Below are 112,994 nucleotides of genomic sequence, written 5' to 3'. Positions count from 1 at the left end.
GCAATCCGGCGATCCCCGATCGCCACCGCCGCCTGCGATACCCTCTGGATCAGTGCGCGCATCCTAGCGCCCCAACATGATGCCCAGGACCACGAACATCAGCCCAAAGACCGATGCCGCCAGCGCCGCCATGTTCACGGCCACCACCTTGCGCATGATTGTCCGCATCTGCGCATCATCGCGCACACGTGCCTTTGCGCGCGCCACGGTAATGATGCACCAGGCCAGCGCGGCCAGCCCCAACGTTGTCAACGCAGCACCACCCCAGATCAGCCCGTCCCAGATCGTCATCCCTGCCTCCGTCTGTGCGGGCCCGGCCTAGCGGCGATTGCGCCCGCCCGCAAGACCGCCTATTCCGCGTGCAAAAGGCAAAGGAGCGCATCATGCAGGACGACAACGCCTATGGCATCGCGGCCGGGGAACTGCGGCAGTTCATCGAGCAATACGAACAGCTCGAAGCCGAGAAGAAGGATGTGACCGAGCAGCAAAAGGAACTGATGGCCGAAGCCAAGGCCCGCGGCTATGACACCAAGGTCATGCGCAAGGTGATCGCGCTGCGCAAGCGCGACAAGGATGACATCGCCGAGGAAGAGGCGATCCTGGAAATGTACAAGGCGGCGCTGGGGATGGTCTGACGGCTCAGGGCGAAAGAAACTCGATCCCCGGCAATGCGGCGATCTGGGCCACGTCCTCGTCATAATGATCGCTGATGCGGTCCACCAGATCCTGGCTCCATCCGGGCAGGTCGACCGTCACCTCGATCTGATCGGGCAGGGCGTATTTTTCCAACGCCGCCGTAAAGACCGCCCGTCGGCTGTCGACGGTCAGCCGGTCCTGGCGCGCAAGTTCGTCGCGGATCATCTGGATACCTTCGGGCCGCAGGATGTCGCCCAGCACCTGCAAGCCGGCTTTCAGCGGCACGTCGCTGGGCATGGTGGCAATGCGGCGGACCACCTCGGGCCAGATCAGCGATGTATCCTCGTGGCACCATGCCACGATGCGCTTGCCCGGCAGCGCGGCCATGATGCGCCGCATGGCAGGCGCCCAGCGAAGCGCCAGCGGATCCACCCCCGCCATGACCTCGTCATAGCTGCCTGTCCGCTCTTGAGACATCACATAAGGCACCAGAGTCGCAGGGTTTTTCAACGCAATGAAAAATTCGGCCTCGGCGCTCGGAAACAGATTGGCGAGTGCCGCCATCTTTTCGCCGGCGGTCACATACAGCCCTTCGGGCGCGATGGCCCGCTGCGCCTTGCCCAGAAAGGTCGGGGTGCTGAAAATGATCCGCCGCGGATCATCCGATTCCAGAATAGCATCCAGGATCACGTTTTCCATTTCGGCCGTGGCCGGGCGGCCGCGCAGCGAAAGCAGGGCCTCATTGAACAATTCCCGATGCTTGGCTGGGGTCAACGGCTCGATCCCGTTGCGCAGCAGCCAATCGCGGTTTTGCAGCAGCGTCTTGACCATGCGATACTGATCGGTGCCATGCACCCCGCAATGAAAGACGACCTGCATCTGTGAATTGCTCCTTTTCCGGTTTTCAGAACCTTGGCTGTCGTCGTGATGCAGCGGAACGTTCCTGACCGCAAGCCGGTGCAGCATAGACATTTCAAGCTCATTTCCGAACAGATGTTTTCCAGGGTTTTTCATGAACAGGAATGTCTGGTTCAGTTTGCATCCCTTTAACCCGACGTGACGAAAAGATCATTTAGTCAATTGAACTCTGCTTCACGGCGATAATAATGTTTCCCGGAATGCTGATTGATTGTTATTTATTAAAAGCGTGGTTAACGACATGGGGATCCTGGCGGATATCGAGGTAATCTTGCAGGCGCGGTCGGCCCGGGCGGCCTGGCAGCACTATGCGGGCAGCCTGTCGGACATGGGATTTGTCCATGCCTGCTATTTCGGCGTGCGCAGCCTGGGTGCAGAAATCGATGGCGGCAGCGATGACAGTATCCTGCTTTCGACTTTTGCACCGCAACTGAATCAGGATCTGGCGGCACAGGGCATGGCGCCCGGTGCGGCTCCGGTCGGATGGTTGGCGGGGGGGTATTGCAGCGAAAGCTGGGCCGGGCTTCAATCGCGCCGGCGCGCCGGTCGGTTGTCGGCGCAGCAGGCCAACTTGCTAGACGTGCTGGCCCGTTACGGACATGTTGCGGGATATGCGCTGCGGCTTGACGATAGCATGCAGCATGCGCGCGCAGGTGTGTTGCTGAGCGGCCACATCGGAATTCGCGCCGAGCAGATAGACGAAATGTGGCTGCGTCATGGCGCGGCAGTCGAGACGCTTACCCGGCTGTTGCATCTGAAACTGTCCTGCCTGCCCTATGCCCCGCCGCAGCAAGTGCTGACGCTGCGTCAGCGAGAGGTGCTCGAGCATATATCGATCGGTCGGACGGTGCAGGAAATCGCCCGAACGCTGGACCTGACCGCCGCTACCGTCGAAAAGCACCTTCGACTGGCGCGCAAGGCATTGGGGGCGCGGACGACCGCCCATGCGATCCTGCGTGCAACTGGTCGACGGCAGATATTTCTGCACCCCGAGGTTGACGAACACCCCGCCAATGACGACGGACGCCCGGCCGGGGCGCCGGCGGATCCGGGTCGCGAGGTTGATCGTCAACATCGCTGAACCCGGCGTGAGTTGCAGCGAAACGGGGCCGGTCGTGATGACCGGCCCCGCGCTTTTGAGCAGATTTCGGACGGATCAGGCGCCGGCGCGGGTTTTTGCGACCTCGGCGGCGAAATCCTCTTCCTTCTTCTCGATACCTTCGCCGACCACGACGCGGGCAAAGCCGGTGACCTCGACGCCGGCTTCCTTGGCAGCCTGGGCCACGGTGATGTCGGGGTTGATGACGAATTTCTGGCCCAGCAGTGTCACTTCCTCGAAGAACTTCGCCATGCGGCCGACAATCATCTTCTCGATGACGGCTTCGGGCTTGCCCGATTCACGGGCCTGTTCGGTAAGAACGGATTTCTCGCGCTCGACCAGTGCCGGGTCCAGATCAGCCTCGGACAGCGAGGCGGGATTGGTGGCGGCAATGTGCATGGCGATCTGCTTGCCGATGTCTTGCGCCTTGTCCTTGTCGCCCTTCAGCGCCACCAGCACGCCGATCTTGCCCAGACCGGGGGCGGCGGCGTTGTGGACATAGGAAACGACGGTATCGCCTTCCAGCACGTGCATGCGACGCAGGGTCATGTTCTCGCCGATGCGGGCAATGGCTTCGGTCAGAACGTCCTCGACGGTGCGGCCGTTCAGGTGGGTGGCCTTCAGCACCTCGACATCAGCGCCGGTGGTCAGCGCCACATCGGTGATTTCGCGCACCAGCTGCTGGAAGTCGGCGTTCTTGGCGACGAAATCGGTTTCCGAGTTCAGTTCGACGGCGACGCCGCGACCATCGGTAACGGCGACGCCGACAAGGCCCTCGGCCGCCACGCGGCCCGATTTCTTGGCGGCCTTGGCCAGACCCTTGGTGCGCAGCCAGTCGATGGCCGCTTCCATGTCGCCGTTGGTTTCGGTCAGCGCCTTCTTGGCGTCCATCATGCCCGCGCCGGTCGTTTCGCGCAGATCCTTCACCATCGCAGCGGTGATAGCCATCGGAGTGTCTCCTTGCTTTTCAATGCGTCAGGCGGGGCTTATCCCCGCCTGATGAATGTTGCGTGACGTCCCGCAGCCGCGGGCCGGGCAGACCCGTCACGGGTCAGGCTTCGGCGGTCTCGCCGTCCAGTTCTTCCTCGATCCCGGCTTCCAGCGCGCCCAGATCGACACCGGCAGCGCCCATCTGCGCGGTCATGCCGTCCAGCGCGGCCCGCGAGGCCAGATCGCAATACAAGGCAATTGCGCGCGCGGCGTCGTCGTTGCCCGGGATCACGTAATCCACACCCTTGGGCGAGCAGTTGCTGTCGACGACCGCCACGACCGGGATGCCCAGTTTCTTGGCTTCGGCGATGGCCAGGTCTTCCTTGTTGACGTCGATGACGAACAGCAGGTCCGGCAGGCCGCCCATTTCACGGATACCCCCCAGCGAGGCCTGCAGCTTGGCCTGTTCGCGTTCCATCTGCAGGCGCTCTTTCTTGGTCAGACCCTCGGCACCGGCGGCCATGGTCTCATCGATGGCCTTCAGGCGCTGGATCGACTGGCTGACGGTTTTCCAGTTGGTCAGCGTGCCACCCAGCCAGCGGTGGTTCATGTAATATTGTGCCGATTTTTCGGCAGCTTCGGCAATCGCCTTCTGGGCCTGACGCTTGGTGCCGACGAACAGCACGCGGCCGCCCTTGGCGACGGTGTCGCGGATCACCTGCAGCGCGGCGTCCAGCATCGGCACGGTCTGGGTCAGGTCGAAAATGTGGATGCCGTTGCGTTCACCATAGATGAACTCGGCCATGCGGGGATTCCAGCGCTGGGTCTGGTGGCCGTAGTGAACGCCAGCTTCCAGCAGCTGACGCATGGAAAATTCGGGAAGCGCCATGTCATGTCCTTTCCGGTTTGCGCCTTGGCAGGGCTTTCAGGGGCGAACCCCAACCGGTGGACCAGCGGGGGATGTCTGTCCCGTGGCCCGACCCTGCCTGTGAAGTGCGCGCGACATAGTCCTATCCGGCTGCGAATGCAAGGGCTGTTTGCCCGAAATGCTGCGGAAATCCTGCTGCGGGGGGCAGGGTGGGGGATGGATGTGACGCGGCGCTTGCACCGCGCGCGCACACGCGCTATCCGGAGCGATGGATCTGGCCGGTTTAGCTCAGCTGGTAGAGCAGCTGATTTGTAATCAGAAGGTCGGGGGTTCAAGTCCCTCAACCGGCACCAGCATATCCGCCGGCGGCGATTGCAGCCGCCGTGTCATCCGCCGCAGGTGCCCCATGCCCTTTACGATTGCCATCGACGGTCCCGCTGCCTCGGGCAAGGGCACGATTGCCCGCGCGCTTGCGCGTCATTTCGGATTTTCGCATCTGGACACAGGCTTGCTTTATCGTGCGGTCGGCGCCAAGGGGGGCGATCCGGTTGCGGCGGCGCGGGAACTTCAGCCCGTCGACCTGACCCGCGACGATCTGCGCACGGCCGCGGCCGGGCAGGCTGCCAGCCGGGTCGCCGCCATACCCGAGGTTCGCGCCGCCCTGATCGATTTCCAGCGCCGCTTTGCCCGCAGGCCGCCGGGTGCCGTGCTGGACGGTCGCGACATCGGGACGGTCATCTGCCCCGAGGCCGAGGTCAAGATCTACGTGACCGCCAGCGATGACGAGCGCGCCCGCCGTCGCGCGCTGGAGCTGGGTGCCGATCCTGCGGTCGTGCTGGCGGAATTGCGCGAACGCGACGCGCGTGACGCGGCGCGCGACATCGCGCCGATGCGCCCGGCCGAAGATGCGGTTCTGGTCGATACCAGCCGCATGAGCATTGACGAGGCGGTCAGCCACGCCATCGATATCGTCACCCGGATTCGCGGATGAGCCTGCTGGACAGCCTGACCATCCCGGTGATCCAGGCGCCCATGGCGGGGGTTTCTACCCCGGCCTTGGCGGCTGCGGTCAGCGCGGCGGGGGGGTTGGGCTCGCTGGGTCTGGGATCGTCGAACGCAGCGCAGGCGGCTGCGATGATGGACGAAACCCAAACCCTGCTGGGAAGCAACCGTTATGCGGTGAACCTGTTCTGTCACCAGCCGCCGCGGCGCGATGCCAAGCAAGAGGCGGTCTGGCTGGCCTTTCTGGCCGCCGAATTCCGACGCGTCGGCGCCCCGCCGCCACTCGGCCTGGGCGAAAACCATCTCAGCCTGCGCGATGACGGCGCGATGCTGTCGGCGGTGATTGCGGCGCGGCCCGCGATGATCAGCTTTCACTTCGGCCTGCCACGGGCCGATCAACTGCAGGCGCTGCGAAACACCGGAGCCTTTCTGGCTGCCACCGCCACTTCGCCGGCCGAGGCGATCGCGATCCGCGCGGCGGGGCTGGATGCGGTCATTGCGCAAGGATACGAGGCCGGCGGCCATCGCGGCATATTCGATCCGCTTGCGCCCGACGACCAATTGCCCCTGACGACGCTGGTGACGCAGCTCTTGCCCTTGGGGCTGCCGGTGATCGCGGCCGGGGGGCTGATGGATGGCGCCGATGTGGCGCGGATTTGCGCGGCCGGGGCCGTGGCCGCGCAGATGGGAACCGCCTTTGTCGCCTGTCCTGAAAGCGCGGCCTCTGCGGCCCATCGCGCGCGGTTGGGCCAGCCGCAGACCACGACCGTGATGACGCGCGCCATATCCGGCCGGCCGGCTCGCGGACTGCCGAACCGGTTGACGGAACTGGAACAGTCGCCCAGGCTGCCGGGCCTGCCCGATTACCCGCTGCCCTATCACGCCGCGCGCAAGCTGGCTGCGGTAGGCGGCAGCGATTACGCGGCACAATGGGCGGGTGTCGGCGCATCCCGCGCAAGGGCGCTGCCGGCGGCCCAGTTGATGGCGCGCCTGCGCGAGGAATGGCTGGCCGCGCGCACCGGCTGCTGATGGCGTGCCGTCGGGCGCAAGCCTTGCCAGCAGCGTCATTAACGGCTATATCGCGCGCGTCGGGACAAGCGGCGGGGCCAGTGGCCACTGCCACGGGGTCGGGCAATCGCTCGGCCCATTACGTTTATCCGGGCGTCTACAAAAAGACCGGCGGAGCCAACCGCAAGGCCAGAAAACCGTGAAAAGGAAACTGTATCTATATGTGCGCTAAAGCGACCATGGAGGAATTCGAGGCCCTCCTGAACGAAAGCCTCAGCATTGACACCCCCGAAGAAGGCTCGGTGGTCAAGGGCAAGGTCATCGCCATCGAGGCGGGCCAGGCCATCATCGACGTCGGCTACAAGATGGAAGGCCGCGTCGATCTGAAGGAATTCGCCAACCCGGGCGAAGCCCCCAGCATCGCCGTTGGCGATGAGGTCGAGGTTTATCTGGATCGCGTGGAAAACGCCCGCGGCGAAGCCTCGATCTCGCGCGAAAAGGCGCGCCGCGAGGAAGCCTGGGATCGTCTGGAAAAAGCCTATGCTGCCGAGGAGCGCGTCGAGGGCGCAATCTTTGGTCGCGTCAAGGGCGGCTTTACCGTGGACCTGGGTGGGGCTGTGGCCTTCCTGCCGGGCAGCCAGGTCGATGTGCGTCCCGTGCGTGACGCGGGCCCCCTGATGGGCCTGAAGCAGCCGTTCCAGATCCTGAAGATGGACCGTCGTCGCGGCAACATCGTCGTGTCGCGCCGCGCCATCCTGGAAGAAAGCCGCGCCGAGCAGCGCGCCGAAGTCATCGCCAACCTGACCGAAGGTCAGACGGTCGAGGGCGTGGTCAAGAACATCACCGAATACGGTGCCTTCGTTGACCTGGGCGGCGTCGACGGTCTGCTGCATGTCACCGACATGGCCTGGCGCCGGGTCAACCACCCGTCCGAGATCCTGTCGATCGGCGAAACCGTCAAGGTTCAGGTCGTCAAGATCAACAAGGACACCCACCGCATCAGCCTGGGCATGAAACAGCTGCAGGCAGATCCGTGGGATACCGTCGCATCGAAGTTCCCGATCGGTTCGGTGCATTCCGGCCGCGTGACCAACATCACCGACTACGGCGCCTTTGTCGAACTGGAAGCCGGTGTCGAAGGTCTGGTCCACGTCTCGGAAATGTCCTGGACCAAGAAGAACGTCCATCCCGGCAAGATCGTCTCGACCTCGCAAGAGGTTGACGTCATGGTCCTGGAAATCGACGAAGCCAAGCGCCGCGTTTCGCTGGGTCTCAAGCAGACCATGCGCAATCCGTGGGAAGTGTTCGCCGAAACCCATCCCGTCGGCACCGTCATCGAGGGCGAAGTCAAGAACATCACCGAATTCGGTCTGTTCGTCGGCCTGGAAGGCGACATCGACGGCATGGTTCACCTGTCGGACATCTCGTGGGATGCTCGTGGCGAAGACGCCATCCAGGATTTCCGCAAGGGCGATGTGGTGAAAGCCGTGGTCCAGGAAGTCGACATCGAGAAAGAACGCATCTCGCTGTCGATCAAGGCGCTGGAAAACGATGCCATGGCCGAAGCGGTCGAAGGCGTGAAGCGCGGTTCGGTCATCACCGTCACCGTGACCGCGATCGAGGATGGCGGTATCGAGGTCGAATACAACGGCATGAAATCCTTCATCCGTCGTTCGGATCTTGCCCGCGACCGTCAGGACCAGCGTCCCGAACGCTTCCAGGTCGGTGACCATGTCGATGTGCGCGTGACCAATATCGACACCAAGACGCGCCGCCTGGGCCTGTCCATCAAGGCACGCGAGATTGCCGAGGAAAAGGATGCCATCGAACAGTATGGCAGCTCGGATTCCGGCGCCTCGCTGGGCGATATCCTGGGCGCAGCCCTCAAGAACAAGGGCTGATCCCCCTTCATGGTGGAGGCGCCCCCGGTCCTCCGGGGGCGCTTTTCGTTGCTTATCGGCGTGATCTGAACGATAAAGTCCTGAAAAAACCGGCAACCAAACGCGGGCTCCGGCGTTCGCAGATTGATCGCCCTGCAACCCGGTCTATGATCGGGACAGGAATTCCCGTGAACCACCAGATTCAGGAAGCGCAATGATCCGATCCGAACTGATCCAGAAGATCTCCGAAGAAAACCCGCACCTGTTTCAGCGCGACGTCGAACGGATCGTCAACACCGTGTTCGAGGAGATCATTTCAGCCATGGCGCGCGGCGATCGGGTCGAATTGCGCGGCTTCGGGGCCTTTTCGGTCAAGAAGCGCGATGCACGTCAGGGCCGCAACCCGCGCACCGGCGAATCCGTCAGCGTCGATGAAAAGCATGTGCCCTTCTTCAAGACGGGCAAGCTGCTGCGCGAACGGTTGAACGGTCAGGCCGAATAGTCCACATTGGCCGCAATTTCTGCTGCGGGGACGACATGCGTGTGATCCGGCTGGTTCTGTTCGGGCTTCTGGCCCTGGTGCTGATTATGATAGGGACTGCCAATCGCGGCATCATCACCGTCAGCCTGGTGCCCGAAGCCTTTGCGCCCTTTGTGGGCGGACGCTGGGCGCTGAACATGCCCGCCTTTCTGGCCCTGTTCCTGGCCATGCTTTTCGGGGTGCTTGTCGGCCTGATCTGGGAGTGGTTGCGCGAATCGCGCCTGCGGGCCGAGGCGCGTGTCCATGCCAATGAATTGGCGCAATTGCAGCGCGAAATCGGGGCAATGCGTCGTGCCCCGGTCGGACCAAAGGACGAGGTTCTGGCGATTCTTGACGAGGCGGCGGCGCAAAAATCCCCTGCCGCTACCGCGCCGGCGACATCGGCGACCACGACGCTGCCGGCGCCACGCTGAATGTCGGTTGCCGTCAAGATTTGCGGGATCAATGATCCCGAGGCCCTTTCTGCTGCGGTGGAGGCGGGCGCGCGCTTCACAGGGTTCGTTTTCTTTCCGCCCTCGCCGCGCCATGTCTTGCCGGAACTCGCGGCACAGCTGGCTGCAAAGGTGCCGCTGGGGGTGGCCAAGGTGGGGCTGTTCGTCGATCCGACCGACCAGGCGCTGGATGCTGTCCTGACGCAGGTGCCGCTGGACATGATCCAGCTGCACGGGCACGAATCGCCGGCGCGCGTGACCGAGGTCAAGGCCCGCACCGGCCTGCCCGTCATCAAGGCAGTGGGCGTGGCCGACCCCGAGGATCTTGCGGCGCTGTGGGATTATGGGCTGGTCGCGGACATGCTGCTGATCGACGCCAAGCCGCCGCGCGACGCGGCGCTGCCCGGTGGCAACGGCCTTGCATTCGACTGGCGGCTGCTGGCGGGGCGGCAGATCCTGAAGCCATGGCTGCTGGCCGGCGGGCTGACCCCCGACAATGTCGCCCAGGCCATAAGGTTGACGCGCGCGCGGGGCGTCGATGTTTCATCGGGGGTGGAAAGCGCGCCGGGGATCAAGGATCCGCAGCGCATCCGCCGCTTCATCGCCCGCGCCACCGCGCCCATCCTCTGACTGGCCCGCAGGCTTTACCGCCGCCATGATCGGCGATATGACAGCCAGGGCGGCCATAACCGCCGCCTTTCCCTTTTCCCGCACGAGGACAGCCATGGCCGAGGATCTTGTCAACAGCTTCATGACCGGCCCGGACGATCAGGGGCGGTTCGGGATTTTCGGTGGCCGCTTCGTCAGCGAAACCCTGATGCCGCTGATCCTGGACCTCGAGGCCGAATACAACCGTGCCAAGGACGACCCCACCTTTTGGGCCGAGATGCAGGATTTCTGGGCACATTACGTCGGCCGGCCCTCGCCGCTGTATTTCGCGCCGCGCCTGACCGAGGAGCTGGGCGGCGCGCGCATCTACCTGAAGCGCGAGGAGCTGAACCACACCGGCAGCCACAAGATCAACAACGTCCTGGGCCAGATCCTGCTGGCGCGGCGCATGGGCAAGACGCGCATCATCGCCGAAACCGGAGCCGGGCAGCATGGCGTGGCCACCGCCACCGTCTGCGCCCGCTTCGGGCTGAAATGCGTCGTCTACATGGGCGCGCATGATGTCGAACGCCAGGCGCCTAACGTGTTCCGCATGCGGCTGCTGGGGGCCGAGGTGGTGCCCGTCACCTCGGGGCGCGGCACGCTGAAGGATGCGATGAACGATGCGCTGCGCGACTGGGTGACCAATGTGCGCGACACCTTCTATTGCATCGGCACCGTGGCCGGCCCGCATCCCTATCCGGCGATGGTGCGCGATTTTCAGACCATCATCGGCCGCGAGACCCGCTGGCAACTGGCCGAGCAAGAGGGCGAGGGCCGGCTGCCCGACACGCTGGTGGCCGCGATCGGCGGCGGATCGAATGCGATGGGGCTGTTTCACCCGTTCCTGGACGACCCTTCGGTGCGCATCATCGGGGTCGAGGCCGGCGGCCGCGGCGTCGATGAGCGGATGGAACACTGCGCAAGCCTGACCGGCGGTCGACCCGGCGTTCTGCACGGCAACCGCACCTATCTGCTGCAGGACGCCGAGGGCCAGATCCTTGAAGGACATTCGATCAGCGCCGGGCTGGACTATCCTGGGATCGGCCCCGAACATGCCTGGCTGAAGGATCAGGGTCGCGTCGATTATGTCAGCGTGACCGATGACGAGGCGCTGGCGGCGTTTCAGCAGCTTTGCCGGCTCGAGGGGATCATCCCGGCGCTGGAATGCAGCCATGCCCTGGCCCATGTCGCCAAGATCGCCCCGGAATTGCCGCGCGACCATATCATCGTCGTCAACCTGTCGGGACGCGGCGACAAGGACATCTTCACCGTGGCCCGCCATCTTGGGTTCGAGATGAAGGTCTGAGACCGGCCGCGCCGGGGCTAGGGCTCCGGATGCGCCTCGGCCACCAGCGCCGCCAGATCCTTCTGGGACAGATAGCCGAAAACGGCGCGGTCGCCGGCGATGAAGCTGGGGGTGCCGACCAGGCCGATCCGGTCCGCCAATGCCAGCGACTGTTCGATCTGCGCGGCAATCGCCGGGGCCTGCATGTCGCGTTCCAGCCGCGGCACGTCAAGTCCCGCCTCGCGCGCGACCCGCAGCACCGACGCGGCATCAAGCTTGCCCCGGCTTGCCATCAGCGCGCGGTGGAACTGCGCATAGCGCCCCTGTTCGCCCGCGGCCAGCGCCGCCATGGCGGCATAGCGCGAGCCTTCGCCGAAGATGGGCACCTCGTGCACCACCACCTTCAGCTGCGGATCTGTGGCGATCAGCGCCGCCACCTGCGGCGTCACCTTGCGACAGAATCCGCAATTATAATCCGAGAATGCGACCAGGATCCTGCTGCCCTTGGGGTTGCCCATGACCGGCGCTTGTGGATCCTCGAACACGGCACGACGGATCGCGGCAATCTCGCCGGCGCCTTGGCTGGCCTGGGGCGCCGATACCGGCAACAGCACTATCAGGGCGGCGGTCAGCGCTGAAAGCAGTTTGCAAGTGGACATATGGACATTCCCTGGTCAGGCACCCATCTGAAAACCGGCACAGCCCGGCCGGTCAAGGGCCCGGCGCTGACATTTTCGTAAGAGGGGGCGGCGATGCAGGCCGATCTGTTTGGCAGACAAGCAGAGATAATGGCGCCGGGGGCGATGATCCTGCGGCAATGGGCGCTTGATCCGGCACTGATCGACGCGGTGGCACAGGTGGCGCAGGCGGCACCGTTTCGCCACTTTATGACCCCGGGCGGACGCCGCATCGGGGTCGAGATGACGAATTGCGGCGCGCTTGGCTGGGTCAGCGATGCCCGGGGCTATCGCTATCAGGCCACCGATCCGCAGGATGGCAAGCCTTGGCCCGCGATGCCCGAAGCACTGGCGCAGCTGGCGGCCCAAGCGGCAGAAGCGGCGGGGTTTCCCGGCTTTTGCCCCGATGCCTGCCTGATCAACCGCTATGTGCCGGGCGTCCGCATGGGCCTGCACCAGGATCGGGACGAGGCCGACATGACCGCGCCCATCGTCTCGGTCTCGCTGGGTCTGCCGGCGACCTTCCAGTTCGGCGGACCCGATCGGCGCGATCCGGTGCGGCGCCATCTGCTGGAACACGGCGATGTGGTGGTCTGGGGCGGGCCGGCGCGGCTGAACTGGCACGGCATCCTGACCCTGCGCCCCGGAAATCACCCGATCACCGGGCCGGTGCGGCTGAACCTGACCTTTCGGCGCGCGGGCTGATGAAAAGGGGGCCTGTCGGCCCCCTGGCATCATTTCCAGATCGGTGCGTGGCGGTTCACGTCCTTGTAGAGCAGATAGCGGAACGGTCCCGGACCACCGGCATAGCAGGCCTGCGGACAAAAGGCGCGCAGCCACATGAAATCTCCCGGTCCCACCTCGACCCAGTCGCGGTTCAGGCGGTAGACGGCCTTGCCTTCGATCACGAACAGACCGTGTTCCATGACGTGGGTTTCGGCAAAGGGGATCGAGCCACCGGGCTGGAAGGTCACGATGGTGATGTGCATGTCGTGGCGCAGGTCGGTGGGATCGACAAACCGGGTCGTGGCCCAGGCGTCGGTGCCCGGCATCGGGCTGGGCGCGATGTCGCGTTCGTTGGCGATGATCGGCTCGGGCTTGTCCACGCCCGCGGCCGGCTGCCAGCGCTTGCGCCACCAGTGGAAGCGCGAGGTTGCGTCGCCGTTGCGGATCGACCAGGCGCTGCCGGCGGGCACATAGGCAAAGCCGCCGGGGGTCAGGTCGTGGCTTTGCCCGTCAATGGTGATGGTCAGCTCACCGTCGGTGACGAAAATGGCCGATTGCACGCCGGCGTCGTCCTCGGGCTGGTCCGAGCCGCCCTGCGGTGCCAGCTCGACGATATACTGGCTGAAGGTTTCGGCAAAACCCGACAACGGGCGCGCGATCATCCACATGCGCATGCCGGTCCAGCCGGGCAGATAGCTGGTCACGATGTCGCGCATCGTGCTGGCGGGAATGACCGCATAGGCTTCGGTAAAGACGGCGGTATCGGTGGTCAGGTCCGTCTGCGGCGGCAGTCCGGCGAAGGGCCCGGCATAGCTGGGCGATCTGGCGGTCATGGCAGGTCTCCGTTAGGCCGGGGCGGCAGGTTTGCCCGGCGGAATGCGCCTGCCCGCTGTCGGACGGGCAGGCGATGGGCAATCAGCTCAGGATCTGGTGGATGCGCAGTTCCGCGATGCGCGCGACCTGCTTTTCGGCTTCGCGCCGCTCGGTCTCGGTATCATTGGCCAGGCGTCTTTGCATGGCGGCCATGATCGAGGGCTTGTCGTGGTCGCGCACGGCAATGATGAAGGGGAAGGCGTGCTTCTCGACATAGGCCGTGTTCAGCCTGTCGAAGGTGGCGCGTTCCTCGTCGGTCAGGCTGTCCAGCCCCGCGCTGGCCTGTTCTGCGGTGCTTTCGGCGGTCAGACGCTTGGCCGCTGCCAGCTTGCCGGCCAGGTCCGGGTGCGCGCGCAGCACATCCAGGCGTTCGCGATCCGAGGCCGAACGGAAAATCTGCGCCATACGCGCGGACAGACCACCGGGCGTGTCGTGAATCGCGCCCATCTCGCCGTCCCATACCCTTTCGGCAACCCAGGGCGAATGTTCGTAGACACTGCCGAAGGTGGCGACGAATTCGTCGCGCGACATTTCCGAAGGCCGCTGCCGAGGCTGGTAAGGGTGTTCCTTGGCCCAGTGGCGGGCGATGTCGAGCCGGGTGGCGAACCAGACGCCTTCGTGCTTGCGCGCATGTTCCAGGAACTTCTGCACCGCGATGGCGCGGCCGGGGCGACCGGCCAGGCGGCAATGCAGGCCGATCGACATCATCTTGGGCGCGCCGGCCACACCTTCGGCATAAAGCACGTCGAAGCTGTCGCGCAGATAGTCGAAAAACTCGACCCCGGTGCCAAAGCCCTGGCCGCTCGAAAACCGCATGTCGTTGGCGTCCATGGTATAGGGCACCATCAGCTGCGGCTTGCCGTTGTGAACATGCCAATAGGGCAGTTCGTCGGCAATGGTGTCGGCCAGATATTCGAACCCGCCTTCTTCGCAGCCAAGCGCGACGGTGTTCATCGAGCAGCGCCCCTGATAGAAGCCGCGCGGACGTTCGCCGGTGACGCGGGTGTGCAGTTCGATGGCCTGGGCAATGTGTTCGGCCTCGACCTCGCGCGGAATGTCGCGATAATCGATCCACTTCAGGCCGTGAGTGGCGATTTCCCAACCGGCGCGCTGCATGGCGGCGACCTGTTCGGGCGCGCGTTCCAGCGCGGTCGCGACGCCATAGACGGTGACGGGCACATCCTTGAGCATGCGCCACAGCCGCCAGAAGCCGGCACGGGCGCCATAATCGTAGATGGATTCCATGTTCCAGTGACGCTTGCCCGGCCAGGGCTGACAGCCGATGATTTCCGACAGGAACGCCTCGGATGCGGCATCGCCGTGTTCGATGCTGTTTTCGCCCCCTTCCTCGTAGTTCATGACGATCTGGACGGCGATCTTGGCATTGCCTGGCCAACGCGGATCGGGCGTATGCTCGCCATAGCCAATCATGTCGCGGCTGTATCGCATCGCTTGCATCCCTTTTCTGTTTCTGGCTCTATGAACACATCGCCTTCCGGCCCGGAATTGACAATGAAGAGATTGTAAAAACAGAACCTGATTTCTGTTGAAAATCCTTCTTTCTCAAGCCAGCATAAAAACTCTGTCGCCATAGCCCGCATTTCCGTTGAAGGTCGCGCACGCTAATGTGACCGGCATGGCGGACGCGCCGCCACTTGGGAGGACAAATGCTAGAGAAGCAATTCGGGCTTTCGGCCCACGGGACCAATGTCAGGACCGAGGTGATCGCGGGGATCACCACCTTCCTGACCATGGCCTACATCATCTTCGTCAACCCCGACATCCTGTCCACGACGGGAATGGACCGCAATGCGGTCTTTGTTGCCACCTGTCTGGCGGCGGCATTGGGGTCGGCGATCATGGCATTGTGGGCCAACTGGCCCATCGGGATGGCCCCGGGAATGGGGTTGAACGCCTTTTTCGCCTTTACCGTGGTCGGCACCCTGGGATTCACCTGGCAGCAGGCGCTGGGGGCGGTGTTCATTTCGGGGATCATCTTCCTGATCCTGACCGTGACCGGGATCCGACGCTGGCTGATTGCGGGGATTCCGACCTCGATGCGCAGTGCCATCGCCGCAGGTATCGGGATGTTCCTGGGCCTGATCGCGCTGAAAAACGCGGGCATCGTGGTCGGCAGCCCCGCCACCCTGGTCACCCTGGGCGATCTGACCGCCACCGGCACGCTGCTGGCGATTCTGGGATTTTTCATCATCGCCGCGCTTGATGCGCTGAAAGTGACCGGCTCGATCCTGATCGGGATCCTGGTGGTGACCGTGATCTCGATCGCCATCGGCGCCAGCGCCTTCGGCGGTGTGATCTCGATGCCGCCGTCGATCGCGCCGACATTCCTGCAGCTGGATATCGCCGGGGCTCTGACCGCGGGCATCTTCCATGTCATCCTGGTGATGGTGCTGGTCGAGGTCTTTGACGCAACCGGCACCCTGATCGGTGTGGCCAAGCGCGCCGGTCTGCTGGTCGAAGGGCCGACGCATACCAACAAGGGTCTGGGCCGGGCGCTGATGGCCGATTCCACGGCCATCCTCGCCGGTTCGATGCTGGGCACCAGCTCGACCACCGCCTATGTGGAAAGCGCCTCGGGCGTGCAGGCGGGTGGCCGCACCGGTCTGACGGCATTGATCGTGGCCGGGCTGTTCCTGCTGGCGGTGTTCTTTGCCCCGCTGGCCGGCTCTGTTCCCGCTTATGCCACTGCGCCGGCGCTGCTCTATGTCGCCTGTCTGATGGTGCGCGAGTTCGAGGAAATCAAATGGACCGACGTCACCGAAAGCGCCCCTGCGGTGCTGACCGCCCTGATGATGCCTTTCACCTATTCGATCGCCAACGGTCTGGCTTTCGGTTTCGTCAGCTATGCGCTGATCAAGCTGCTGACCGGTCGCGTGCGCGAGGTGCATCCGGCAACCTGGGTGGTGGCGGGGCTGTTCGTCATCCGCTTTGCCTTCTTCATGGAATAGGTCAAAGACGACACCATGCAAAAGAACCGGGCGGGGCCATCGCGGCCCCGCCCTTTTTCATTGCCGCCGTGGCGCGCCGAAGGCGGCGCCGGGTCTTGTCCGGAGCCTAGCATCGCCGACCCTGTCAGCGCAGTTGCCGACGTGAGACTGGCTTGAGGTCCACTGTCCCATCGGCAACGCGCAAAAGATGACGCCCGCCTGATGGGCAGGCGGGCGCACTGGCTCCGGAGGGAGGTCCGGGTCAGTCCAGCATCGGTTGACCGGCGACATAGGTCTGGGCGATCGAACGGTCGTCGCCCATGATCTGCAGGATGAACAGTTCTTCGGCCAGGGTCTGGGCCCGTTCCATCCGCAGTGCCATGGCCGGGGTGGCGCGGCTGTTCAGCACCACCAGATCGGCGTCCGAACCGGGGGCCAGGGTGCCGATGCGGTCCTCCATCCCCAACACGCGGGCATTGCCGCGCGTCGCCCAATGGAAGGCGGCGAGGGGATGCAGCTTCTGTCCGCGCAATTGCAGGATCTTGTAGCCTTCGTTCAGCGTCTGAAGCATCGAATAGCTGGTGCCGCCGCCGATGTCGGTGGCGATTCCCGAACTGATGCCGCGCGCGCGCAGCCCGCCTTCGTCGAACAGGCCCGAGCCCAGGAACAGGTTCGAGGTCGGGCAGAACACCGGATGCGAGCCGGTTTCGGCCATGCGGTCGATCTCGCGCGGTTCCAGGTGGATCGAATGACCCAGCAGGATCTTGTCGCCCAGCAGCCCGTAATGTTCGTAAATGTCCAGATAATCCCGCGCCTTGGGATAGAGGCTGAGGGTAAAGGCGATTTCGTCGCGGTTTTCGCTCAGGTGGGTCTGGATGTGGCAATCGGGATGTTCGCGCGCCAGTTGCCCGGTCATTTCCATCTGCTCGGGGGTCGAGGTGATGGCAAATCGCGGGGTGATGGCATAGCGTTGGCGGCCGCGGCCGTGCCATTTGGCGATCAACGCCTTGCTGTCGTCATAGCCCTGTTGCGGCGTGTCCAGCACCATCTCCGGCGCGTTGCGATCCATCATCACCTTGCCGGCGATCATGGCCATGTTGCGCGCCTCGGCCGCGGAAAACAGCGCCTCGGCGGATTGCGGATGCACCGAGCAATAGGCCACCGCGGTGGTGGTGCCATGGCGCAGCAGCAGGTCCAGGAACTTGTCGGCCATGGCCGGGGCATGGCCCTGCTGGGCAAAGCGCGCCTCTTCGGGGAAGGTATAGGTGTTCAGCCAGTCCAGCAGCTGCGCGCCCCAGCTGGCCACCACCTGCACCTGCGGAAAGTGGATATGCGTGTCGATGAAGCCGGGCAGGATCAGATGCGGGCGATGGTCGATTTCAGGCAATGCCGGATCGCGCAGGCTGGCATAGTCGCCCACTGCGGCGATCTTGCCGTCATCGGTGATGACGGCCCCGTCTTCGTGATAGGTATAGGCGTCCTCGACCTCGACCGGGTCGGCGTGAAATGAAAGGACGCGACCTCGGATCAGTTGTCGCATGATTGGCGTTTCACCTTGCTGGCGGTCTGTGTCAGCCGTCCGATCAGTTCGGCGGCGGTAAAGGCGGCGATGATTTCGGGGCGCTTGTCCTGCGACCAGCCGGCGCCGATCGGGCAGGTCAGACGTTCGGTGTCAAGCCCCTGGGCACGGGCGTGGCGGCGGAACTGGACCAGCTTGGTGTTGCTGCCGATCATCCCGATATAGGGGGCGTCCAGCCGCCGCAGCGCCTCGGCCGCCAGCAGGAAATCCAGCGCGTGATCATGCGTCAGGATGACATAACTGCTGCCATAGGGCGCCTTGCGGATTTCGGCCTCGGGCAGCGGGGTCAGACGGGTTTCGCCGCTGGCAAGCGCCAGTTCGGCGGGCCGCTGGTCGATGACAATGGGTCGCACGGGCAGCAGCGCCAGCGCGCGGGCCAGCGCACGGCCCACATGTCCGGCGCCAAAGATCAGCACCTGCGGCAGTTCAGCCGCCGCAGGCAGATGCTCGACATGGGTCAAGGTCAGTTCCACCCGCCCACCGCAGCACTGGCCGATTTCAGGGCCCAGGGGCACATCCATCGTTGCCGCGGTTTCGCCGCGCGCCAGCATCTGGCGCGCGCGGTCGATGGCCATGTATTCCAGCTGGCCGCCGCCGATGGTGCCCTGGATGCCGTCGTTGGTCACGTGCATCATCGCACCCTTTTCGCGCGGGACCGAGCCCCGCGCGCGTGTGACCTCGACCCGGATCATCTGAGCTTCTCGATCGCCATCAGCACCCGTTCCGGCGTCGCCGGCGCGTCGATGCGCGGATGTTCGCGATAGCCGTTGAAGGACGCCACCGCCATGTTGATCGCCTCGAACACCGAAATGCCCAGCATGAAGGGCGGCTCGCCCACGGCCTTGGACCGCTTGATGGTGTTTTCGCGGTTTACCGACCAGTCGGCCAGGTTGACGTTGAACACCTTGGGCCGGTCGGACGCCAGCGGGATCTTGTAGGTCGAGGGTGCATGCGTGCGCAGCCGGCCCTTCTGGTCCCACCACAGTTCCTCGCTGGTCAGCCAGCCGGTGCCCTGCACAAAGGCGCCCTCGACCTGGCCCTTGTCCAGCGCCGGGTTGAGGCTGCGGCCCACGTCGTGCAGCACATCGGCACGCTCGATCACATATTCACCCGTCAGCGTATCGACCGAGACCTCGGCACAGGCCGCGCCATAGGCAAAGTAGTAGAATGGCCGACCGCGGCCGGTATCGCGGTCCCAGTGGATCTTGGGCGTCTTGTAGAAGCCTGCCGCCGACAGCTGCACCCGCGCCATATAGGCGGTCTTGATGAAGTCCTGGAACGGCATCTCCTCGTCGCCGATACGGACGGTTTCGCCGATGCTGACCAGTTCGGGATCGACGCCGCGTGCCTCGGCAGCAAAATTGCGCAACCGCGTCAGCAGCTGTTCGCAGGCATTCAGCGCGGCCATGCCATTGAGGTCGGACCCCGAGGATGCGGCGGTGGCCGAGGTGTTGGGCACCTTTTCGGTCGTGGTCTTGGTGATCTTGATCCGGTCGATATCCACACCCAGAGCCTCCGCCACGACCTGCGCGACCTTGGTGTTCAGACCCTGACCCATCTCGGTGCCGCCGTGGTTCAGATGGATCGAGCCATCCGAATAGATGTGGATCAGCGCGCCGGCCTGGTTATACCAGGTCGCAGTGAAGCTGATGCCGAACTTGACCGGGGTCAGAGCGATGCCCTTGCGGATGGCGCCGCCGCGGGCGTTCCAGTCCAGAACCGCCTTGCGGCGCGCATGATAGTCGCTGCTGGCCTCGAGTTCCTCGAAGATGCGCGGCAGGATCTGGTCCTCGACCTCCTGGTGATAGGGGGTCAGCTGGCCGTTCCGATACAGGTTCAGCTTGCGGATTTCCAGCGGATCGCGGCCCAGGGCATAGGCGATTTCCTCGATCGCGCGCTCGGCCATGATGACACCCTGCGGCCCGCCGAAACCCCGGAAAGCGGTGTTCGAGCAGGTGTTGGTTTTCATCGGGTGGCTGCGCAGTTCGACCGCCGGATAGTAATAGGCGTTGTCGGCGTGGAACAGCGCCCGGTCCGTGACCGGTCCCGAAAGATCCGACGAATAGCCGCAGCGGGCATAGAAATCGGCGTCCACCGCATGGATGCGGCCGCTGTCGTCATAGCCGACCTGATAGTCGATGACGAAATCGTGGCGCTTGCCGGTGATCTGGAAATCGTCGTCGCGATCGGGACGCAGCTTGATCGCCCGGCGCAGCCGCTTGGCCGCCATCGCGGCCACGCTGGCAAAGACGTTCATCTGCGATTCCTTGCCGCCAAATCCCCCGCCCATGCGACGAACGTTCACCACCACGGCGTTCGACGGCACGCCCAGCACATGCGCAACCATGTGCTGCACTTCGCTGGGGTGCTGGGTCGAGACATTGACGATCACCTCGTCATCCTCGCCCGGGATGGCCATGGCGATCTGGCTTTCCAGATAGAAATGTTCCTGGCCGCCGACAGTCAGGCGCCCGGACAGCCGGCGCGGCGCCTTGTCCAGTTCCGACATGTCGCCCCGCGCCAGTTTCAGCGGCTTGGTGACATAGCCCATTCCGGCGTCGCGCGCCGAGATCGCATCCAGGGCAAAGGGCAGTTCCTCGTATTCGATGCGCGCCAGCTTGCAGGCACGGCGCGCCTGGTCGCGGGTTTCGGCGATCACCGCAAAGATCGGCTGGCCGACGAACTGGACTTCGGTATCGGCAAAGACCGGTTCGTCATGCAACCCGGTCGGGCTGATGTCGTTTTCGCCGGGCACATCCTCGGCCGTCAGCACCAGATGCACGCCCGGGGCATTGCGCACGGCGGACAGATCCATGCTGGTGATGCGGCCGTGCGCCACGCTGGACAGCCCCAGATAGGCATGCAAAAGCCCCACCGGCTCCATCAGGTCGTCGGTGTAATCGGCCTGACCCGTGACGTGTTTGATCGCCGAGTCGTGGATGATCGAGGTATGCGCTGCACCCTTCACGATGACGTCCTGTTTCATTCGACCCTCCTCAGGCGGTGTTCCGCGCCCGACTGTTCCAGCCAGAAGCGACGGAAGAAATTGGCGGCAAGTTGCTGGCGGTATTCGGCACTGCCCCGCCAGTCGCTAAGCGGCTGGAAGTCGTTGGCGACCGCCCGGGCGGCGGCTTCAAAGGTTTCTGCGGTGAAGGGTTGACCCTTCAGCGCTGCCTCGGCGCGGGCGGCACGCTTGGGCGTGGCGGCCATGCCACCGAAGGCGACGCGGGCGTCGATGATGGTGGCACCGTCGGTCTCGATGCGGAAGGCCGCGGCCGAGGCGGTGATATCGGCGTGATGGCGCTTGCTGACCTTGTAGGCGGCGATGCGGGCCTGACCCTTCAGCGGCACGGTGATGCTTTCGACGAACTCATCCGGCCGGCGATCCTGCTTGCCATAGTCGATGAAGAATTCCTCGACCGGCAGGTCGCGGGTGCCGGCGGTGCTGCGCAGCCGCATGGTGGCGCCAAGCGCGATCAGCAGCGGCGGCGTTTCCCCGATGGGCGAGCCATTGGCGACATTGCCGCCGATGGTGCCGGCGTTGCGCACCTGCCAGCCGCCGATGCGGCGCCAGTAGTCCAGCGCTTCGGGGAAATGCTGCAGGATGAAGGGCTCGAACTCTGTGTAGGTGACGCCCGCACCGATGGTGATGTGGCCGGGAGTGATCTCGATCTGCTTCAGATCCTGAAGATGACCGATGAACACCGCGGGCGAGATGTCGCGCAGGAACTTGGTCACCCACAGCCCGACATCGGTGGCGCCCGCGACGATCGTGGCCTTGGGGTTTTCCGCCAGAACCACCGCCAGATCGGCGGCATCGGCGGGCAGGATTGCGCGGTCGTCGCCGCGCGCAATCTCGACACGTTCCGCGGGAATGGCCTTCAGCGCCTCGGTCACGCGGTCGCGTTCGACCGACAGCGCATCCATGTGCTGACCGCCGGCCTCGCTGGCGGCAAAGGCGGCCTTGACGATCGGTTCATAGCCGGTGCAGCGGCACAGGTTGCCTTGCAGCGCGGTCTCGATGGCCAGCATGTCCGGGCGCGGATTCTGCATCCACAAACCGTAAAGCGCCATGACGAAGCCTGGCGTGCAGAAACCGCACTGGCTGCCGTGGTGTTCGACCATGGCGGCCTGGACCGGGTGCAGCCCGCCATCCGCGCCGCGCAGATGTTCGACCGTCACCACATGGCAGCCGTGGCAGGATGCCAGGAACCGGATGCAGGCATTGATCGGTTCATAGTGCAGCCTGCCATGGTGCAGCCGTCCGATCAGCACCGTGCAGGCGCCGCAGTCGCCTTCGGCGCATCCCTCCTTGGTGCCGGTCAGTCGTCGGTTCAGGCGCAGAAAATCCAGAAGGGTGTCGCGTGACCCCGCTTCCGTCAGGCGCACCTCGGTATCATTCAGCAGAAATCGCAATTCCTGGGCCATGCGCTCCTCGCTCAGCTTGGCTGGGTATGCGGCAAAGGTAAATGCGAATGGGTCTTTGCGAAATCACCGATTGAGCATAAGACTTTTTGTGATTCCTTGAAAGCGCCGGCGGGGGTCTATGCCATATCTTGAAAGTCTGCGGGTGTTCGTGCGGGTGGTCGAACTGGGGTCGATCACGGCGGGTGGGCGTGATCTGCGCATGTCGCCGGCCGTGGCCTCGAACCGGATCAAGGATCTGGAAACCCGCTATGGCGTGCGTCTGCTCAATCGCACGACGCGCAAGCTGGTCCCGACCGAGGTAGGTCGGGCATTCTATGAAAACGCCCGGCGGGTGATCGAAACCCTGGACGAGGCCGAGGCCGTCGTCTCGGGGTTCTCGGGGATGCCGCATGGCGCCTTGCGTGTTACCGCGCCCCTGGGCCTGGGCCGGCGGCTGATCGCGCCCCTGGTGCCACGCTTTTGCGACGAATATCCGGGGGTCGAGCTGCGCTTGCGCCTGTCGGATCGCAACGTGGACATCATCGCCGATGGCATCGACCTGGCCTTTTTCCTGGGCGAGCCGCAGGATTCGGCACTGAAATGGCGGCGTATCGCCGAATGTCCGCGCGCGCTGGTGGCGACGCCCGGCTATCTGGCCGAACGCGGCAATCCCGAGCGCCCCGAGGATCTGGCCGGGCATAACTGCCTGTTGCTGCGCTATCCGCGCAGCCCGGAATATTACTGGGTGTTGCAGACCCCCGAGGGGCCGCAGAAGATGCTGATCAATGGGCGCTTCGATGCCGATGACGGCGACGTGCTGACCGAATGGGCGCTGGAGGGGCGTGGCATCGTCAACCGCCCCCGATACGAAATCGCCGCCTATCTGGCGTCGGGTCGGCTGGTCGAGGTGCTGCCGCAGACCCCGCCGGTGCCGTCGCAGTTCGGCGCGCTGACCCCGCATCGGCGCCTTCAGGATCCCAAGGTGCGGTTGTTTGCCGATTATGTCGCCAAGGAATTGCGCAGCGTCTTTGGCTGATATGGGTCCGGTCCCATCGTCCGTGCCGATGGTGCCGGTGCCTTTCCGGGCCTGAGTCAGGGCGCATCCCGGTGATGCGCGATCATCCCGTTGCGCGCCGGGCGATCAGGTCGATGCCGGGCGCGATGGCATCTTCGCGGATTGATGAATAGCCCAGGCGGAAATAGGGACAGGGCACCGGTGGGCGCTCGAAGAACACCTGGCCCGGCTCGATCAGCACGCTGTCCTGTTGCAAGGCCAGCGCCAGCGCGGTGCTGTCGCAGTCGGGTGGCGCCTTGATCCAAAGGCTGGATCCGCCCGCCGGTGCCGCGCCGGCGATCTGCAACTGTGTTGAGGATAGCGACAGTTCCATGAGCGCCCGGCGCCGCTTCAGCGCCTGGCGCAGGCGCACGATATGGGCGTCGTAATGACCAAGCGCCAGGAAATAGGCGGTGATGCGCTGCAGGTGGTTGGGCGGGTGGCGCAGCATGATGGCCCGCAGCGACCGCGCGCGTGAAATCAGCGGGGCCGGCGCGACCATGTATCCGATACGCAGGCCGGGAAACAGCGACTTGGAAAAGCTGCCGATATAGATGACACGCCCGCTGCGATCCAGCGACTTCAATGCCGGGGCGGGCGGTGCCAGATAGGACATCTCGAAATCATAGTCATCCTCGACGATCAGGAAATCGTCGGCAGCCGCGCGGGCCAGCAACGCCTGGCGCCGTGCCAGGGGCATGGTGGCGCCGGTCGGGATGTTGTGGCTGGGGGTGACGATGACCAGGCGGGTGCCGATGGGCAGCATCGTCGGGTCAAGCCCGCCTTCGTCCACCGGCAGGAATGCTGTTGGACAATGCGCGCGCCGCAGGGTTTCGGCGAAATCGGGGTATCCGGGATCCTCGATCACCGCCAGCCGGTCCTGGCGCGCCAGCAGTTCGACGGCCAGAAACAGCGCGTTCTGCGCCCCCAGCGTCACCAGGATTTCATCAGGCCGGGCATGGATGCCGCGCCGGGGCAGGCTGTGCGAACAGATATAGTCGATCAGCATCGGATCGTCGGCGCCATATTGGTCGGCCGCAAGCTGGGCGAAATCGCGCGTGCCCCAGGCGCGGCGCGCGCAATCGCGCCAGGCATTGTGGTCGAACAGTGCCGGATCGCTTTGGCCATAGATGAAGGCATAGCGATAGTCGCGCCAGTTCGCCGGCTTGCGGATCACCCGCCGCCGCGGCTGGTGACCGGCCAGCCAGCGGTCCCAGTCCGGAGGGGATTGCAACGGGGCCGGCTGCGCCTGCGGCACGCTGACCCGTCGATGCGGCACGGTGGCGGCGACAACAATGCCCGACCGCGGCCGGGGCTCCAGATAGCCTTGGCTGACAAGTTCCTGATAGACCAGCGTCACAGTCATCCTCGAGATGCCAAGCGCCAGCGCCAGCGCCCTTGACGACGGCAACCGGCTGCCGGCGGGGGCGCGTGTCTCCAGGATCGCCTGGACGATGGCTGCCGCCAGCCGCGCCTGCAGCGTGCCGGCGGCATTGCCGCGCTGAAAGAACATCTCGATGGGAATGCGGTTCTTCATCTGGACCTATGTTTGGCCTGAACTGGACATATCGTTACGTCCCGTCACCTGCAAGATTTCCCCGCATCAAAGAGCGCCGGACACAGGCGACGCATGACCAACAAGGGAGCTTGAGCAATGTCGATGATGACCCGTCTTTTGGCTGGAACCGCAGTGGTGCTGGGCCTTGGCCTGTCCGTGCTGACCGCTGGCGCCGCCGAATATCGGATCGCGGTGGGCGATGGCGCCGGCGGCACGCAAGAGGCGCTTGGCAAGGCCTTTGTGGCCGCGCTGCAGGAAAAATCGGGTGGAAAGATGACGGCCAAGCTGTTTCTGAACGGGCAGCTGGGCGACGAACAGGACACCGTGACCGCCGCCGCCACCGGCACGCTGGATTTCTCGATCCTGGCGATCAACAACATCACCCCGTTTTCGCCCAGCGTCGGCACGCTGACCCTGCCCTATGTCATCCTGAGCCAGGAGGACGCCGAAAAGATCACCCAGGGCGAGGTCGGCCAGCAGATGATCGATAAGACCATCGAGGATGCCGGCGTGCGCATCATCGGCTGGGGCTATTCGGGCTTTCGCGTGCTGACCAACTCGAAAAAGCCGGTATCGACCGTGGCCGATCTGAAGGGGCTGGTCATCCGCGTGCCCAAGAACGAGATCATGATCGAATCCTATAAAAGCTGGGGCATCAACCCCACGCCTATGGCCTGGGGCGAAACCTTTGCCGCCCTGCAGCAGAAGGTCGTCGATGGGCAGGACAACCCCTACATGACAATCTATGCCATGAAATTCGACGAAGTGCAGAAATACATTACCAACCTGCGCTACATCTTCTCGATCGAACCGCTGATCATCTCGGAAAGCCTGTTCCAGAGCCTGTCCCCCGAAGAGCAGCAGCAGGTGCTGGAGGCCGGTCAGGCCGCCACCGCCCATTCGGCGCGTTTCCTGCGCGAAGAGGAAGCCAAGATCAAGGAACAGCTGGTCCAGCGCGGCATGCAGATCACCGAACCGGCCGACGGCGAAAAGGAATTCATCGACCGCGCCACCACACAGGTCTGGCCCCGGTTCTATGACCAGATCGGCGGCAAGGAGGTGCTGAACGCGGTCCTGACCTCGCTGGGCCGGCCGGCGGTCGAATAGGCGACCCTTCCCCCCCCCTGGGCGCCCTGATCGGGGCGCCCCTTTTTCGCCCCATCCGCAACGCCCCTTGACCGGAGGCCAGTCATGTCTGCGCTCTGGACCCATCTCGACAAGCTGGAAAGCTATATCTGCCGCATCCTGCTGGCCGTGTTCGTGACGCTGCTTTTCGTGCAGATCGTGGCGCGTCAGATCTTCGGCTTCTCGATCACCTGGATCGAGGAACTGTCGGTCATCCTGTTTGTCTGGTTCGCCTATTTCGGGGCGTCCTACGCCGCCCGCATCGCCGCCCACAACCGGGTGTCGTTCCATCTGAACGCGCTGCCGCGCCGACATGCCCGTATCGTCGAGGCCGTGGGCGACCTGTTCTGGATCGGCTTCAACCTGGTGTTCATCTGGCAGGCCAGCCAGTTCATCGCCCGGCTGAAACCCTTTGTCAAAGCCCAGACGCTGGGTTGGGAAATGCGTTACGTCTATCTGGCCCTGCCCATCGCCTTTGCGCTGATGACCCTGCGCATCCTGCAGGTCAACTACCTGAAACTGGTCAAGGGCATCGACCCGCGCGACCCCGACAAGGTCGAGGTTCAGGAAATGCTGGAACTGGCCGCCGCCGAACAGCGCGCCCATGCGCGGGAGCACAAGCAATGAACGTCTATCTGCTGGAAATCCTGTTCGGCAGCTTCTTCGGGCTGATGATCCTGGGGGCGCCGATCACCGTGGCGCTGGGGGTATCGGCGCTGGCGGCCATGTATTACCTGGGCGACAATCCGATCAAGATGGTGCAGATGGCCTGGTCCTCGGTCGGGTCGTTCCCGCTGATGGCGCTGCCCTCGTTCATCCTGGCCGGCGCGCTGATGGAGGCGGCGGGCCTGTCGCGGCGGCTGATTACCGTCGCGGAAAGCCTGGCCGGTCCCTTTACCGGCGGGCTGTCGGCGGCCACCATCGTCGCCTGCCTGTTCTTCGGCGCCATTTCCGGCTCGGGCCCGGCGACGACCGCGGCGGTGGGGATGCTGATGATCCCCGGCATGGCGCGCGCCGGCTATGGCAAGGATTACGCCGCCTCGGTCACGGCGGCCTCGGGCGGGCTGGGGATCGTGATCCCGCCGTCGATCCCCATGGTGATCTTTGGCATCTCGGCCATGGGCATTGCACCGCCGATCGAGGCGGTGGCCCACCACGGCCCGTTCCAGTCGGTGTCGATTTCCAAGCTGTTCATCGCCGGTTTCCTGCCCGGGATGGTCATGGCCGGCGGCTTGCTGACCATGAACTATATCCGCTGCAAGCGCCTGGGCTATCACGGTTCGGCCGAACCGCTGTCGCTGCGCAAGATCGCCGAGGCCTGCTATAGCGGTTTCTGGGCGCTGCTGGCGCCGGTGGTGATCCTGGGCGGCATCTATACCGGCATGTTCACCCCGACCGAGGCCGCAATCGTCGCCATCTTCTACACGCTGTTCGTCGGCACCTTCATCTACCGCGAGCTGGATCTGACCGAAATCGGCAAGGCGCTTGAGGCGACAACCTGGCTGGCGGGGCGCGTGCTGCTGGTGCTGTTCACCGCCACGATCTTTGGCCGGGTGCTGGTCGAAAACAATGTCCCCGGCATCATCGCCGGCGGGGTGCTCAGCCTGACCACCAACATCTACGCCATCTGGGCGCTGGTGATCGGGATGCTGCTGATCGTCGGCATGTTCATGGAAACGCTGGCCGCCATCATGATCCTGGTGTCGGTGATGTTGCCGGTGGCCTATATGGTCGGCATCGATCCGGTGCATTTCGGCATCGTGATGATCTGCGCGCTGTCGGTCGGTTTCCAGACCCCGCCGCTGGGCGAAAACCTGTTCATCGCCTCGGGCATCTCGGGTGTGTCGATCGAACGCATCAGCCTGCGGGCGCTGCCCTTCGCCATCGCCTCGACCGCCTCGATCTTCGTCATCGCCTGTTTCCCCCAAATTGCCCTGTGGCTGCCACGCGCCCTGGGTTACTGAGCAAGGAGTGTCCCATGACCCGCAAACTGACCGCCGATGACCTGAAGGCGACATTCGATGCCTTCAACCGGCATGACATCGACGCGGTGATGACCCATTTCGCCGAGGATTGCGTGTTCTATACCGTCGCCGGCGAATACGAATACGGCAACATGATCCAGGGCAAGGCCGCGATCGCCAGGGCGTTCGAGGGCGTCTGGACCGCCATGCCCGACGTGCAATGGGCCGATCACAGCCATTTCCTGTCCGAGGACGGCACCCGCGGCGTCAGCCAGTGGACCTTTCGCGCCACCAACCCCGATGGCACCCGAACCGAGGTGCAGGGCGCCGACCTGTTCCGCATCCGCGACGGCCAGATCGTCGAGAAACAGGCGATCCGCAAGCAGCGCCCGGCGATCCCCGCGAAATGAGCCCCGCCATGCAACCCATCCCGCAACGCCCCGGCTCGGCCCCGTTCGATCCCTTCTACGATCCGATGACCGCCCGCAGCCTAGGTCCGGGCAGCGACTATGCGCCGACCTACTGGATCGGCACCGCCGGTCCCGCGCCGCAAGATGACGGCCCGGTGCGCGGCGACATCGACGCCGATGTGGTGGTGATCGGCTCGGGCTATACCGGGCTCAGCTGTGCGCTGCATCTGGCCAAGGAACACGGCATCAAGGCCACCGTGCTCGAGGCGAATGGCGCGGCCTATGGCTGTTCCACGCGCAATGGCGGGCAGGCCCAGATCAGCGCCGGGCGGCTGAAACGCAGCCAGTGGATCGACCGCTGGGGGTTGGAGGTCGCCCGGCGCATGCACGCCGAAATCTGCGAGGCGTTCGATCTGTTCCGCGGTCTGATCCGTGACCACGGCATCGACTGCGATCCGCAGGATGGCGGGCATTATTATATCGCGCACAAGGCCAGCGTGCTTCCGGCCCTGGCGCGCGAGGCGGCGCTGCTGCGCGACAGCTTCGGCTATGACGCCCGGATGCTGTCCCGCGACGAACTGCACGACGAAGTGGTCCGCGACATGGAAGCCCATGGCGCCATGTGGGAGGCCGATGGCGTGGGCATCCACGCCGCCAAGCTTGCCTTCGGTTATCTGCGGGTCGCCCGCGAACTGGGTGCGCGCGTGCATCCCGACAGCCCGGTGCTGGGCTGGGAATGTCGCGACGGCATTCACCATCTGCGCACGCCGGGCGGCATCGTGCGCGCCCGGCGCGTGGCGGTGGCCACCGCCGCCTATGCCCCGCGCAGCCTGCATCCCCGGCTGAAGGACCGGCTGATGCCGATCATGTCGAACAGCATCGTCACCCGTCCGCTGACGGCGTCCGAGCTGGAGGCCGTGGGCATCCGCAAGCTGTCGCCGCTGACCGATACCCGCACGCTGCGCCACTATTACCGGCTGCTGCCCGACAACCGGCTGCAGATCGGCTCGCGCGCGGCGATCACCGGACGCGACGCCGCAAATCCGGCGCATCTGGCGGCCCTGCGCGAGGGTATGGCCCGCAAGTTTCCTGCGCTACGCGGCATCGAGCTGGACTACAGCTGGTGGGGCTGGGTCGATGTCAGCCACGACATGATGCCGCGCATCACCGGCCTGCCCGATCTGCCGGGGGCCTTCTATGCCATGGGCTACGGCGGCAATGGCGTGATGTATTCCGCCATGGCCGGGCGGCGCATGGCGCAGCTGGTGGCCGGACAGCGGCTGCCCGACCTGCCCATCTTCAACAGCGAACTGCCCCACGAAGGCTGGAAAACGCCGTTCCGGCGCCTCGGCCAATGGGGACTCTACAAGATCTACCACTTCCGCGACGAGCGCAGATAAGGAGCCATCGCCATGAAAATGACCACCGAAGAGGCCTTTGTTAAGGTTCTTCAGATGCACGGGATCGAACATGCCTTTGGCATTATCGGTTCGGCTATGATGCCGGTCTCGGACCTGTTTCCCAAGGCCGGGATCACCTTCTGGGATTGTGCCCACGAAACCAATGCCGGGCTGATGGCCGATGGCTTCACCCGTTCGACCGGCAAGATGTCGATGGCGATTGCCCAGAACGGGCCGGGGGTGACGGGTTTCGTGACCCCGATCAAGACCGCCTACTGGAACCACACGCCGCTGTTGCTGGTGACGCCGCAAGCCGCCAACAAGACCATCGGCCAGGGCGGGTTCCAGGAAATGGAACAGATGCGCCTGTTCGCGGATTGCGTGTGTTATCAAGAGGAAGTCCGCGATCCTTCGCGCATCCCCGAGGTTCTGAACCGCGTCATCATGCAGGCCTGGCGCAACAGCGCCCCGGCGCAGATGAACATTCCGCGCGACATGTGGACCCAGGTGATCGATGTCGAACTGCCGCAGGTGGTCCGCTTTGAACGGCCGGCGGGCGGCGAAGATGCGGTGGCCGAGGCGGCGCGGCTGCTGTCCGAAGCGCGTTTTCCCGTCATCCTGTCGGGGGCGGGCGTCGTGCTGTCGGGCGCGATCCCCGATCTGGTGCGCCTGGCCGAGCGGCTGGATGCCCCGGTCTGTTCCAACTATCAGCACAATGACAGCTTCCCCGGCAGCCATCCGCTGGCCATGGGTCCGCTGGGCTACAACGGCTCGAAAGCGGCGATGGAAATCATCGCCAAGGCCGATGTGGTGCTGGCCTTGGGAACACGGCTGAACCCGTTCTCGACCCTGCCGGGCTATGGCATCGACTATTGGCCCAAGGATGCGCGCATCATCCAGGTCGACATCAATGCCGACCGCATCGGCCTGACCAAGAAGGTCAGCGTGGGCATCCAGGGCGACGCCGCCAAGGTGGCGCGCGGGATCCTGGCGCAGTTGGCGCCAAGCGCGGGCGATGCTGGCCGGGACGAACGCCGGGCGCTCGTGGCGCAGACGCGGTCCCGTTGGGCGCAGGAACTGTCCAGCCTGGATCACGAGGACGACGATCCCGGCACTGAATGGAACGCCCAGGCCCGCCAGCGCGATGCCGGGCTGATGAGCCCGCGTCAGGCCTGGCGCGCAATCATGCAGGCGGTGCCCGCCGATGCCATCATCAGCAGCGACATCGGCAACAACTGCGCCATCGGCAATGCCTACCCCACCTTCGAGGCGGGGCGCAAATACCTGGCGCCGGGGCTTTTCGGACCCTGTGGTTACGGCTTTCCGGCGATCCTGGGGGCCAAGATCGGCAACCCTGATACCCCTGTTATCGGCTTCGCGGGCGACGGCGCCTTCGGGATCTCGATGAACGAGATGACCGCCTGCGGCCGTGACGGCTGGCCTGCCATCACCATGGTCATCTTCCGCAACTATCAGTGGGGCGCGGAAAAGCGCAACACGACGCTGTGGTATGACAACAACTTTGTCGGCACCGAACTGGACCGCGACACATCCTATGCCCGCATCGCCCAGGCCTGCGGCCTGAACGGCGTGCAGGTGCGCACGACCGAGGAACTGACCGCCGCGCTGCATGAGGCGGTTGATCGCCAGATGAAGGCCCGCGAAACCACCTTCATCGAGGTCCTGCTGAACCAGGAACTGGGCGAGCCTTTCCGCCGCGACGCGATGAAGAAGCCCGTTGTCGTGGCGGGGATCGATCCCGCAGACATGCGCCCGCAGGCAGGCGCCTGATCGCGCGACCGGGCAGGTCAAACTTGCCCGATGCGGCCATGACCTCGCCGGCACGCGCCTGCGCGCGCGTGTCGGACCAACCCCTGCAGTCCGGTGCTGACGATGACCCAAACGATGACCCGCGCGCGTGCGATGCTCGAACAGGCCTTTCCCGGTTTTGCCGTTTCGGCCCTGGTGGCCGCCACGGCGCAGTTCCTGTCCGATCATTATGGCGCCCCGGCGATGCTGCTGGCGCTGCTGCTGGGACTGGCCTTGAATTTCCTGGCCGAGGACGGCACCCGGACCGCCCCCGGCGTCGCCTTTACGGCGCGTTCGGTGCTGCGCCTTGGCGTTGCGCTGCTGGGGGCGCGCATTTCGGTGGACATGCTGGCCGATCTGGGCGCGCGCTCGATCGCGCTGGTCGTGGCGGGGGTGATCCTGACCATCCTGTTCGCGCTGGTCGCCACGCGCTTTGTCGGCCGCAGCTGGCGCTTTGCGCTGCTGACCGGGGGCTCGGTCGCGATCTGCGGCGCCTCGGCCGCCATGGCCATCGCCGCCGTTCTGCCCAAGACCGAAAAGTCGGAGCGCGATCTGGTATTCACCGTGCTCTCGGTGACCGTGCTGTCGACGGTCGCCATGGTGATCTATCCGATGCTGTCCCATGCCTTTGGCTTCACGGCGCGCGATTCCGGGGTGTTTCTGGGCGGCACCATCCATGATGTGGCACAGGTCGTCGGCGCAGGCTTTTCCATCGGGCCCGAAACCGGCGAGACGGCGACCCTGGTCAAGCTGATCCGGGTGTCGATGCTGGCGCCGGTGGTGCTGTGCTTTTCGCTGATCATTCGCGCCCGGGGTCTGGCTGACCCAGACAGCGGCAAGGCGCCGCCGCTGCTGCCGGGCTTTGTCCTGGGCTTCCTGTGCCTGGCGGTGCTGAACAGTCTGGGAATGATTCCGGCCGCCCTGTCGGCGCTTGCGGGCGAGCTGTCCCGCTGGGCGCTGCTGATTTCCATTGCAGCAGTGGGCATCAAGACCTCGCTGAAGAAGATGCTCGAGGTCGGCGGCGGCGCCATCGCGCTGATCGTGGCCGAAACCGTGTTCCTGGGCGTCGTTGTCGTCGCCGGCCTGCATTTCCTGGGATAATCGCCATGAAGCCGATTGAACGCATTTACGAACGCGCTTGGCGTCTGAACCGCCACATCATCCTTGCCGAAGGCGACGATCCGCGCGTGGCCGAGGCCGCGCGCGCGCTGACCGCGCAGGGTTTGGCACGGGTCACGCTGATGGGCGGGCCGCAGATCGCGGGGGTGTCGCGGATCGACCCTGGCCAAGCCCCCGATCTGGCGGAACTTGCCGCCCACTGGGTCGATCTGCGCGCCAGCCGTGGCATGACCATGGAACTGGCCCTGCAAGAAATGCGCGACCCGATCCGCCAGGCCGCGATGCGGGTGCGCCTGGGGCAAGCCGATGGCACGGTCGGCGGGGCGGTCGCCACCACCGCCGACACCGTGCGCGCGGCATTGCAGGTCATCGGCAAGGCGCCCGGCGCGGGCATCGTGTCCAGTTTCTTTCTGATGCTGTCCTGCGGCAAGGATGCGCCGGTGCAGGGCGGCATGATCTTTTCCGATTGCGGCCTGGTGATTTCCCCCGATGCTCAGCAGCTGGCGGCCATCGCGCTGTCGGCCGCCGACAGTTGCCGACAGCTTCTTGACGAGGTGCCGCGGGTGGCGCTGCTGAGCTTTTCGACCGCCGGCTCGGCCGATCACCCCAGCCTGGCGCGAATCCGCGAGGCCCTGGCCATAGTGCGCGCAACCGCACCGGACCTGGAAATCGACGGCGAAATCCAGTTCGACGCGGCACTGGACGATGCGATCCGCGCCCGCAAGGCGCCCGGCAGTGCACTGACCGGGCGGCCCAATGTCTTTATCTTTCCCGATCTTGCGGCCGGAAATATCGGCTACAAGATCGCACAGCGGCTGGGTGGGCTTGTTGCCGTGGGTCCGATCCTGCAAGGGCTGGCCCGGCCTGCAAACGATCTTTCCCGCGGCTGTTCGGTCGAGGATATCATCGCCGCCACCGCCATCACCGCGATCCAGTCTGGCGCAGAGCCTGCCCTGTCATCCCTGGCCGGATGACACCATGACCGTGCTGCGACGATCCGGTATCATTGCCGTTGCCGAGGCGGCCATAAGGGCGATCAGCGCAAAGATGTAGAAATTATAGGCGGGCGGCAGGTCGGCGGCAGCGATTGCCCCGCCGACCAGAAGCAGGCGGTTTCCAGGGCACGGGCGCGTGCAAATATCGTGGCCAGCACCTCGCGCCAACCCGGCTTCTGGCCGTCATTGCGGCGCGGTTGCGGCACTGCGACGCGCCAACGGCGCGCCATCTCCCGCGCGCGGTCACGCTGGCCGCTATTGGACAGCCATTCCAGAGGTTCGGGCAATGCAACGGCAAACAGCGGCAGCATCAGCAGCGGAAAGGCGCCGATCATCAGCATGGTCCGCCAGCCATGGGTTTCGACATAAGCACGGCTGATAAGGGCAGCGGTCAGAATACCGAAGGAATAGCCCGAATACATCAGCCCGTAATTGAAGCTTTTTGATCGGGCCGGGGAGAATTCGGTTGTCAGGGCGGCGGCGCAAGGGACGATGCCGCCAAGACCCAGACCCGCCACGAACCGGCTGATGGCAATGATCTTGGGTGTCGGCGCCATCGCGCTGAAGATCATGCAGGATGCAAACAACGCCAGACAGGTGATGAACAATGGCTTTCGGGCATTGATTTCGCTGAGTGTTCCGGCAAGCAGGCCGCCTGCCAGCATGCCAAGCACGGTGTAGCTGCCGATTGCCCCCACTTGCAGGGGACTGAGCTGCCAGACGGGATCGGCAGACAGGGCCGGCAGGATCGCGCCCAGAACCCCGACATCATATCCTTCGGCAAAAATGGCCAGCCAGCACACGAATATCACAAGATAACTTCTGGCCGGCGAAATTTCCCCGTCCTTCGGGGTATTGCCGGGCGTCGGGTCGGATTGCATCGAGTTTCGCCGTGTCGGGGGGGTGTCATCGGCAGATGCAGGGCTCGGCCGCGCCATGCCCTGGCTGCATTGGTGAAGGCGGCCGATCCGGCTAGGCGGCTCGGGGCGGTTCGGCGAACGAGGCTACTGTGGCAAGCGCGCCTTCCAGCGCCTTGCCCTCCTCGTCGGCAAGGGCCGCGGTGCGCAGGCGCCGCATCCAGTCCGCGGCGTCCGTGCGTCCTTCCAGCAAGGGCAAGGCTTGCATCAGGCGTGCAAATTTTCCCTGTCCCCGGCTGTGCGTGTCCGAATAGCCCTTGATCAGGCGATAATTGGCAAGAACCTCGGCGGCCAGCGCCCGATCGGTGTGGGCAATGCGCAGCGCGGTGTCGAACCAGGCATCCACATGCGCCATCTCGGTCTGATGGCGCAGCAGCGCCCGGCGCCAGCGACGCAATCCTGCCACCAGCCACAGCGCCAGAAAACCGCCCAGACGGTCGCTGCGCAGCCGTCGCCCGCGATCCAGATAGCGGCGATAGAAGGCGGCAGCTTGCGGACGATTGCGCAGCCACGACCCCAGGCGACGGGGCAGGGTGGTGACGAATTCCTCGAAGCGCGGGTGGAAATATTCGGTGACATGCAGCAACTGGTCAGGGGCCGCACGCATTTCCGAACGGATACGCGCCTGTCGTGTGGCCCGCGTTTTCAGATCGGCGACGCGCAGGATGTCGTCATAGCACAGTGCCCGTGCCGCATATTTTGCGGCGGCCAATGTCAGCTCATGCGGCGGCCCATCCCGTTCCAGCACGCGTTCGATCATGTCCAGATATTGATGGCCATAGGCCAGATCCTGGTAATCGACGACCTTTTCCAACCCACGGCCGGCCATATCGCGCACCGCTTCGGGCAAGCGTGCCAGACGTTCCCGCAATCTGTTCCATTCAGGCTGCAATGCCGGCGGAACCTGCGGTGGGGTCGACGGCATGGCAGGCGGGGGGGCGTCGTGGGGCACCGCCGCCCGATCGGTCATCGCAAGATCATAGGCCCGGGAAAAGCCGCGCAGGGATGCTTCGGCCCCCTTGCCGGTGGCGCGGATGACCTGTTCATAGCTTTCGCGCGGGAATGGCAGGGCGCCGGATGCGGCCAGGGCGCCCAGCAGCGTCGCAGAAATCACCGTGCCGCATTCCTGCGCCAGGGCCTCGAGGTCCAGGGCCACCACGCGATCGGCGGCCAGGCCCATGGCCTCGATCACGGTCCGGCTGTCTGCCCGGCCATCGCCAGGGACGATCTTTTCCGACACGGCCGGGATGCGATGGGTCGATGCGATCAGTGTGGTGCGCCCGGGCGTGACAAAGCCGCGCATCACTGCCCGCCCGGCCTCGATCAGTTCGGATGCGATCAGGATGTCGACATCGCCCGGCGCGGGGGCCAGCGCCATCACCGGGGCACGTCCGGTGTCGCGACACATCTCGACATAGTAGATCGTCGCGCCGGTGCGCTGTGCCACCCCCGCCACCGATGTCGATTGTGCCAGGTAACCGTTTGCCTCGGCCACATCGACAATCCAGTTGGTCAGGACGCCGCCGCCCTGTCCCCCCACGGCCAACGCGGCAAGCGTGATGATCCCTTCGCCATCGCTTTCCGGAGAGCGGCGGGCGGCGTGAAAGGGTAGTCCGGGGTCGATGACTGAAGCCATTGTCAAAGCTCGTGAAAAAGGATGCGGCGGGTGCTGCGCCGGTTCTGCAACCAGGCAATGATCCGTGCGGTGCGGCTGGCGCGGCGCCGCTCTGCGGGGCGAGGGTTGATGACCACATCCGCCTGATAGAAGCTCGGGCACAGCACGGCGGCATCGGCAACTTCACCGCAATTGCCGCATCCGACGCAGCTTTGGTCGATCGCGGCCACGGGATCGTCGCGCAGCGGATCGCCGGTGTCGCGCAGCGACAGCGACGGACAGCCCGAAAGGCGCATGCAGGCGTGATCCCCGGTGCAGATATCCGCGTCGATGCCGAAGCGAGGCCGCACGACACGCTCGCCTTCGCGGATCTGGCGCGCGCGCAGCGGTTTTTCGCGGCGCTGACGGTTCAGCATGCATTCCGATGAGGCGATGATGACCTTTGGCCCTTCGACGTCGGATTGCAATGCGTCCTTCAGGGTATCGCGCATCCGGGTGACGTCATAGGTGCGGTCGATCTGTCGCACCCATTTTACACCCATACCCCTGACCGCCTCGGCAATGGGATGCTGGGTCGCCTTGCTGGGATTGTCGGCGCGCGACGACAGGATGTCCTGCCCCCCGGTCGCCGAAGAATAGAAGTTGTCGACAATGACGATGACGCCATCATTTTTGTTGAAAACGGCATTTCCGATCGATGACGTCAGACCGTTGTGCCAGAAGCCGCCATCGCCGACGAACGAGATCGAGCGCTTGCCCTTGGGATCGCTGTTCTGCAACGCCGAGGCTGACGCCGGACCCAGACCGTAGCCCATCGTCGTTGCCCCAAGGTCGAAAGGTGGCATGATGGAAAACAGATGACATCCGATGTCCGATGCGATGTGATGAGGCCCCAGTTCGCGCTCTACCAGCTTGGTTGCGGCAAAGATCGGTCGCTCGGGACAGCCGGTGCAGAACCCCGGCGGGCGGGCTGGCAGCATCGCGGCAAGGTCCGGGGGTGGCGGCTCGTTCGCCGCCACCGCCGTATGTGGCAACATCGTCGGGGCATGGGTCCGCAGGAATTGCAGCAGGCCCTCCAGCATGACCTGGCCGTTGTATTCGCCGCCTTGGGGCAACATGCCCTTTCCTTCAAGGGTGACGCGGGCACCGGCCTGGTAAAGCATGTGGCCGATGGATTGTTCGATGAAATTGGGCTGGCCTTCCTCGACCACCAGAACCGCATCCTTGTCTGTGCAGAATTCGAGGATCTGGCTTTCGACCAGCGGATAGACGGCATTCAGGCACAGCATGTCGATACGGCTGTCGCCATAGATGCTGGCAAGACCCAGGCGGTTCAACGCCCTGATCGTCGTATTGTAAAGGCCGCCCTGAAGGATGATGCCGATGCGGCCCTGACCGTCGCCGAAACGTTCGTTGATGCCGCGTTCCAGGATGAAGCGCTGCGCTGCCGGCCAGCGCCTGGTCAGTTTTTCCTGTTCGTGCAGGAAGCTGGCCGGCGGCAGGACGATGCGTCCAAGATCGCGGCGCGGGTTTTCCAGCGCCTGGGACACCGTCATGCTCGGGCGCTGATTGTCGCGGGCAGTGAAATGTCCGTGGACATGGCATGACCGGATGCGCATTTGCAGCATCACCGGGGTGTTTGACGTCTCGGACAGCTCGAAACCGTCGCCCACGGCGTTCACGATCGATGGCAGGTTCGGGCGAGGGTCCAGCAACCAGACCTGCGATTTCATCGCAAAGGCATGGCTGCGTTCCTGCATGATGGACGAGCCCTCGCCGTAATCCTCGCCCACGATGATCAACGCGCCGCCGGTTACCCCGCCAGACGCCAGATTGGCCAAGGCATCCGAGGCGACATTGGTGCCGACGGTGGATTTGAAGGTCACGGCACCGCGGATGGGATAATGGACCGAGGCCGCCAGCATCGCAGCCGCGGTCGCCTCGTTCGCCGACGCCTGGAAATGCACCCCCAATTCGCCCAGGATGTCCTGGGCATCCGACAGCACGTCCATCAGATGGGAAATCGGACTGCCCTGATAGCCGCCGACATAGCCGACGCCGTTTTCCAGCAATGCCTTGGTGACGGCCAGAATGCCTTCACCGCGAAAGGTTTCGCCGGCGCCCAGCCTCAGTTTCTGGACCTCCTGGACAAAGGATCGTTCGGCCATTGGCTTGCCCTTGCAAGATAGAGGGGATCAAACTGCCGGACCCGCAGCAAGGCCCGGCAATCGGCTAGAAATCATGATGCCGGATGGTCTGCAGCACCCGGGTCAACAGATGATTCAGCAGCCTTTGCTCATCGCTGGACAGATCCTTCAGCATTGCCGCCTGCATCCGTTCCATTTCAGGCCAGACACGACGATGCAGCTCCCGCCCGGCAGATGCGGCATGGATGATGCGGATGCGGCTGTCGGCATCGTCAATGCGGCGTCGGATCAGGCCGGCAGCCTCCATCTGGTCCAGTGCGCGCGACAGGGTTGATTGCTTGATGACCGTCAGGACGGACAGGTTGTTCACCGATTGCGGACCGTGCTCGATCAGCACCGCCAACACCCGCATCTGGATCACCGACACCCCGGTATCACGCAATTCTTCCTCGACCGCGCGGTTGTAGCGGGCCGTGATCCGGTTCATCAGATAGGGCGTGAAGCGTTCGAGGCGGAGAGGGACCGCCCCCTTGTCCTGATGATCGTCTGCAGGGGAAGCGGCGGCGCGCCCTGGCCGGTTTCGGACCAGTTCCGCTGCCTGCGTCTGCGGGGGGGCGGTATCGTGGCTCACGTGGCTGGAACCAGTGCCAAGGCGCGGATCGGAGAGCCGGTGCCGTTCTGGATCTTCAGCGGGGCGGCAATCAGGATCGCCCCCTTCGGTGGCAGCTGGTCCAGATTGACAAGGCTGGCAAGACCATAGCGGTTGTTCTGATGCAGCAGGTGGTGGGCCGGGAAAGGCGGCTGGAATCCGCCCGCCATGCCGGCGTCGGTGCCGATACATTGCGTGCCCCAGCCCAGGATGCCCCGTGACAGAAGGTATTCGATGCAATCCACCGTTGGCCCCGGCGTGTGCGGGCCGGTCTCATCGGCGTTCAGGAAGCTGTCCGCGTCGTGATTGCGCCGGTCCCAGTCGGTTCGCATCAGCACCCATTCGCCGGCGCCTATCGCACCATGCTTTTCCTCCCATGCCTCGACTGCTTCGCGGGTGAGCAGGAAATCGGGGTTTCCGGCGGCTTCGGTGCTGCAATCGATGACATTGACGGCTGCGATGAAATGGGCCGGGTCGATGGTATCGGTTGCGCCATCGGCGTAGTCACGGCCGGTAATCCAGTGTTGCGGCGCATCGAAATGCGTCCCGGTATGTTCGCCCAGTTTCAGCCAGTTCCAAGCCCAGAAAGGCCCGCGCTTGTCATAATGCGAGATGGGGTGAATTTCCACCGGCGGCGTGTCATCCGCCAGTTCGGGCGGCAGCTTCAAGGTCGGGGTCTGCGGCCCCAGGACGGCGGTGCAGTCGACGACGCGAATCTGGCCGCTTGCCAGCGCGGTGGCGAGATCCGCCAAGGTCTGCTGTTGTGTCAATTTTTCCTCCCTGTGGCGACAGGCGCCAGATATATGCAAATGCATATTTCATGATTTTTCAAGTTTGAAATTTCAAAAGAGGCGCAGGGCCGGAAATTATGTTGCCTAACCGGCCGCACTCATGTAAGAAGTGTTGCGCAAGTGGTTGTAAATGTTGCCTGATGGCAGCAAAAGTGAAACCATCACAGATCCTGCGTGGGGGCGAAGACCGACGCGCTGACATTCCGCGGGAAAAGGGTGTCGCGCGAATCGGCTGCAAGACCGCACGCCTTTCGAGGGCACGTGCTCGTGGCCGGAAATGTCAAGTTTTGCAGCGCCGGGGCAGGGTAGTATCCTTCGCTGACGCGCGGCCCGAGTCCGAGGGGCCGACCGGAGCGAAGAGGAGCGTTCCGGGCGCCGAAGAGGGGGGAACTTCGATGATGTGTTTTGACGAATGGAACGCCTGCATCCTTGCCAACTGCGGCCAGTATCACGGCCGGCCGATCCGCGCGCAGCGCGGCGCCATCGGTGATTTTCGGCTGCGACAGCGCCATGGGGTCGATATCGCGGAAATCCGTTGCAGGATCGAGCGTATCGATCGTCAGCGGGCCGGGATCCGCCAGGATGATCGTGAATATCTGTTCCTGCTGATGCAACGCAGCGGTGAAACCTTGGTCACGCATAATGGTCGGCAGGAAATGCTGGCGCCTGGCGATTGCCTGCTGATGGATTCCATGCGCGAGGCCGAACTGAACTTTCAGGGGCGCGATTCGGCGATGACATCTGTGCATCTGCCCCGCGCCCTGTGTCTGGAAGGACGCGGCGCCCTGCCGTTGATCGGCCACCGTCTGGCGGCCAGTCATCCGCTTGCCGTCAGCCTTGCTGCCCTGATTTCCGAGGGGCCTGAGGACGAAGGCCTTCGCATCGCCGGCGACTATGTGTTCGACTTTGTGGCGATGGTATTCCGTCCTCAGAACCGGCCCGGTGGTGCGGCAGCCTTCCGCGACCGCGACGGGCGGTTTCGATTGGCCTGCGACACGATCGAGACCCATCTGTCCGATCCCGATTTTTCGATCGAGCGGCTGGCAGCCCTGGTCAACATGTCACGACGGCAATTGCAGCGCGATTTTTCCGATCATGGCACCACCTTCACCCATTTCCTGGCTGAACGTCGCAGCCGGCTGATTGCCGACCATCTGCGCCGCGCCGCCGCATTGGGGCGAAGGCCGGTGATTGCCGAACTGGCCTTTCGGGCCGGATTCAGCGACCTTTCGCATTTCAACCGGGTCTTTCGTCACCACTATGGCATGACCCCTTGCGATTATTACGCCACCCACGGCCCTCTGTGCTGAGCGATTGATAAAGCTGCGAAATTTTGGCGCGCTCGTCCGCATGGCTGGCGCGTCACGCCAAGACGTCCGGGGAATGCGTCCCTATTCTTAGCGCCGAAGCCGGTCCCGCTGGCCGGCACAGCCGGAGGAAGATCATGGATTACAGGATGCTGATTGACGGGCAACTGGTTTCGGCCGACCGTATGGTCGAGGTCGTGAACCCGGCCACAGAAGAGGTCTTTGCCCGGGTTCCCCACGCCACCGCGGCCGATCTGGATGCGGCGGTCGCCGCGGCCGCACGCGCGCAGCGCGACTGGGCGCAGACCACGATGGCCGAGCGCCGCGCGCGGATCGAGGCGCTGGCTGCCGCCATCGGCGAACAGGCCGAGGATCTGGCCCGCACCATCACCCAGGAACAGGGCAAGCCCCTGCCAGAAGCCATGGGTGAGGTGCAGTGGAGCCAGGGCTATCTGGCCCATACCGCCACGCTGGAATTGCCCGATCGTGTCATTCAGGATGACGACCAGTTCCGCATCGAAACCCGGCACAAGCCGTTGGGCGTGGTCGGGGCAATCATTGCGTGGAACTTTCCGCTGCTGCTGGCATGCTGGAAGATCGGGCCGGCGTTGATGGCCGGTAACGCGCTGGTGCTGAAGCCCGCGCCCACCACGCCGGTCGCGGCCTTGAAGCTGGGCGAGATCTGCGCCCGGATCCTGCCGGCGGGGTTGGTCAACATCCTGACCGATCAGAACGACCTGGGGCCGCTGATGACCAACCACCCCGGCATTGCCAAGATCGGCTTTACAGGCTCGTCCGAAACCGGCAAGCGCATCATGGCCAGCGCCGCCAGCACCATGAAGCGGGTGACGCTGGAAATGGGCGGCAACGACCCTGCCATCGTTCTGCCCGATGTCGATGTGCGCAAGACCGCCGAAAAGATCTATGGCGGCGCTTTCATGAATGCCGGTCAGGTCTGCCTGGCGGTCAAGCGCGCCTATGTTCATGACGCGATCTATGACGAATTCTGCGATGCTCTGGCCGAAATCGCTGCTGCCGCGGTGGTCGATGACGGTCTGAAGCAGGGAACGACCATCGGACCCATCCAGAACAAGGCGCAATACGAAAAGGTCAAGGATTTCCTTGAGGATGCACGTCGCAATGGCCGCATCATCGCCGGCGGAACCGCGCCCGAAGGCAAGGGTTACTTCATTCCCCCGACCATTGTCCGGGACGTGACCGATGGCCACAAGATCGTCGACGAGGAGCAGTTCGGCCCGATCCTGCCGGTGATCCGCTTTGACGACATCGACGAGGTGATTGCGCGGGCCAATGCCTCGGACTACGGGCTGGGCGGATCGGTGCATTCCGCGGATGTGGACAAGGCGGCCGAGATTGCCGGGCGCATTGAATCGGGCACGATCTGGGTGAACCAGCAGCTCAACATCGGGCCGCACATCCCGATGGCGGGGTTCAAGGGTTCGGGCCTGGGCGTTGAGCAATCGGTCGAGGGCTTGACGGAATACACGCAAATCCAGGTAATCAACATCGCACGCGGTTGAACCAGGCCGCGATACCCCTGAACAGGAGGAAGCGATGAGCGATGCGCAACCCGACATGACCGCGCCGCGGGACGGCCTGTCCCATGTGCGCGGCGCGGATCACCCGCCGTTGCAGGAACTGACGATCCCGCAACTGCTGGCGCGGACGGTCGCAGCACACGGGGACCGGCTGGCGGCGGTATTCTGCGACAGCGGTCAACGGTTGAGCTATCGGCAGTTGTCGGCCGAGGTCGACCGCATCGCCGCCGGCCTTCTGGCCCTGGGCATCACCACGGGCGATCGAGTCGGGATCTGGTCGCCCAACCGGCTGGAATGGCTGCTGGTGCAATTTGCCACGGCACGCATCGGCGCCATTCTGGTCAACATCAACCCCGCCTATCGTCTGTCAGAACTGGAATATGCGCTGGCCAAGGTCGGGTGTCGCGCGATCATCGCCGCCAGCCGGTTCAAGAGTTCGGACTATGCCGGCATGCTGCGCGAACTGCTGCCGGAACTGGGGCAGGGCGGCGCATGGCCCACCCCGCGCTTTCCGCATCTGGAGCATGTGATTCTGATGCAGGACGACCCGGGGCCTGGAATGCTGTCCTTTGCCGCGCTGGCGGCGGCGGGGCAGCCAGAACACCATGCGGCGCTGGACGCCATCACCGACAGCCTGTCGCCGCACGATCCCATCAACATCCAGTTCACCTCTGGCACCACCGGCCGGCCCAAGGGGGCGACGCTGTCGCATTTCAACATCGTCAACAACGGAAGCCTGGTCACCGACCGCATCGCGCTGACCCAAGATGATGTGCTGGTGATTCCGGTGCCGCTTTACCATTGCTTCGGCATGGTGATGGGGGTGCTGGGCGCGGTCAGCAAGGGTGCGGCGATGATCTTCCCGGGCGAGGCATTCGACCCCGCCCAGACCCTTGCCGCGATCGAGGCCGAACGGGCCACCGCGCTTTACGGCGTGCCCACGATGTTCGTGGCCATGTTGCAGGAACTGGACCAGAACCCCCGCGACCTGTCCAGCCTGCGCACCGGCATCATGGCCGGCGCGCCTTGCCCGATCGAGGTGATGCGGCGGGTCAACCGCGACATGCACATGCACGAGGTCACGATCTGTTACGGCATGACCGAGACATCTCCGGTATCCTTCCAGAGCTTTGCCGACGATCCCACGGAAAAGCGCTGCGAGACCGTGGGCCGTATCCATCCCCACCTTGAGGTGCGGATCGTCGATGCCCAAGGCCAGACGGTTCCGGTCGGCACGGCGGGGGAAATCTGGACCCGCGGCTATTCGGTCATGGCCGGCTATTGGCAGGATCCCGAGGCCACCGTCGGCGCCATCAGCGATGGCTGGATGCACACCGGCGATCTGGGGGTGCTGGATGAACAAGGCTTCTGCTCGATCGTCGGGCGCGTCAAGGACATGATCATCCGCGGCGGCGAAAACATCTATCCCCGCGAGATCGAGGAGTTCCTGATCGGCCATCCGCAGGTGCGCGACGTTCAGGTGTTCGGCATTCCCGATCAGCGCTTCGGCGAAGAGGTCTGTGCCTGGATCGTTGCCCGCAGCGGCGAACAACCCGATCCCGAAAGCCTGCGCGCCTATTGCCAGGGGCGCATCGCCCATTTCAAGATCCCGCGACATTTCCGCATCGTGCCGGAATTGCCCATGACCATCACCGGCAAGCCGCAGAAATTCGTGATGCGCGACCAGATGGTGCAGATGCTGCGCGACGAGGGCACCCTGCCGGGGGCCTAGCCGGCGGGTCCGCGCACCGGGTCCAGATAGGATGAGAGCAGCGCCGCCAGCCGGCCGGCGCGCTCGATATGCGCGGGGTCCGACAACAGGAACTCGGACAGCAGCGCCTCGATCATGGCAAGCCCCGGAAGGCTCGATGACGACAGATAAGGGTGCTGGGCGGGTGCCAGCAACAGTTGACCGCCCAACTGTGCCAGTGGCGATGCCGGGGAATCCGTCAGCACAACCAGATCGGCGCCCATGCTCTGCCCCGCGCGGGCCAGGTCGGTGATGTCGCTGGAATAGCGCGGGAAAGAGATGGCCAGAAGCACATCGCCGGGCCCGCAGGACATCAGCCTTCCGGCGGCGACCTCGGTGCCGCCGAATTCGACCACGTTGAAGATGCCGTCGCGATAGGGTTGCAGACCCAGCGCCAGCATCGCCGCCAGATGCGCGGACAGGCCAAAACCCAGGATCCAGACCTGACGCGCATCGCGCAACTGGCCCGCGACAGCCCGCAGCGCCGCGATCGTCTGCCCGTCGGTCAATCCCTGCAACTGGTGCAGTGCCGCCGCCAGCGACTGTTCGGCCGGAGCCTGGGCCGCTGCCGATTCGGTCATCCGGCTTTCCAGCTTGGCGACCGGCGCGATCAGCGCATGCACGGTTTCGGCGACTCCGGCCCGAAATTCGCCATAGCCTGTCAGTTGCAGGTCGCGCACATAGCGGCTGATGGTGCTGGTCGATATGCCCGAAACACGCGCCACATCCTCGATGCCATGTGTCGCGACAAATACCGGATCGCGCAGGATGAAATCGGACAGGCTGCGTTGCGACCGCGATCCCTGCTGCAGCCGCGCGACCACCTGCTGACCCAGGGGGGAATCGGCAAAGCGGCGCGCTGCGCCGGCCCCCCAAGACGAAATTTGTGTTGACTGGTCAATTTTCATTTTTATAACTTATGAAAATTAAAAACGCATAACAACCCGGCGCACACCCGCGCCACCCAACAGGAGAGAGAAGGATGCGTCTCAGCGTGATTTCGCTGGCCGTGGCGGCATGTCTTGCCGGCCAGGCCGTGATGGCCGAGGATCTGGTGAAGATCGGTGTCGAGGGGAACTACCCGCCCTTCAGCCAGGTTGCGGCCGATGGCAAGCTCAGCGGCTTTGACATCGACATCGCCAATGCGCTTTGCGCCAAGATGGCGGTCAAGTGCGAACTGGTGCAGCAGGAATGGGACGGGATGATCCCCGCGCTGAATGCACGCAAGTTCGACATGATCGTGGCGTCGATGACCATCACCGACAAGCGCAAGGAGGTGGTCGATTTTTCCGATCCCTATTATGACGTTCCCTCGCGTTTCGTGGCCCGCGAGGGTTCTTTCGCAGGCTACAGCCCGCAGGAACTGGCTGGCAAGACCATCATCGTGCTGCGCAACAGCCCGCGCGCGGAATATCTGGCCGCCAATTATCCCGACAGCAAGCTGCTGCAGGTCGACCGCGAACCCGCCGTCTACATGGAACTGGCGGCCGGGCGCGGCGACATCGCCTTCGGTTCGTCGGTGGTCTCGGCCGAGGCGTTCCTGAAGCAACCCGAGGGCAAGGGCTATGCACAAGTGGGCGAGCCGATCACCCTGACCGACAGCGTCGATGGCGGCGTGGGCATCGCCATCCGCAAGGGCGAGGCCGAGCTGGCGGGCAAGGTCAACAAGGCGCTGGCCGAAATCATGCAGGACGGCAGCTACGCCAAGATGGCCTCGAATTACTTCGATTTCGACATCACCCCGGCACACGCCCGCAACTGAGGCGCTAATTGCCCCGCGGTGCCCGCCGCGGGGCCTTCCCGCCGGAGAGTGACCATGTTTCAGGGCTATCTGCCCATGATCCTGGACGGGCTGCGCGTCACCCTGTCGGTGGCCGGCGTGTCGCTGGCCATTGCCAGCCTGTTCGGGATGCTGGGCGCGACCGCCAAGCTGTCGCATTCGCCACTGCTGCGCGCAGTGGCCGAAACCTATACCACCGTCGTGCGTTCGCTGCCCGATCTGCTCTTGATGCTGATCGTGTTCTATGGTGGTCAGATCCTGTTGAACCGCCTGACCATGGCGCAGGGCTGGCCGCAGATCGACGTCAATGCCTTTGTCGCCGGCACGTTGACGCTGGGCTTTGTCTTTGGCGCCTATCTGACCGAAACCTTTCGCGGCGCCATCCTGGCGGTCCCGCGCGGCCAGATCGAGGCAGGCCTGGCCTGCGGGCTGAAGCGGCGACAGGTGCTGTTCGACATCCTGCTGCCGCAGATGGTGCGCCATGCCATTCCCGGCTTTACCAACAACTGGCTGGTGATGCTGAAGGCCACGGCGCTGGTCTCGATCATCGGGCTGGATGACATGGTGCATCGCGCCTCGCTGGCCTCGGCGGCGACGCGCGAACCCTTTACCTTCTACGCGCTGATCGGGGCCATCTATCTGGCGGTGACCACCGTTTCGATCCTGGGGCTGGGTCTGGTCGAGCGGCGATTTTCCCGAGGCGTCCGGCAGGAGGCGGTGCGATGATCAACTGGTCGATCGTGATCGAGATGCTGCCCGACTTCTTGCGCGGCATGCAGATGACACTGATCCTGCTGGTCACCGCGGCAGTTTCCGGCCTTGTGCTGGCAGTGCCACTGGCGATGGCGCGGGCTTCGGTGCGGCCCTGGGCGCGCTGGCCGGTGTTCGGCTTTACCTATGTCATCCGCGGCACGCCGTTGCTGGTGCAGCTGTTCGTGATCTATTACGGTTTGCCGCAGTTCGCCGCCATCCGCGAAAGCGCGCTTTGGCCGCTGCTGCGCGATCCCTGGTTCTGTGCCTGGCTTGCATTCACGCTGAATACGGCGGGTTACACCACCGAAATCTTTGCCGGCGCCATCCGCACCACACCGGCCGGGGAAATCGAGGCTGCCCGGGCCATGGGACTGACCCGCCTGCAGGTGCTGCGCGACATTTTCTGGCCGGGTGCCTGGCGGCGCGCGCTGCCGCAATACGGTAACGAGATCGTGCAGCTGATGCATGCCACCGCCCTGGCCAGCACCGTGACCATTGTCGAAATCCTGCGCGTCGGCCGCGACGTCTATACCAATTATCTGGTGCTGCCGGAAAGCTTTGGCATGGCCGCCGTGTTCTATCTGTTGCTGACCCTGATCCTGACCCGGCTGTTCCGGTTGCTGGAGCGTCACTACCTGCGCCACCTGGACCCCCGGGCCAGCGCCACACCCGCCGTTGCAACCACACAGGAGCCCGCGCATGCGTGAACGCAATTTCAGCTTTGACGGGCGCGGCGCCGGCAGCCGTCATCAGGTGACAACGCTGGCCTTTGGCCAACCCGGTGCGCGGCCGCATGTGCATGTGCAGGGTGGACTGCATGCCGATGAGGGGCCGGGGATGATGGTGGCGCGTCTGCTGGCCGACCGGCTGGCCGAGGCCGAGGCCGCCGGTCAGATCCGGGGGGCGGTGACCGTGGTGCCCTTTGCCAATCCGCTTGGGCTGGGGCAGGTGCTGCATGGCGATCATTCCGGGCGCTTCGACCTTTACGACGGGCGAAATTTCAATCGCGACTATCCCGACCTGACCGAGGCCGCCGCCGAAAACCTGCAAGGTCGACTGGGGCAGGACGCGGCAGCGAATGCGGCGCTGGTCCGACAGGCATTGCGGCAGGCGCTTTCCGGGCTACGCCCGGTTGGTCCGGCCGATGTGCTGCGCCATCACCTGATGGGCCAGGCGCTGGATGCGGATGTGGTGCTGGACCTGCATTGCGATGGCGAGGCGGCATTGCATCTTTATACCCAGCCGCAGGCCTGGCCCGCGATGCAGCCGCTGGCAGCCCTGACCGGCTGCGTGGCCGTGCTGCTGGCCGAGGTGTCGGGCGGCAACCCCTTTGACGAGGCGCTGAGCCATCCCTGGGCTGCGCTGGCCGCGCGCTTTCCCGACCACCCGATCCCCTATGGCTGTGCCAGCTGCACGCTGGAACTGCGTGGTCGCGCCGATGTGTCGCGCCGGCTTGGCGCTCAGGATGCCGATGCGATCTTTCGCTATCTGCAACATCTGGGAGTGATCGCGGGCACGACCGAGGTGCCCGAAGCGACTTGCCAGCCCACGCCCCTGTCGGGGTCCGAGGCGCTGATTGCCCCCGTCGCCGGCCTGCTGTCCTATTGCGTCGACCCGGGCACATGGGTCGGCACCGGACAGGTGGTCGCCGAAATCACCGATCTGGAAAGCGGCGCGGTCTGCGCCGTCACCGCCTCGACCTCGGGTGTGTTCTATGCACGCCCCGCCACCCGCATCGCCGAAGTCGGCAAACGACTGGGCAAGATTGCCGGAACCGTCCCGTTTCGCGACGGCCCGCTGCTGAGCCCCTGAGGGAAAATCGCCATGACCGCCATGTTGCAAGCCACCGACATCCGCAAGAGTTTCGGCACCCGCGAAGTGCTGCGCGGCATCAGCCTTGTTGCCGAAAAGGGCGATGTGATCTCGATGATCGGGTCGTCGGGATCGGGCAAAAGCACGTTCCTGCGCTGCCTGAACTTTCTGGAACATCCGACCGCCGGCCAGATCGCGCTGGGGGGGCAGGCCCTGCCGTGCCGCAAGGATCGCAACGGCGATCTGACCGTGGCCGACCCGGCGCTGTTGCGCAGGCTGCGCGCGCGCGTCACCATGGTGTTTCAACAGTTCAATCTGTGGGCGCATATGACCGCGCGCGAAAACGTCATGCTTGGTCCGATCCGCGTGCACGGGCTGTCGCGGGTCGAGGCGGGCGAGCGTGCCGATCACTACCTGGCGCGGGTGGGGGTGGCCCACCGCAAGGACGCCTATCCGGGCTTTCTGTCGGGCGGCGAACAGCAGCGCGTCGCCATTGCCCGCGCCCTGGCGATGGAGCCAGAACTGATGCTGTTCGACGAGCCCACCAGCGCGCTGGACCCCGAACTGGTGGGCGAGGTGCTGCGGGTCATGCGCAGCCTGGCCGAGGAAGGCCGCACCATGATCGTCGTCACCCATGAAATGAACTTTGCCCGCGAAGTCGCCAATCGCGTGGTATTCCTGGACAAGGGTGTGATCGCCGAACAGGGCGATCCGCGTCGGGTGCTGCGCCATCCCGAAACCGAAAGGTTGCAAGGCTTTCTGGCCGCGCAGGCCGCCTGATCAGACCAGCGGCCGGTCGGGGGCGGGGGGATCCCCGTCTGCGGCCGTCGTTTCGGGGGCGCGGTCCTCCATCTGCGCGACCAGGCGCATGCGGGCGCCATGACGCGGCAGGCGGCGTTCGATGCCGGCGGGCAGCGGGTCGGCGCGCAGCTTGCGCCCCAGGGCCGCGATCAGCTCTGCCCGCGTGCCCAGCACCAAGTAATGCGCCTTGCTGTCCAGCTTGTAGCCCAGATCCTGCGGGCATGAGGCGACCAGATCCGGATAGCTGGCCGCGCCGGCCGGCGCCGGCTGGTCCCATTGCTCGGCGAATTCGACCAGCAGGCGCTCCAGCGCCGGCTCGGCGCTGACAAAGCGCCGCCAGCGATGCCGGTCAAGGTTGAAATCGGTGCGCAGTATCTGGCCCGCCTGCGCGCCATAGGCCGACAGTTGCGCGATCAGTTCCGGCGGCATGCGCAGGTTCAACCCGCCTTCGTTGTCGCGCAGACTGATGGTGACGATGCGTTCGCGATAGCCGATCAGCACCGATTGCAGCGAATCCTGCCAGTCCTTGGCACTGTCGAGCAGCGCCATCAGAAAGCCGCCCAGCCCATGAAACGGGCGCGTCGCCAGCAGGCCGCCCTGCTGCGGCTGCACCGGCAGGCTGACGCGGCTGTCGCCGCCGGCCTGGCCGTCCTGGAACTGACCAAGGGATATGCCGAAGGTCGGCTGGTTGGGCAGCACCGCATCAAAGAAATGCACCGGAAAGTTCGACGACAGCCCGCCATCGGAAAACAGCACCCGCTGGGTCTGCGCCGGCTGGCGGGTGAAATCGCGCCGCCACAAGGGCACCGCCGGGATCAGGCCGGGAAACGACAGGCTCATCCGCGCCAGCACCACCACCGGCATTTCGCGCAGGTTGAAATAGTAAAGCCGCCCGGTCTGATCGCCCCATGCCGGCTCGACGCGGTTGCTGTGGGCGATCATGTGATCGACCACATGTTTCGGGAACAGCCGCCGGAACTCGGCTTCGTCAAAGGCGTGCAGGTTGTTCCACATCGGCAGCACATAGGGACGGTGGGTGACGATGTCGGTGGTCACCGTTTTCAGCGTGATGCCGCGATCCAGCAGCATGCCGACGGTCAGCGGCCCCTGACCCGGGGCCAGACCGGCGACATGGTCGGCCTGCCGCGCGATCCAGTCCGACAGCGCGGAATCGGCCGGATATCCGGGCTGGGTGGTGCCGGGGCACATGCCGTAATCGTGCCGGGGCAGATCGGTGCGGATCTGGCCCAGCAGCCGCCAGCCCGCCGCCCCCAGCGCGCCAAGGGCAGTCAGCACCACGCCCAGCAGCCCCCAACCGAGGCCACCCCCCAGCAGGGCCACGAGCAGGATCATCAGCCCCGGCAGCGCCCAGGTCAGCGCAACCCGCCAGTAATTGCGGAGCATCGCGCCCAGGATGCCCATGAGCTTGCGCGATTTGCCGGCATCGGGGTCAAGCGCGGCCAACAGCACCCGAAACAGCGGCGCAAGCTGCGGATAGGGTTGGAATTTTTCCAGCAGACGGGCGGCCAGATCGTTGCGCAGATCGGCCAGCTTCTGAAAACCGCCGCTGTCGCGACCATATTCGGCCGCCGCCGTGATCACAGCGGCGATTGCCCCGGCCGAAGTGCCGCCGATACGCTGAAAACGATAGTCCTGCGCAAGACCCGCCACCGCCAGCGGATAGACCACGCCCGAGGTGATCCCGCCCTTCATCACCAGATCGCAGCGGCGCTGCGGTGGCGGGTGGGCGGCGCCGGAATCACGCAGGGCATCTTGGGAATCGTTGCTCATCAGATCGATCCTTTGCGTGAAAATATGGGAATATCATGTTGATGGCGGCTTCAGTTCATCCAGCCACCGCCGCAGCCACTGCCGCACCATCGCCGAATAGGGGGCGCCGGGTTGCGACATGTCGATGATTTCGGCCAGCATCCTTTCGCCCAGCTGCAACACCGCTGGCGCGGCATCGCGCGCGGCCTTGCTGCGCGCGTCCGCCAGCCGCTGGCCAAGCGCCAGCACGTCCAGGATCATCAGCCGGCGCAGCTCCAGCTGGCGCAGCAGTGCGGTGCGCGCCTGCACCAGCCCCAGCCGGTTCAGGCCATAGACCTGGATCGAGACCGCCCCGCGCGCAGAGACATGCGGCGGCACCGCGGCCGGATCGTCCACCGGGGCAAGGTTGCGCAGCGGCAGGGCATCGGGCTGATCGGGGGTGCGGGCGCGGGGCAGCACCAGACCCAGCGGTTGGTCCCAGTCGACCAGAAACTCCAGGTGCTCGTCGGGATCATCGTGGCAGGGATCCAGCAGATAGGGCCGTTCGCGCACGATCTCGGCCTGGGGGTCATCGCTGGTGCCATATGCGCGGGTGCCGGGTTCGACCGGAAAGGCATTGGCCTTGCCCACGCGGCGGTTTTCATGCGCGCTTTGGCGCAAGTCATCCAGACTGGCGGTCTGTGGCACCGGCAGGATCTGATAGCGGCGGCGGTTGCAGTCGATGCAGGAGGGCAGCAGATTGTCCCAGGAAGCGGCCAGCCACCAGTAGCCCCAATGTTCCTCGTCGCCCTCGACCTCGCCCTTGGGACGGAAATGTTCGACATCGACCGGCGCCTGGGACGCATAAAAGGTTTCGCAATAGGCGCATTTGCCGCCAAACAGGGTTTCGAGCGCGCGGCGGGTGCCATCGTCCTTGTAGACCTTGAACCCATAGCTGCGCGGCCGGCGTGGCCGCGGCTTGCCGGCCTGTTCGGCGGCCTGGCGCGCCGCCTCGTAATCGCTGCGGGCCTTGGCGACATAGGCAGCCGCCTTGCGCATTTCGCCGGCAGCGGCGCTGGCGTCACCGGTCAGCGCCTTGGGGGGCGCGACGCCTTTGCGATCAACGCGACGCATGGTCCCCTACGACCAGAGCCTGTTCCAGCAATGCGACGATACGCGCGCGGGTCTGTTCGTGCAGCTTCTGCCGCCGTGCAGCGGGCAGGCGCTGCTGTGCGATCACGAAATCGGCCACCGCATCCTGCACCAGCCGGGCCACCTGGCTGAGGCCCACGGGCAGGGCACTGGTGACCTCGTCCCGGAAACGCCCGATCAGATCCTGTGCCTGCGGTATCCGCGCCAGTTCCTCGACCCCGCCGCCGCGCAGGGCGACCAGAGCATCGGCCAGCCGTGCCAGGTCAGCCCCGCCCTGGGGATCGTCGGTATCGTAAAGCGCGAACAGATCCGATTTCAGCAGCTGTTCAATGGTCAGCGCCGAGACATCGGGCAGTTCGGTCAAACGCTCGACCTTTATCGGCAGGTCGGTGTCAGCCTGTTCGCCGGGAATGCGCCGCAGCACGAAAACCTCGCCATCGGCCATGCCGCGCACGCACAGCGGGTCATGGGTGGTGATCAGCAGCGTCATGCCCGGAAAGGCGCGGCGCAGCCCTGCCATGATCGTGACCTTCCAGCGCGGGTGCATATGCGCCTCGATCTCGTCGACGATCAGCAAGCCGCGGGCGGCCCCCAGGACCAGCGGAGGCTCGGGCGGGGCGCGTTCGACCAGCCAGCGCATCATGTCGCAGCACAGCGCCAGCACGGTGCGAAAGCCCGACGACACCGCCGACAGCGGTGTGCGGGTTTCGGATTCCGCATGATCGGCGCCGTCCGGGCGGGTGATGACCAGGCAGCGCGCCGCCTCGCGCTCGATCCGCTCGAAGCCGTTGCTGGGGCCGAAGATCAGCCGCAGCGTCGCCACCACCTCGTCAAAGCGGTGCTGATCCAGCGCCAGCAGCCAGGCTTCGGGATTGGACAGCAGGTTGTCGGATCGAAACAGGCTGACGATCTGTCGGGTTGGGGTCCAGTCATGCACCTGGGTCAGGAAATGGCGATAGGCGCCATAGGCAAAGACCTTAAAATCATGGGGCAGCGGACCCCGCGCCTTGAACCCCTTGTCGGTGATTGTCAGCCTTCGCCAGAAACTGCGACCATTCTGGCGGCGAAACCTCAGGCCGATCTGCGCATCCTGCCGCGCGCGTGGCGCGCCGCCCATCAGTTCGGCGTCCAGCAGCAATTGCTGCGGTTTCAACTCCAGAGCATCCAGGGCATCCTCTGGCAGCAGCGCCAGCGTCACTGCCTCGAGAATCGAGGATTTGCCGGCCGCATTTTCACCCAGGATCAGACAGGCCGGCGCCGCCAGGGGATCGGCTTGAACCTCGGGCAGGCGAAAACGTATCTGTTCCAGTGCCTTGTAGCCGGTAATCGAGATTTCGACCAGCGAGGGCGGCGGCTGCACCGTGGTGGCTGCGACCAAGGGTGGCGGCAACACCGGGGCCGCACCGGCTTCGGGGCCGGCCGCCTCCAGCCCGGTTGTCTGGCGCGCCTGCGACAGCAGCATGAGAAATCCCGCGAATTCCTGCGCCGGATTGACAGGCGCCGTCGCGCGGTCGGGGTCGGTGAAATGCCGCGCCGCGCAGTCACGGCGCCGGGCCACAAGATCGGGGCGGTTGAGGTGAAACTGGGTGATGGTCAGTTCAGCCCTGGGGGTCAGGGGAATCAGCCGGCCATCCGGGTCGGCGCGCAGATGTGCCACAGGGTCGTCGGCGCAGGGGTCGAGCAACATCGGCTGTTCGTCGATCGGCCCCGGCCATAAGCCGGTCTGCAGGATCATCGGCTGATCGTATTCCGACGCGGTTGGCATGGGCTGGCGTTGCCCCTCCAGCGGGAAAAGTTCCGGCCGGGTCGGCATGCAACCCGGGCAGCGGGGGTAGAGATTCTGCCAGATATCGGCCAGCCAGCCGTAATGCAGCGCGCTGAACTCGGACGGGGCCGTCATCGCGTTGCTGGTCGGGCGAAAGCGATAGGGTTGCAGCCGGCCGTGTCCTTCGCAAAAGGCGCATTTGTCCTGGAATGCCGCGGCGGTGGCCTGGCTCAGTGCCTCGGACGGGGGCAGGTGGCGATCCGGGGGCCGGGTCTGAATGCGGCGCCGCGGGTCCAGCCGCAGGAATTGCAGCCATTCCTGTCGCATCCGCACGAATTCGGGCTGAGCCAGCACCGGCGGTGGGGTCGCGGGGCGTTCGACAAGACGCATGGTGAAAACCGACCGAAAAAGGATGGTGTCACAAACTGCTTGTCGGAAAAGGGTAATCCAAAAAACCGCGCCGCGATAGCCGGGTTGGTCAACGTCTTAATCTTGATAACCAGAGTTATGTAAAATGCGCGGCCGCCGAGGGCCGCGCATGTTTTTGTCTGATGCTTCAGCCCAGACGTAGCTGTTCCAGCAGCAATTGCGTCGGTTCGCCCGTCACCGGCAATCCGCGCGAAGTCTGATAGGCGCGGATTGCATTGATGGTATTGCTGCCGATATTGCCATCAACGCCCTGGGTGTCGAAACCGCGCAGGGTCAGCAGACGCTGGATTTCCTTGCGCTGTTCGATCCGCAGTCCAGGATGATCCGCCGGCCAGGGATTGGTCAGCCCCGGATAACCCTTCAGCCGATCGCCCAGATGGGCCACCGCCAGCGCATAGCTGTCGGCGTTGTTGTAACGCAGGATGGCGTGAAAATTGCGGGTAATCAGGAAGGCTGCTCCCGTCGGCCCGCCGGGGATCAGCAGTTCCGTCGAGGTTCCGGCCGGTGGCAAGGGGCGCGAACTGGCCTGACGCACGCCCAGCGATTGCCATTCGGCCACGCTGCGCCGCTTGCCCTTGCCGGCCAGACCGGTGTTGAAGCCAGCAGGCAAGGTGACCTCGACCGCCGCCGGCAGGCCGCGCTGCCATCCCGATTTCGCCAGGTAATTCGCTGCCGAGGCCAGCGCATCGGACGGATCATTCGACCAGATGTCGCGCCGGCCGTCACCGGTGAAATCCACCGCATAGGCCAGGTAGGTGGTCGGAATGAACTGGGTGTGGCCCATGGCCCCTGCCCAGCTGCCGGTCATGTGACCCGGGTCAATGTCGCCCGATTGCAGGATGCGCAGCGCCGCCATCAGCTGGCTGCGGAAGAAATCGCCACGATAACCTTCATAGGCCAGACTGGAAAGCGCCTCGATCAGCGGCAGGTCGCCGCGACGCTCGCCATAGGTCGATTCCATGCCCCAGACTGCCGTCACGATTTCCTTGTCGACGCCATAGGTCGCCTCGATCCGCGACAGGACGCCGCCATATTGTGCCAGCGCCGCGCGACCGTTGTTCTGGCGTTTTTCCGACACGGCGTTTTCCAGGTATTCCCACAAGGATTTCTTGAACTCGGCCTGGTTCTGGCTGCGGCGGATCGCTTCGGGGTTATAGGTCACGTCGCGGAATGCCAGGTCCAGGGTCGAATCGCTGATCCCCTGGGCGCGTGCATTGGCCCGGAAACCCGCGATCCAGTTCTGCAGCCCGGCCACCTTGACGGCCGGCGGGTTCTGGTTGCGTCCCCATTTGATTTCCTGGCTTTGCTGAGCCACGCCCCCGCCGGGCGTATAGACCCCGCCCGTGCATCCCCCCAGCACCAATGCCATGGCCAGCAGGCTGGCCGTCAGTTTCACAGATTTCCGCATCCTGCCCTCGTTCGCATGTTTTCGGGCAGGTTAGCGTCGGCCGGGACGTGCCGAAAGACGAAAACGTGCGGTTACGGGCGCCATTCGACGGGCAATATCTCGAAAAAATCCAGAAAACGTAATCAATAAATTGATTATATTGGAGTCCACTGAATTTCCTGCAGTCGTGGCGCTGCCGTTGCCAGCATCACCAGCCGGTCGAACCCCAGCGCGCAACCCGATGCCGGCGGCATGTGATTCAGCGCCTGCAGGAAATCTTCGTCCAGCGGGTAGCGTTCACCGTAAATACGTTCCTTTTCAATCATTTCTGAGTGAAATCTGCGACGTTGCTCTGCCGCGTCGGTCAATTCGCCGAAACCATTCGCCAGTTCGACGCCGCAGGCATAAAGCTCGAACCGCTCGGCCACGCGGGGATCGTCGCTGCTGCGCCGGGCCAGCGCTGCCTCGGCCGCGGGATAGCGGTCCAGGATCAGCGGCCGGCCGTGACCCAGATGCGGCTCGACCCGCTCGACCAGGATGCGTGACAACATGTCTGACCAGGTGTCGTCATCGGCCAGGCGGATACCCTGCGCCTCGGCCTGCGCACGCAGCGCGGCCGCATCGGTTTCCTGCCCGTCGCAGGTGGCCAACAGATCAATACCGGCGTGCTGTTGGAAAGCTTCGGCCACGGTCATGATCTGCGGGGCGGCGAAAGGGTCGCAGACAGCCCCGCGCCACCTTAGCGCATCGGTGCCGGCCGCCTGCGCGGCCAGCCTGAGGTATGCCGCACAATCCTCGAAAAGAACATCATAATCCTGTCCAGACCGATACCATTCCAGCATGGTGAATTCCGGACTGTGCAGCGGACCGTCCTCGCGGTTGCGCCAGACATGGCTGAAGGCGAAGATGCGGCTCTCGCCGGCAGCCAGCAGCTTCTTCATCGCGAATTCCGGGCTGGTGTGCAGATACATCCGCTGCCGTTCCCCGTCATTGCCGATCCGCCAGGTGGCAAAGGCATGCAGATGGGTTTCATTGCCCGGGCTGATGGCCAGGGCGGCGGGGTCTACCTCGGCGAAATCCTGATCGTTCAACCAGTTGCGGATCGCCGCCTGGATGCGGTTGCGCGCCAGCAGCAAGGGCCTGCGTTCGGCATGTCGTTCACGCTGCCACCAGGGGCTGGCCATGGGATCGGTCATCGATACCTCATTATTGTGCGGTAAATTGCGGTTGCGACTGGCGCGAGCGCCCGCAAAACGGTAAGGAAGCTCATCTTTGCCGGATCTGATTAGCCGGCCCCCCGGAATTTGAAAAGCAGACAAGGGAACCGCCTTGAAAGTCATCGCTTCTAGCCTGCGCAAGGGCAATGTTGTCGAGATCGACGGCAAGCTTTATGTCGTTCTGACCGCCCAGAACTTCCACCCCGGCAAGGGCACCCCTGTCACCCAGGTCGACCTGCGCCGCATCTCGGACGGCACCAAGGTATCTGAACGCTGGAAAACCACCGAACAGGTCGAGCGCGCGCATGTCGATGAGCGTGAATACGACTTTCTGTATGAGGATGGAGAAGGCTTCCATTTCATGGAGCCGGAAAGTTACGAACAGGTTGTCGTTTCGCCCGACGTGGTCGGGGACGACAAGGTCTTTCTGGAAGATGGTATCAAGGTGTTCCTGCAGGTGCATAATGGCGTCGCAATCGCCATCGAGTTGCCGCAGAAGGTAACGGTCGAGATTGTAGAGACCGAGCCCGTGGTCAAGGGTCAGACCGCATCGTCAAGCTACAAGCCGGCGGTTGCCCATAATGGCGTGCGCATCATGGTACCGCCCCATATCGGCGTCGGCACCAAGGTCATCATCAACACCGCTGACCTGACCTATGTGGAACGCGCCAAGAGCTGATTTGTGAACGACACGCGTGCCGGCCCGGATCCCGTCCGGGCCGACCGTCATCTAGCGCGCGGTGGCTGCGCCCAGCGTTCCGCCCACGACTGCACCTGCCGGTCCGGCGATCACCGCGCCGCCAATGCCCCCCGTGGCCGCCCGCTCGGTCGCATTGTCCCCGCACGCGGTCAGAGCCAGCACCGAAACCGCGGCCAGGGATAGAAATATCCTGCTCATCGCAAATCCTCCTGTGACTGACGGCAAGACGCCGCCCCTGCGAACATGACGCATGGACATCCGTCCCGGTTCCGCCGGGTGGCGCAGATCAGGCGGTCATGGGAAAATCGGCGCCAGCATCAACCCGCTGGTTTCCGCCAGCCCCAGCATCAGATTGGCGTTCTGCACCGCTTGCCCGGATGACCCCTTGCAGAGGTTGTCGAGCGTCGAGACCACCATCGCCCGCCCCGGGATACGATCGCCGCTGACGCCGATGTGGCAGAAATTCGATCCCTGGACATGCGCCATCGCCGGCAGTTCGCCAAAGGGCAGCACCACGACAAAGGGTTCTTCGGCATAGGCATGGCTCAGCGCATCATGCACCGCCCGCGCGTCGCCCTTCAGATAGCACGATGCCAGGATGCCGCGGTTCACCGGCACCAGATGCGGCGTGAACTGGATGCGCACGGGCCGCCCCGCCAGCAGCGAGAATTCCTGATCGAATTCGCCCAGATGCCGGTGCTTGCCGCCCTGGGAATAGCCGGCGACATCCTCCGAGCGTTCGGCGAACAGCATGTTTTCCTTCAGCGCACGGCCGGCGCCGGAAATTCCGTTCTTGAGATCGCAGATGATGTCGTCAATATCGATCAGTCCCGATCCGATCAGCGGCCGCAGCGCGAATTGCACGGTCGCCGCATTGCAGCCGGTCCCGGCGACCAGCCGGGCGCTGCGGATCTGGTCGCGGTAGAATTCGGTCAGCCCATAGACTGCCTGCGGCTGAAGCTCCGGGGCGGCATGGTCGAGGCCATACCAGGTCTTGTAGTCCGCGGGATCGCGCAGCCGGAAATCTGCCCCCAGATCGACGATCTTGACCTGTTCGGGCAGCTGCCCGACCAGCGGCTGGCTGAGCCCATGCGGCAGCGCACAGAACACCAGGTCGATGCCGGAAAAGTCGATCTCCTCCATCCGTTGCAGGGGCGGCAGGGCAAGGTGGCGCAGATGCGGAAACACCTGAGCATATTCCTGGCCGGCCTTGCGATCGGCTGACAGGGCCGCCACGCGAATTTCGGGATGGGTCGCGAGGATCCGGACAAGTTCTGCCCCGGTATAACCCGAGGCCCCCAGGATGGCAGCGTTCAGCGTCATGTCATGATCCCGCGCGGCTGGCCGCGTTACGCGCGACCGTGGAAGATGCAATCCCGGGCACTAGGCCCGGGACCGCAGGCTGTCAAGCCGCCGTGACGTGCCGATCAGAACACGAAATCGCTCAGATCCAGCTGTGCCTTGGTCATGTCCCGGATCAGGACAGAACTGTCATCCGAAAGCCGCAGCAGCAGATCGTCGCCGATCTGTTGAGAGCTGCGGATGATCGCCTGCACCTCGGTGCGGCTGAAATCATCCAGAGCGAGCTTGTCGAGGCCATTCTGAAAATCGGTGATGATGTCGCGATCGTCGTCATCATCGAATTCGAACACATCGGCGCCGGCACCCCCGGTCAGGATGTCATTGCCCTCGCCGCCTTCGATGGTGTCGCGGCCGGTGCCGCCGTTCAGGACGTCATTGCCGTCGTCACCCTCAAGGTCGTCGTTGCCAGCGCCACCGAACAGCCGGTCGCTGCCGTCATCGCCGTCCAGTTCGTCATTGCCGGCATCGCCATAAAGCCAGTCGTTGCCAGCGCCGCCCTCCAGGTCGTCGTCGCCGTCCCCGCCGAACAGATAGTCGTGCCCCGCGCCGCCATAGAGATCGTCGCGCCCGGCCCCGCCATAAAGGCTGTCATTCCCGTTGCCACCATACATGGTGTCATTGCCGCCATAGCCGAACAGCCTGTCGTTGCCGCCCAGGCCCGACAACCAGTCCGAGGACGAGGTGCCATAAAGGCTTTCGCTGATCTTGGTGCCGATCTTGCGTACCATCTTGCGTTCCTTTCACGATGTGGCGCCGCAACGCCGTCAGGGGATTCGCGATATATCGCGACAGTGCGTTTCCTTTATGACGCGGCGATGCTGACGGCGTGCTGACAGTGCCTGTCAGCGATCTGTCAGCGAAGCTGCGCTATGTTGTATCCATGAAGCCGCTTTTCTTTCTGATGGTTGCCTTGGCACTCGCCGGCGCGCCCGCGCATGCGCAAGGATCCGATTCCGATCAGGCCCGGCGGATGGTGGAACGCGGCCAGATCCTGCCCTTGGCCCAGGCGCTGAACCGTCTGGCGGCGCGCCAGCCCGGGCAGGTGATCGGCGTCAAGCTGCGCACCACCGGTGGGCGCCCGGTCTATGTCGTCGATCTGGTCACCCCCGCCGGCCGCCTGATCGAGGTTGATGTGGATGCGGTGAACGGCCGCATCCTGGCGCTTGATCGCAACCGCCGGGGTGGCGACACTGCTGTTGGTCGTGGCGGTCGCGACGACGGCGGTCGCGGCAGCGGCAGGGATGGCGATGATGACGACGATGACGATGACGATGACGATGATGGCGGGGGCGATGACGACGATTCGGGCGACGATGGCTGATGCGCGTCCTGCTGGTTGAGGATGACCCGCGTATCGGCGCCGATCTGGACCGCGCGCTTGTCGCCGCGGGGTTTCGGGTCGAACGCGCCGCGGATGGCGAAACCGCCTGGTTTCGCGGCGGCACCGAAAATTATGACCTGATCGTGCTGGACCTGAACCTGCCGCGGCTGGATGGGCTGACGGTGCTGAAACGCTGGCGTGCCGAAGGCTGCGATGCACCGGTGCTGATCCTCAGCGCCCGCGGCGGCTGGACCGAACGCGTCGAGGGGATCGAGGCCGGCGCCGACGACTACCTGCCCAAGCCCTTTCGCATGGAGGAACTGGTTGCACGCGCCCGCGCGCTGGTGCGCCGTGCCGGGGGGCGCAGCAATGGGGTGCAGCACCTGGGTCGGCTGACGGTCGATCTGAACCGCATGACGGTGGCGATCGAAGGCGTGCCGGTCGCGCTGACGCCGCTTGAATTTCGGTTGGTTGCCTGCCTGCTGGTCAACAAGGACCGGGTGCTGGCGCCTTCGGAACTGCTGGAGCATCTGTATGGCGACGACGAATCCCGCGAGACCAATGCGCTCGAGGCGCTGATGACGCGCCTGCGCCGCAAGCTTGGTCCGGGTATCATCGCCACCCGGCGCGGCTTTGGCTATTACCTGCAGGACGGCGCCACGGCGGACCCGGCATGAGGCACTCGCTGCGCTGGCGGATGGTGCTGGTCGCCGCGGTGGCCATTGTGACCATGCTGGCAGGCGCGGGCCTTGGCCTGGCCATGCTGTTCGAACGCCACGTCGAGCGCGTCGCCCTGGCCGAGCTGCAATCGCGCGCCCTGACGCTGGCGGCCCGCGTGGCGCAAAGCCGGCCGGATGCGCCGATTCTGGCCGATGCCCTGATCGATCCCGTCTATGAACAACCCTATTCCGGGCGCTACTGGCAGGTGACGCTGGGCGATCAGACGCTGCGTTCACGCTCGCTGTGGGATGCAGAGCTGCAACCTGCGCAATCGCCGCCGCCGCCGGGGCAATCGCAAGCCTTGACCATGCAGGGCCCGGGCGGCGAGGCGCTGCTGGTTCTTGACCAGGCCTTGCTGCTGGGCCAGGGCGAGCAGCCGCTGCCGCTGCGCATTCTGGTTGCCACCGACCGTCAGCAGTTGCGTCAGGCACGCGAACGTTTCCTGAGCGATCTGTGGCCGTATCTGGCCTTGCTGGGCGGATTGATGCTGCTGGCCAGCTGGGCGCAGATTACGGTTGGCTTGCGGCCGCTGGCCCAGGTGGGTGCGCGGGTCTCGGATCTGGGCCGGGGCGCCCGGCCGCGCATGGGCCAGGACCTGCCGCAAGAGGTGGTGCCCCTGGCGCGCCAGATCGATTCCCTGCTTGATGCGCGCGATCAGCAATTGACCCGGGCGCGGGACCGCGCCGCCAATCTGGCACATGGTTTCAAGACGCCGTTGCAGGCATTGCTGGGCGATGCCGCACAGCTGCGCGATCGCGGGCAGACCGACATGGCCGAAAGTGTCGAGCATACCGTGGCCGTCATGCGTCGGCATGTCGATCGGGAACTGGCGCGGGCGCGGCTGCAAACCGGCCCGCAAGCACCTTCGGCGCCGCCGCATGCGGTGGCGCAGCGGCTGATCGCGGTTCTGCAACGCACGCCGCAGGGCGCGGCCATCGACTGGCAGGTGGTCGAGTCCTCGCCGGGGCTGCGCGCGCGCATCGATGCGGGCGATCTGACCGAAGCGTTGGGGGCGCTGCTGGAAAATGCGATGCGCCACGCCCGCAGCCGCGTGACTGTCACGGTGGACGCGCCGGATGGGCGTATCCGCATCGCCATTGCCGATGACGGCCCCGGCACGGCCGAGGCCGATTTGCAGCGCCTGACCCGACGCGGCCTGTCGCTGGACCCGCAAGGGGACGGCCAGGGCCTGGGCCTGGCGATGGTGGCCGATATCGTCGATGCGGCACAGGGTGAACTGCGGTTGCAGAATACCCATCCGGGATTTCGGGCCGAACTGATCCTGCACCCGGCGCCGCAGGCGATCCGCTAACCCGGCGCCGGGACCGCAACATTATCGATCAGACGCACGCCCTCCAGCCAGACCGCGACCAGCAGACGGCGCGGCTGGCCTGCCACCGGCGGACCCAGGCTTTCGGCATCGCGCAGTTCCAGATACTCGACCGGCCCCAAGCCGGCAGCGGTGATCCGGGCGCGGGCCGCATCCAGTGCCTGATCGACCGCAGCGCCCGCCGCAATTTCATCCGCGGCGCGAAACAGCGCCTGCGGCAGGGCCGCTGCCAGCGCCCGCCCCTGTGCGGACAGCCGCTGGTTGCGCGATGACAGCGCCAGACCGTCCGCGTCGCGCACGCAGGCGCAGGGCACCACCTGCAACGGCAGGTGCAGGTCGCTGACCAGCCGCCGCACAAGTTGCAGCTGCTGCCAGTCCTTTTCGCCGAAATAGGCCCGGTCGGCCTGGGTCAGGTTGAACAGGATGGTGACAACGGTAGCGACGCCGTCGAAATGCCCGGGCCGGTGGGCGCCTTCCAGCGGTTCGGTCACCCCCGTCACGCTGACGGTGGAGGCATGGCCCGGCGGATAGATGCCGTCGCCATCCGGCACGAACAGCGCATCGACCGCCAGCGGTCCCAGCAGCGCGGCATCTGCCTGTTCGGTGCGGGGATATTTGGCGTAATCCTCGGGGCTGTTGAACTGGCGCGGGTTCACGAACAGGGTGACGATGACCCGGTCGCAATCCTGACGGGCCGCCCGCACCAGGCTGAGGTGACCTTCGTGCAGGGCCCCCATGGTCGGCACGACCGCGATCGTCTGGCCGGCGGATTTCCAGTCGCGCACCAGGGCGCGCAGTTGCGCGGTGCTGCGGATGATGGGTGTCGTCATGCCGGCTGGCTTTCGGCAAAGCTGTGTTCGGGCGCGGGAAAGCGGCGGGCGCGCACGTCGGCGGCATAATCGGCGATGGCCTGCTGGGCATCGCGGCCCATCTCGGCATAGCGACGCACGAACTTTGGCCGGAAATCGGAAAACAGCCCCAGCATGTCGTCGACGACCAGAACCTGGCCGTCGCAATCCACCCCGGCGCCGATGCCGATGGTGGGCACGTCAATGTCGCGGCTGATGCGTTGGCCCAGGGCCGCTGGCAGCTTTTCCAGCACCACGGCAAAGGCACCCGCCTCGGCCAAGGCCTGGGCATCCTCTGCCACCCGCGCGGCGTCCTCGCCACGGCCCTGCACCTTGTAGCCCCCCAAGGTGTTCACCGATTGCGGCGTCAGACCGACATGACCCATCACCGGGATGCCACGCGCCACCAGAAACGCCACGGTATCGGCCATGTGCCGGCCGCCTTCCAGCTTGACGGCCTGGCAGCCGGTCTGCGCCATCAGCCGGGCGGCATTGCGAAACGCTTGTTCGCGCCCCTCTTCGTAGCTGCCGAAGGGCATGTCCACCACCATGCAGGCCCGCGTCAACCCGCGCGCCACCGCCTGACCGTGCAGAATCATCATCTCCATCGTTACGCCAAGAGTCGAGGGCATCCCGTGCAACACCATTCCCAGGCTGTCGCCCACCAGCGCCACGTCGCAATGCGCATCGACCAGTCGCGCCATCGGGGTGGTATAGGCGGTCAGGCAGACGATGGGCGCCCTGCCCTTCATCGCCGCAATGTCGCCGGGATTCAGGCGACCCTTGTGATCGGGGGTTGCGCTCATCTTTGTCTCCCTCACGCACTGACCGGAACGGCAGGCGATCAGATATTGGATTTCTGCCGGTTTGTCTTGCAATATAATTTCAGGAGCCCCTCTTGTCGCAAGGGACGTGCCATGGAGCCAGCCGCGCCCGCCCATGTCCTGACGTTTGAACGCGTGCTGAGGGTGTCGCCCGATCTGCTCTGGCGATGCTGGACAGAGCCGGCGCTAATGATGCACTGGTTCTGCCCGCCGCCATGGCGGCTGACCGACGTGCGGCTGGAACTGCGCCCCGGCGGCGAATTTTACACCGTCATGACCGGGCCCGACGGGCAGGAACATGCCAGCACCGGCGTGGTGCTGGCGGTCGAACCGCAGCGTCAGCTGGTCTTTACCGACGCCCTGCAACCGGGTTGGGTGCCCTCCGGCCGCGCCTTCATGGTGGCCCATATCGGGCTGAGCCCCGAAGGCGTCGGCACCACCCGCTATGTCGCGCGCGCCATGCACTGGGACCGGCAAACCCTGCTGGAACACGAAGCCATGGGTTTCCACGACGGCTGGGGCAAGGCGGCAGAGCAGTTGGAACAACTGGCCCGATGCCTGTGATGCCCTTGCCATGGCGGCCCGGGCGGTGGATAAGGCCGACCTTGCCAGACCCGAGGCCCGCTTGAACCGCCCTGCCCTGACCACGGTCCCTGACCTTATCGCCGCCGGACTTGCGCCCGCAGACAAGCGGCAGGCGCTGGAACAGGTCGCGTCCGAGTTCCGCATCCGTATCACCGCCACCATGCGTGGGGCGATCCAGACGGCCGGCGACGGCATTGCCGCGCAATTCGTCCCCGACCCGCGCGAACTGGACATCCGCCCCGAGGAACTGGCCGATCCGATCGGCGACCTGCCGCACAGCCCGGTGCCCGGCCTGACCCATCGCTATCCCGATCGGGTGATCCTGCACATGACCCGCAATTGCGAGGTCTATTGCCGGTTCTGTTTTCGACGTGAGGTGGTTGGCGACGAAGGCACCCTGCCCCCCGAACAGCTGAGCGCGGCGCTGGACTATATCGCCCGCACCCCGGCCATTCACGAGGTTATCCTGACCGGCGGCGATCCGATGGTGCTTTCGGCCCGGCGCATCACGGCGCTGATGGCGCGGTTGCAGGACATCACGCATCTGGATCTGGTGCGCTTTCACACCCGTGTGCCGGTGGTGGCGCCGCACCGGATCGACAGCGCGATGCTGGCCGCGTTGCGGCCGGGGCGGCTGGCGGTCTGGGTGGTGCTGCACACCAACCATCCGCAGGAACTGACAGCCGATGCCTGTGCGGCGCTGGCGCGACTGGCCGATGCCGGCATCCCGCTGTTGTCGCAGACGGTGCTGCTGCGCGGCGTCAATGCCGATGCCGCCACACTGGAAAGTCTGTTTCGGGCGCTGATCCGCAACCGGGTCAAGCCCTATTACCTGCATCACTGCGACCTGGCCCGCGGCACGGGCCATTTCCGCACCACCATCGCCGAAGGCCAGGCGATCATGGCCGCGCTGCGTGGCCGGATGTCGGGCACCTGCCTGCCCAGCTATGTGCTGGATCTGCCGGGGGGGCATGGCAAGGTGCCGCTGGGCCCCGATTACCTGACCCCGGACGGTCCGGGCCGCTACCTGATCCGCGACTGGCGCGGTCAGGTGCATGGCTATGCCGACCCGGTGCCGGAAGGGTTTGCCCCCTAGACCGCCCCGAGCCGGGCCGGGGCGCGGCGCAGCGCCTGACGCCGGGCAACGCGGGCGCGGATCGCCTCGATATCGGTGACCGGTGTGGCGGCGAACAGTTCCCGTGTATAGGGATGCTGCGGGTTGGCAAAGACCTCCTCGCGGCTGCCTTGTTCCACCGCCTCGCCCCGGTTCATCACCAGCACGTCATCGGCAATGTAACGCACCACCGACAGGTCGTGGCTGATGAACACATAGGCCAGATTGAATTCGTCCTGCAGATCCGCCAGCAGGTTCAGCACCTGCGCCTGCACCGACAGATCCAGCGCCGAAACCGGCTCGTCCAGCACCAGCAAGGTCGGGTTCAGCATCAATGCCCGGGCAATGGCGATGCGCTGACGCTGGCCGCCCGAGAACATGTGCGGATAGCGGTTGAACACCTCGGCCGGCAGGCCGACCTTGACCAGCATTTCCTCGGCGCGGCGGCGACGCTCGGCGGCCGGGGTATCGGTGTTGAGCAACAACGGCTCCATCAGCACGTCACCGATCTTCTGGCGCGGGTTCAGCGAGCCATAGGGGTTCTGGAACACCATCTGCACCTTCGAGCGCATGGTGCGGTCCAGCTTGCCGCGGGAAATGTCGACCGGCTTGCCCTCGATCAGCAACTCGCCGCCGGAGGCCGGATCGATCAGCGCGATGATGCGCGCCAGCGTCGACTTGCCCGAACCGGATTCGCCCACGATCGCCAGCGTCTGCCCGCGATCGACCGAAAAGCTGATGCCCTTGACCGCGCGCACGGTCTTGGCCGCCCGGGTGAGCGAGCCGGGGACGTGATAGTCGCGGATGATGTTGCGGCCTTCGACAACGCTCATGGCTTCACCTCGGGCTCGACAAGAAAACTGCTGACCGTGGGCAGACGGTCACCGGTGGCGTTTTCGGGCAACGCCGACAACAGCGCGCGGGTATAGGGATGCTGCGGCGTTTCAAACAGCGACAGCACGTCGGCTTCTTCCATCTTCCTGCCCTTGTATTGCACCTGCACGCGGTCGGCGGTTTCGGCGACCACGCCCATGTCATGGGTAATCAGGATCAACGCCATCCCGGTCTGCTCCTGCAGATCCATCAGCAGGTCCAGGATCTGTTTCTGGATGGTGACATCCAGCGCCGTGGTCGGTTCGTCGGCGATCAGCAGGCGGGGATTGGTGGCGATGGCCATGGCGATCATCACCCGCTGGCACTGCCCGCCCGACATCTGGTGCGGATAGCTTTTCAGCTTTTCCTCGGGTTCGGGGATGCCGACCTGACGAAACAGTTCCAGCGCCCGTGCCCGCGCCGCGCGGCGCGACATGCCGGCGTTGAAACGCAGCACCTCCTCGATCTGGTAGCCGGTGGTGAAGGACGGGTTCAGCGAGGCGATGGGTTCCTGAAAGATCATCGTGATCTCGCGGCCGATGATGCGGCGGCGCTGCGCGGGCGTCAGCCGCAAAAGGTTCTGGCCGTCAAAGCTCATCTCGTCGGCGGTCACGGTGGCGGTGTCGGGCAACAGCCCCATCGCCGCCAGCATCGACACGGATTTCCCCGAGCCGCTTTCGCCGACGATGGCCAGCACCTCGCCCTTGTCCACGCGCACGTCGATGCCGTCCACAGCGGTGAAGCTGCCGGTCGAGGTCGCAAAGCGCACCGTCAGGTTGCGGATGTTCAGAAGCGCCATGGTCAGCTCCGCTTCAGCTTGGGGTCAAGCGCGTCGCGCAGGCCGTCGCCCATCAGGTTGATGGCCAGCACCGACACCAGGATGGCCAGGCCGGGAAAGGTCACCACCCACCAGGCGCGCAGGATGAATTCGCGCGCCTCGGCCAGCATGGTGCCCCATTCCGAGGCCGGCGGCTGCGCACCCATGCCCAGAAAACCCAGGGCCGCGCTGTCCAGCACCGCGCTGGAAAAGCTCAGCGTGGCCTGCACGATCAGCGGCGCCAGACAGTTGGGCAGGATGGTCTTGACCATCAGCCGCAGGTTCGAGGCCCCGGCGACCTTGGCGGCGCTGACGTATTCGCGGGCCTTTTCCGACATCACGGCAGCACGGGTCAGCCGGGCGAAATGCGGCTGATAGACGATGGCAATGGCGATCATGGCATTGGTCAGCCCTGGCCCCAGCACCGCGACCAGCACCAGCGCCAGCAGCAGCGAGGGAAAGGCCAGCACCACATCCATCACCCGCATGATCACGGTATCGACCCAACCGCCGTAGAAACCTGCGACCAGGCCGATGATGATGCCGCCGGTCAGGGCAATGGCCACCACCACGATGCCGATGAAGAGCGAGTATTGTGCCCCATAGATCAGGCGCGACAGCATGTCCCGGCCGACGGCGTCGGTGCCCAGCCAGAACCCGGCGCGCCCTCCCTCTTGCCAGATCGGCGGCACCAGCAGCGCGTCGCGGTATTGCTGTGTCGGGTCATGCGGCGCCAGCAGCGGCGCCAGCAAGGCGGTCAGGACCAGCAGCAGGAAAACGATCAGCCCCACTACCGCGCCGCGGTTCTGACTGAAATAGAACCAGAATTCCCTGAGCATCCGGCGGCGGATGGCCGCATCGGAAAGCTTGACGGTCGTATCGCTCATTTGTGCCGGATCCTCGGGTTGATGAGACCATAGGTCAGGTCGACGATCAGGTTGACGATCATCACGATCGCGGCGATCAGCAGCAGGCCCGACTGCACCACGGGATAGTCGCGCCGGCTGATCGAATCGATCATCCACTTGCCGATGCCGGGCCAGGAAAAGATGGTTTCGGTCAGGATCGCGCCGGCCATCAGCACCCCGACCTGCAGGCCGATGGTGGTGATGACCGGGATCATCGCATTGCGCAGGGCATGCACGCCGATCACGCGCGCAGGCGACAGCCCCTTGGCGCGCGCGGTGCGCACGTAATCCTCGCCCATCACCTCGAGCATGGCCGAACGTGTCTGCCGGGCGATCACGGCCAGCGGGATTGTCGCCAGCACGATCGAAGGCAGGATCAGATGGCTGACGGCCGAGCCGAATGCCCCCTTCTGCCCCGACAGCAGGCTGTCGATCAGCATGAAGCCGGTGACCGGCGGAAAGAAATACATCAGACTGATCCGCCCCGACACCGGGGTCCATTGCAGGATGCCCGAGAACAGGATGATCAGCAGCAGACCCCACCAGAAGATCGGCATCGAAAAGCCGACCAGCGCCCCGGTCATCGAGATCTGATCGAACCAGGAGCCGCGCTTGATGGCAGCGATCACGCCCACCGGCACACCGATCAGCGTGGCCAGCAGGATCGCCACCAGCCCCAGTTCGACCGTGGCCGGAAACAGTGTCAGGAACTCTGCAAGCACCGGCTTCTTGGTGACAAGCGAATGGCCCAGATCGCCTTGCAGAAGGTTGCCCAGATAATGCAGGTATTGCTGCCAGATCGGCTTGTCATAGCCCAATTGTGCCGAAATCTCGGCATAACGTTCGGGGGAAACGCCCCTTTCCCCCGCCATCAGCAGCACGGGATCGCCGGGCAGCAGGCGGATGAAGCCAAAGGCGACCAGCGTGATCCCCAGCATCGTCGGGATCAGATAAAGCAGTTTGGTGAGGATGAAGCGTAGCATCGGACCCCGATCGAAAAGGGCCGTGCGGGGTTTTGCCCGCGCACGGCCGCAGTTGACGTCCCCGAGGGTTACTCGGCCAGATCGACAGTATCGAAGGTATAGTCACCAAGCGGCGACTGGACGAAGCCGCTGACTTCCTTGCGCATCGGCACATATTGCGTCGAATGGGCCAGGGTCGCCCAGGGCGCTTCCTTCTTGAAGATGACCTGCGCCTCTTCATACAGCTTCACGCGCTCGTCGTGGTCCGAGCTGGCCTTGGCCTTGGCGATCAGGTCCGAAAACTCCTGGTTGCACCAGAAGGCACGGTTGGCTCCGCCCGGCTGGGCCGAGGCGCAGCTGAGCAGAACCGAAAGGAAGTTGTCCGGATCGCCGTTATCGCCGGTCCAACCCAGGATGACGGCGCCCTTGCGGCCTTCCTCCATGGATTTCTTCAGGTATTCGCCCCATTCATAGGACACGATGTCGACCTTGACCCCGATCTTGGCGAAGTCGCTCTGGATCATTTCGGCAGCGCGGCGGGCATTGGGCATGTAGGGGCGCTGCACCGGCATCGCCCAGACTTCCATTGTCAGATCCTTGACGCCGGCATCCTCCAGCATCTTCTTGGCGGCTTCGGGATCGTATTTGTCATCCTCGACCGCGTTGTTATAGGACCACATCGTCGGCGGGATCGGGTTTTTCGCCACTTCGGCGCTGCCCTGATAGACGGCTTCGATCATCGCCTTCTTGTCCATGGCCATGTTCAGGGCCTTGCGGACTTCCGGCTTGTCGAAGGGGGCGACGGTGGTGTTATAGGCCAGGTAGCCCACATTCAGCCCGGCCTGCTCATCCAGCTTGAGGTTCGGATCGGCCTTGATTTCCGCGAGATCGGCGGGTGCCGGATAGGGCATCAGGTGGCATTCGCCAGCCTTAAGCTTCTGCAACCGCACCGAGGCATCCGGGGTGATGGCAAAGACCAGATCATCGATCTTGGGTGCTTCGCCCCAGTAATCCGCGTTCTTCTGGTAACGGATCACCGCGTCCTTCTGATAGGCCACGAACTTGAACGGACCGGTGCCGATAGGCGCGTTGTTCAGATCCTCCTTGGTGCCCGCCTTTTCCAGCGTGTCGGCATATTCCTTGCTGACGATCGACAGGAAGGGCATGGCCACGTTGGCCAGGAATGGCGCCTCGGGCTGGTTGAGGGTGAACTTGACGGTGTGGTCGTCGACCTTTTCGATGGACTTGATCAGCTTGTCCATCTCCATCGACGAGAAATATTCGTAGGTGATGCCGGCGATATACTGGTGCCAGGGGTTGTCGGCCTTGGCCTGACGCTCGAAGCTGAAGATCACGTCATCGGCGTTGAAATCGCGCGACGGGGTGAACTTGTCGTTCGAATGGAACTTGACCCCCTGACGCAGCTTGAAAGTATAGGTCAGGCCGTCCTCGGACACCTCCCAGCTTTCGGCCAGTGCCGGCTCGATTTCGGTGGTGCCGGGCTTGAACTGGACCAGGCGGTTGTAGATCGCATGACCCGAGGCATCGAAGGTGGTGCCGGCGGTATAGGGCGCGGGGTCGAAACCTTCGGGCGAACCTTCCGAGCAATAGACGAAGGTCTTGGCGTGCAGCGGCGCGGCCGCCATCAGCGCAAAGGCCGAAGCCGCCAGCAGGCGGGTGGAAAGAACCGACATATTACCTCCCATGTCTAGTTTTATTCTGTGACCGTGATGCCGAAGTTCTGCCGGATGGGTCAAGCCCTCTGACGTGTCGACAGGTGAATTTGACAGGCTGACGCTGCGGAATGACGAAAGTTGCAAGACATTTCGCCAAAATATCGCGGCGATGGCGGTGAACACGGGGCCCCGGCGACAGACAGGACGGCGATTCTGCATCCTTGCATCCCCCTTGCCCAGTCCCTGCCCGATTGCGGCAGCAGGTCCGCAGCACTGTGCGCAGCTTGGCAGCCCCGACGAGGTCGGGCAAGTGCTTGATTGTCGTGATCATAGCCGGCTGCGCCTCTGGCGTCTATTGCGCGCCTGACCGCAAACTGGCACGCTGGCTCAGGTCGTGCATTCCAAATGGCGCTAGGCAGAGAATATTCACGGAAATACAGGCATATGACTGCGTTTCCTAAAGCATATTCAAGAAAATGGCTGACGCTGGTCTTGGGACTGGCCAGCCTTGGGCTGGCGCTGTGGGCGGTGGGCTACCTGGCATTTCGGCAGGCTTACGGCCAGGGTGCCGGCCGGGCCGAAACGGCGTTGCGTCTGACGGTCGATGCGCTTGAGGCGGATCTGGCCCGTTACGAGATGGTGCCGCAACTGGTCGGCCAGATGGAGCTGATCCGGAAACTGGCGGTCGATCCGCAGGACAGCCGCTTGCGTGATCGGGCGAACCGGTGGCTGGCCAGGCAGAATGCCGCTCTGCAATCGGCGGACATCTATGTGATCCTGCCCGACGGGGAAACCATCGCCCATTCCAACTTCCGCGGCCCGAACAGCTTCATCGGTCAGAATTTCAGCTATCGGCCGTATTTCATCGATGCCATGGCCGGGCAAACGGCACGATTTTACGGCATTGGCACCACCTCGGGGATTCGCGGCTATTACTTCTCGGCCCCGGTCTGGGACGATTCCGGCCACATTGCCGCGGTGGTCGCCGTCAAGATCGGTGTGGACCGTTTCGAGCAGGCCTGGCACCGGGGCGAATACCGTGTGCTGGTCACCGATCCGGAAGGCGTGGTGTTCCTGTCCTCGCGGCCCGAATGGCGCTACAAGGGCACATTGTCCCTGACCGAAGAAAGACGCAGCCGCAGTGCAGGTTCGCGTCGCTATGCCGACACCGTGCTGACAGAACTGCCGTTGCAACGCCTTGAACGCCATGGGGCCAGCCTGTGGCGCCTGACCGACACCAACGGCACGCGCGAATACCTGGTGGCATCGGAAATCATCCCGGATGCGGGGTGGAGTTTGCACGTGCTGCTGGACACGGCCGAGATGCGCGCTCAGGCGCGTCTGGTCGTGACAACTGCGCTGTTGCTGATCTGGGCGGCGGGCTTTGCCGGGTTGATGTGGCGCCAGCGGCGCTTGCAAGCCGCAGAGCGTCAGGCAATGCAAGCCTATGCCACGGCCGAGCTGGAGCGCAGGGTCGAGGCGCGCACCGCCGATCTGGCGCGCGTCAACAGCAAGCTTCAGCAGGAGATTGCCGAACGCCGCGCGACCGAGGCCAAACTGCGCGCGGCTCAGGACAGCCTGGTTCAGGCGGGCAAGCTGGCGGCCCTGGGACAGATGTCGGCCTCGCTCTCGCACGAGATAAATCAGCCGCTGGCGGCCGCGCGCAACTATGCCGACAGCGCAGCGATCCTGATCCAGCGGGGCGAGCTTGACCGGGCGCGGGACAATATTGCGCAGATCATGGCGCTTATCGATCGCATGGCAGCGATCGGGGCGCATTTGCGTCAGGCAGCACGAAAACCGGACGAGGTGCTGGGACCGGTCGATCTGGCGGAACTGATTGCCGAAACCAGGGTCATCGTCGGGCCACGCCTGACGGTCTGCGGCGCCGATCTGGTGGTGGATCTGCCCGACAATCTGCCGCCCCTGCGGGCCAGCGCCACACGCTTGCAGCAGGTTCTGGTCAACCTGATCAGCAATGCCGCCGACGCCGTGGCCGACAGCGCCGATCGCCGCATCCTGCTGACCGCCGATGCAGGCAGCGACGAGGTCACGATCCGCCTGCGTGATTTCGGCCCGGGCGTTCCCCCGCATATTGCCGAGCGCATCTTCGATCCGTTCTTTACCACCAAGGGCATGGGTGCGGGCCTGGGCCTTGGGCTGTCGATCACCGCCAATATCGTGCGCGATTTCGGCGGACGCATCAGTCTGCACCACCCCGGGACCGGAGCGGAATTCAGGGTCACCCTGCCCATCGCGACCTCACATCTGCCCGAAGCCGAGCTTGCCCGATGAAAAAGCCGCGCGTGATCCTGGTCGAGGACGACGAACAGATGCGCAGTTCGACTGCGCAGGCGCTGGAGCTGGCCGATATGACCGTCGAATCGCTGGCCCAGGGTGAGGATGCACTGGCGCTGGCGGGTCCGGGGTTCGATGGCGTGGTGGTCAGCGACATACGCATGCCCGGCATGGACGGGATGACACTGCTCGGGCGATTGCGCGACATGGATCCCGAGATCCCTGTCATCCTGATCACCGGTCACGCCGAGGTTGCCCTGGCGGTCGAGGCCATCCGGGGCGGTGCCTATGATTTCATCGAGAAACCCTTTGTGGTGCAGGATCTGGTGAACCTGATCCGACGTGCCGCCGAGCATAGAAATCTGGTTCTGGAAAATCGCCGGCTGCGCGCCGTGGCCGGAAAGCGCGATGATATCGAGGCTCGCCTGCCGGGCCGGACCCAGGCAATGGTCGATCTGCGCCATCGTTTGCGCGCCATCGGGCCATCGGATGCCGATGTTCTTGTCATCGGCCCGACCGGGGTCGGCAAGGAAGTTGTCGCACATGCATTGCACGATCTGTCGCCGCGCGCGACACGCCCCTTCATCGCCATAAACTGTGCTGCCCTGCCCCAGGCCCTGATCGAAAGCGAACTGTTCGGACATGAGGCCGGGGCCTTTCCGGGTGCCTTGCGGCCGCGCTATGGCAAGTTCGAGCACGCTCGCGGCGGCACCGTGTTGCTGGACGAGATCGGCTCGATGCCGTTGGAACTTCAGGCAAAGCTGCTGCGGGTCTTGCATGAGCGCGTGATCACGCGGCTGGGGTCGAACGATCCGGTGCCGCTTGACGTCAGGTTCATCGCCGTCAGCAAGCAGGATCTGGCCCAAATGGTCGCCGCAGGCAGTTTCCGCGAGGATCTGTACTGGCGGCTGAATGTGGCGGTGCTGCATGTTCCGCCCCTGTCTGCGCGCCGCGAGGATATTCCATTGCTGTTCCTGCAACTGTTGCGCGAGGCAGCGGCACGTCATAATCGGCCTGAGCGCCCGGCCCCGCCAGAGATGCTGGCGGACCTGGCAGCCCGGGACTGGCCGGGCAATGTTCGCGAGTTGCGCAACCTGGCAGAGCGCTACATCCTTGGACTGGATGGCGGAAATGATGTCGAGATCGCCGAAGGCGGCCGGCTGGCCGATCGCGTCGCAGCATTCGAACGCAGCCTGATCGCCAGTGCGATTGCCGCCCACGGCGGACGGCTAAGGGCTGTCTATGAGTCGCTGGGGATTTCCCGCAAAACCCTCTACGAAAAGATGCAGAAATACGGTCTGGAGCGTCGACTGATCACCGAACCGTCCGAGGATGACACCTGAATGGGTGGATTTCCACCCAGTTCAAGGCGCCCATGTAACCTTTTCCACCCATTTTGATCATTTCTGCGGGTTTTTCCCGGCGCAGGCCTGTGTTCCGCTTTGGCGATAGCGCGGGGGAAGGGTGATCCTGTGCCCCGGGCTGCCGTTTACGGCCGCCACGCAGAAGGATCAGGGGGGGAAGGACATCATGACCCGTTCAAGCATCATCGCCGCCTGCGCTGCGGTGTTGACCATCACCACCGGCGCACAGGCTCAGGATTATCCCGGCAGGCAGATCACCATGGTTGTGCCGTTTGCCGCCGGCGGACCTACCGACACCGTGGCGCGTCTGGTCGCCGAAAAGATGTCGGGCGATCTGGGCCAGCAGGTGATTGTCGAAAACGTGGGCGGGGCCGGCGGCACCCTGGGCGCAGGTCAGGTCGCCAAGGCCGAACCCGATGGATATACCTTGCTGCTGCATCATATCGGCATGGCAACTTCGGCGACGCTTTATCGCAAGCTGGCCTATGACACGCTGTCGGCCTTCGACTACGTCGGACTGGTGACCGAGGTGCCGATGGTCGTGGTCGCGCGCAAGGATTTTGAACCCGCAGACTTCAAGGGCTTTGCCGAATACGTCAAGGCGAATGCCGACAAGCTGACGCTGGCGAATGCCGGGATCGGATCGGCAAGTCATTTGTGCGGGATGTTGCTGATGCAGGCGCTGGAGGCGCCGCTGGTCACCGTGCCCTACAAAGGCACCGGTCCGGCGATGACCGACCTTCTGGGCGGTCAGACGGACATCATGTGCGATCAGACCACAAACACCACCCAGCAGATCAAGGGTGGCACCATCAAGGCCTATGCCGTGACCACGCCAGAGCGGCTGGCGCTGTTTCCGGACCTGCCCACCGCTGCAGAATCCGGCCTGCCAGGGCTGGATGTGTCCATCTGGCACGGCATCTACACACCGAAAGGCACGCCGGCCGAAATCAACGAGCGCCTGTCGCAATCGCTGCAGAAAGCACTGGCGGATGAAGGCGTGATCAAGGCCATGGCCGATCTTGGCACAGCCCCGGTGCCCGCCGATCAGGCCACCCCGGCGGCGCTGAAATCCCGGCTCGAGGCCGAAATCGCCCGCTGGCAGCCGGTCATCACCGCTGCCGGCGTCTATGCCGACTGAGCAAGGCCGGACCCTGCCCTGTGCAGGGTCCATTCCGCCTGAAGGGAGGAGATCATGACCACTCGACCCAAGGACAGGACCGACCTGACCGCCGGATTGCTGTTGATGGCAACTGCCGGGTTTTTCGGCTGGCAGACCATGGACCTCGAAATCGGCAGTTCGTTACGGATGGGGCCCGGCTACTTCCCGATGATGCTGTCGATCCTGCTGTTTGCGCTGGGGGCGCTGATTGCCCTGAAATCGCTGGGCCGCGAGGACGAGCCCATCGGCCCGATCGCCTGGCGCGGCATCCTGCTCATCCTGCCGGCCCCGATCTTTTTCGGGCTGACAGTGCGGGGCCTGGGCTTTGTTCCGGCGCTGTTTCTGGCCACACTGATCGCAGCGCAGGCCTCGCGGCGCATGCGGCCGCTGCCGGCCCTGATCCTGGCCATTCTGGTGACAATCCTGTCGACGCTGATCTTCAGCTATGGGCTGGGCTTGCCGTTCCGCCGCTTTGGCCCCTGGTTGGGGGTGTGAGGCTGCCATGGAACTGTTCAGCAATCTTGCCCTGGGCTTTTCGGTCGCCTCTTCGCTCGCCAACATGTTTTTCTGCTTGATCGGGGTGATCCTGGGAACCCTGATCGGGGTCTTGCCCGGTATCGGCGCCACCGCGACCATCGCCATGCTGCTGCCCATCACCTTTCAGCTCGAGCCTGTCAGTTCGCTGATCATGCTGGCAGGCATCTATTACGGGGCACAATATGGGGGCTCGACCACCGCCATCCTGATCAACATGCCCGGTGAAAGCTCGTCTGCGGTCACTGCAATCGACGGCTATCAGATGGCACGCAAGGGGCGCGCCGGCACGGCCCTGGCCACCGCGGCGCTTGGGTCGTTCTTTGCGGGCACGGTGGCCACGTTCCTGGTCGCGATCTTTGCGCCGCCTCTGACCGAAGTTGCTCTGAGGTTCGGGGCGGCCGAATATTTCAGCCTGATGGTGCTGGGCCTCGTCATGTCGGTGGCGCTGGCGCATGGCTCGGTGCTGAAGGCGCTGGCCATGGTTGTGCTGGGGCTGCTGCTGGGCATGGTGGGCACCGACATCTACACCGGCGCGCCACGGTTTACCCTGGGAATGACGCAATTCGCTGACGGGCTGAATTTTGTCGCATTGGCAGTGGGCGTTTTCGGCATCGCAGAGATCCTGCGCAATCTGGAAAACGAACATGACCGCGAGGTCATGACCCGCAACATCACCCGACTGTTCCCGAACAGGGAAGAATTTCGCGAAATGGTCGGCCCGGTCCTGCGCGGCACAGGCATCGGCTCGATCCTCGGCATCCTGCCGGGTGGAGGCGCAATCCTTGCCAGCTTTGCCAGCTACACCATTGAAAAGAAACTGTCGTCCCGCCCGGAAGAGTTTGGCAAAGGTGCCCTTGCAGGTGTGGCCGGGCCGGAATCGGCCAATAATGCCGGCGCCCAGACCAGCTTCATCCCGCTGCTGACCCTGGGAATACCCGCCAATCCGGTCATGGCGCTGATGATCGGTGCGATGATCATTCAGGGCATCGTGCCGGGGCCGAATGTGGTCAGTGAACAGCCCACGCTGTTCTGGGGCATCATTGCCAGCATGTGGATCGGCAATCTGATGCTGGTGGTGCTGAACCTGCCGCTGATCGGTTTGTGGGTCAAGCTGCTGACCGTTCCCTATTATGTGCTGTTCCCGATCATCATGGCCATGTGTTCGATCGGGGTCTATTCCGTCGCCTCGAATACCTATGATCTTTACGCGGTCGCATTCTTCGGGCTGCTGGGATACGTCCTGTCCAAGCTGCGCTGCGAGCCGGCCCCGTTGCTGCTGGGGTTTGTTCTGGGCCCCTTGCTGGAAGAAAACCTGCGCCGCGCCATGATCCTGTCGCGTGGCGATCCCAGCACGTTTGTCACCCGCCCGATCAGCGCCGGTCTGCTTTTACTGGCGCTTGCGGTGCTGGTGCTGGTCTTTACGCCGCAAATCCGTCGTCGTCGGAATGAAGTTTTCACCGAAAGTGACGCATGAAAAAGGAAAAATCATGAACATCAAACTTGTGCGACGCCTGCTGCTGGGGGTGGCAATGGCCTTGGGCCTGGCCGGAACCGCACGGGCCGAATATCCCGAACGCCAGATCACCCTGGTCATTCCCTTTGCCGCCGGTGGCTCGACAGACGTGGTGGGGCGTATCGTTGCCGAACGGATGAGCCGCGAACTGGGCCAACAGATTGTGGTGCAGAACGTCGGTGGCGCCGGCGGCAGCCTGGGCGCGCAACAGGTGGCCAAGGCTGATGCGGATGGGTATACGATCCTGATGGGGACGGTGGCAACTCATGCACTCAATCCCTTGATCCTGAAGCAAAAACCATATGACCCGATCGCCGATTTCTCGCCGGTTTCGCTGTTGGTGATGGTGCCGAACGTGCTTGCCGTCAATCCGGAACTGCCCGTGAGAAGCGTGCAGGAACTGATCGATCTGGCCAGGAAGGATCCGGCTGCGCTGGCCTATGCCTCGTCGGGCAACGGCACGCCCTTGCATCTTTCGGGCGAACTGTTCAAGTCGATGGCAGGCGTCGACATCACGCATATCCCCTACAAGGGTTCGGGGCCGGCATTGACCGATGTTCTGGGAAATCAGGTTCCGATCATCTTCGACAACCTGCCCTCGGCATCTGGGCATATCGCTTCGGGCAAGCTGCGCGCCCTGGGCGTGACAACGGCAGAACGTGCCACCAGCTTCCCCGACATTCCGGCCATTGCAGAGACGCTTCCGGGATACGAAACCTATACCTGGAACGCCTTGTTCGCACCTGCCGGCACCCCGCCCGAAGTCGTTGCGCGTCTGGCCCAGGCCGCGCAGGCCAGCATGGCTGACCCTGCGGTCGCACAGCGCATGGCCGAGTTTTCCGCCAGCATCATCGCGTCCTCTCCAGAAGAGTTGGGGCGCCATGTTGCGGCAGAAATGGAAAAGTGGCAGCCCGTGGTGACCGAAGCCAACGTCACCCTTGATTGATCACCTCTCCGGTGCCGGCTGCGGCGCCGGGGTCATGTCTGCGCGTCAGTGTTCCTTTCACGTGACAGCAATTCCCGTTTGCGGGCTATCCCCCAGCGATAGCCTGCCAACCCCCCGTCCTGCCGCACGACGCGGTGGCAGGGAATGGCGACGGCCAATGCATTTGCGCCGCACGCCTGCGCCACCGCGCGCGAGGCACTGGGCGCGCCGATGCGATGCGCCAGTTCGGCATAGCTGACAGTCGTGCCTGGCGGTATTTCGGACAGCGCCTGCCACACCCGGCGTTGAAAGGCGGTGCCGCGAATGTCCAGCGGAAGTGACTGGGCCTGATCGGGTCGTTCGACCAGTGCCACCACCTGAGCCACCAGCTTCTCGAAGCCGGTGTCGCCGCCGATCATCTCGGCTTTCGGGAAACGGTCCTGCAATTCGCGCAGCAGGCTGTCGGCATCGTCCCCCAGAAGGATGGCACAGATGCCGCGGTCGCTGCGCGCAACAAGCACCTCGCCCAAGGAACTTGTCCCCAGCGCGAAGCGGATGCGGCTGCCCTGTCCGCCGCGTCGCCATTGCTGCGGCGACATGCCCAGTGCCTGATCGGCCCGCTCGTAAAAGCGGCTGGTCGAACTGAAACCGGCCTGTTGAATGGCGCTTGTCACGTTGGGTTGACTGTGCAGACCTTCGCGCAGGCGTTGATCGCGTCGCGCCAGCGCCCATTGCCGCGGGGTCAGCCCTGTCAAGCGCCTGAATTCGCGCTGCAGATGCGAAGGGCTTAGCCCGATATATGCGGCAAGCTGGGGAAGTTGCGGAATCTCCTCGGCAGTCTCCAACATGCGGCAGGCGGCGGCGATCATCTCGGCCATGTGCTCGCGCGGGGCCTGGCCATGGGGATGGCAGCGCCGGCAGGGACGAAAGCCTGCTGCCTCGGCCGCCGCAGCATCGGAATAAAAGCCGACATTCGCCGGATTGGGCCGCCGCGACGGGCATGTGGGGCGGCAATAGACCCCCGTGCTGCGCACCGAATAGACGAATTGTCCGTCGGCGGCCGGATCACGTTGCAGCACGCTGGTCCACCGGGGATCGGTCAAGGTCGAGGTCATCGGCATCCTGCGCTCCTGTTCGGGGGGTTCAGGTTAGCACAGGCTGATCCGGCAAACACTCCGCCGTCAGCTTTCAAATTCTGACGAGCGCCGAGATATAATCATCAATTATATCCGTGCCTTGTTTAGGATTCACTAGAAGTTTTCAAGGAAGCATCCATCAGCAGCGGCTGCCGCTCGCCTTGCGCAAACCGGCGCAGCACCGCGGGATAAAGCCGATGTTCCTGCTGCAGCACGCGCGCGGCCAAGGTCTCGGCGGTGTCGCCGGGCATGATTGGCACCCGCACCTGACCCAGAATCGGGCCGGCGTCGAGTTCCGGCGTCACCAGATGCACCGTGGCACCCGCTTCGGCATCGCCGGCATCGATCGCGCGCTGATGAGTGTGCAGGCCAGGATACTTGGGCAACAGCGAGGGATGGATGTTCAGCATCCGGCCCGAAAATTGCTGCACGAAGGCGGGCGTCAGGATGCGCATGAACCCGGCAAGACACAGGATGTCGGGCCGCGCCGCCAGCAACGGTTGCAGCAAGGCCGCCTCGAAGGCGGCGCGGTCGCCGCGAAAGCCGCGGTGGTCGACGGCAAAGGTCGGCACACCCAGCGCCGCCGCCCGCGCCAAGCCCTGCGCCTGCGGATCGTTCGAGCCGACGATGACAGCCCGTGCCGGATGGTCGCCAGTCATCGATTCGACCAGCTTGACCATGTTCGAGCCGCCGCCCGAAATCAGGATGGCGACGCGTTTCACCGCAGCTTGCCGCTGTAACGCACACCCTGCCCCGGCACGACATGGCCAAGGCGATGGACCCTCTCGCCCTGGGCCGACAGCAGCCCGGCCAGCGCCTCGGCCCGATCCGCCGCCACCACCAGGATCATGCCGATGCCGCTGTTGAAGGTCTTGAGCATTTCCGCCTCGGCGATACCGCCGGCCTCGGCCAGCCAGTCGAACACCGGCGGCAGGTTGAAGCTGTCCAGATCGACCTCGGCGCCCAGTCCCGGGGGCAGCACGCGCGGCAGGTTTTCGGTGATGCCGCCGCCCGTGATATGGGCTGCGGCATGCACGCCGCCGGCGCGGATCGCCGCCAGCACCGGCCGCACATATAGTCGCGTCGGCACCAGCAGCGCCTGCCCCAGGGTGCCGGTGGCAAAGGGCGCCGGCGAATCCCAGTCCAGACCGGCATGTTCGGCCACCTTCCGCACCAGCGAAAAGCCGTTGGAATGCACCCCATCCGAGCCCAGCCCCAGCAGCACATCGCCATCGCTCACCCCGGCGGGCAAGGCGGCGCCCCGTTCCATGGCACCGACGGCAAAGCCCGCCAGGTCGAAGTCGCCACGGGCATACATGCCGGGCATTTCGGCGGTTTCCCCGCCGATCAGCGCGCAACCCGACCGCCGGCAACCTTCGGCGATGCTATTGATGACGCGCGCCGCCTCGTCCACCGACAGCTTGCCGGTGGCGAAATAATCCAGGAAGAACAGAGGCTCTGCCCCCTGGCACACCAGGTCGTTGACGCACATGGCCACCAGGTCGATGCCCAGACCGTCCAGCTCGCCGGTGTCGATGCCGATACGCAGCTTGGTGCCGACACCATCGGTCGCGGCGACCAGGATCGGATCGGCAAATCCGGCCGCGCGCGGGTCGAACAGGGCGCCGAACCCGCCCAGACCGTCCATGACCCCCTTGCGCTGCGTGGCTGCCGCCGCCGGCTTGATGCGTTCAACCAGCGCATTGCCGGCGTCGATATCCACCCCGGCCTGGGCATAGGAAAGGCCGCTGTTGCGCTCGGTCATCTCAGGATCCCCCTTGCTTTGCCGACCCGATAGCGCAGCCTTGGTCCGCAGGCAATGCGGGGAAACGCGCGCGCGCCGATTCCGGTCCCGGTCCGCGTTTCAGGAAAAGGAATGCCCGGAGACGGCTGCCTCCGTCTCCGGGCTACCGGATCGTCAGTCACCCAGGTCAGACTGGATCCAGTATCTCTTGCGAAAGCCGCGGGCACATTCCACCTCGACGGCCTGGCGCGCGATCGGGCGGGCGGTATTGGCGCGCAGCCCGTAACCGATCTGGGTCGAGCCGGGCAGAACCTTCTGCCGCAGCGGCGCTGCGCCTCGGGCGGCCAGTTCGCGCATCAGCATCGCCGTCTGCTGCGCCAGCATCATGTTGACGGCCTGATCAGGTTCAGGTGCGACCCGCGCCTCACGGCCATGTCCGTCCAGGCGGCTGGCAACGCCCCGCAACTTGCATTCGATGCGGACAAGCCGACCGTCAGGACGCAGCACCACGCGCAACCAGCCGGCATCCTCGGCCAAAAAGGCCACCCCTTCGACCGCCTGCCGAAAGCTGACAACGATTTCATCAAGTTGCGGCTGCGCGGGGGTGCAGCTGTCATAGCGGCGCCCGCAGGCCGACAGGGAGAGATGAATCCCATCGAACAGCAGGGCGTGTTCTCCCGGCAGGAAACCGAAACTGCGCAGCGCCGCGCGCGCCTGCGCGACCAGTGCCCGACGCTTGAGCCCCATACCCGCGACGCTGGGACGGGGCGGGCGCAGCATTTCCAGCAGGATGCGCCCATCGGCCTGGCGCTGCAGGCGCAGATCGTCGCGGCGCAGATGCAAGGTGCCCTCTGCGGACAAGGCGCCCGGCGCGATATCCAGCCGCTGCATGACCTGCCGGATCAATGCCAGATCCTGTCTGGCTGGCCGCAGCCGCAGCGCCGGCATTGCGGTCGCGGATGGCACTGGGGCCGGGGCGCGCAATTCGCTGGCCATCGGTTGCAGCCAGCGCCAGGCCCACCATTCTGCGCGCGCGCGTCCGGCGTGAAAGCGCCTTTCGTGAAACAGGGCGTCGCGCGCTGCTTCAGGCGTGTCGCCGCAGGCAAGAACGGCCGGTGTCTGTGCCGCCGCGACTTCGGCCGCGCCGTCCAACCACGCCTGCGAAAACGATTTCCCAAGGCCCAGATGGCGCCAGAAGCCGGCGCCATAGCCGGGACTGTCCCATGCGGTGCCGTCAAGACCGAACATCATCCGCAACCCGTCGATTGCGGTGGACCACGCGTGGCGCGGATCGCGCCCACCGCTGACCGCAACCGATTCGCTGGCCGCCCAGAACAGATAGCGCAGCGATTTCCCTCCCAGCCGCATCCGATGCGATGCGATGCTGGCATCGGGCACCGGTCCTTGCCCGCCCAAAGGCACGATGAACTCGCCTTCGCCTGTCATGCGCCCATGACCGGCATGATAGAACAGGCGCACCGAGTCCATGTCGGAAGCTATGCGCTCGGCTGGGGCGATCCGGTCGTAGATCCAGGCGCGGACATTGGCATCCTGACGCCAGAAATCTGCCGATGCATGGGCGTCAAGACCGTCAAGAAAAGCGCCGGCATCGGCGTGGGCTGCATGCAGCGGACCCGCTGCGCGATAGGATTGCAAGCTGCTGGCACCGGCGATGCCCGAGATCGGCTCGCCTTCGATCAGGGGCAGCCCTTCGGGCCAGTCTTGCGCCATGTCCGCATCGGGACTGTCGGCACGGCACAGGGTCAGGTCTTGCATCGGGCGGCTCCTTGCTGCTGGCGCGGGCGGGGCTGCCGCCGACCAGAACTGGCCATACCCTAGGCTAACGGCTGTGAATTGGGCGTGAATCGCCTATTCATGCCAGGCGGAATCCGGCGCCATGCCAAAGGACAGCTCTTTTGCCGCATCGATGACCGCATCCGCGATAGCGACCAGCCGCGCATCATGCATCCGCAATGTCGGCCCCGAGACGGATATCCCTGCGGCTGCCTCGCCCGCAAGATCGAAGATCGGCGCCGCGATGCAGCGCATGCCGGGGGTTCGTTCCTCGTTGTCCAGCGAATAGCCGCGCGCCCTGATCTCGGCCAGATCCTGCATGAGGGCCTGGGGATCGACCAATGTCATCTCGGTAAACCGTTCCAGTTTCATTTCGGCAATCATGCGCTTCAGCGCCGTCGGATTGGCATGTGCCAGCAGCGCCTTGCCGATCCCCGAAGCGTGCAGGGCCGACCGCGTTCCCGGCGGGAAAAAGGCGCGAATCGTTTCATGGGTTTCGGCCTGGCTCAGGAACAGGACCGCGTCGCCGTTCAGTATGCCCAGATTTGCGGTTTCCCCCGTCACCTCCATCAGCCGGCGCAAGACCGGTCGGGCACGTTCGACTAGGCCCGAACGCCGCATGAAGGCGGACCCATGGCGAAAGGCGGTTGGGCCGATATGCCATGCCTGGGTCAGCGGATCGCTTTCTGTCACGCCGCGCGTCGCCAGCGTGACCAGCACCCTGTGCACGGTCGAGGGAGCCATTTCCAGCCGTTGGGCAATTTCGGTCAGGGTCAGGCCGTTGGCGCCCGCAATCAGATCGAGGATGTCCAACGCCCGGTCCAGCGCCCGAATGCCGCCGGTATCCTCGTTTCCGATAGTGCTGACACGACCGCGCGGCCGGCCTCGCTTTCTGGTTTCAGCTGACATTCAATTATTCCTTTCGATTGCATCTAACTGAAGTTGAAAATCCAGATGGCATGACGGAAAACTTCATCTTATTGATTTTGTTGTATTGTTTGCTATTTTTCCGCGATTGCGAAATTGTTTTCAGAAAAATTGCGTGATTGCGGGGGTGGGCGTAGGGTGGTTTTCAAGCAGGAGGTATTGCCATGACCAGTCAGAACCCGATCTTCATTCCCGGCCCGACCAACATCCCCGAGGAGATGCGCAAGGCCGTCGACATTCCGACGATCGACCATCGCTCGCCGGTGTTCGGGCGCATGCTGCATCCGGCGCTGGAAGGCGTCAAGAAAGTGCTCAAGACCGAGCGCGCGCAGGTGTTCGTGTTCCCCTCGACCGGGACCGGCGGCTGGGAGACCGCGATCACCAACACGCTGTCGCCGGGCGACAAGGTGCTGGCGGCGCGCAATGGCATGTTCAGCCACCGCTGGATCGACATGTGCCAGCGCCACCGCCTGGATGTGACCTTCGTCGAGACGCCCTGGGGCGAAGGCGTTCCCGCCGACCGTTTCGAGGAGATCCTGACCGCCGACAAGGGCCACGAGATCAAGGTGGTTCTGGCCACGCATAACGAGACCGCGACCGGCGTCAAATCCGACATCGCCGCCGTGCGCCGCGCGCTGGACGCGGCCGGGCACCCGGCGCTGCTTTATGTCGATGGCGTCAGCTCGATCGGGTCGATGGACTTCCGCATGGACGAATGGGGCGTCGACATCGCCGTCACCGGTTCGCAAAAGGGCTTCATGCTGCCCCCGGGCCTGGCCATCGTCGGCTTCTCGCCCAAGGCCATGGAGCAGGTCGAAAGCGCGACACTGCCGCGCACCTTCTTCGACATCCGCGACATGGCCAGCGGCTATGCCCGCAACGGCTATCCCTATACGCCGCCGGTCGGGCTGATCAACGGGCTGAACGCGGCCTGCGAGCGGCTGCTGAGCGAGGGGCTGGAGAATGTCTTTGCCCGCCACCACCGCATCGCCGGCGGCGTGCGCGCCGCGGTCGAGGCCTGGGGCCTGAAGCTGTGTGCGCTGCGCCCCGAGCTTTATTCCGACAGCGTCAGCGCCATCCGCGTGCCCGAGGGGTTCGACGCCAACCGCATTGTCGCCCATGCGCTGGAAACCTATGACATGGCCTTTGGCACCGGCCTGGGCGAGGTCGCGGGCAAGGTGTTCCGCATCGGCCACCTGGGCAGCCTGACCGATGCCATGGCGCTGTCGGGCATCGCCACCGCCGAGATGGTGATGGCCGATCTGGGCCTGCCGGTGCGGCTGGGGTCGGGCGTTGCCGCCGCCCAGGAACATTACCGCCAGTCCACCGCCACCGCGCAACGGAAAGCCGCCTGAGATGTCGGACGCCATGTATATCCCCACCTACGAGGACATGCTGGCCGCGCATGAGCGCATCAAGCCGCATATCCGCCGCACGCCGGTGCGGGTCTCGGACTATCTGAACGATCTGGCCGGGGCGCAGCTGTTCTTCAAATGCGAGAACTTCCAGGAGCCGGGGGCCTTCAAGGTCCGCGGCGCCACCAATGCGGTCTTCGGCCTGGACGAGGCGCAGGCCGCCAAGGGCGTGGCCACCCATTCCTCGGGCAACCATGCCTCGTGCCTGAGCTATGCGGCCATGCGCCGCGGCATCCCCTGCAACGTGGTGATGCCGCGCACCGCGCCGCAGGCGAAAAAGGACACCGTGCGCCGCTATGGCGGGGTCATCACCGAATGCGAGCCCTCGACCAGCTCGCGCGAGGCGACCTTTGCCGAGGTGCAGGCCCGCACCGGCGGCGACTTCGTGCATCCCTACAACGACCCGCGGGTGATCGCGGGCCAGGGCACCTGCGCGCGCGAGTTCATGGAACAGACCGATGGGCTCGACATGGTGGTGGCGCCGATCGGCGGCGGCGGCATGATCTCGGGCACCTGCCTGACGCTGGCGACGCTGGCGCCCGAAACCAGGGTCATCGCGGCCGAACCCGAACAGGCCGATGACGCCTATCGCAGCTTCAAGGCCGGCCACATCATCGCCGACGACGCACCCAGGACCATCGCCGACGGGCTGCTGGTGCCGCTCAAGGATCTGACCTGGCACTTCGTGTCGAACCATGTCTCGGAAATCTACACCGCCTCGGAGCAGGAAATCATCGACGCGATGAAGCTGGCCTGGAAGCATCTGCGCGTGGTTCTGGAACCTTCCAGCGCCGTGCCGCTGGCCACCATCCTGAAAAACCCCGAAGCCTTCGCCGGCAAGCGCGTCGGCGTCATCGTCACCGGCGGCAATGTCGATCTCGACAAGCTGCCCTGGAACTGAGGAGCATCCCATGAACGCGAAGACGGATTTTGCCGGCTACGAGGTCGGCTATGACATCCCCGCCCTGCCGGGCATGGATGAAAAGGATATCCAGACGCCCTGCCTGATCCTCGACCTGGACGCGCTGGAACGCAACATCAAGAAGATGGGCGACTACGCCAGGGCGCACGGGATGCGCCACCGCAGCCACGGCAAGATGCACAAGTCGGTCGACGTGCAGAAGCTGCAGGAAAGCCTGGGCGGCGCCGTCGGCGTCTGCTGCCAGAAGGTCAGCGAGGCCGAGGTCTTTGCCCGCGGCGGCATCAAGGACGTGCTGGTCACCAACGAGGTGCGCGACCCGGCCAAGATCGACCGCCTGGCCCGCCTGCCCAAGACCGGCGCCACGGTGACGGTCTGCGTCGATGACCTGGCCAATATCGCCGAACTCTCGGCCGCCGCGGTCAAGCACGGCACCGAGCTGGGCATCTTCGTCGAGATCGATTGCGGCGCCGGGCGCTGCGGGGTCAAGACCGCCGATGCCGTGGTCGAGATCGCCCAGGCCGCCGCGGCCGCGCCGAACCTGACCTTCAAGGGCATCCAGGCCTATCAGGGCGCGATGCAGCACATGGACAGCTATGCCGACCGCAAGGCCAAGCTGGACGCCGCCATCGCCCAGGTCAAGGAAGCCGTGGACGCGCTGGAGGCGGTGGGGCTGAAGCCCGAATTCGTCTCGGGCGGCGGCACCGGTTCCTATTACTTCGAATCGGCCTCGGGGGTCTACAACGAGCTGCAGTGCGGTTCCTATGCCTTCATGGATGCCGATTACGGCCGCATCCTGGACCAGGACGGCAAGCGCATCGACCAGGGCGAATGGGAAAACGCGCTGTTCATCCTGACCTCGGTCATGTCGCATGCCAAGCCGCATCTGGCGGTGGTCGATGCCGGTCTGAAGGCGCAGTCGGTCGACAGCGGCCTGCCCTTCGTCTACGGCCGCGACGATGTGAAATACATCAAGTGCAGCGACGAACACGGCGTGGTCGAGGATCCGAACGGCGTGCTGAAGGTCAATGACAAGCTGCGGCTGGTGCCGGGCCATTGCGACCCGACCTGCAACGTCCATGACTGGTATGTGGGCGTGCGCGGCGGCAAGGTCGAGACCGTCTGGCCGGTGTCGGCGCGCGGGAAAGCCTACTGATGTATGTCGTTGCCGAAAGCGAGATCGCGGGTCTGATGACCCCCGAGGCGGCCTTCGAGGCGATCGAGGCGGTCTTCGCCTCGATGGCCCGGCGCAAGGCCTGGAACTTTCCCGTGGTGCGCGAGGCCATCGGCCATGAGGACGCGCTCTATGGCTTCAAGGGCGGCTTCGACGCGGCCGGGCTGGTGCTGGGGCTGAAGGCCGGCGGCTACTGGCCCAACAACCAGAAGCACGGGCTGATCAACCACCAGTCCACCGTGTTCCTGTTCGACCCCGATACCGGGCGGGTGCGGGCGGCGATCGGCGGCAACCTGCTGACCGCGCTGCGCACCGCCGCCGCCGCGGCGGTGTCGATCAGGTATCTGGCGCCCAGGGGCGCGCGGGTGCTGGGCATGATCGGCGCCGGCCACCAGTCGGCCTTCCAGATGCGCGCCGCCGCCGCGGTGCATGACTTCGACAGGGTCCTGGGCTGGAACCCGCATCCCGAGATGCTGGGCCGGCTGGCCGAGACCGCCGCCGATCTGGGCCTGCCCTTCGAGGCGGTCGACCTGCCCCGGCTGGGCGCCGAGGCGGATGTGATCATCTCGATCACCTCGTCCTTCTCGGCCCTGCTGATGGACGGCCATGTCCAGGGCCCGACCCATATCGCCGCCATGGGCACCGACACCCGCGGCAAGCAGGAACTGGATCCGGCGCTGCTGGCGCGCGCCCGCGTCTTCACCGACGAGCTCGCCCAGGCGATCAGCATCGGCGAATGCCAGCATGCCATCGACCAGGGCCTGATCGCCCAGGACCAGATCCGCGAACTGGGCGCCGTCGTCGCCGGCATCGACCCCGGCCGCGAAAACGCCGAACTCACCATCTTCGACGGCACCGGCGTCGGCCTGCAAGACCTCGCCGTCGCATCCAGAACACTCGAAATCGCAATCCAGAAGGGAGTAGCGCAAAAGGTCAATATCTGACCAATGGCGTTGCTCGCGTCCTTGAACAGGGAGGTATGGGACGTATGCAAGCAATCGAAACCAATCCGGGCTTCGACCCGGTCGAGGAGCGCATCGCCGCCCCTCGACTGTTGGCTCTGGGCCTGCAACATGTGCTGGTCATGTATGCCGGCGCCATTGCGGTGCCGCTCATCGTCGGGCGCGCCCTGCAGCTCAGTCCGCAGGATGTCGCGTTCCTGATCTCGGCCGACCTGTTCGTGTGTGGCGTGGTCACCATCATCCAGTCCTTTGGGGCCACACAGTGGTTCGGGATCCGTTTGCCGGTCATGATGGGCGTGACCTTTGCGGCGGTCGGACCGATGGTGGCCATCGCCCAGTCCTATCCCGGGCAGGAAGGCGCAAGAATGATGTTCGGGGCCATCATGGCCGCAGGCATCATTGCGATCTTCCTGGCACCGGTGGTGGGGCGCATGCTGCGCTTCTTTCCCAGCGTGGTCACGGGAACGGTGATCCTGGTCATCGGTATCAGCCTGATGCCGGTCGGGATCAACTGGATCTTCGGCCTGCAGGTCGGCCCGACGGCGCCGAAACTGATTGATCCGGCGCACAAGGCCTGGCTGGATGCCGCGATCACTGCCGGTGGCGTGCCCGAGGGGCTGAAACTGGCGCCGACGGTCAAGAACCCCGAATATGCCTCGTTGTCGCGCATCCTGATCGGGGTGGTGGTGCTGGGCTCGATCCTGCTGATCGCGCGTTATGCCAAGGGCTTCATTGCCAATATCGCGGTGCTGATGGGCATCCTGATCGGGGGCGTTCTGGCTGCCGCCCTGGGGCTGATGCATTTTGGCGACGTGGCCGGGGCGGCCTGGTTTGCGCCGATCGCGCCGCTGCATTTCGGCATGCCGATCTTTGACCCGATCATGATTCTGACCATGGTTCTGGTAATGATGGTGATCATGATCGAATCGACCGGGATGTTTCTGGCGCTCAGCGACCTGTGTGGCCGCCGCCTGACGCCGAAGGCGCTGACCGCCGGCCTGCGGGTCGATGGTCTGGGCACGGCGATCGGCGGGCTGTTCAACACCTTCCCCTATACTTCGTTTTCGCAGAACGTGGGGCTGGTCGGCGTCACCGGGGTGCGCTCGCGCTTTGTCTGCGTGGCCGGCGGGGCCATCATGATCGTGCTGGGCCTGATCCCGAAAATGGCCGTGCTGGTCGAATCGCTGCCGACCACGGTTCTGGGCGGCGCCGGTCTGGTCATGTTCGGCATGGTCGCCGCAACCGGCATCCGCATCCTGTCGACGGTGGACTTCAAGGGCAATCGCCACAATCTGTTCATCGTTGCCGTGTCGCTGGGCCTGGGGATGATCCCGATGATCGCGCCCGACTTCAACCAGTGGCTGCCCCATTCGATCCATACGCTGATCCATTCGGGCATCCTGCTGGCCGCGGTCGCTGCGGTTCTGCTGAACTGGTTCTTCAACGGCGCGCCGAAAGTCTCCGACGAGGAACTGGCCGCCGCCGCCCACGCCGCCGAGGCGCATTGATGTCGCGCCGCCTGCTGATCCGCGAGGCCGAGGTGGTGGTAACCATGGACGGCGCGCGGCGCGAAATCGCAGGCGGCGATGTCCTGATCGACGGCGGAGTGATCTCTGCCGTCGGTGTCGGCCTGTCCGCCGAGGGCGCCGAGATCGTCGAGGCCCGCGGCTGCGTGGTGACGCCGGGGCTGGTCAACACCCATCACCACCTGTTTCAGACCCTGACCCGCGCCGTGCCGGCCGCCCAGGACGCGGCGCTGTTCGGCTGGCTGCGGACGCTGTATCCGATCTGGGCCCGCATGGGGCCGCAGGACATCCGCCTGTCGACACAGATCGGCCTGGCCGAGCTGGCGTTGTCGGGCTGCACCTGTTCTTCGGATCATCTTTACCTGTTCCCGAACGGCGCCCGGCTGGACGACAGCATCGAGGCCGCGGCCGAGGTCGGTATCCGCTTCACCGCCACCCGCGGCGCCATGTCGATCGGCGAAAGCCGCGGTGGCCTGCCCCCGGATTCCCTGGTCGAGGACGAGGCCGCGATCCTGCGCGACAGCGAACGGGTGATCGACGCCTTTCATGACCCGAACCCCGGCGCCATGGTGCAGGTCGGGCTGGCCCCCTGTTCGCCGTTTTCGGTCAGCCGCGAACTGATGCGCGATGCCGCGATCCTGGCCCGGGACAAGGGGGTGCGGTTGCATACCCACCTGGCCGAGAATGACGAGGACATCGCCTATTCGCTCGAGAATTTCGGCATGTTGCCTGGCGATTATGCCGAAAGCCTGGGCTGGACGGGGCCGGACGTCTGGCATGCCCATTGCGTGAAACTGTCCGGCGCCGAAATCGACCTGTTTGCGCGCAGCGGAACCGGCGTGGCGCATTGTCCCTGTTCCAACGCAAGGCTCGCCTCGGGGATCGCGCCGGTGCGGCAGATGCGCGATGCCGGCGTGCCGGTCGGGCTGGGCGTGGACGGATCGGCCTCGAACGATTGCAGCCATCTTGGGCTCGAGGCGCGACAGGCGATGCTGGTCGCGCGGCTGCGCGACGGGCCCGCCGCCCTGGGCGCGCGCGAGGCGCTGGAAATCGCCACCCTGGGCGGTGCCCGCGTGCTGGGCCGCGACGATATCGGCGCGCTGATCCCCGGCAAGCGGGCCGATCTGGTGCTGTGGGATCTGGCCGAGCTGCCAGCCGCCGGTGCATGGGATCCGGTCGCGGCACTGGTATTCTGCGCGCCAATCCGGCCGCGTGCCGTTTATGTCGAAGGGCGCGCCATCGTGCAGGACCATCGCCTGTTGACACTCGACACCCATGGCCTGGCCCTTGCAGCCGACAAGGCCCTGACCCGATTGATGAACTGACAAGAAAGGAAAGCACCATGCCCGGTTATCTGACCACCCATGTTCTGGACACCGCCAACGGCACCCCCGCTCAAGGCATGAAGATCGAACTGTATCGGCTGGACGGGGGCGAACGCCGTCTGCTTGCCGAAACGGTCACCAACCATGACGGACGCACGGACAAGCACATCCTGCCGGAATCGGAATTCGCCACCGGCGAATACGAACTTCTGTTCCACGTGGGCGCCTGGCTGGACGGTCAGGGCCATCAGGCGGCCAAGCCGCGCTTTCTCGATGTCGTCCCATTGCGATTTGGCATGTCTGAACAGGACCATTACCATGTCCCGTTGCTGATCTCGCCCTATGGCTTTTCCACCTATCGGGGCAGCTGAAGCCGAGGAAAGGCTTGCAAAACCTGTGTTCCTGCGCAGGATAGAGGGGGCTCGCCCCCTCTTTTTCATTCTGGTTCCATCACGCGCTGGTAAAGGATTTTCAACCTGCCGTTAAGACAGCAAGGGCGAATGCGTGAATACTCGCAAGTCGCGTCACGCGGTAGTTTTGTCCCAGCTAGATAGGAGTCCACTATGTCCGATTTCGCCGTCATCTGGGACTGGCTTGCGTTCGCCATTCGCTGGACGCATGTCATCACCGCAATCGCCTGGATCGGTTCCTCGTTCTATTTCGTCGCGCTCGACCTGGGTCTGCGCAAGAGCCCCAACCTGCCCGAAGGCGCCTATGGCGAGGAATGGCAGGTTCATGGCGGCGGTTTCTACCACATCCAGAAGTATCTGGTGGCACCGGCACAGATGCCGGAACACCTGATCTGGTTCAAATGGGAAAGCTATGCCACCTGGCTGTCGGGCGCGGCACTGCTGATGGTCACCTATTGGGTGGGATCGGAGCTGTTCCTGATCGATCCGGCCAAGATGGAGCTGGCCCCCTGGCAGGCGATCCTGATTTCCGCCGGTTCGCTGTCGATCGGCTGGCTGGTCTATGACAACCTGTGCAAATCCAAGCTGGGCGAGACCCCGACGCTGCTGATGCTGCTGTTGTTCGTGCTGCTGCTGATCATGGGTTGGGCCTATAACCAGGTGTTCACCGGCCGCGCCACCATGCTGCACCTGGGGGCTTTTACCGCGACCATCATGACCGCGAACGTGTTCCTGGTGATCATGCCCAACCAGCGCATCGTGGTTGCCGATCTGAAGGCGGGGCGCAAGCCGGATCCGAAATATGGCCGCATCGCCAAGCTGCGTTCGACCCACAACAACTACCTGACCTTGCCGGTCGTGTTCCTGATGTTGTCGAACCACTATCCGCTGGCCTTTGCCTCGGAATACAACTGGCTGATCGCCGGTCTGATCTTCCTGATGGGCGTCACCATCCGCCACTTCTTCAACACCATGCACGCCGGCGGCGGCATGCAGTGGTGGACCTGGGCGGTGACCACCGTGCTGTTCATCATCGTGATGTGGCTGTCCACGGCCCCGATGCTGCGCCAGAGCGTCGAAGAATCCGAGGCGCGCGTCCTGACCCCCACCCAGCAGGCGATGATCGAATCGCCCGGTTGGGAAGAAGCCTCTGCAGCGGTCCTCGGCCGCTGCAGCATGTGCCATGCCCGCGAGCCGGGCTATGAAGGCATCCACACCGCGCCCAAGGGCATCCTGCTGGAAACCCCCGACGATATCACGCGCGCTGCCCGTGAAATCTATCTGCAAGCCGGCATCACCGATGCGATGCCGCCGGCAAACGTCAGCTACATGGAGCCGCAGGAACGTCAGGCAATCATCGACTGGTATCGCGGCCTGCCCAAGACCTTTGCAATGAACTGAGCCGACAGGTCAGGTTCTCCGCATCGATTTCTGCGCAGCGTCCCCGGCGCTGCGATTTTTTTGTCCGCGTTCCTGGACTGCGCGCGCCTTGTCGTCCAGCCGATCTGGTCTTGACGCCCTCGGGCCACCGGGATACTACGCCCGCCGAGGCCCCAATAGCTCAGTTGGTAGAGCACCTGTTTCGTAAATAGGTGGTCGGCGGTTCGAGTCCGTCTTGGGGCACCACAATCCTCTGAAAAGATGATGTTTCGCAAGATCGCGCTTGCTGGCGCAGGCCGCGCTCCGTCGAAATCGCGGCCTGTCCAAGGTTCTGCGAAATGCGGTCAGAACACCACCACCGAACGGATCGATTCGCCGCGGTGCATCAGGTCGAACCCCTTGTTGATCTCGTCCAGCGTCAGGGTGTGCGTGATCATCGGGTCGATCTCGATCTTGCCGTTCATGTACCAGTCGACAATCCGGGGAACATCGGTGCGTCCGCGTGCACCGCCGAAGGCTGTGCCTTTCCATACGCGCCCCGTCACCAGCTGAAAGGGCCGGGTCTGGATTTCGGCCCCAGCCGGCGCCACTCCGATAACGACCGAGACACCCCAGCCGCGATGCGTGCATTCCAGCGCATCCCGCATCACCTTGACGTTGCCCGTGCAGTCGAAACTGTAGTCGGCACCCCCGATCTGATCGAAGGGCGTCTTGGTCATGTCGACAAGATGCTGGACCAGCGACCCCTGGATTTCCTGCGGGTTGACGAAATGGGTCATGCCGAAACGCTCGCCCCAGGCGCGCTTGTCATTGTTCAGATCGACGCCGATGATCATGTCGGCGCCTGCGAGCTTCAGGCCCTGGATGACGTTCAGCCCGATGCCCCCCAATCCGAACACCACCGCCTTGGCGCCGGTTTCAACCTTGGCGGTATTCAGCACAGCACCGATGCCCGTGGTTACACCGCAACCGATGTAGCAGATCTTGTCGAAAGGCGCTTCGGGATCCACCTTGGCCAGCGCGATTTCCGGAAGCACCGTGTGGTTGGCAAAGGTCGAACAGCCCATGTAGTGATAGATGGGCGTGCCATCCAGCATCGAGAAGCGGGTGGTGCCGTCCGGCATCAGCCCCTGACCCTGAGTGGCCCGGATTGCCGTGCACAGGTTGGTCTTTTGCGACAGGCAAGACGGGCACTGCCGACATTCCGGCGTGTAAAGCGGGATCACGTGGTCGCCGGGCTTCAGCGTGGTCACACCCTCGCCCACTTTCACCACGACACCTGCGCCCTCATGTCCGAGAATCGAGGGAAAGATGCCTTCGGGATCGGCGCCGGAAAGAGTGAACTCGTCAGTGTGGCAGATCCCCGTGGCCTTGATCTCGACCAGGACTTCGCCGGCCTTTGGCCCCTCGAGATTGACGTCCATGATCTGCAGGGGCTTTCCAGGGGCAACGGCGACGGCAGCGCGGGTGCGCATCATGGGCGGTTCTCCTTCAGGACAGGCTGTGCGACAGCCCGATTGGTTGGCGACAGTTGCGTGTCAGGGCTCGTCCCGGCGTGTCAGGACGGCTTGGCGAACAGCGGCAGTCTAAAACACTGGGCCTGCAAGGCAATTCCCCACAAGCGGCCATGAGTGCGATCACAGGTCCAGCGGTGGGGTTGTGCCGCTGTGCTCGAGATGCCAGCGCGCCTGCCATTTTCCTTGCTGGCGTTGCAAGGTCAGGAAGTTGCGTTCGGCCACATAGCGGTGACGCTGGCCGGGCAAGGGCAGGATGCGGATGGGGTGTTCCGGCAACGGTGCTTCGCCCAGTCCGGCAAACATGCCCAGGATCCGGGCATAGGCGCGGGGTGGCGCGCGATGCGATATGCCCGAGGCGACCAGTTGATGCACCCTTTGCGCCGCCGGCCCCATCTCGGCCCGGGTGGCCAGATGAATTTCACCGGAAATCGCCGTGACCTGCGCGGTCTGGCGCCAGGCCAGAACCCGGCGCAACATGCGTTGCCATTCGGTGCGGTGGGCGCGACTTTGCCATTGGTCGCGCAGGTCGTCCTCGTAATGCTGCATCCGCGGGATCAGCATCATGATCTGTTCCAGCAGCGACAGCCGCGGCCCCAGCAGCGGCACGCTGGAAATCAGGAACAGGTGAGCCCCCTGCGGCCGCAGATCATCGACCGCCTGCCAGCCGGCCTGGCCCATGATGCGATGCCGGTTGCGTTCCGACCGCAGATCGGGTGCGGCAATCGTCAATCCGGGCAATTCGCGTTTCCACGTCAGGCTGGTGCCGGATGGGTCCAGAAACAGCTGCGGAATATCTGCTTCGACCGCACCGTGTTGAAACAGCAAGCAGGTTTCGCGCGCCACGGCAAACAGCACCTGCCCTACGGTCGAGCCGGTCAGCTCGTCGGAAAGCGATCCCCAGCCGTCGCAGATGTCATGATCGTCCCAGATCGACAGGCTGGGCACCTGCGCCAGCAAGGCGGCATAATCCGTAGATTCCAGAACATGCAGATAGCGTTGCACGAAACGGCGCTGCAAATGCCGGCGCAGGTCATCGATTTGTGCGGGATCGCCAACCTGCGGGGCGTGGTGGGGCCAGTTTTCGCTAAGCGGGTGATCCTGCGTAGCCTCGTCGGCATAGATCTGATCGCCCCCTTGGATCAGCAGGGCAAATGGCTGTCGGGCATGCTCTTGCGACAGCCGCGCCCACATCAGGTTGCGTTCGTCGGCATCGCGGTCCAGATCGCCGTTTTCCTCTCCGTTGCAGCTGACGAAAGCCAGGCGAAGATCGTTGCGATGGTCTGACACGACGGGATGAAACTGCCCCGCCAGCTCATAGCCGCGATCCTGTGGCCGCAGGATGAAATCATAGCGCCAGGCCTGAAGCTCGGCGATCCGCAACAGGGGCAACGGGGCAAGAATTTGCTCGCCTGCCCGCAAAGGTCCCGGCGCGGTCGCGTCCGCGTCCGTGAGAACCATTGCAGACAGTGCGATATGCCCGTCACCTTGGCCACGATAGAACAGCATGGGTCCGGCGCGAAAGCCGGGGCAGTCAAGGGTCGGCACGGTCATCCAGTTATTTTCTGCATCGCGGCGAATATAGGTGCTCGGGCCGCCTGGCATAGCCCCGACGCCTGGGTATTCAGAACCTCAGCTGAAAGTGATCGCCCATGTCGGGCTTTTCACCCGTCAAGCGCGCCTTCGCCAACTGATAAAGGAAACCCACCCCGCCCGTGGTCGCCCAGACCTCGGCGCTGGTAAGTCCCAGACGCAGCAACCGCACGTCCGGATCGCGCTGACCACCCTCGAACCAGGATGCAGCCACGGCATTCCAGATTTCGTCCAGTTTTTCCTGATCTTGCGAAAGTTCCAGTCTGCCCTCGATCCGCGCCCACAGCTTTCCCGAACTGTCTGCGATCAGATGAATGGCGTTCCGGGGACCGGATTGGATTTCGTCCACCAGATCCACGCCTTGTGCGGTGATGAACCACAATGCGCCTTCATCGCGATCGGCGTAGTGGGACATGGGTACGAACTTGAGCGAATCGACCGTGCCCAGCATGCCGGCATTGATCGAACCCAGACGGTCCCAGAACAGGTCAAGTTGTTCGGTCATCTCTGCAAATCCTTCTGCTTTGCGTTTCAACCCGCGGCCGTGCGCACAGGTTCCGCAAAAGCAGACCCACGGCTCCCGAACTGATCCGTTCTTGCCAGATGGCAATTCCGATGCAACAGTGCCGGAATGAGCGAACTGACTGATTGGTTGTCTGACAGAATTCCGTTCAGCCGCAAGAATGCGGCCGAGGCGGTTTTCGAGGATTTGCGCAGCGCGATCCTTTCAGGACGCCTGCCGGTTGGGACGCGTCTGCCCTCGGAATCCAAGCTTGCCGAGCATTACGCGGTCAGCCGCCCCATCATTCGCGAGGCCATGCGGTCGTTGCAGACGCTGGGGCTGACCCGCAGCGGCAGCGGCAGCGGCAGCTTCGTCATCTCGGACCGCCAAGGGCCACAGCTGGATTATGGCGACATGCCCGCCCGCGACCTGATCGAAGCCCGCCCACATATCGAAATTCCGACCGCTGGCTGGGCGGCGCTGCGGCGTTCCGACGCGCAAGCCAATCGCATGCTTGCGCTCTGCGACCAGATGGAACGCCAGGAAAATCCGCAACGCTGGGTGCAACTGGATTCCGATTTCCACTGCCTGATCGCGGAAGCGGCCAACAACACCCTGTTCCACCAGTTCGTCACCGGCTCGCGCGGGGCGATGATGCGGCAATCGCAACTGGTCAATCTGCTGGCGGATCGACGTCCGAAATCGGATATCGAGCATCGCCGCATCGCGCTGGCCATTGTCGAGGGACGTGCCGAGGATGCCCGCGCCGCCATGCAGCTGCACCTGGCCGAGGTCGATCGCGCCACGTCGCGCATCATCAGCGATCAGTCCGCTGCAAACAAAGACTGAAATATCAATGCGCTGTGTTCTTGTTGCAGAATTTTTCGAATGATGGCCGCCGAATGACCGATGACGACACACCCCTGATCGCGGTGCTGGGCACTGGCGGCACCATCGCCAGTCGCAAGGATGCCCATGGCGCTGCCAGCCCGGCGCTCGGCGGCGAGGAGCTGCTGGCCCTGTTGCCGCCGCTGCGCGTGCGTCTGCGCCCGCAAGAGGTTCTGGCAAAGGATTCGTCGGCCCTGACCCTGGCCGACATGCAGCACATCAGTGCCAGCGTTGCGGCGCAACTGTCCGATACCGATGTGGCCGGGGTGGTGGTGCTGCACGGGACCGACGCGATGGAGGAAACCTCGCTGCTGGTGCAATTGCAGCATCAACCGCAGAAACCGGTGATCTTTACCGGGGCGCAGTTCGCCGCGGATCACCCGCGCTCGGACGGCATCGTCAATCTCGCTGACGCGGTCCGTATGGCGATGACGGGGAAGGATGGCGTGCGGCTGGCATTTGCCGGCCGCGAACTGCCGTGCTGGGGTCTTTACAAGCGGACGACCGACCTTGCCGATGCCTTTGCGCTGGCGGGCCCGGTGCCGGCACCCGCCCTGCCTCGCCTGCCGGCCGATGTCGGCGCGACGCGGGTGGATATCGTCGCCATTCACCCCGGCTGCGACGCGGCGCATCTGGATGCCAGCCTGGATCGCGGCGCGGATGGGGTGGTGATCGCCGCGCTGGGGTCCGGCAATGCCTCGCCGGAAATCGTTGCAGCGATCCAGCGGGCAAGCGCACGGGGCGTGCCGGTGGTGATCTCCAGCCGGGTGCCGGAGGGTGAAATGGCGCCGATCTATGGCGGCGGCGGCGGCGGGCACGACATGGCCGCGGCCGGGGCGATTCACGCCCGCTGGCTGCGGCCGGGGCAGGCGCGGATCCTGCTGGCCGTGCTATTGGCCAATGGCTGCGACCGCGACCGGATCAGGACGGCCTTTGGCTGATCCGCGACGGTCGCGGCGCACAGGCTTCAGGCGTTCTGCAACTCGCCGTCGTCGCTGTCCAGAATCGCCCGATCGGTCTGGCCCATGAGCTGCGAAGTGACGGTCCCCGCCGTCATCGCGCCCGACACGTTCAGCGCCGTGCGCCCCATGTCGATCAGCGGCTCGACCGAAATCAGCAGCGCCACCAGCGTCACCGGCAGGCCCATGGCGGGCAGCACGATCAGCGCCGCCATGGTGGCGCCGCCACCCACCCCCGCCACCCCGGCCGAGGACAGGGTGACAATGGCGAGCAGCGTCATGATCCAGCCCGGATCGGTCGGATCGATCCCCATGGTCGGGGCCACCATCACCGCCAGCATCGCCGGATACAGGCCCGCACAGCCGTTCTGCCCGATGGTCGCCCCGAACGACGCCGCGAACGAGGCGATGGTCGGCGGCACCCCCAGGCGACGGGTCTGGACCTCGACGTTCAGGGGAATGGTCGCTGCGCTGGAGCGGCTGGAAAAGGCAAAGCTCAGCGCCGGCATCACCTTGCGGAAAAAGGTCAGCGGATTCACCCCGGTCAGCGTCAACAGCAACGCGTGCACCCCGAACATGATGGCAAGCCCCAGGTAAGAGGCGATGACGAACTTGCCCAGGTTCAGGATGTCGGCCGCGTTGGAACTGGCGGCCATCCGCGCCATCAGCGCCATGACACCATAGGGGGTCAGCGCCATGATCAACCGCACCAGCTGGCTGATCCAGGCTTGCAGCATGTCGATCAGCCCCAGAAGCTGCTGGCCCTTTTCGACATCGCGCCGCACCAGCCGGATCGCGGCCACCCCCAGAAAGGCGGCAAAGATCACCACCGAGATGATCGAGGTCGGATTTGCGCCGGTCAGATCGGCGAAGGGATTCTTGGGAATGAATGAAAGCAGCAGCTGCGGCACGGTCAGATCCGCCACCTTGGGCGCATAATTGGTTTCCAGCGCGCTGAGCCGGGCGGTTTCGGCCGCGCCCTGGGCAAGACCCTCGGCGCTCAGACCGAAGCCCAGGGCGATCAGCACCCCGACCAGCGCCGCGATCGCCGTGGTCATCAGCAGCGTGCCCAGCGTCAGCACCGAAATCCGCCCCAATGCGCTGGCATCGTGCAGCCGGGCCACCGCGCTGAGGATGGCAGCAAAGACCAGCGGCATCACCACCATCTGCAACAGCTGCACATAGCCGCTGCCGACGATGCCGATCCAGTTGACGGTGGTTTTCAGCACTTCCGACTGGCTGCCATAGGCCAGTTGCAATCCGATCCCGAAAACGGTGCCGATGAGCAGACCGATAAGCGCCCGCATGGACAGGGACATGCCACCCCGCTGGTGCAGCCGCGCCAGCAGCACCAGCAGCAGAACAAAGACAGCAAGGTTGATGAACAGCGGGATCATGATGCGCCTCGGGCAGTTGCGATGCGACAGTTAGTCACAATCACGTGCCGGCACCTAGGGGTCTGGGTGCAAACCGGGACTGCGCAGGGGACATGACTGGGCGCCAGACTTTATGCCGCGATGCGTAACAGCTTCCGGCGATTGTTGATTATCCTGCGGGCCTGCGGTTGCTAGATTGCGCGCAACACGGCCAAGGTCCGCAGCCCGCATCCGCGCGCGTCGCCTGCCTTGGCGTTCTTGCCCAGGATTTCAAAACCGATGCAGCATCCGCCCGACAGCGCCGATCCGACGCCCTATCTGGCGCAGGCGATCCAGCTGGCGCATCAGAACGCGCGGGCGGGCGGACGCCCCTTTGGCGCGGTGGTCGTGCGCGATGGCCGGGTGATCGCCACCGCCGTGAACCGCATGGCCGAGCTGAACGACCCCACCGCCCATGCCGAGATGTTGGCGCTGCGCAATGCGGCCCAGGCCCTGGGCAGCATCGATCTGTCGGGGTGCCGGGTCTATGCCAGCGGCCAACCCTGCCCGATGTGCCTGGCGGCGATGCGCATGGCCGGCATCGCAGCGGTCAGCTATGCCTATAGCAACGACGAGGCCGAGCCGCATGGCCTGTCGACCGCCGCTGTCTATCGCGAACTGGCCCTGCCGCTGGCGCAGCAATCCATGGCGATCGCACATCATCCGCTGCGCCTGCCCGAGGTCGGCGACCTCTATGGCGATTGGCGCCAGGCCCGGCGCTAGCGACAGCCGAACTTTCGACGACCACCCGATCCCGACATGCCTTTCCGAGCCCTGCCCGGCACCACAACCAACCACAGCCACCCAACACCGGAGGAAACCATGCTGACCGTAACCCGTCTGGACCAACAGGACGCCCGCATCCTGATCGAGGGCGCCGAGGCCCATGCCCGCGAGATCAACGTGCCCATGTGCATTGCCATTACCGACGACACCGGCCATCTGCTGGCGTTTTCGCGGATGGATGGCGGCAAGATCACCTCGATCACCATTGCCATCGACAAGGCTTTCACCGCCGCCGGTGCCCGCAAGGCCACACATGAATACGGCGCCGCCAGCCAGCCGGGCGCCCCGGCCTATGGCATCGCGTCGGCCATCGGCGGCCGGTTGATGGTGGTGGGCGGCGGACTTGTGGTTGAACACGACGGCAAGGCGGTCGGCGGCATAGGCGTGTCCTCGGGCACGCCCGCCCAGGACCAGGCCGTAGCCCAGGCCGGGATCGACCACTGGCTGAAAAACCGCGGCTAGGCCCAGGGCTGGCCTTGCGGGCCCGGGCAAAGGGCGCTAACAGCGCGCCCTTTGCAAACAAGGTTCTCGCGCATGGCCCCGCAGGCTCTGGCAATCGATTTCGGCACGTCCAATTCAGCCGCGGCGATCCTGCGCGACGGCCATGTGCAACGCATCGCCATGGAAGCAGATGCCGACACCTTGCCGACGGCGGTGTTCTTTCCCGCCGACGGCGGCGCCATGCGCATCGGCCGGGCGGCGACCCAGGCCCTGATCGCGGGGCACGAGGGGCGCTATATGCGGGCCTTGAAAAGCGTCCTTGGCACCGCGCTGCTGCATGAAACGCGCCTGATCGCCGGTCGTCGCCGGAGCCTGGCGCAGGTAATCGCAGCCTTTCTGTCCGAATTGCGCCAACGCGCCGAACAGGCAACCGGGCTGCGGTTTCACCGGGCGCTGTCCGGTCGGCCGGTGCATTTCCATAGCAACGACCCACAGGCCGATCTGCGCGCCGAAGCCGATCTGCGCGCCTGCTATCTGGCCGCCGGATTCGACCAGGTGGATTTCCTGCCCGAACCGCAGGCCGCGGCCCTGGCCAGCCACCGTCTTGGCGCGGACGACAGCCTGGGGCTGATCGTGGACATCGGCGGCGGCACCTCGGATTTCTCTGTCATCCGCAGCGGCAGGACCGGGGTGCGGATCCTGGCCAATCACGGCATCCGCCTGGGCGGCACCGATTTCGACCAGCTCTTGTCCCTGAGCCACGCGATGCCCCTGCTGGGTCATGGCGGAGAGTTGCGGCGCGAGATGGGGCCGGGGCTGTTGCCCATGCCCAACGGGATCTACGTCGACCTGGCAAACTGGGCCAGGATCCCGTTCCTTTACGCGCCCGAACCGCGTCGGATGGCGGCCGACATGGCGCGGCTTGCCGTCCATCCGCACAAGTTGCGCCGGCTGGTCACAGTGCTGCGGGATGAACTGGGCCATGATCTGGCCTTTGCGGTGGAACATGGCAAGATCGCGGCGAATGGCGGTGAAATCGCCCATATCTCGCTGGATTTCATCGAACCGGGGCTGGCAACCTCGCTTGGGCACGAGACCCTGGCGGCAACGCTGGCAGGACACCGTCAACAGTTGCAGGATGCCATGTCGCAGACCCTGCAATTCGCCCGAGTCGACGCCGCCGACATCGGCCATGTCATCCTTGTCGGCGGCTCGAGCCTGATGGAGATGGTGGCCAGCGCCGCGCATGAGGTCTGTCCCCAGGCGCGGCTGTTGCGCAGCGATGCCTTTACCGCCGTGATCGACGGGCTGGCAATCGCCACGGCATCCTAACGCTTGGGCTTGCCGGGGCGGATGGCGGCCCCGCGCGAGGGCTTGTCACCGCCCTTGCCCGCCCACGCGGGCTTGGCATCGGCGCGGTGCGACTTGAATCCCTCGGCCCGTTTCGGCCGCGCCTCCGCGCCATCGCCAAGTTTACGCGGGGCACCGCCATGCGACTTGAAGCCAATGGCACGAGAAGCGTTCGGCGCGGCAGCCTTGCCAGCCGGCTTGCCCTCGGCGGCACTGGCAGGCACGGTCGCCTGCTTGTGCGCCTTTTTCTGGGCAGTGCTCCAGCGCGGTTTCTTGACGGGGCTTTCCGGCTCGATCACGGGCGCGGCCGCGCGAGCGGGCGGCGGCAGGTCCTGCGGATCCAGCAGCGCCGGCCGGCGTGGCCGGGGGGCGGGTTTGGCCGCGGCCGCAGCGGCGACAGCCTGCGGCCGAGGCTCGGCACTGCCTTTGCGGTGCCGTGCGGGCGGCGCGTCGAACTGCGGCTCGCCCTCGATCCGGCGCATGGTCAGGCCGGGTTCAAGCTCGATCATCTCGCCGAACTGGCCCGCGACCGGCGCGGCGATCTGCACGAAGGTCTGTTCGGTCTTGACGCGAATGGCACCGATGGAATCGCGGGTGATGGCGCCCGCTTCGCAGATCTTGGGCAGAAGCCAGCGCGCCTCGGCGCGGCCCGAATGGCCGACCGACAGCAGGAACCAGACCGCCGGCCCGAATTCACCGCGTTCACGCGGCGCGGCCGGGGTCGGGGCGGCGCTTTCCATGAGTTCCTCGGGCGCGGGGCGACCTTCGCGCCACAGCCGCACAAAGGCCGAGGCCACCTGTTCTGCGCCAAAGCGTTGCAGCAGATCGGCGGCCAGCGCGGCCTCCTCGCCCGGCGCTTCGTGCAGGCCGGGATGGTCCAGCATCCGTTGGTCGTCGCGGCCCTGCACATCATCGGCCGAGGGGGCCTTGCCCCATTCGGCCACCAGCTTTGCTCGCTGCAACAGGCGTTGCGCGCGCTTGTATTCCGAGGACGGCACGATCAGCACCGAGGTGCCTTTGGCGCCGGCCCGGCCGGTGCGGCCCGAGCGGTGCAGCAGCGTTTCCGGATTCGTCGGCAGGTCGGCGTGGATCACCAGTTCCAGCCCCGGAAGATCGATGCCGCGCGCGGCGACATCGGTGGCAATGCACACCCGCGCCCGGCCGTCGCGCAGCGCCTGCAGGGCATGGCTGCGTTCCTGCTGGCTGAGTTCGCCCGACAGCGCCACCACCTTGAAGCCGCGATTGCTCATGCGGGCCAGCAGGTGGTTCACATTCGCCCGCGTCTTGCAAAAGATGATCGCACGGCTGGCCTCGTAATAGCGCAGCGTATTGAAGATCGCGTGTTCGGAATCGCGCGGCATGACCGAAAAGGCACGGTATTCGATATCGCCATGCTGGCGCGCCTCGCCCAGGGCCTGGATGCGCAGGGCGTCGCGCTGGAAATCCTTGGCCAGCGCCTCGATTGCGGGCGGCACGGTGGCGGAAAACAGCAGCGTCCGGCGACCCTGCGGGGCGGCACCCAGGATGAATTCGAGATCCTCGCGAAAGCCCAGGTCCAGCATCTCGTCGGCCTCGTCCAGCACGCTGGCGCGCAGCGCGCTCAGGTCCAGAGAGCCGCGTTCGATATGATCGCGCAGCCGGCCGGGGGTGCCCACGACGATATGGGCGCCGCGATCCAGTGCCCGGCGTTCGGTGCGGTAATCCATGCCACCGACGCAGGTGGCTATGCGGGCGCCGGTTTCACCGTAAAGCCAACCCAGTTCGCGCGCCACCTGCAGGGCCAGTTCACGCGTCGGCGCGATCGCCAGGGCCAGGGGTTGCGACGGCGCGCTCGGATCGACGGCCTCAAGGATCTGCGGGGCCATGGCGATGCCGAAGGCCACCGTCTTGCCCGAACCGGTCTGGGCCGAAACCAGCAGGTCGCGGCCTTGGGCATCATCGGCCAGGACGGCCTGTTGCACGGCAGTCAGGCTGGCATAGCCCTTGGCCGCCAGCGCCGCGGCCAGAGGCGCGGCAATCTCGTGTTCAATCATCATCTTCGCCAGAAAGGGGATGCAGCGCATCCGGGTGACGGCACCATTCCCCTTTGCGGCCGGGCCCCTCATGCCCGCCGGCCCGGATGTCGGAGCCAAAGCGGTCCTGCTATGCGCATCGCCTGGCAAAGTCAAGCCGCCCGCACCAAACCGCGCATGAGTTTCATTGAGACGCGGCGTCCTGCGGTCTAGATTGCCGCCGTCACCAGAGTCCGGCCCATCATGCTGCAGCCCGCCGATACCCGCCCCCTGACCCGCCGCGAAATCGTGGTCGACCGCTTCGCGCGCGACCGCTACGGCTTGCGCGGCACGCTGGCGCTGCATCGGCGGGCGCTGGGATGGGACCTTTTGCGCGCGCCGGTGAATGTGATGCTGTCGCCGCTGTTCCTGCTGACGCGGCTGGCCGCGGCGCTGCTGCGCTTGACCGGGGCCAGGGAGGCGGCCGCCTGGGTGCAGCGGCGCCGGGTCTTTCTGACCTCGGATGTCAGCCGACAGATCGAACAGGACATGCACCTGCTGCTGGACGATCTGGCGGCTCAGGGCATCGGCCCCGCCGCCCCGCAGGCCACGCGCAACCGCGCCATCGCCGATTACGCCGAAACCCGCAATGCCGTGGCCGAGATCACCACATCGCTGCTGGTGCTGGCGGCCGGGCTGGCGCTGTTTCATCGCGCAACGCCTGGGGTCATCTCGCTGACCGGTCCCATCGCCGAATTTCGCGCGCGCAGCCAGGCGGTCCAGGATTTCGTGCTGGGCGACTGGGCCGGCCGGCTGTGGTATGGGCTGTTCCCCACCCAGCTGTCGATGGGTGAACTGGTGCTGACAGGGCTGGTCCTGGCGGCGCTGGCATCGCTGCTGACGACATTCGCGGGGCTGATCGCCGACCCCGTGCAATTGTGGACCGGCATCCACCGCCGCCGGATTCTGCGCCTGCTGCAACGGCTTGATGCCTCCGGGACACAGGGCGGCATTGCACGCGAACACCTGCTTGCGCGGCTGGGCGATCTGGTGGATGCCGCACTGAGCCTTTGGCGGGGGCTGCGGGGCTGATCTGTATGGCTGGCCTTGCGCCACCAGCCCAGGTGGCATCCATAGGGCGCGCTACAATCTGCAAGTGTTTGAAGCCATTACGTAGATACCACATATCCACACTTACCTTGCGATCTCCACTAGATATGGATTGACGACCGGCACGCCGCGTGGCTTATTGAACGGGTCATGGCACCGCAAGACAAGGTCCGGGCACAGCAGGAGGGGCGGATGTTCCGCATCGCTTGCCAGTTCGGTGCAACTGTCTGCAAGGCAGCGATCTGCTGGTCCGGGCAGGGGGACAAACTGACGTCCTCGGCGTCCGCCATGACGATGAAAGACCACAAACCGTGCAGCGGCGCGGGGCCATGCGGAAACGGCGCAGCCGGGTCCGCTGCCCTTTGCCGCCGCCCAGACAGGAGCCGAGCCGTGACCATCACCGTCTATTCCAAGCCCGCCTGCGTGCAATGCACCGCCACCACCCGCGCCCTGGACGCGCGCGGCCTGGCGTATCGGCTGGTCGATCTGACCGAGGACGCGGCGGCAATGGAACTGGTCACCTCGATGGGCTATCGCCAGGCCCCGGTCGTCATCGCCGGCGAAGCGCATTGGGCCGGCTTCCGGCCCGACATGATCGGCCGGCTGTCCTGACCTGCGGGCCATGGGCGGGCTGATCTATTATTCTTCGGGATCGGGGAACACGGCGCGTTTCGTGGCGCGGCTTGGCCTGCCAGCCGGCCGCATCCCCATCTCGCCGGCAGATGCCATGCCCCCGGCCTGTGGCCCCTTCGTGCTGATCTGCCCGACCTATGCCGATGGCGAAGGTCGTGGCGCTGTCCCGAAGCAGGTGATCCGCTTTCTGAACGATCCCGCGCGCCGGGCAATGTTGCGCGGCGTCATCGGCAGCGGCAACCGCAATTTCGGCCCGACCTTTGCCCTGTCGGCCAAGGTCATTTCTGCTAAATGCAACGTCCCCGTTCTGTATCGATTCGAGCTGGCGGGCGACGACAACGACATTGCCCGTATCCGCGACGGGTTGCACAGATTCTGGGGGACGACATGCTTGACAATGGCGTAAAGGCCGAGCTGGACTATCACGCGCTGAACGCGATGCTGAACCTTTACGACAGCGACGGCAAGATCCGCTTCGAGGCGGATCGCAAGGCGGCGCATCAGTATTTCCTGCAGCATGTGAACCAGAACACGGTCTTTTTCCACAATCTGGATGAAAAGCTGCGTTACCTGGTCGACGAAGGCTATTACGAGGCCGAGGTGCTCGACCAGTATTCGCGCAATTTCCACCGCGCGATCTGGGATGCGGCCTATGCGCGCAAGTTCCGATTTCCGACCTTCCTGGGCGCGTTCAAGTATTACACCAGCTACACGCTGAAAACCCGCGACGGCCAGCGCTATCTCGAACGCTATGAGGACCGGGTGGTGATGGTGGCCTTGACGCTCGCGCGCGGGGACGAGGCGCTTGCCATGCATTTCATGGAAGAAATGCTGTCGGGCCGGTTCCAGCCTGCCACCCCCACATTCCTCAATGCCGGAAAGAAATCGCGGGGCGAGCTGATTTCCTGTTTCCTGCTGCGGGTCGAGGACAACATGGAATCGATCGGCCGCAGCATCAATTCGGCGCTGCAATTGTCAAAGCGCGGCGGCGGCGTCGCCCTGATGCTGACCAACCTGCGCGAGGCCGGCGCTCCGATCAAGGGGATCGAAAACCAGTCCAGCGGCGTCATCCCGGTGATGAAGCTTCTCGAGGACAGTTTCAGCTATGCCAACCAGCTGGGCGCACGCCAGGGTGCCGGCGCGGTCTATCTGAACGCGCATCACCCCGACATCATGCGTTTTCTGGACACCAAGCGCGAAAACGCCGACGAAAAGATCCGCATCAAGACGCTGAGCCTGGGCGTGGTCATCCCCGATGTCACCTTCGAACTGGCCAAGCGCAACGAGGACATGTATCTGTTTTCGCCCCATGACGTCGAACGCGTCTATGGTGTGCCGTTTTCGGAAATCTCGGTCAGCGAAAAATACGCCGAGATGGTCGATGACAAGCGCATCAAGAAGAAAAAGATCAACGCCCGCGCCTTTTTCCAGACCCTGGCGGAAATCCAGTTCGAAAGCGGCTATCCCTATATCATGTTCGAGGACACGGTGAACCGTGCCAATCCCGTGCATGGCCGCATCAGCATGTCGAACCTGTGTTCGGAAATCCTGCAGGTGAACGAGGCCAGCAGCTATAACGAGGATCTGTCCTATGCCCATCTGGGCACCGACATTTCCTGCAATCTGGGCTCGCTGAACATCGCTGCAACCATGGACGGTCCCGATTTCGGCAAGACGGTGGAATATGCCATCCGCGCCTTGACGGCCGTTTCGGAAATGTCTGCCATCGATTCCGTGCCCTCGATCCGGCGCGGCAACGACGAAGCCCATGCCGTCGGCCTTGGCCAGATGAACCTGCACGGGTTTCTGGCCCGCGAGCGGATTCATTACGGCAGCCCCGAGGGCATCGAATTCACATCGGTCTATTTCGCTGCCGTCGCCTATCACGCCATCCGCGCCTCGAACCTGCTGGCGCAGGAAAAGGGCCGTGTGTTCCGCGATTTCGAGAAATCGAAATACGCCGATGGCAGTTTCTTCGACAAATACACCGACCGCGACTGGCTGCCGACGCTGCCCGATGTCGCCCGCGTGTTCGAGGGGATCGCGCTGCCCACGCGCGAGGATTGGACGGCCCTGAAGGCCTCGGTGATGAAACACGGGCTTTACAATCGCAACCTGCAGGCGGTGCCGCCGACCGGATCGATCAGCTACATCAACAACTCGACCAGCTCGATCCACCCGATCGTCGCCAAGATCGAGATCCGCAAGGAAGGCAAGATCGGCCGCGTCTATTACCCCGCGCCCTTCATGACGAACGAGAACCTCGACTATTACCGCGATGCCTATGAGATCGGCCCCGAGGCGATCATCGACACCTATGCCGCGGCGACCGAACATGTCGACCAGGGCCTGTCGCTGACGCTGTTCTTTCCCGCCGAGGCCACGACCCGCGACATCAACCGCGCCCAGATCCATGCCTGGAAAAAGGGCATCAAGACCATCTATTACATCCGTCTGCGCCAGACAGCCCTGGAGGGGACCGAGGTGCAGGGGTGCGTCAGCTGCACGCTGTGATCGCGGGCGCGCGCATTGCGCGCGCCTGAAACGGATTTGGACAGGAAAGAACGACGATGAAGGATCACGTGAGCCACGCCCCGCAGCGGGCCATCAACTGGAACCGGCTCGAGGATGAAAAGGATCTCGAGGTCTGGAACCGGCTGACGGTGAATTTCTGGCTGCCCGAAAAGGTGCCGCTGTCGAACGACGTGCAAAGCTGGGCGACGCTGCGCCCGGCCGAACGCGAGCTGACCATCCGGGTATTCACCGGTCTGACGCTGCTCGACACGATCCAGAACACGATCGGCGCGCCCTCGATGATGCCCGACGCCCAGACCCCGCACGAAGAGGCGGTGCTGTCCAACATCGCCTTCATGGAGGCGGTGCATGCGCGCAGCTATTCCTCGATCTTCTCGACGCTGTGCCTCACGCCCGAGGTTGACGCGGCCTTTCGCTGGGCCGAGGAAAACCCGCATCTGCAGGCCAAGGCGCGGCTGATCCTGGGTGAATACAAGGCCGGATCGGATCCGCTGAAGCGCAAGATTGCCAGCGTGTTCCTGGAAAGCTTCCTGTTCTATTCCGGCTTCTACCTGCCGATGTACTGGTCCAGCCGCGCCAAGCTGACCAACACCGCCGACCTCATCCGCCTGATCATCCGCGACGAGGCGGTGCATGGCTATTACATCGGCTACAAGTATCAGCGCGCGCTGGAAAAACTGGACGAAACCCGCCGGCAGGAACTGAAGGATTTCGCCTTTGCGCTGATCTTCGATCTTTACGACATCGAACAGAAATACACCGCCGAGCTTTACGACGGCATCGGCCTGACCGAGGATGTCAAGGCCTTCCTGCATTACAACGCCAACAAGGCGCTGCAGAACCTGGGATACGAGGCCCTGTTCCCGCCGCAGGCCTGCGAGGTCAACCCCGCGATCATGGCCGCGCTGTCGCCCGACAGCGAAAACCACGACTTCTTTTCCGGCTCGGGTTCGTCCTATGTCATCGGCAAGGCCGTCGCGACCGAGGACGAGGACTGGGATTTCTGATCAGGCACCGGCGCGGCGCGCCAGGCGCTGCGCCACCACCGAACAGACCAGCAGCTGGGTCATGTGATAGATCATCACCGGCAGCACGATCGCGCCAACGCTGGCTGCCGGAAAGATGGCACTGGCGATGGGCAGACCGCTGGCCAGGCTTTTGGTCGAACCGCAAAAGAACAGCACCGCCTGATCCGCAGGCGGCAGGCGAAAGACCCGGCCGGCGGCGGCCATGATCCCCATGGCCAGGGCCAGCAGCGCCGCCACCACCAGAAAGCACAGCGCCAGCCCCGATGGCGGGATCGCCGACCAGATCCCCGCCACCGTCCCCGCGCCGAAAGCCGAATAGACGATCAGCAGGATCGAGCCGCGGTCGACGATCGTGGTCAGCAGCTTGTGACGCTGGACAAAGCCGCCGATCCAGCGCCGCAGCACCTGGCCCAGGACGAATGGCAACAGGATCTGCAGTGCGATCCGCTCGACCGCTTCCAGGCTGACGCCGCCGCCGTCCTGGTGCAGAACCTGCGCCACCAGCAGCGGTGTCAGCACCACCCCGATCAGGTTCGACAGCGATGCGGCGCAGATCGCGGCCGGCACATTGCCATGGGCGATCGAGGTGAAGGCGATCGAGCTTTGCACCGTCGACGGCAGCACCGCCAGGAACAGCAGGCCCAGCGTCAGCTTGGGCCCCAGCACCGCCCCGAACACCGCGGCCAGCCCCAGGCCCAGCAGCGGAAACAGCACATAGGTCGCGGCCAGCGTCAGCCCCTGCAGCCGCCAGTTCATCAGCCCGGCCCTGACCGAGGCCGAATCCAGCTTGGCGCCATACAGAAAGAACAGCAGCACCACTGCCCACCAGGTGACGTCGCGCAAGACCACCGCCGCATCGCCGCGGGCGGGCAACAGCAGCCCAAGCGCCACCATGCCCAGCAGCAGCAGCATGTAGGTGTCGATGCCGATCCGTTTCAATGCGTTCATGGTCTGCCTCCGGGCGCTGGCGCAAGGTTCTGGACCACTTGGCGCACGGATACAAGGACGCGGACCCTAGTCCAGCCCCTGTTTCAAGATCACCATGGTCGAGGTTTCGGCCACCGCCGGGATCGCCTGCAAGACATCGCGGATGAAGCGGCCCAAGGCGTCGATGTCGCGCACCTGAACGCGCAGCATGTAGTCGATGTTGTTGCCGGTCACCAGGAAACACTCGACCACTTCCGGGCGTCCGCGCAATCCGCGCAGGAAAACCGCATTGGCATCGGGTCCGCCGCGCGCCAGCCGCACCGCGATCAGCACGCTGACATTCAGCCCCAGCGCGCGCGCGTCGACCCGCGCACCATAGCCGGTGATGACACCCGATTCCTCCAGCCGCTTGACCCGGCGCCCGCAGGGCGTCGGCGACAGGCCGACACGTTCGGCCAGCTCCAGGATGGGCATCCGGCCCTCGGCCTCAAGACAGGCCAGAATCCGCTGGTCGATGGCATCCAGTTCGATCATGGCGAAATTCACCCTGCCTGAGCCAATACTGGGCGAATTGCTGCACGAAATTCGGCAATGGCACAAGAGATTGCAGGGATTCGGCACCGGAATCGGTGTATATTCTGTGCAGCTAGATGAGGACGCCATGGCCGCACCGCTTTCGCTTGCGCTTCAGCATACCCCCGACACCGCCCTGCCCGCACCGGTCCCGCATCGGCCGCGCCTTGCCGATTGGCTGGCCCGGACCAATGACGTGACCTCGGTGTTCCTGTCAGCCGGCCAGATCCCGGGGCTGATCAACCTGGGCGGGGGGCTGCCCGATCCCGGCACCTGGCCGGTCGAAGAGATGGCCGATCTGGCGGCCCGGCTGATCCGCGAACACCCGGCCGAGACGCTGGGCTATGGCCCGATCCCGGGCCTGCCAGCGCTGCGCGACCTGATCGCGCAACGCTATTCCACTGGCGATGTGCAGCTGACGCGCGACAACGTGCTGATCACCACCGGCGGCATGCAGGCGCTGGACCTGGTCGGCCGGGTGCTGCTGCACCCCGGCGACAGCATTGCCGCGCAAAGCCCCGCCTATCTGGGGGCGTTGGACGCCTGGCTGCCGCATCAGCCGCAATACCGCCCCATGCGCATCGGCAGCGCCGGCCACGACCCGCTGCGGGCGCTGGATGGGGCGCAATTCGCCTATACGGTGCCCAACTTCTCGAACCCCAGCGGCAGGCTGGTGACCTTGGCCGAACGCCAGTCACTGGTCGCGGCCGCCCATGCCACCGGCA

The 112,994-nt window shown here is 64.7% G+C and carries 105 protein-coding genes and 2 tRNA genes (2 of these 107 only partly in view); 61 read left to right on the top strand and 46 right to left on the bottom strand.

Annotated elements, in window-relative coordinates; translation table 11 throughout:
• Positions 1-62, bottom strand: partial view of a D-aminoacyl-tRNA deacylase gene (gene dtd, locus GB880_RS14935; protein ID WP_154489840.1) — the 5' end (the start) only. It extends 388 nt beyond the left edge of the window; only the first 62 of its 450 coding nucleotides appear in the window; the start codon lies at positions 60-62; its stop codon lies off the left edge, out of view.
• Position 63: 1 nt separating this feature from the next.
• Positions 64-291 carry a hypothetical protein gene (locus GB880_RS14930; RefSeq protein WP_154489838.1) on the bottom strand — a complete coding sequence of 76 codons (228 nt, stop codon included), beginning with the start codon at positions 289-291 and terminating at the stop codon, positions 64-66.
• Positions 292-383: 92 nt separating this feature from the next.
• Between GB880_RS14930 and GB880_RS14925 the strand changes: the two genes are divergently transcribed.
• A complete protein-coding gene (locus GB880_RS14925; protein ID WP_010397340.1) occupies positions 384-635 on the top strand; it encodes a DUF2312 domain-containing protein in 252 nt (83 codons plus the stop codon).
• Positions 636-639: 4 nt separating this feature from the next.
• Here GB880_RS14925 and GB880_RS14920 read toward each other — a convergent pair whose 3' ends face one another.
• On the bottom strand, positions 640-1,515 hold the full coding sequence (locus GB880_RS14920) for a hypothetical protein (protein WP_154489836.1): 876 nt from the start codon (positions 1,513-1,515) through the stop codon (positions 640-642).
• 280 nt (positions 1,516-1,795) lie between these two features.
• Here GB880_RS14920 and GB880_RS14915 point away from each other — a divergent pair, with 280 nt between their 5' ends.
• Complete coding sequence (locus tag GB880_RS14915) at positions 1,796-2,635, top strand: helix-turn-helix transcriptional regulator (RefSeq protein WP_154489834.1); 840 nt, start codon at positions 1,796-1,798, stop codon at positions 2,633-2,635.
• Positions 2,636-2,710: 75 nt separating this feature from the next.
• Here the strand turns inward: GB880_RS14915 and tsf are convergent, their stop codons facing one another.
• Together tsf and rpsB are read right to left on the bottom strand one after the other, a co-directional pair.
• On the bottom strand, positions 2,711-3,601 hold the full coding sequence (tsf, locus tag GB880_RS14910; protein ID WP_154489832.1) for a translation elongation factor Ts: 891 nt from the start codon (positions 3,599-3,601) through the stop codon (positions 2,711-2,713).
• Positions 3,602-3,704: 103 nt separating this feature from the next.
• Complete coding sequence (gene rpsB / locus GB880_RS14905; RefSeq protein ID WP_154489830.1) at positions 3,705-4,472, bottom strand: 30S ribosomal protein S2; 768 nt, start codon at positions 4,470-4,472, stop codon at positions 3,705-3,707.
• Between the two features lie 256 nt (positions 4,473-4,728).
• Between rpsB and GB880_RS14900 the strand changes: the two genes are divergently transcribed.
• The 8 genes from GB880_RS14900 to trpB all read left to right on the top strand — a co-directional run bounded on the left by GB880_RS14900 (position 4,729) and on the right by trpB (position 11,270).
• A tRNA-Thr gene (locus GB880_RS14900) sits at positions 4,729-4,804 on the top strand.
• Positions 4,805-4,857: 53 nt separating this feature from the next.
• The gene (locus GB880_RS14895; protein ID WP_154489828.1) at positions 4,858-5,442 is read left to right on the top strand and encodes a (d)CMP kinase; all 585 of its coding nucleotides are present in this window, start codon (positions 4,858-4,860) and stop codon (positions 5,440-5,442) included.
• Positions 5,439-6,482 (top strand): NAD(P)H-dependent flavin oxidoreductase, encoded by a 1,044-nt coding sequence (locus tag GB880_RS14890; RefSeq protein ID WP_263467389.1) that lies wholly within the window; start codon positions 5,439-5,441, stop codon positions 6,480-6,482. Before GB880_RS14895 ends, GB880_RS14890 begins: the two co-directional genes overlap by 4 nt.
• A 200-nt stretch (positions 6,483-6,682) precedes the next feature.
• Positions 6,683-8,362 carry a 30S ribosomal protein S1 gene (gene rpsA / locus GB880_RS14885; RefSeq protein WP_154489826.1) on the top strand — a complete coding sequence of 560 codons (1,680 nt, stop codon included), beginning with the start codon at positions 6,683-6,685 and terminating at the stop codon, positions 8,360-8,362.
• Between the two features lie 193 nt (positions 8,363-8,555).
• Positions 8,556-8,843: an integration host factor subunit beta gene (ihfB, locus tag GB880_RS14880; RefSeq protein ID WP_154489824.1), complete on the top strand. Its 288-nt coding sequence runs from the start codon at positions 8,556-8,558 to the stop codon at positions 8,841-8,843.
• 35 nt (positions 8,844-8,878) lie between these two features.
• The gene (locus tag GB880_RS14875) at positions 8,879-9,295 is read left to right on the top strand and encodes a LapA family protein (RefSeq protein ID WP_154489822.1); all 417 of its coding nucleotides are present in this window, start codon (positions 8,879-8,881) and stop codon (positions 9,293-9,295) included.
• Positions 9,296-9,943 carry a phosphoribosylanthranilate isomerase gene (locus GB880_RS14870; RefSeq protein ID WP_154489820.1) on the top strand — a complete coding sequence of 216 codons (648 nt, stop codon included), beginning with the start codon at positions 9,296-9,298 and terminating at the stop codon, positions 9,941-9,943.
• Between the two features lie 94 nt (positions 9,944-10,037).
• Positions 10,038-11,270 (top strand): tryptophan synthase subunit beta, encoded by a 1,233-nt coding sequence (gene trpB, locus GB880_RS14865; RefSeq protein WP_154489818.1) that lies wholly within the window; start codon positions 10,038-10,040, stop codon positions 11,268-11,270.
• A 17-nt stretch (positions 11,271-11,287) separates the two neighbouring features.
• On the opposite strand, the gene GB880_RS14860 is transcribed toward trpB, so the two are convergent.
• Positions 11,288-11,908, bottom strand: coding sequence for a DsbA family protein (locus GB880_RS14860; RefSeq protein WP_154489816.1), 621 nt, complete (start codon positions 11,906-11,908; stop codon positions 11,288-11,290).
• A 93-nt stretch (positions 11,909-12,001) separates the two neighbouring features.
• On the opposite strand from GB880_RS14860, the gene alkB reads away from it, so the two are divergent.
• A complete protein-coding gene (gene alkB / locus GB880_RS14855) occupies positions 12,002-12,631 on the top strand; it encodes a DNA oxidative demethylase AlkB (protein ID WP_154489814.1) in 630 nt (209 codons plus the stop codon).
• Between the two features lie 29 nt (positions 12,632-12,660).
• Here alkB and GB880_RS14850 read toward each other — a convergent pair whose 3' ends face one another.
• Positions 12,661-13,485, bottom strand: a complete 825-nt coding sequence (locus GB880_RS14850; protein ID WP_154489812.1) for a bifunctional allantoicase/(S)-ureidoglycine aminohydrolase — start codon at positions 13,483-13,485, stop codon at positions 12,661-12,663.
• Positions 13,486-13,567: 82 nt separating this feature from the next.
• Positions 13,568-14,974: an allantoinase PuuE gene (gene puuE / locus GB880_RS14845; protein ID WP_154489810.1), complete on the bottom strand. Its 1,407-nt coding sequence runs from the start codon at positions 14,972-14,974 to the stop codon at positions 13,568-13,570.
• A gap of 218 nt (positions 14,975-15,192) precedes the next feature.
• On the opposite strand from puuE, the gene GB880_RS14840 reads away from it, so the two are divergent.
• A complete protein-coding gene (locus tag GB880_RS14840) occupies positions 15,193-16,494 on the top strand; it encodes an NCS2 family permease (RefSeq protein ID WP_154489808.1) in 1,302 nt (433 codons plus the stop codon).
• 241 nt (positions 16,495-16,735) lie between these two features.
• Here GB880_RS14840 and guaD read toward each other — a convergent pair whose 3' ends face one another.
• The 4 genes from guaD to xdhA are packed head-to-tail and all read right to left on the bottom strand — an operon-like array spanning position 16,736 to position 22,480.
• Positions 16,736-18,013 (bottom strand): guanine deaminase, encoded by a 1,278-nt coding sequence (guaD, locus tag GB880_RS14835; protein ID WP_154489806.1) that lies wholly within the window; start codon positions 18,011-18,013, stop codon positions 16,736-16,738.
• The gene (xdhC, locus tag GB880_RS14830; protein WP_154489804.1) at positions 18,001-18,744 is read right to left on the bottom strand and encodes a xanthine dehydrogenase accessory protein XdhC; all 744 of its coding nucleotides are present in this window, start codon (positions 18,742-18,744) and stop codon (positions 18,001-18,003) included. Before xdhC ends, guaD begins: the two co-directional genes overlap by 13 nt.
• The gene (xdhB, locus tag GB880_RS14825) at positions 18,741-21,038 is read right to left on the bottom strand and encodes a xanthine dehydrogenase molybdopterin binding subunit (RefSeq protein WP_154489802.1); all 2,298 of its coding nucleotides are present in this window, start codon (positions 21,036-21,038) and stop codon (positions 18,741-18,743) included. Before xdhB ends, xdhC begins: the two co-directional genes overlap by 4 nt.
• The gene (gene xdhA / locus GB880_RS14820) at positions 21,035-22,480 is read right to left on the bottom strand and encodes a xanthine dehydrogenase small subunit (protein ID WP_154489801.1); all 1,446 of its coding nucleotides are present in this window, start codon (positions 22,478-22,480) and stop codon (positions 21,035-21,037) included. The genes xdhB and xdhA overlap by 4 nt, the downstream gene beginning before the upstream one ends.
• A gap of 118 nt (positions 22,481-22,598) precedes the next feature.
• Between xdhA and GB880_RS14815 the strand changes: the two genes are divergently transcribed.
• A complete protein-coding gene (locus tag GB880_RS14815) occupies positions 22,599-23,495 on the top strand; it encodes a LysR family transcriptional regulator (RefSeq protein WP_154489799.1) in 897 nt (298 codons plus the stop codon).
• An 82-nt stretch (positions 23,496-23,577) separates the two neighbouring features.
• Here GB880_RS14815 and pdxR read toward each other — a convergent pair whose 3' ends face one another.
• Positions 23,578-25,050: a MocR-like pyridoxine biosynthesis transcription factor PdxR gene (pdxR, locus tag GB880_RS14810; RefSeq protein ID WP_154489797.1), complete on the bottom strand. Its 1,473-nt coding sequence runs from the start codon at positions 25,048-25,050 to the stop codon at positions 23,578-23,580.
• Between the two features lie 117 nt (positions 25,051-25,167).
• Here pdxR and GB880_RS14805 point away from each other — a divergent pair, with 117 nt between their 5' ends.
• From GB880_RS14805 to pta, 8 genes are all read left to right on the top strand, one after another.
• Entirely contained in the window at positions 25,168-26,178 is a 1,011-nt protein-coding gene (locus tag GB880_RS14805) for a TRAP transporter substrate-binding protein (RefSeq protein ID WP_154489795.1), read from the top strand.
• An 84-nt stretch (positions 26,179-26,262) separates the two neighbouring features.
• The gene (locus GB880_RS14800; RefSeq protein ID WP_154489793.1) at positions 26,263-26,823 is read left to right on the top strand and encodes a TRAP transporter small permease; all 561 of its coding nucleotides are present in this window, start codon (positions 26,263-26,265) and stop codon (positions 26,821-26,823) included.
• Positions 26,820-28,160 (top strand): TRAP transporter large permease, encoded by a 1,341-nt coding sequence (locus GB880_RS14795; protein WP_154489791.1) that lies wholly within the window; start codon positions 26,820-26,822, stop codon positions 28,158-28,160. Before GB880_RS14800 ends, GB880_RS14795 begins: the two co-directional genes overlap by 4 nt.
• A gap of 14 nt (positions 28,161-28,174) precedes the next feature.
• The gene (locus GB880_RS14790) at positions 28,175-28,570 is read left to right on the top strand and encodes a nuclear transport factor 2 family protein (RefSeq protein WP_154489789.1); all 396 of its coding nucleotides are present in this window, start codon (positions 28,175-28,177) and stop codon (positions 28,568-28,570) included.
• Positions 28,571-28,578: 8 nt separating this feature from the next.
• Positions 28,579-29,970, top strand: coding sequence for an NAD(P)/FAD-dependent oxidoreductase (locus GB880_RS14785; RefSeq protein WP_154489787.1), 1,392 nt, complete (start codon positions 28,579-28,581; stop codon positions 29,968-29,970).
• A gap of 12 nt (positions 29,971-29,982) precedes the next feature.
• The gene (gene xsc, locus GB880_RS14780) at positions 29,983-31,761 is read left to right on the top strand and encodes a sulfoacetaldehyde acetyltransferase (protein ID WP_154489785.1); all 1,779 of its coding nucleotides are present in this window, start codon (positions 29,983-29,985) and stop codon (positions 31,759-31,761) included.
• A 102-nt stretch (positions 31,762-31,863) separates the two neighbouring features.
• The gene (locus GB880_RS14775) at positions 31,864-32,880 is read left to right on the top strand and encodes a YeiH family protein (RefSeq protein WP_154489783.1); all 1,017 of its coding nucleotides are present in this window, start codon (positions 31,864-31,866) and stop codon (positions 32,878-32,880) included.
• 5 nt (positions 32,881-32,885) lie between these two features.
• A complete protein-coding gene (gene pta, locus GB880_RS14770; RefSeq protein WP_154489781.1) occupies positions 32,886-33,872 on the top strand; it encodes a phosphate acetyltransferase in 987 nt (328 codons plus the stop codon).
• A gap of 62 nt (positions 33,873-33,934) precedes the next feature.
• Here pta and GB880_RS14765 read toward each other — a convergent pair whose 3' ends face one another.
• The 5 genes from GB880_RS14765 to GB880_RS14745 all read right to left on the bottom strand — a co-directional run bounded on the left by GB880_RS14765 (position 33,935) and on the right by GB880_RS14745 (position 39,991).
• Complete coding sequence (locus GB880_RS14765; protein ID WP_154489779.1) at positions 33,935-34,774, bottom strand: MFS transporter; 840 nt, start codon at positions 34,772-34,774, stop codon at positions 33,935-33,937.
• A gap of 91 nt (positions 34,775-34,865) precedes the next feature.
• A complete protein-coding gene (locus GB880_RS14760) occupies positions 34,866-36,446 on the bottom strand; it encodes an indolepyruvate oxidoreductase subunit beta family protein (RefSeq protein WP_263467388.1) in 1,581 nt (526 codons plus the stop codon).
• A 2-nt stretch (positions 36,447-36,448) separates the two neighbouring features.
• On the bottom strand, positions 36,449-38,593 hold the full coding sequence (locus GB880_RS14755; RefSeq protein WP_154489778.1) for a thiamine pyrophosphate-dependent enzyme: 2,145 nt from the start codon (positions 38,591-38,593) through the stop codon (positions 36,449-36,451).
• Positions 38,594-38,657: 64 nt separating this feature from the next.
• Positions 38,658-39,059 (bottom strand): MarR family winged helix-turn-helix transcriptional regulator, encoded by a 402-nt coding sequence (locus GB880_RS14750; protein WP_154489777.1) that lies wholly within the window; start codon positions 39,057-39,059, stop codon positions 38,658-38,660.
• Between the two features lie 140 nt (positions 39,060-39,199).
• The gene (locus GB880_RS14745) at positions 39,200-39,991 is read right to left on the bottom strand and encodes a cyclase family protein (protein ID WP_229774239.1); all 792 of its coding nucleotides are present in this window, start codon (positions 39,989-39,991) and stop codon (positions 39,200-39,202) included.
• Between the two features lie 416 nt (positions 39,992-40,407).
• Between GB880_RS14745 and GB880_RS14740 the strand changes: the two genes are divergently transcribed.
• The 3 genes from GB880_RS14740 (at position 40,408) to GB880_RS14730 (ending at position 44,610) form a co-directional block, all read left to right on the top strand.
• Positions 40,408-41,322, top strand: coding sequence for a helix-turn-helix domain-containing protein (locus tag GB880_RS14740; RefSeq protein WP_195840721.1), 915 nt, complete (start codon positions 40,408-40,410; stop codon positions 41,320-41,322).
• Between the two features lie 134 nt (positions 41,323-41,456).
• Positions 41,457-42,860, top strand: a complete 1,404-nt coding sequence (locus GB880_RS14735; RefSeq protein WP_154489774.1) for an aldehyde dehydrogenase family protein — start codon at positions 41,457-41,459, stop codon at positions 42,858-42,860.
• A gap of 34 nt (positions 42,861-42,894) precedes the next feature.
• Positions 42,895-44,610, top strand: a complete 1,716-nt coding sequence (locus GB880_RS14730; protein WP_154489772.1) for an AMP-binding protein — start codon at positions 42,895-42,897, stop codon at positions 44,608-44,610.
• Here GB880_RS14730 and GB880_RS14725 read toward each other — a convergent pair.
• Complete coding sequence (locus tag GB880_RS14725; protein WP_154550470.1) at positions 44,607-45,536, bottom strand: MurR/RpiR family transcriptional regulator; 930 nt, start codon at positions 45,534-45,536, stop codon at positions 44,607-44,609. The genes GB880_RS14730 and GB880_RS14725 overlap by 4 nt on opposite strands.
• Before the next feature lie 74 nt (positions 45,537-45,610).
• Between GB880_RS14725 and GB880_RS14720 the strand changes: the two genes are divergently transcribed.
• Genes GB880_RS14720 through GB880_RS14700 form a run of 5 tightly spaced genes read left to right on the top strand, consistent with a single transcriptional unit; the run spans position 45,611 to position 49,753 of the window.
• Entirely contained in the window at positions 45,611-46,390 is a 780-nt protein-coding gene (locus tag GB880_RS14720) for a transporter substrate-binding domain-containing protein (RefSeq protein WP_154489766.1), read from the top strand.
• Between the two features lie 54 nt (positions 46,391-46,444).
• Complete coding sequence (locus GB880_RS14715) at positions 46,445-47,134, top strand: ABC transporter permease (RefSeq protein WP_154489764.1); 690 nt, start codon at positions 46,445-46,447, stop codon at positions 47,132-47,134.
• Positions 47,131-47,868: an ABC transporter permease gene (locus GB880_RS14710; protein WP_154489762.1), complete on the top strand. Its 738-nt coding sequence runs from the start codon at positions 47,131-47,133 to the stop codon at positions 47,866-47,868. The genes GB880_RS14715 and GB880_RS14710 overlap by 4 nt, the downstream gene beginning before the upstream one ends.
• Positions 47,861-48,973: a succinylglutamate desuccinylase/aspartoacylase family protein gene (locus GB880_RS14705; protein ID WP_154489760.1), complete on the top strand. Its 1,113-nt coding sequence runs from the start codon at positions 47,861-47,863 to the stop codon at positions 48,971-48,973. Before GB880_RS14710 ends, GB880_RS14705 begins: the two co-directional genes overlap by 8 nt.
• Positions 48,974-48,985: 12 nt before the next feature.
• Entirely contained in the window at positions 48,986-49,753 is a 768-nt protein-coding gene (locus GB880_RS14700; RefSeq protein ID WP_327077762.1) for an ABC transporter ATP-binding protein, read from the top strand.
• Here GB880_RS14700 and GB880_RS14695 read toward each other — a convergent pair whose 3' ends face one another.
• From GB880_RS14695 to epmA, 5 genes are all read right to left on the bottom strand, one after another.
• The gene (locus GB880_RS14695; RefSeq protein ID WP_154489758.1) at positions 49,754-51,565 is read right to left on the bottom strand and encodes a patatin-like phospholipase family protein; all 1,812 of its coding nucleotides are present in this window, start codon (positions 51,563-51,565) and stop codon (positions 49,754-49,756) included.
• 33 nt (positions 51,566-51,598) lie between these two features.
• Positions 51,599-52,657 carry an endonuclease gene (locus GB880_RS14690; RefSeq protein WP_154489756.1) on the bottom strand — a complete coding sequence of 353 codons (1,059 nt, stop codon included), beginning with the start codon at positions 52,655-52,657 and terminating at the stop codon, positions 51,599-51,601.
• On the bottom strand, positions 52,644-54,830 hold the full coding sequence (locus tag GB880_RS14685) for an AAA family ATPase (RefSeq protein ID WP_154489754.1): 2,187 nt from the start codon (positions 54,828-54,830) through the stop codon (positions 52,644-52,646). Before GB880_RS14685 ends, GB880_RS14690 begins: the two co-directional genes overlap by 14 nt.
• Positions 54,831-54,996: 166 nt before the next feature.
• A complete protein-coding gene (locus tag GB880_RS14680) occupies positions 54,997-56,277 on the bottom strand; it encodes a lytic murein transglycosylase (protein ID WP_154489752.1) in 1,281 nt (426 codons plus the stop codon).
• 134 nt (positions 56,278-56,411) lie between these two features.
• A complete protein-coding gene (gene epmA / locus GB880_RS14675) occupies positions 56,412-57,452 on the bottom strand; it encodes an EF-P lysine aminoacylase EpmA (protein WP_154489750.1) in 1,041 nt (346 codons plus the stop codon).
• 133 nt (positions 57,453-57,585) lie between these two features.
• Here epmA and efp point away from each other — a divergent pair, with 133 nt between their 5' ends.
• Entirely contained in the window at positions 57,586-58,152 is a 567-nt protein-coding gene (gene efp / locus GB880_RS14670) for an elongation factor P (RefSeq protein WP_154489748.1), read from the top strand.
• 51 nt (positions 58,153-58,203) lie between these two features.
• On the opposite strand, the gene GB880_RS14665 is transcribed toward efp, so the two are convergent.
• The 3 genes from GB880_RS14665 to GB880_RS15835 form a co-directional block, all read right to left on the bottom strand.
• Positions 58,204-58,371, bottom strand: coding sequence for a hypothetical protein (locus tag GB880_RS14665; protein ID WP_195840720.1), 168 nt, complete (start codon positions 58,369-58,371; stop codon positions 58,204-58,206).
• Positions 58,372-58,467: 96 nt separating this feature from the next.
• Complete coding sequence (argC, locus tag GB880_RS14660) at positions 58,468-59,496, bottom strand: N-acetyl-gamma-glutamyl-phosphate reductase (protein ID WP_154489746.1); 1,029 nt, start codon at positions 59,494-59,496, stop codon at positions 58,468-58,470.
• 104 nt (positions 59,497-59,600) lie between these two features.
• Complete coding sequence (locus tag GB880_RS15835; protein ID WP_154489744.1) at positions 59,601-60,263, bottom strand: calcium-binding protein; 663 nt, start codon at positions 60,261-60,263, stop codon at positions 59,601-59,603.
• 152 nt (positions 60,264-60,415) lie between these two features.
• Between GB880_RS15835 and GB880_RS14645 the strand changes: the two genes are divergently transcribed.
• From GB880_RS14645 to GB880_RS14635, 3 genes are read left to right on the top strand one after another with little or no spacing between them, the layout of a single operon-like run.
• Positions 60,416-60,856, top strand: coding sequence for a PepSY domain-containing protein (locus tag GB880_RS14645; RefSeq protein ID WP_154489743.1), 441 nt, complete (start codon positions 60,416-60,418; stop codon positions 60,854-60,856).
• Positions 60,856-61,533 carry a response regulator transcription factor gene (locus GB880_RS14640; RefSeq protein ID WP_154489742.1) on the top strand — a complete coding sequence of 226 codons (678 nt, stop codon included), beginning with the start codon at positions 60,856-60,858 and terminating at the stop codon, positions 61,531-61,533. Before GB880_RS14645 ends, GB880_RS14640 begins: the two co-directional genes overlap by 1 nt.
• Positions 61,530-62,888 carry a sensor histidine kinase gene (locus GB880_RS14635; protein WP_154489741.1) on the top strand — a complete coding sequence of 453 codons (1,359 nt, stop codon included), beginning with the start codon at positions 61,530-61,532 and terminating at the stop codon, positions 62,886-62,888. The genes GB880_RS14640 and GB880_RS14635 overlap by 4 nt, the downstream gene beginning before the upstream one ends.
• Here the strand turns inward: GB880_RS14635 and panC are convergent.
• Entirely contained in the window at positions 62,885-63,736 is an 852-nt protein-coding gene (panC, locus tag GB880_RS14630; RefSeq protein ID WP_154489740.1) for a pantoate--beta-alanine ligase, read from the bottom strand. The genes GB880_RS14635 and panC overlap by 4 nt on opposite strands.
• Positions 63,733-64,560, bottom strand: a complete 828-nt coding sequence (gene panB, locus GB880_RS14625; RefSeq protein ID WP_154489739.1) for a 3-methyl-2-oxobutanoate hydroxymethyltransferase — start codon at positions 64,558-64,560, stop codon at positions 63,733-63,735. The genes panC and panB overlap by 4 nt, the downstream gene beginning before the upstream one ends.
• A 111-nt stretch (positions 64,561-64,671) precedes the next feature.
• Here panB and GB880_RS14620 point away from each other — a divergent pair, with 111 nt between their 5' ends.
• The gene (locus GB880_RS14620) at positions 64,672-65,142 is read left to right on the top strand and encodes an SRPBCC family protein (RefSeq protein ID WP_154489738.1); all 471 of its coding nucleotides are present in this window, start codon (positions 64,672-64,674) and stop codon (positions 65,140-65,142) included.
• 10 nt (positions 65,143-65,152) lie between these two features.
• Positions 65,153-66,259 carry a lysine-2,3-aminomutase-like protein gene (locus tag GB880_RS14615; protein WP_195841215.1) on the top strand — a complete coding sequence of 369 codons (1,107 nt, stop codon included), beginning with the start codon at positions 65,153-65,155 and terminating at the stop codon, positions 66,257-66,259.
• Here the strand turns inward: GB880_RS14615 and GB880_RS14610 are convergent.
• The 5 genes from GB880_RS14610 to GB880_RS14590 all read right to left on the bottom strand — a co-directional run bounded on the left by GB880_RS14610 (position 66,256) and on the right by GB880_RS14590 (position 71,531).
• The gene (locus GB880_RS14610; protein WP_154489736.1) at positions 66,256-67,110 is read right to left on the bottom strand and encodes an ATP-binding cassette domain-containing protein; all 855 of its coding nucleotides are present in this window, start codon (positions 67,108-67,110) and stop codon (positions 66,256-66,258) included. The genes GB880_RS14615 and GB880_RS14610 overlap by 4 nt on opposite strands.
• Positions 67,107-67,949 (bottom strand): ABC transporter ATP-binding protein, encoded by an 843-nt coding sequence (locus GB880_RS14605; protein WP_154489735.1) that lies wholly within the window; start codon positions 67,947-67,949, stop codon positions 67,107-67,109. The genes GB880_RS14610 and GB880_RS14605 overlap by 4 nt, the downstream gene beginning before the upstream one ends.
• A gap of 2 nt (positions 67,950-67,951) precedes the next feature.
• Positions 67,952-68,854: an ABC transporter permease subunit gene (locus GB880_RS14600; RefSeq protein ID WP_154489734.1), complete on the bottom strand. Its 903-nt coding sequence runs from the start codon at positions 68,852-68,854 to the stop codon at positions 67,952-67,954.
• Positions 68,851-69,858 carry an ABC transporter permease subunit gene (locus GB880_RS14595; RefSeq protein ID WP_154489733.1) on the bottom strand — a complete coding sequence of 336 codons (1,008 nt, stop codon included), beginning with the start codon at positions 69,856-69,858 and terminating at the stop codon, positions 68,851-68,853. The genes GB880_RS14600 and GB880_RS14595 overlap by 4 nt, the downstream gene beginning before the upstream one ends.
• A 68-nt stretch (positions 69,859-69,926) precedes the next feature.
• A complete protein-coding gene (locus GB880_RS14590; RefSeq protein ID WP_154489732.1) occupies positions 69,927-71,531 on the bottom strand; it encodes an ABC transporter substrate-binding protein in 1,605 nt (534 codons plus the stop codon).
• A 426-nt stretch (positions 71,532-71,957) separates the two neighbouring features.
• On the opposite strand from GB880_RS14590, the gene GB880_RS14585 reads away from it, so the two are divergent.
• From GB880_RS14585 to GB880_RS14560, 6 genes are all read left to right on the top strand, one after another.
• Positions 71,958-73,808, top strand: coding sequence for a sensor histidine kinase (locus GB880_RS14585; protein ID WP_154489731.1), 1,851 nt, complete (start codon positions 71,958-71,960; stop codon positions 73,806-73,808).
• Positions 73,805-75,154, top strand: coding sequence for a sigma-54-dependent transcriptional regulator (locus tag GB880_RS14580; RefSeq protein ID WP_154489730.1), 1,350 nt, complete (start codon positions 73,805-73,807; stop codon positions 75,152-75,154). The genes GB880_RS14585 and GB880_RS14580 overlap by 4 nt, the downstream gene beginning before the upstream one ends.
• A 187-nt stretch (positions 75,155-75,341) precedes the next feature.
• A complete protein-coding gene (locus tag GB880_RS14575) occupies positions 75,342-76,316 on the top strand; it encodes a tripartite tricarboxylate transporter substrate-binding protein (protein WP_154489729.1) in 975 nt (324 codons plus the stop codon).
• Positions 76,317-76,370: 54 nt separating this feature from the next.
• A complete protein-coding gene (locus GB880_RS14570) occupies positions 76,371-76,832 on the top strand; it encodes a tripartite tricarboxylate transporter TctB family protein (protein ID WP_154489728.1) in 462 nt (153 codons plus the stop codon).
• 7 nt (positions 76,833-76,839) lie between these two features.
• Positions 76,840-78,348: a tripartite tricarboxylate transporter permease gene (locus tag GB880_RS14565; protein WP_154489727.1), complete on the top strand. Its 1,509-nt coding sequence runs from the start codon at positions 76,840-76,842 to the stop codon at positions 78,346-78,348.
• A 13-nt stretch (positions 78,349-78,361) separates the two neighbouring features.
• The gene (locus GB880_RS14560; RefSeq protein ID WP_154489726.1) at positions 78,362-79,333 is read left to right on the top strand and encodes a Bug family tripartite tricarboxylate transporter substrate binding protein; all 972 of its coding nucleotides are present in this window, start codon (positions 78,362-78,364) and stop codon (positions 79,331-79,333) included.
• A gap of 32 nt (positions 79,334-79,365) precedes the next feature.
• On the opposite strand, the gene ada is transcribed toward GB880_RS14560, so the two are convergent.
• The 5 genes from ada to bhcR form a co-directional block, all read right to left on the bottom strand.
• The gene (gene ada / locus GB880_RS14555) at positions 79,366-80,433 is read right to left on the bottom strand and encodes a bifunctional DNA-binding transcriptional regulator/O6-methylguanine-DNA methyltransferase Ada (protein WP_154489725.1); all 1,068 of its coding nucleotides are present in this window, start codon (positions 80,431-80,433) and stop codon (positions 79,366-79,368) included.
• 119 nt (positions 80,434-80,552) lie between these two features.
• Positions 80,553-81,170: a phosphoribosylglycinamide formyltransferase gene (gene purN, locus GB880_RS14550; RefSeq protein WP_263467387.1), complete on the bottom strand. Its 618-nt coding sequence runs from the start codon at positions 81,168-81,170 to the stop codon at positions 80,553-80,555.
• Complete coding sequence (gene purM, locus GB880_RS14545; RefSeq protein WP_154489724.1) at positions 81,167-82,213, bottom strand: phosphoribosylformylglycinamidine cyclo-ligase; 1,047 nt, start codon at positions 82,211-82,213, stop codon at positions 81,167-81,169. The genes purN and purM overlap by 4 nt, the downstream gene beginning before the upstream one ends.
• 153 nt (positions 82,214-82,366) lie before the next feature.
• Positions 82,367-83,968 carry a DUF6345 domain-containing protein gene (locus GB880_RS14540; RefSeq protein WP_154489723.1) on the bottom strand — a complete coding sequence of 534 codons (1,602 nt, stop codon included), beginning with the start codon at positions 83,966-83,968 and terminating at the stop codon, positions 82,367-82,369.
• A gap of 93 nt (positions 83,969-84,061) precedes the next feature.
• Positions 84,062-84,895 (bottom strand): HTH-type transcriptional regulator BhcR, encoded by an 834-nt coding sequence (bhcR, locus tag GB880_RS14535; protein WP_154489722.1) that lies wholly within the window; start codon positions 84,893-84,895, stop codon positions 84,062-84,064.
• A gap of 182 nt (positions 84,896-85,077) precedes the next feature.
• On the opposite strand from bhcR, the gene bhcA reads away from it, so the two are divergent.
• The 9 genes from bhcA to GB880_RS14490 all read left to right on the top strand — a co-directional run bounded on the left by bhcA (position 85,078) and on the right by GB880_RS14490 (position 94,270).
• The gene (gene bhcA / locus GB880_RS14530) at positions 85,078-86,268 is read left to right on the top strand and encodes an L-aspartate--glyoxylate aminotransferase BhcA (protein WP_154494504.1); all 1,191 of its coding nucleotides are present in this window, start codon (positions 85,078-85,080) and stop codon (positions 86,266-86,268) included.
• A gap of 1 nt (position 86,269) precedes the next feature.
• The gene (gene bhcB / locus GB880_RS14525) at positions 86,270-87,229 is read left to right on the top strand and encodes a beta-hydroxyaspartate dehydratase BhcB (RefSeq protein ID WP_154494503.1); all 960 of its coding nucleotides are present in this window, start codon (positions 86,270-86,272) and stop codon (positions 87,227-87,229) included.
• A 10-nt stretch (positions 87,230-87,239) separates the two neighbouring features.
• Positions 87,240-88,403 (top strand): 3-hydroxy-D-aspartate aldolase BhcC, encoded by a 1,164-nt coding sequence (gene bhcC, locus GB880_RS14520; RefSeq protein ID WP_154494502.1) that lies wholly within the window; start codon positions 87,240-87,242, stop codon positions 88,401-88,403.
• Positions 88,403-89,365 carry an iminosuccinate reductase BhcD gene (gene bhcD / locus GB880_RS14515; protein ID WP_154494501.1) on the top strand — a complete coding sequence of 321 codons (963 nt, stop codon included), beginning with the start codon at positions 88,403-88,405 and terminating at the stop codon, positions 89,363-89,365. Before bhcC ends, bhcD begins: the two co-directional genes overlap by 1 nt.
• Before the next feature lie 44 nt (positions 89,366-89,409).
• Entirely contained in the window at positions 89,410-90,891 is a 1,482-nt protein-coding gene (locus tag GB880_RS14510; protein WP_154493994.1) for a nucleobase:cation symporter-2 family protein, read from the top strand.
• Complete coding sequence (locus GB880_RS14505; protein ID WP_154493995.1) at positions 90,891-92,234, top strand: 8-oxoguanine deaminase; 1,344 nt, start codon at positions 90,891-90,893, stop codon at positions 92,232-92,234. The genes GB880_RS14510 and GB880_RS14505 overlap by 1 nt, the downstream gene beginning before the upstream one ends.
• 17 nt (positions 92,235-92,251) lie before the next feature.
• Positions 92,252-92,605 carry a hydroxyisourate hydrolase gene (gene uraH, locus GB880_RS14500; protein ID WP_154493996.1) on the top strand — a complete coding sequence of 118 codons (354 nt, stop codon included), beginning with the start codon at positions 92,252-92,254 and terminating at the stop codon, positions 92,603-92,605.
• 192 nt (positions 92,606-92,797) lie between these two features.
• Complete coding sequence (locus GB880_RS14495) at positions 92,798-94,045, top strand: urate hydroxylase PuuD (protein ID WP_154493997.1); 1,248 nt, start codon at positions 92,798-92,800, stop codon at positions 94,043-94,045.
• A gap of 149 nt (positions 94,046-94,194) precedes the next feature.
• Positions 94,195-94,270, top strand: a tRNA-Thr gene (locus GB880_RS14490).
• Positions 94,271-94,368: 98 nt separating this feature from the next.
• On the opposite strand, the gene GB880_RS14485 is transcribed toward GB880_RS14490, so the two are convergent.
• From GB880_RS14485 to GB880_RS14475, 3 genes are all read right to left on the bottom strand, one after another.
• The gene (locus tag GB880_RS14485; RefSeq protein ID WP_154494007.1) at positions 94,369-95,499 is read right to left on the bottom strand and encodes an S-(hydroxymethyl)glutathione dehydrogenase/class III alcohol dehydrogenase; all 1,131 of its coding nucleotides are present in this window, start codon (positions 95,497-95,499) and stop codon (positions 94,369-94,371) included.
• A 162-nt stretch (positions 95,500-95,661) separates the two neighbouring features.
• Positions 95,662-97,092, bottom strand: a complete 1,431-nt coding sequence (locus GB880_RS14480) for an alkaline phosphatase D family protein (RefSeq protein ID WP_154493998.1) — start codon at positions 97,090-97,092, stop codon at positions 95,662-95,664.
• Between the two features lie 70 nt (positions 97,093-97,162).
• Entirely contained in the window at positions 97,163-97,636 is a 474-nt protein-coding gene (locus GB880_RS14475; RefSeq protein WP_154493999.1) for a pyridoxamine 5'-phosphate oxidase family protein, read from the bottom strand.
• Between the two features lie 126 nt (positions 97,637-97,762).
• On the opposite strand from GB880_RS14475, the gene GB880_RS14470 reads away from it, so the two are divergent.
• Positions 97,763-98,482, top strand: coding sequence for a FadR/GntR family transcriptional regulator (locus GB880_RS14470; protein WP_263467386.1), 720 nt, complete (start codon positions 97,763-97,765; stop codon positions 98,480-98,482).
• Between the two features lie 53 nt (positions 98,483-98,535).
• Positions 98,536-99,462 (top strand): asparaginase, encoded by a 927-nt coding sequence (locus GB880_RS14465; RefSeq protein ID WP_154494001.1) that lies wholly within the window; start codon positions 98,536-98,538, stop codon positions 99,460-99,462.
• 26 nt (positions 99,463-99,488) lie between these two features.
• Here GB880_RS14465 and GB880_RS14460 read toward each other — a convergent pair whose 3' ends face one another.
• Complete coding sequence (locus tag GB880_RS14460; RefSeq protein ID WP_263467424.1) at positions 99,489-100,880, bottom strand: L-cystine transporter; 1,392 nt, start codon at positions 100,878-100,880, stop codon at positions 99,489-99,491.
• 255 nt (positions 100,881-101,135) lie between these two features.
• Between GB880_RS14460 and GB880_RS14455 the strand changes: the two genes are divergently transcribed.
• The 3 genes from GB880_RS14455 (at position 101,136) to GB880_RS14445 (ending at position 103,454) form a co-directional block, all read left to right on the top strand.
• On the top strand, positions 101,136-101,618 hold the full coding sequence (locus GB880_RS14455; protein ID WP_154494003.1) for a nucleoside deaminase: 483 nt from the start codon (positions 101,136-101,138) through the stop codon (positions 101,616-101,618).
• A gap of 99 nt (positions 101,619-101,717) precedes the next feature.
• Complete coding sequence (locus tag GB880_RS14450; RefSeq protein ID WP_154494004.1) at positions 101,718-102,143, top strand: GlcG/HbpS family heme-binding protein; 426 nt, start codon at positions 101,718-101,720, stop codon at positions 102,141-102,143.
• A gap of 72 nt (positions 102,144-102,215) precedes the next feature.
• The gene (locus tag GB880_RS14445) at positions 102,216-103,454 is read left to right on the top strand and encodes an Hsp70 family protein (RefSeq protein WP_154494005.1); all 1,239 of its coding nucleotides are present in this window, start codon (positions 102,216-102,218) and stop codon (positions 103,452-103,454) included.
• On the opposite strand, the gene GB880_RS14440 is transcribed toward GB880_RS14445, so the two are convergent.
• Entirely contained in the window at positions 103,451-105,505 is a 2,055-nt protein-coding gene (locus tag GB880_RS14440; RefSeq protein ID WP_263467423.1) for a DEAD/DEAH box helicase, read from the bottom strand. The genes GB880_RS14445 and GB880_RS14440 overlap by 4 nt on opposite strands.
• A 222-nt stretch (positions 105,506-105,727) precedes the next feature.
• On the opposite strand from GB880_RS14440, the gene GB880_RS14435 reads away from it, so the two are divergent.
• The 5 genes from GB880_RS14435 (at position 105,728) to nrdF (ending at position 110,748) form a co-directional block, all read left to right on the top strand.
• Positions 105,728-106,555 carry a DUF6635 family protein gene (locus GB880_RS14435; RefSeq protein WP_154492673.1) on the top strand — a complete coding sequence of 276 codons (828 nt, stop codon included), beginning with the start codon at positions 105,728-105,730 and terminating at the stop codon, positions 106,553-106,555.
• A 408-nt stretch (positions 106,556-106,963) separates the two neighbouring features.
• Positions 106,964-107,185, top strand: a complete 222-nt coding sequence (gene nrdH / locus GB880_RS14430; RefSeq protein ID WP_263467385.1) for a glutaredoxin-like protein NrdH — start codon at positions 106,964-106,966, stop codon at positions 107,183-107,185.
• A 10-nt stretch (positions 107,186-107,195) separates the two neighbouring features.
• Complete coding sequence (nrdI, locus tag GB880_RS14425; RefSeq protein WP_154492675.1) at positions 107,196-107,612, top strand: class Ib ribonucleoside-diphosphate reductase assembly flavoprotein NrdI; 417 nt, start codon at positions 107,196-107,198, stop codon at positions 107,610-107,612.
• Positions 107,594-109,720 carry a class 1b ribonucleoside-diphosphate reductase subunit alpha gene (nrdE, locus tag GB880_RS14420; RefSeq protein WP_154492677.1) on the top strand — a complete coding sequence of 709 codons (2,127 nt, stop codon included), beginning with the start codon at positions 107,594-107,596 and terminating at the stop codon, positions 109,718-109,720. The genes nrdI and nrdE overlap by 19 nt, the downstream gene beginning before the upstream one ends.
• Positions 109,721-109,776: 56 nt before the next feature.
• Positions 109,777-110,748, top strand: a complete 972-nt coding sequence (gene nrdF, locus GB880_RS14415) for a class 1b ribonucleoside-diphosphate reductase subunit beta (RefSeq protein ID WP_154492679.1) — start codon at positions 109,777-109,779, stop codon at positions 110,746-110,748.
• Here nrdF and GB880_RS14410 read toward each other — a convergent pair whose 3' ends face one another.
• Both GB880_RS14410 and GB880_RS14405 read right to left on the bottom strand, forming a co-directional pair.
• Positions 110,749-111,717 carry a bile acid:sodium symporter family protein gene (locus GB880_RS14410; protein WP_154492681.1) on the bottom strand — a complete coding sequence of 323 codons (969 nt, stop codon included), beginning with the start codon at positions 111,715-111,717 and terminating at the stop codon, positions 110,749-110,751.
• Positions 111,718-111,783: 66 nt separating this feature from the next.
• Positions 111,784-112,230 carry an Lrp/AsnC family transcriptional regulator gene (locus tag GB880_RS14405; protein WP_154492683.1) on the bottom strand — a complete coding sequence of 149 codons (447 nt, stop codon included), beginning with the start codon at positions 112,228-112,230 and terminating at the stop codon, positions 111,784-111,786.
• 127 nt (positions 112,231-112,357) lie between these two features.
• Between GB880_RS14405 and GB880_RS14400 the strand changes: the two genes are divergently transcribed.
• On the top strand, positions 112,358-112,994 hold the 5' end (the start) of the coding sequence (locus GB880_RS14400) for an aminotransferase-like domain-containing protein (RefSeq protein ID WP_154492685.1). It continues 650 nt past the right edge of the window; the window shows 637 of its 1,287 coding nt (coding positions 1-637); its start codon is at positions 112,358-112,360; the stop codon falls past the right edge of the window.

It is taken from the genome of Paracoccus sp. SMMA_5_TC (assembly GCF_009696685.2).
GTDB lineage: Bacteria > Pseudomonadota > Alphaproteobacteria > Rhodobacterales > Rhodobacteraceae > Paracoccus.
The sequence above is the reverse complement of the archived record's forward strand: the minus strand, read 5'-3'. Positions and strand labels throughout refer to the sequence as shown.

What these genes read in the sequence shown, in the direction of transcription:
- GB880_RS14930 (WP_154489838.1), bottom strand. Translation starts at nt 291, where the DNA reads ATGACGATCTGGGACGGGCTGATCTGGGGTGGTGCTGCGTTGACAACG.
- GB880_RS14925 (WP_010397340.1), top strand. Translation starts at nt 384, where the DNA reads ATGCAGGACGACAACGCCTATGGCATCGCGGCCGGGGAACTGCGGCAG.
- GB880_RS14920 (WP_154489836.1), bottom strand. Translation starts at nt 1,515, where the DNA reads ATGCAGGTCGTCTTTCATTGCGGGGTGCATGGCACCGATCAGTATCGC.
- GB880_RS14915 (WP_154489834.1), top strand. Translation starts at nt 1,796, where the DNA reads ATGGGGATCCTGGCGGATATCGAGGTAATCTTGCAGGCGCGGTCGGCC.
- tsf (WP_154489832.1), bottom strand. Translation starts at nt 3,601, where the DNA reads ATGGCTATCACCGCTGCGATGGTGAAGGATCTGCGCGAAACGACCGGC.
- rpsB (WP_154489830.1), bottom strand. Translation starts at nt 4,472, where the DNA reads ATGGCGCTTCCCGAATTTTCCATGCGTCAGCTGCTGGAAGCTGGCGTT.
- GB880_RS14895 (WP_154489828.1), top strand. Translation starts at nt 4,858, where the DNA reads ATGCCCTTTACGATTGCCATCGACGGTCCCGCTGCCTCGGGCAAGGGC.
- GB880_RS14890 (WP_263467389.1), top strand. Translation starts at nt 5,439, where the DNA reads ATGAGCCTGCTGGACAGCCTGACCATCCCGGTGATCCAGGCGCCCATG.
- rpsA (WP_154489826.1), top strand. Translation starts at nt 6,683, where the DNA reads ATGTGCGCTAAAGCGACCATGGAGGAATTCGAGGCCCTCCTGAACGAA.
- ihfB (WP_154489824.1), top strand. Translation starts at nt 8,556, where the DNA reads ATGATCCGATCCGAACTGATCCAGAAGATCTCCGAAGAAAACCCGCAC.
- GB880_RS14875 (WP_154489822.1), top strand. Translation starts at nt 8,879, where the DNA reads ATGCGTGTGATCCGGCTGGTTCTGTTCGGGCTTCTGGCCCTGGTGCTG.
- GB880_RS14870 (WP_154489820.1), top strand. Translation starts at nt 9,296, where the DNA reads ATGTCGGTTGCCGTCAAGATTTGCGGGATCAATGATCCCGAGGCCCTT.
- trpB (WP_154489818.1), top strand. Translation starts at nt 10,038, where the DNA reads ATGGCCGAGGATCTTGTCAACAGCTTCATGACCGGCCCGGACGATCAG.
- GB880_RS14860 (WP_154489816.1), bottom strand. Translation starts at nt 11,908, where the DNA reads ATGTCCACTTGCAAACTGCTTTCAGCGCTGACCGCCGCCCTGATAGTG.
- alkB (WP_154489814.1), top strand. Translation starts at nt 12,002, where the DNA reads ATGCAGGCCGATCTGTTTGGCAGACAAGCAGAGATAATGGCGCCGGGG.
- GB880_RS14850 (WP_154489812.1), bottom strand. Translation starts at nt 13,485, where the DNA reads ATGACCGCCAGATCGCCCAGCTATGCCGGGCCCTTCGCCGGACTGCCG.
- puuE (WP_154489810.1), bottom strand. Translation starts at nt 14,974, where the DNA reads ATGCGATACAGCCGCGACATGATTGGCTATGGCGAGCATACGCCCGAT.
- GB880_RS14840 (WP_154489808.1), top strand. Translation starts at nt 15,193, where the DNA reads ATGCTAGAGAAGCAATTCGGGCTTTCGGCCCACGGGACCAATGTCAGG.
- guaD (WP_154489806.1), bottom strand. Translation starts at nt 18,013, where the DNA reads ATGCGACAACTGATCCGAGGTCGCGTCCTTTCATTTCACGCCGACCCG.
- xdhC (WP_154489804.1), bottom strand. Translation starts at nt 18,744, where the DNA reads ATGATCCGGGTCGAGGTCACACGCGCGCGGGGCTCGGTCCCGCGCGAA.
- xdhB (WP_154489802.1), bottom strand. Translation starts at nt 21,038, where the DNA reads ATGAAACAGGACGTCATCGTGAAGGGTGCAGCGCATACCTCGATCATC.
- xdhA (WP_154489801.1), bottom strand. Translation starts at nt 22,480, where the DNA reads ATGGCCCAGGAATTGCGATTTCTGCTGAATGATACCGAGGTGCGCCTG.
- GB880_RS14815 (WP_154489799.1), top strand. Translation starts at nt 22,599, where the DNA reads ATGCCATATCTTGAAAGTCTGCGGGTGTTCGTGCGGGTGGTCGAACTG.
- pdxR (WP_154489797.1), bottom strand. Translation starts at nt 25,050, where the DNA reads ATGAAGAACCGCATTCCCATCGAGATGTTCTTTCAGCGCGGCAATGCC.
- GB880_RS14805 (WP_154489795.1), top strand. Translation starts at nt 25,168, where the DNA reads ATGTCGATGATGACCCGTCTTTTGGCTGGAACCGCAGTGGTGCTGGGC.
- GB880_RS14800 (WP_154489793.1), top strand. Translation starts at nt 26,263, where the DNA reads ATGTCTGCGCTCTGGACCCATCTCGACAAGCTGGAAAGCTATATCTGC.
- GB880_RS14795 (WP_154489791.1), top strand. Translation starts at nt 26,820, where the DNA reads ATGAACGTCTATCTGCTGGAAATCCTGTTCGGCAGCTTCTTCGGGCTG.
- GB880_RS14790 (WP_154489789.1), top strand. Translation starts at nt 28,175, where the DNA reads ATGACCCGCAAACTGACCGCCGATGACCTGAAGGCGACATTCGATGCC.
- GB880_RS14785 (WP_154489787.1), top strand. Translation starts at nt 28,579, where the DNA reads ATGCAACCCATCCCGCAACGCCCCGGCTCGGCCCCGTTCGATCCCTTC.
- xsc (WP_154489785.1), top strand. Translation starts at nt 29,983, where the DNA reads ATGAAAATGACCACCGAAGAGGCCTTTGTTAAGGTTCTTCAGATGCAC.
- GB880_RS14775 (WP_154489783.1), top strand. Translation starts at nt 31,864, where the DNA reads ATGACCCAAACGATGACCCGCGCGCGTGCGATGCTCGAACAGGCCTTT.
- pta (WP_154489781.1), top strand. Translation starts at nt 32,886, where the DNA reads ATGAAGCCGATTGAACGCATTTACGAACGCGCTTGGCGTCTGAACCGC.
- GB880_RS14765 (WP_154489779.1), bottom strand. Translation starts at nt 34,774, where the DNA reads ATGCAATCCGACCCGACGCCCGGCAATACCCCGAAGGACGGGGAAATT.
- GB880_RS14760 (WP_263467388.1), bottom strand. Translation starts at nt 36,446, where the DNA reads ATGGCTTCAGTCATCGACCCCGGACTACCCTTTCACGCCGCCCGCCGC.
- GB880_RS14755 (WP_154489778.1), bottom strand. Translation starts at nt 38,593, where the DNA reads ATGGCCGAACGATCCTTTGTCCAGGAGGTCCAGAAACTGAGGCTGGGC.
- GB880_RS14750 (WP_154489777.1), bottom strand. Translation starts at nt 39,059, where the DNA reads ATGAACCGGATCACGGCCCGCTACAACCGCGCGGTCGAGGAAGAATTG.
- GB880_RS14740 (WP_195840721.1), top strand. Translation starts at nt 40,408, where the DNA reads ATGATGTGTTTTGACGAATGGAACGCCTGCATCCTTGCCAACTGCGGC.
- GB880_RS14735 (WP_154489774.1), top strand. Translation starts at nt 41,457, where the DNA reads ATGGATTACAGGATGCTGATTGACGGGCAACTGGTTTCGGCCGACCGT.
- GB880_RS14730 (WP_154489772.1), top strand. Translation starts at nt 42,895, where the DNA reads ATGAGCGATGCGCAACCCGACATGACCGCGCCGCGGGACGGCCTGTCC.
- GB880_RS14725 (WP_154550470.1), bottom strand. Translation starts at nt 45,536, where the DNA reads ATGAAAATTGACCAGTCAACACAAATTTCGTCTTGGGGGGCCGGCGCA.
- GB880_RS14720 (WP_154489766.1), top strand. Translation starts at nt 45,611, where the DNA reads ATGCGTCTCAGCGTGATTTCGCTGGCCGTGGCGGCATGTCTTGCCGGC.
- GB880_RS14715 (WP_154489764.1), top strand. Translation starts at nt 46,445, where the DNA reads ATGTTTCAGGGCTATCTGCCCATGATCCTGGACGGGCTGCGCGTCACC.
- GB880_RS14710 (WP_154489762.1), top strand. Translation starts at nt 47,131, where the DNA reads ATGATCAACTGGTCGATCGTGATCGAGATGCTGCCCGACTTCTTGCGC.
- GB880_RS14705 (WP_154489760.1), top strand. Translation starts at nt 47,861, where the DNA reads ATGCGTGAACGCAATTTCAGCTTTGACGGGCGCGGCGCCGGCAGCCGT.
- GB880_RS14700 (WP_327077762.1), top strand. Translation starts at nt 48,986, where the DNA reads ATGACCGCCATGTTGCAAGCCACCGACATCCGCAAGAGTTTCGGCACC.
- GB880_RS14695 (WP_154489758.1), bottom strand. Translation starts at nt 51,565, where the DNA reads ATGAGCAACGATTCCCAAGATGCCCTGCGTGATTCCGGCGCCGCCCAC.
- GB880_RS14690 (WP_154489756.1), bottom strand. Translation starts at nt 52,657, where the DNA reads ATGCGTCGCGTTGATCGCAAAGGCGTCGCGCCCCCCAAGGCGCTGACC.
- GB880_RS14685 (WP_154489754.1), bottom strand. Translation starts at nt 54,830, where the DNA reads ATGCGTCTTGTCGAACGCCCCGCGACCCCACCGCCGGTGCTGGCTCAG.
- GB880_RS14680 (WP_154489752.1), bottom strand. Translation starts at nt 56,277, where the DNA reads ATGCGGAAATCTGTGAAACTGACGGCCAGCCTGCTGGCCATGGCATTG.
- epmA (WP_154489750.1), bottom strand. Translation starts at nt 57,452, where the DNA reads ATGACCGATCCCATGGCCAGCCCCTGGTGGCAGCGTGAACGACATGCC.
- GB880_RS14665 (WP_195840720.1), bottom strand. Translation starts at nt 58,371, where the DNA reads ATGAGCAGGATATTTCTATCCCTGGCCGCGGTTTCGGTGCTGGCTCTG.
- argC (WP_154489746.1), bottom strand. Translation starts at nt 59,496, where the DNA reads ATGACGCTGAACGCTGCCATCCTGGGGGCCTCGGGTTATACCGGGGCA.
- GB880_RS15835 (WP_154489744.1), bottom strand. Translation starts at nt 60,263, where the DNA reads ATGGTACGCAAGATCGGCACCAAGATCAGCGAAAGCCTTTATGGCACC.
- GB880_RS14645 (WP_154489743.1), top strand. Translation starts at nt 60,416, where the DNA reads ATGAAGCCGCTTTTCTTTCTGATGGTTGCCTTGGCACTCGCCGGCGCG.
- GB880_RS14640 (WP_154489742.1), top strand. Translation starts at nt 60,856, where the DNA reads ATGCGCGTCCTGCTGGTTGAGGATGACCCGCGTATCGGCGCCGATCTG.
- GB880_RS14635 (WP_154489741.1), top strand. Translation starts at nt 61,530, where the DNA reads ATGAGGCACTCGCTGCGCTGGCGGATGGTGCTGGTCGCCGCGGTGGCC.
- panC (WP_154489740.1), bottom strand. Translation starts at nt 63,736, where the DNA reads ATGACGACACCCATCATCCGCAGCACCGCGCAACTGCGCGCCCTGGTG.
- panB (WP_154489739.1), bottom strand. Translation starts at nt 64,560, where the DNA reads ATGAGCGCAACCCCCGATCACAAGGGTCGCCTGAATCCCGGCGACATT.
- GB880_RS14620 (WP_154489738.1), top strand. Translation starts at nt 64,672, where the DNA reads ATGGAGCCAGCCGCGCCCGCCCATGTCCTGACGTTTGAACGCGTGCTG.
- GB880_RS14615 (WP_195841215.1), top strand. Translation starts at nt 65,153, where the DNA reads ATGGCGGCCCGGGCGGTGGATAAGGCCGACCTTGCCAGACCCGAGGCC.
- GB880_RS14610 (WP_154489736.1), bottom strand. Translation starts at nt 67,110, where the DNA reads ATGAGCGTTGTCGAAGGCCGCAACATCATCCGCGACTATCACGTCCCC.
- GB880_RS14605 (WP_154489735.1), bottom strand. Translation starts at nt 67,949, where the DNA reads ATGGCGCTTCTGAACATCCGCAACCTGACGGTGCGCTTTGCGACCTCG.
- GB880_RS14600 (WP_154489734.1), bottom strand. Translation starts at nt 68,854, where the DNA reads ATGAGCGATACGACCGTCAAGCTTTCCGATGCGGCCATCCGCCGCCGG.
- GB880_RS14595 (WP_154489733.1), bottom strand. Translation starts at nt 69,858, where the DNA reads ATGCTACGCTTCATCCTCACCAAACTGCTTTATCTGATCCCGACGATG.
- GB880_RS14590 (WP_154489732.1), bottom strand. Translation starts at nt 71,531, where the DNA reads ATGTCGGTTCTTTCCACCCGCCTGCTGGCGGCTTCGGCCTTTGCGCTG.
- GB880_RS14585 (WP_154489731.1), top strand. Translation starts at nt 71,958, where the DNA reads ATGACTGCGTTTCCTAAAGCATATTCAAGAAAATGGCTGACGCTGGTC.
- GB880_RS14580 (WP_154489730.1), top strand. Translation starts at nt 73,805, where the DNA reads ATGAAAAAGCCGCGCGTGATCCTGGTCGAGGACGACGAACAGATGCGC.
- GB880_RS14575 (WP_154489729.1), top strand. Translation starts at nt 75,342, where the DNA reads ATGACCCGTTCAAGCATCATCGCCGCCTGCGCTGCGGTGTTGACCATC.
- GB880_RS14570 (WP_154489728.1), top strand. Translation starts at nt 76,371, where the DNA reads ATGACCACTCGACCCAAGGACAGGACCGACCTGACCGCCGGATTGCTG.
- GB880_RS14565 (WP_154489727.1), top strand. Translation starts at nt 76,840, where the DNA reads ATGGAACTGTTCAGCAATCTTGCCCTGGGCTTTTCGGTCGCCTCTTCG.
- GB880_RS14560 (WP_154489726.1), top strand. Translation starts at nt 78,362, where the DNA reads ATGAACATCAAACTTGTGCGACGCCTGCTGCTGGGGGTGGCAATGGCC.
- ada (WP_154489725.1), bottom strand. Translation starts at nt 80,433, where the DNA reads ATGCCGATGACCTCGACCTTGACCGATCCCCGGTGGACCAGCGTGCTG.
- purM (WP_154489724.1), bottom strand. Translation starts at nt 82,213, where the DNA reads ATGACCGAGCGCAACAGCGGCCTTTCCTATGCCCAGGCCGGGGTGGAT.
- GB880_RS14540 (WP_154489723.1), bottom strand. Translation starts at nt 83,968, where the DNA reads ATGCAAGACCTGACCCTGTGCCGTGCCGACAGTCCCGATGCGGACATG.
- bhcR (WP_154489722.1), bottom strand. Translation starts at nt 84,895, where the DNA reads ATGTCAGCTGAAACCAGAAAGCGAGGCCGGCCGCGCGGTCGTGTCAGC.
- bhcA (WP_154494504.1), top strand. Translation starts at nt 85,078, where the DNA reads ATGACCAGTCAGAACCCGATCTTCATTCCCGGCCCGACCAACATCCCC.
- bhcB (WP_154494503.1), top strand. Translation starts at nt 86,270, where the DNA reads ATGTCGGACGCCATGTATATCCCCACCTACGAGGACATGCTGGCCGCG.
- bhcC (WP_154494502.1), top strand. Translation starts at nt 87,240, where the DNA reads ATGAACGCGAAGACGGATTTTGCCGGCTACGAGGTCGGCTATGACATC.
- bhcD (WP_154494501.1), top strand. Translation starts at nt 88,403, where the DNA reads ATGTATGTCGTTGCCGAAAGCGAGATCGCGGGTCTGATGACCCCCGAG.
- GB880_RS14510 (WP_154493994.1), top strand. Translation starts at nt 89,410, where the DNA reads ATGCAAGCAATCGAAACCAATCCGGGCTTCGACCCGGTCGAGGAGCGC.
- GB880_RS14505 (WP_154493995.1), top strand. Translation starts at nt 90,891, where the DNA reads ATGTCGCGCCGCCTGCTGATCCGCGAGGCCGAGGTGGTGGTAACCATG.
- uraH (WP_154493996.1), top strand. Translation starts at nt 92,252, where the DNA reads ATGCCCGGTTATCTGACCACCCATGTTCTGGACACCGCCAACGGCACC.
- GB880_RS14495 (WP_154493997.1), top strand. Translation starts at nt 92,798, where the DNA reads ATGTCCGATTTCGCCGTCATCTGGGACTGGCTTGCGTTCGCCATTCGC.
- GB880_RS14485 (WP_154494007.1), bottom strand. Translation starts at nt 95,499, where the DNA reads ATGCGCACCCGCGCTGCCGTCGCCGTTGCCCCTGGAAAGCCCCTGCAG.
- GB880_RS14480 (WP_154493998.1), bottom strand. Translation starts at nt 97,092, where the DNA reads ATGACCGTGCCGACCCTTGACTGCCCCGGCTTTCGCGCCGGACCCATG.
- GB880_RS14475 (WP_154493999.1), bottom strand. Translation starts at nt 97,636, where the DNA reads ATGACCGAACAACTTGACCTGTTCTGGGACCGTCTGGGTTCGATCAAT.
- GB880_RS14470 (WP_263467386.1), top strand. Translation starts at nt 97,763, where the DNA reads ATGAGCGAACTGACTGATTGGTTGTCTGACAGAATTCCGTTCAGCCGC.
- GB880_RS14465 (WP_154494001.1), top strand. Translation starts at nt 98,536, where the DNA reads ATGACCGATGACGACACACCCCTGATCGCGGTGCTGGGCACTGGCGGC.
- GB880_RS14455 (WP_154494003.1), top strand. Translation starts at nt 101,136, where the DNA reads ATGCAGCATCCGCCCGACAGCGCCGATCCGACGCCCTATCTGGCGCAG.
- GB880_RS14450 (WP_154494004.1), top strand. Translation starts at nt 101,718, where the DNA reads ATGCTGACCGTAACCCGTCTGGACCAACAGGACGCCCGCATCCTGATC.
- GB880_RS14445 (WP_154494005.1), top strand. Translation starts at nt 102,216, where the DNA reads ATGGCCCCGCAGGCTCTGGCAATCGATTTCGGCACGTCCAATTCAGCC.
- GB880_RS14440 (WP_263467423.1), bottom strand. Translation starts at nt 105,505, where the DNA reads ATGATTGAACACGAGATTGCCGCGCCTCTGGCCGCGGCGCTGGCGGCC.
- GB880_RS14435 (WP_154492673.1), top strand. Translation starts at nt 105,728, where the DNA reads ATGCTGCAGCCCGCCGATACCCGCCCCCTGACCCGCCGCGAAATCGTG.
- nrdI (WP_154492675.1), top strand. Translation starts at nt 107,196, where the DNA reads ATGGGCGGGCTGATCTATTATTCTTCGGGATCGGGGAACACGGCGCGT.
- nrdE (WP_154492677.1), top strand. Translation starts at nt 107,594, where the DNA reads ATGCTTGACAATGGCGTAAAGGCCGAGCTGGACTATCACGCGCTGAAC.
- nrdF (WP_154492679.1), top strand. Translation starts at nt 109,777, where the DNA reads ATGAAGGATCACGTGAGCCACGCCCCGCAGCGGGCCATCAACTGGAAC.
- GB880_RS14410 (WP_154492681.1), bottom strand. Translation starts at nt 111,717, where the DNA reads ATGAACGCATTGAAACGGATCGGCATCGACACCTACATGCTGCTGCTG.
- GB880_RS14405 (WP_154492683.1), bottom strand. Translation starts at nt 112,230, where the DNA reads ATGATCGAACTGGATGCCATCGACCAGCGGATTCTGGCCTGTCTTGAG.